At 48.3% G+C, this 115343-nt stretch carries 109 protein-coding genes, 1 pseudogene and 1 riboswitch (1 of these 111 only partly in view); of the genes and pseudogenes, 11 read left to right on the top strand and 99 right to left on the bottom strand.

The window, feature by feature from the left end; translation table 11 throughout:
• A protein-coding gene (locus AR333_RS05580; protein WP_068774297.1) for an 8-oxo-dGTP diphosphatase crosses the window boundary here: on the bottom strand, positions 1-430 show its 5' portion. It extends 119 nt beyond the left edge of the window; 430 of the gene's 549 nt are visible here — the first part of the coding sequence; its start codon is at positions 428-430; its stop codon lies off the left edge, out of view.
• Positions 431-551: 121 nt separating this feature from the next.
• Positions 552-631: riboswitch (ZMP/ZTP riboswitch) on the top strand.
• A 61-nt stretch (positions 632-692) separates the two neighbouring features.
• On the opposite strand from AR333_RS05580, the gene AR333_RS05575 reads away from it, so the two are divergent.
• Entirely contained in the window at positions 693-1280 is a 588-nt protein-coding gene (locus AR333_RS05575; protein WP_068774296.1) for a DJ-1/PfpI family protein, read from the top strand.
• Between the two features lie 27 nt (positions 1281-1307).
• On the opposite strand, the gene AR333_RS05570 is transcribed toward AR333_RS05575, so the two are convergent.
• From AR333_RS05570 to AR333_RS05525, 12 genes are all read right to left on the bottom strand, one after another.
• Positions 1308-1820, bottom strand: coding sequence for an NUDIX domain-containing protein (locus AR333_RS05570; protein WP_068774295.1), 513 nt, complete (start codon positions 1818-1820; stop codon positions 1308-1310).
• Between the two features lie 33 nt (positions 1821-1853).
• A complete protein-coding gene (locus AR333_RS05565) occupies positions 1854-2408 on the bottom strand; it encodes a DUF6886 family protein (protein ID WP_068774294.1) in 555 nt (184 codons plus the stop codon).
• On the bottom strand, positions 2389-2973 hold the full coding sequence (locus AR333_RS05560; RefSeq protein ID WP_068774293.1) for a GNAT family N-acetyltransferase: 585 nt from the start codon (positions 2971-2973) through the stop codon (positions 2389-2391). The genes AR333_RS05565 and AR333_RS05560 overlap by 20 nt, the downstream gene beginning before the upstream one ends.
• Positions 2973-3593 carry a bis(5'-nucleosyl)-tetraphosphatase (symmetrical) YqeK gene (gene yqeK, locus AR333_RS05555; protein WP_068774292.1) on the bottom strand — a complete coding sequence of 207 codons (621 nt, stop codon included), beginning with the start codon at positions 3591-3593 and terminating at the stop codon, positions 2973-2975. Before yqeK ends, AR333_RS05560 begins: the two co-directional genes overlap by 1 nt.
• 34 nt (positions 3594-3627) lie before the next feature.
• Complete coding sequence (locus AR333_RS05550; RefSeq protein WP_068774291.1) at positions 3628-4179, bottom strand: hypothetical protein; 552 nt, start codon at positions 4177-4179, stop codon at positions 3628-3630.
• A 111-nt stretch (positions 4180-4290) separates the two neighbouring features.
• A complete protein-coding gene (locus AR333_RS05545; protein WP_068774290.1) occupies positions 4291-5250 on the bottom strand; it encodes an SMI1/KNR4 family protein in 960 nt (319 codons plus the stop codon).
• 8 nt (positions 5251-5258) lie between these two features.
• A complete protein-coding gene (locus AR333_RS05540) occupies positions 5259-5987 on the bottom strand; it encodes a metallophosphoesterase family protein (protein WP_068774289.1) in 729 nt (242 codons plus the stop codon).
• A gap of 264 nt (positions 5988-6251) precedes the next feature.
• Entirely contained in the window at positions 6252-6842 is a 591-nt protein-coding gene (locus tag AR333_RS05535; RefSeq protein WP_068774288.1) for an AAA family ATPase, read from the bottom strand.
• Entirely contained in the window at positions 6843-7016 is a 174-nt protein-coding gene (locus AR333_RS24565; protein ID WP_156430839.1) for a hypothetical protein, read from the bottom strand.
• Positions 7017-7028: 12 nt separating this feature from the next.
• Complete coding sequence (locus tag AR333_RS05530) at positions 7029-7781, bottom strand: cytochrome c oxidase assembly factor Coa1 family protein (protein WP_068774287.1); 753 nt, start codon at positions 7779-7781, stop codon at positions 7029-7031.
• Between the two features lie 47 nt (positions 7782-7828).
• The gene (locus tag AR333_RS24560; protein ID WP_156430838.1) at positions 7829-8044 is read right to left on the bottom strand and encodes a hypothetical protein; all 216 of its coding nucleotides are present in this window, start codon (positions 8042-8044) and stop codon (positions 7829-7831) included.
• A gap of 139 nt (positions 8045-8183) precedes the next feature.
• Positions 8184-8867 carry a hypothetical protein gene (locus AR333_RS05525; protein ID WP_068774286.1) on the bottom strand — a complete coding sequence of 228 codons (684 nt, stop codon included), beginning with the start codon at positions 8865-8867 and terminating at the stop codon, positions 8184-8186.
• 422 nt (positions 8868-9289) lie between these two features.
• On the opposite strand from AR333_RS05525, the gene AR333_RS05520 reads away from it, so the two are divergent.
• On the top strand, positions 9290-10207 hold the full coding sequence (locus AR333_RS05520; protein WP_068774285.1) for a hypothetical protein: 918 nt from the start codon (positions 9290-9292) through the stop codon (positions 10205-10207).
• Between the two features lie 218 nt (positions 10208-10425).
• Positions 10426-11340, top strand: a complete 915-nt coding sequence (locus AR333_RS05515; protein ID WP_253735728.1) for a hypothetical protein — start codon at positions 10426-10428, stop codon at positions 11338-11340.
• Between the two features lie 49 nt (positions 11341-11389).
• On the opposite strand, the gene AR333_RS05510 is transcribed toward AR333_RS05515, so the two are convergent.
• From AR333_RS05510 to AR333_RS05385, 25 genes are all read right to left on the bottom strand, one after another.
• A complete protein-coding gene (locus AR333_RS05510; protein WP_068774283.1) occupies positions 11390-11803 on the bottom strand; it encodes a hypothetical protein in 414 nt (137 codons plus the stop codon).
• A 421-nt stretch (positions 11804-12224) separates the two neighbouring features.
• Positions 12225-12692, bottom strand: a complete 468-nt coding sequence (locus tag AR333_RS05505) for a GNAT family N-acetyltransferase (protein WP_068774282.1) — start codon at positions 12690-12692, stop codon at positions 12225-12227.
• 89 nt (positions 12693-12781) lie between these two features.
• A complete protein-coding gene (locus AR333_RS05500; RefSeq protein WP_068774281.1) occupies positions 12782-13366 on the bottom strand; it encodes a hypothetical protein in 585 nt (194 codons plus the stop codon).
• Positions 13367-13432: 66 nt separating this feature from the next.
• Positions 13433-14140, bottom strand: a complete 708-nt coding sequence (locus AR333_RS05495; RefSeq protein ID WP_068774280.1) for a DUF1361 domain-containing protein — start codon at positions 14138-14140, stop codon at positions 13433-13435.
• Positions 14141-14315: 175 nt separating this feature from the next.
• Positions 14316-14966 (bottom strand): HAD family phosphatase, encoded by a 651-nt coding sequence (locus AR333_RS05490; RefSeq protein WP_068774279.1) that lies wholly within the window; start codon positions 14964-14966, stop codon positions 14316-14318.
• Positions 14967-15033: 67 nt separating this feature from the next.
• Positions 15034-15582 carry a GNAT family N-acetyltransferase gene (locus AR333_RS05485; RefSeq protein ID WP_068774278.1) on the bottom strand — a complete coding sequence of 183 codons (549 nt, stop codon included), beginning with the start codon at positions 15580-15582 and terminating at the stop codon, positions 15034-15036.
• Positions 15583-15904: 322 nt separating this feature from the next.
• Positions 15905-16117: a hypothetical protein gene (locus AR333_RS25150; RefSeq protein WP_068774276.1), complete on the bottom strand. Its 213-nt coding sequence runs from the start codon at positions 16115-16117 to the stop codon at positions 15905-15907.
• A gap of 25 nt (positions 16118-16142) precedes the next feature.
• Positions 16143-16649 (bottom strand): DUF2569 domain-containing protein, encoded by a 507-nt coding sequence (locus AR333_RS05470; protein WP_068774275.1) that lies wholly within the window; start codon positions 16647-16649, stop codon positions 16143-16145.
• A gap of 202 nt (positions 16650-16851) precedes the next feature.
• On the bottom strand, positions 16852-17412 hold the full coding sequence (locus AR333_RS05465; protein WP_068774274.1) for a GNAT family N-acetyltransferase: 561 nt from the start codon (positions 17410-17412) through the stop codon (positions 16852-16854).
• 446 nt (positions 17413-17858) lie between these two features.
• Positions 17859-18269, bottom strand: coding sequence for a hypothetical protein (locus AR333_RS05460; RefSeq protein ID WP_068774273.1), 411 nt, complete (start codon positions 18267-18269; stop codon positions 17859-17861).
• A complete protein-coding gene (locus AR333_RS05455; RefSeq protein WP_068774272.1) occupies positions 18262-19095 on the bottom strand; it encodes a phosphotransferase family protein in 834 nt (277 codons plus the stop codon). The genes AR333_RS05460 and AR333_RS05455 overlap by 8 nt, the downstream gene beginning before the upstream one ends.
• 4 nt (positions 19096-19099) lie before the next feature.
• A complete protein-coding gene (locus AR333_RS05450) occupies positions 19100-19642 on the bottom strand; it encodes a GNAT family N-acetyltransferase (RefSeq protein WP_068774271.1) in 543 nt (180 codons plus the stop codon).
• Between the two features lie 229 nt (positions 19643-19871).
• Complete coding sequence (locus AR333_RS05445) at positions 19872-20276, bottom strand: VOC family protein (RefSeq protein ID WP_068774270.1); 405 nt, start codon at positions 20274-20276, stop codon at positions 19872-19874.
• Positions 20277-20280: 4 nt separating this feature from the next.
• A complete protein-coding gene (locus tag AR333_RS05440; RefSeq protein ID WP_068774269.1) occupies positions 20281-21171 on the bottom strand; it encodes an alpha/beta fold hydrolase in 891 nt (296 codons plus the stop codon).
• Positions 21172-21325: 154 nt separating this feature from the next.
• Positions 21326-22105: a hypothetical protein gene (locus AR333_RS05435; protein WP_068774268.1), complete on the bottom strand. Its 780-nt coding sequence runs from the start codon at positions 22103-22105 to the stop codon at positions 21326-21328.
• Positions 22095-22319, bottom strand: a complete 225-nt coding sequence (locus tag AR333_RS05430) for a hypothetical protein (RefSeq protein ID WP_156430837.1) — start codon at positions 22317-22319, stop codon at positions 22095-22097. The genes AR333_RS05435 and AR333_RS05430 overlap by 11 nt, the downstream gene beginning before the upstream one ends.
• A 45-nt stretch (positions 22320-22364) precedes the next feature.
• Positions 22365-23063, bottom strand: a complete 699-nt coding sequence (locus tag AR333_RS05425; RefSeq protein ID WP_068774266.1) for a hypothetical protein — start codon at positions 23061-23063, stop codon at positions 22365-22367.
• A gap of 220 nt (positions 23064-23283) precedes the next feature.
• Entirely contained in the window at positions 23284-23763 is a 480-nt protein-coding gene (locus tag AR333_RS05420) for a transporter (RefSeq protein ID WP_068774265.1), read from the bottom strand.
• Between the two features lie 115 nt (positions 23764-23878).
• Positions 23879-24403: an HXXEE domain-containing protein gene (locus tag AR333_RS05415; protein ID WP_253735727.1), complete on the bottom strand. Its 525-nt coding sequence runs from the start codon at positions 24401-24403 to the stop codon at positions 23879-23881.
• Between the two features lie 2 nt (positions 24404-24405).
• Positions 24406-25107: a trans-aconitate 2-methyltransferase gene (locus tag AR333_RS05410; protein ID WP_156430836.1), complete on the bottom strand. Its 702-nt coding sequence runs from the start codon at positions 25105-25107 to the stop codon at positions 24406-24408.
• A 182-nt stretch (positions 25108-25289) separates the two neighbouring features.
• Positions 25290-26252 carry an acetylxylan esterase gene (locus AR333_RS05405; RefSeq protein ID WP_068774264.1) on the bottom strand — a complete coding sequence of 321 codons (963 nt, stop codon included), beginning with the start codon at positions 26250-26252 and terminating at the stop codon, positions 25290-25292.
• A gap of 267 nt (positions 26253-26519) precedes the next feature.
• Positions 26520-26774, bottom strand: coding sequence for a hypothetical protein (locus AR333_RS05400; protein ID WP_216638961.1), 255 nt, complete (start codon positions 26772-26774; stop codon positions 26520-26522).
• Positions 26775-26861: 87 nt separating this feature from the next.
• Positions 26862-28952, bottom strand: a complete 2091-nt coding sequence (locus AR333_RS05395) for a methyl-accepting chemotaxis protein (RefSeq protein WP_084783510.1) — start codon at positions 28950-28952, stop codon at positions 26862-26864.
• Positions 28953-29096: 144 nt separating this feature from the next.
• Positions 29097-29798, bottom strand: coding sequence for an RNA polymerase sporulation sigma factor SigK (gene sigK, locus AR333_RS05390; RefSeq protein ID WP_068774262.1), 702 nt, complete (start codon positions 29796-29798; stop codon positions 29097-29099).
• A gap of 258 nt (positions 29799-30056) precedes the next feature.
• Positions 30057-30776 carry a hypothetical protein gene (locus AR333_RS05385; RefSeq protein ID WP_068774261.1) on the bottom strand — a complete coding sequence of 240 codons (720 nt, stop codon included), beginning with the start codon at positions 30774-30776 and terminating at the stop codon, positions 30057-30059.
• 226 nt (positions 30777-31002) lie between these two features.
• Here AR333_RS05385 and AR333_RS05380 point away from each other — a divergent pair, with 226 nt between their 5' ends.
• Entirely contained in the window at positions 31003-31620 is a 618-nt protein-coding gene (locus AR333_RS05380; protein ID WP_068774260.1) for a copper amine oxidase N-terminal domain-containing protein, read from the top strand.
• Between the two features lie 205 nt (positions 31621-31825).
• Here the strand turns inward: AR333_RS05380 and AR333_RS05375 are convergent, their stop codons facing one another.
• The 4 genes from AR333_RS05375 to AR333_RS05360 all read right to left on the bottom strand — a co-directional run bounded on the left by AR333_RS05375 (position 31826) and on the right by AR333_RS05360 (position 37236).
• The gene (locus AR333_RS05375) at positions 31826-32494 is read right to left on the bottom strand and encodes an MBL fold metallo-hydrolase (RefSeq protein WP_068774259.1); all 669 of its coding nucleotides are present in this window, start codon (positions 32492-32494) and stop codon (positions 31826-31828) included.
• A gap of 295 nt (positions 32495-32789) precedes the next feature.
• Complete coding sequence (locus tag AR333_RS05370) at positions 32790-33365, bottom strand: hypothetical protein (protein ID WP_068774258.1); 576 nt, start codon at positions 33363-33365, stop codon at positions 32790-32792.
• Positions 33366-33485: 120 nt separating this feature from the next.
• Entirely contained in the window at positions 33486-34064 is a 579-nt protein-coding gene (locus AR333_RS05365; protein ID WP_068774257.1) for a hypothetical protein, read from the bottom strand.
• Positions 34065-35457: 1393 nt separating this feature from the next.
• On the bottom strand, positions 35458-37236 hold the full coding sequence (locus AR333_RS05360; protein WP_156430835.1) for a glycoside hydrolase family 2 protein: 1779 nt from the start codon (positions 37234-37236) through the stop codon (positions 35458-35460).
• Between the two features lie 177 nt (positions 37237-37413).
• Between AR333_RS05360 and AR333_RS05355 the strand changes: the two genes are divergently transcribed.
• Positions 37414-38334, top strand: coding sequence for a transcriptional regulator (locus tag AR333_RS05355; RefSeq protein WP_068774256.1), 921 nt, complete (start codon positions 37414-37416; stop codon positions 38332-38334).
• An 18-nt stretch (positions 38335-38352) separates the two neighbouring features.
• On the opposite strand, the gene AR333_RS05350 is transcribed toward AR333_RS05355, so the two are convergent.
• The 5 genes and pseudogenes from AR333_RS05350 to AR333_RS05330 form a co-directional block, all read right to left on the bottom strand.
• Positions 38353-39777, bottom strand: coding sequence for a glycosyltransferase family 2 protein (locus tag AR333_RS05350; protein ID WP_068774255.1), 1425 nt, complete (start codon positions 39775-39777; stop codon positions 38353-38355).
• A 195-nt stretch (positions 39778-39972) separates the two neighbouring features.
• Complete coding sequence (locus AR333_RS05345) at positions 39973-41784, bottom strand: VWA-like domain-containing protein (protein WP_068774254.1); 1812 nt, start codon at positions 41782-41784, stop codon at positions 39973-39975.
• A pseudogene (locus tag AR333_RS05340) lies at positions 41785-42788 on the bottom strand (AAA family ATPase).
• A 438-nt stretch (positions 42789-43226) separates the two neighbouring features.
• Entirely contained in the window at positions 43227-45515 is a 2289-nt protein-coding gene (locus AR333_RS05335; RefSeq protein ID WP_068774253.1) for an arylsulfatase, read from the bottom strand.
• Between the two features lie 150 nt (positions 45516-45665).
• The gene (locus tag AR333_RS05330) at positions 45666-47405 is read right to left on the bottom strand and encodes a hypothetical protein (RefSeq protein WP_156430834.1); all 1740 of its coding nucleotides are present in this window, start codon (positions 47403-47405) and stop codon (positions 45666-45668) included.
• A gap of 335 nt (positions 47406-47740) precedes the next feature.
• Here AR333_RS05330 and AR333_RS05325 point away from each other — a divergent pair, with 335 nt between their 5' ends.
• The gene (locus AR333_RS05325; RefSeq protein WP_068774251.1) at positions 47741-48103 is read left to right on the top strand and encodes a hypothetical protein; all 363 of its coding nucleotides are present in this window, start codon (positions 47741-47743) and stop codon (positions 48101-48103) included.
• Between the two features lie 120 nt (positions 48104-48223).
• Here AR333_RS05325 and sdaAA read toward each other — a convergent pair whose 3' ends face one another.
• The 17 genes from sdaAA to AR333_RS05240 form a co-directional block, all read right to left on the bottom strand.
• Positions 48224-49120 (bottom strand): L-serine ammonia-lyase, iron-sulfur-dependent, subunit alpha, encoded by an 897-nt coding sequence (gene sdaAA, locus AR333_RS05320; RefSeq protein WP_068774250.1) that lies wholly within the window; start codon positions 49118-49120, stop codon positions 48224-48226.
• Positions 49117-49797: an L-serine ammonia-lyase, iron-sulfur-dependent subunit beta gene (sdaAB, locus tag AR333_RS05315; protein WP_068774249.1), complete on the bottom strand. Its 681-nt coding sequence runs from the start codon at positions 49795-49797 to the stop codon at positions 49117-49119. The genes sdaAA and sdaAB overlap by 4 nt, the downstream gene beginning before the upstream one ends.
• 129 nt (positions 49798-49926) lie before the next feature.
• Positions 49927-50994, bottom strand: coding sequence for a dihydrodipicolinate synthase family protein (locus AR333_RS05310; RefSeq protein WP_068774248.1), 1068 nt, complete (start codon positions 50992-50994; stop codon positions 49927-49929).
• A gap of 3 nt (positions 50995-50997) precedes the next feature.
• Positions 50998-52014: an NAD(P)-dependent oxidoreductase gene (locus AR333_RS05305; RefSeq protein WP_068774247.1), complete on the bottom strand. Its 1017-nt coding sequence runs from the start codon at positions 52012-52014 to the stop codon at positions 50998-51000.
• Positions 52015-52118: 104 nt separating this feature from the next.
• Positions 52119-52763: an SGNH/GDSL hydrolase family protein gene (locus AR333_RS05300; protein WP_253735726.1), complete on the bottom strand. Its 645-nt coding sequence runs from the start codon at positions 52761-52763 to the stop codon at positions 52119-52121.
• Between the two features lie 4 nt (positions 52764-52767).
• Positions 52768-53700 carry an ROK family protein gene (locus AR333_RS05295; RefSeq protein WP_068774246.1) on the bottom strand — a complete coding sequence of 311 codons (933 nt, stop codon included), beginning with the start codon at positions 53698-53700 and terminating at the stop codon, positions 52768-52770.
• Positions 53697-54377, bottom strand: coding sequence for an N-acetylmannosamine-6-phosphate 2-epimerase (locus AR333_RS05290; protein ID WP_068774245.1), 681 nt, complete (start codon positions 54375-54377; stop codon positions 53697-53699). Before AR333_RS05290 ends, AR333_RS05295 begins: the two co-directional genes overlap by 4 nt.
• A gap of 59 nt (positions 54378-54436) precedes the next feature.
• A complete protein-coding gene (locus tag AR333_RS05285; protein WP_068774244.1) occupies positions 54437-56011 on the bottom strand; it encodes an FAD-dependent oxidoreductase in 1575 nt (524 codons plus the stop codon).
• Between the two features lie 58 nt (positions 56012-56069).
• Complete coding sequence (locus AR333_RS05280) at positions 56070-57926, bottom strand: hypothetical protein (protein ID WP_068774243.1); 1857 nt, start codon at positions 57924-57926, stop codon at positions 56070-56072.
• A gap of 222 nt (positions 57927-58148) precedes the next feature.
• Positions 58149-59156, bottom strand: a complete 1008-nt coding sequence (locus tag AR333_RS05275) for a hydroxyacid dehydrogenase (RefSeq protein ID WP_068774242.1) — start codon at positions 59154-59156, stop codon at positions 58149-58151.
• 47 nt (positions 59157-59203) lie between these two features.
• On the bottom strand, positions 59204-60124 hold the full coding sequence (locus AR333_RS05270; protein ID WP_068774241.1) for an AraC family transcriptional regulator: 921 nt from the start codon (positions 60122-60124) through the stop codon (positions 59204-59206).
• A 169-nt stretch (positions 60125-60293) separates the two neighbouring features.
• Entirely contained in the window at positions 60294-61787 is a 1494-nt protein-coding gene (locus tag AR333_RS05265) for an extracellular solute-binding protein (RefSeq protein ID WP_068774240.1), read from the bottom strand.
• 108 nt (positions 61788-61895) lie between these two features.
• A complete protein-coding gene (locus tag AR333_RS05260; protein ID WP_068774239.1) occupies positions 61896-63692 on the bottom strand; it encodes a sensor histidine kinase in 1797 nt (598 codons plus the stop codon).
• Positions 63689-65269 (bottom strand): response regulator, encoded by a 1581-nt coding sequence (locus tag AR333_RS05255; RefSeq protein ID WP_068774238.1) that lies wholly within the window; start codon positions 65267-65269, stop codon positions 63689-63691. The genes AR333_RS05260 and AR333_RS05255 overlap by 4 nt, the downstream gene beginning before the upstream one ends.
• Positions 65270-65450: 181 nt before the next feature.
• The gene (locus tag AR333_RS05250) at positions 65451-66368 is read right to left on the bottom strand and encodes a carbohydrate ABC transporter permease (protein ID WP_068774237.1); all 918 of its coding nucleotides are present in this window, start codon (positions 66366-66368) and stop codon (positions 65451-65453) included.
• Positions 66368-67252 (bottom strand): sugar ABC transporter permease, encoded by an 885-nt coding sequence (locus tag AR333_RS05245; RefSeq protein ID WP_235918117.1) that lies wholly within the window; start codon positions 67250-67252, stop codon positions 66368-66370. Before AR333_RS05245 ends, AR333_RS05250 begins: the two co-directional genes overlap by 1 nt.
• Positions 67253-67619: 367 nt before the next feature.
• Positions 67620-68042: a YvaD family protein gene (locus AR333_RS05240; protein WP_068774235.1), complete on the bottom strand. Its 423-nt coding sequence runs from the start codon at positions 68040-68042 to the stop codon at positions 67620-67622.
• Positions 68043-68235: 193 nt separating this feature from the next.
• On the opposite strand from AR333_RS05240, the gene namA reads away from it, so the two are divergent.
• Positions 68236-69249 carry an NADPH dehydrogenase NamA gene (gene namA / locus AR333_RS05235; protein WP_172798827.1) on the top strand — a complete coding sequence of 338 codons (1014 nt, stop codon included), beginning with the start codon at positions 68236-68238 and terminating at the stop codon, positions 69247-69249.
• A gap of 103 nt (positions 69250-69352) precedes the next feature.
• Here the strand turns inward: namA and AR333_RS05230 are convergent, their stop codons facing one another.
• Entirely contained in the window at positions 69353-70855 is a 1503-nt protein-coding gene (locus AR333_RS05230; RefSeq protein WP_068774233.1) for a phosphodiester glycosidase family protein, read from the bottom strand.
• A gap of 140 nt (positions 70856-70995) precedes the next feature.
• Entirely contained in the window at positions 70996-71757 is a 762-nt protein-coding gene (locus tag AR333_RS05225) for an NAD-dependent protein deacylase (RefSeq protein WP_084783569.1), read from the bottom strand.
• 191 nt (positions 71758-71948) lie between these two features.
• On the opposite strand from AR333_RS05225, the gene AR333_RS05220 reads away from it, so the two are divergent.
• The gene (locus tag AR333_RS05220) at positions 71949-73277 is read left to right on the top strand and encodes an MFS transporter (RefSeq protein ID WP_068774232.1); all 1329 of its coding nucleotides are present in this window, start codon (positions 71949-71951) and stop codon (positions 73275-73277) included.
• 96 nt (positions 73278-73373) lie between these two features.
• On the opposite strand, the gene AR333_RS05215 is transcribed toward AR333_RS05220, so the two are convergent.
• From AR333_RS05215 to AR333_RS05205, 3 genes are all read right to left on the bottom strand, one after another.
• Positions 73374-74822 carry a nicotinate phosphoribosyltransferase gene (locus tag AR333_RS05215; RefSeq protein WP_068774231.1) on the bottom strand — a complete coding sequence of 483 codons (1449 nt, stop codon included), beginning with the start codon at positions 74820-74822 and terminating at the stop codon, positions 73374-73376.
• 36 nt (positions 74823-74858) lie between these two features.
• Complete coding sequence (locus AR333_RS05210; protein WP_068774230.1) at positions 74859-75410, bottom strand: cysteine hydrolase family protein; 552 nt, start codon at positions 75408-75410, stop codon at positions 74859-74861.
• 157 nt (positions 75411-75567) lie between these two features.
• Positions 75568-76341, bottom strand: a complete 774-nt coding sequence (locus AR333_RS05205; protein ID WP_068774229.1) for a sporulation protein — start codon at positions 76339-76341, stop codon at positions 75568-75570.
• A 389-nt stretch (positions 76342-76730) separates the two neighbouring features.
• Between AR333_RS05205 and sda the strand changes: the two genes are divergently transcribed.
• The gene (gene sda, locus AR333_RS24185; RefSeq protein WP_157334638.1) at positions 76731-76868 is read left to right on the top strand and encodes a sporulation histidine kinase inhibitor Sda; all 138 of its coding nucleotides are present in this window, start codon (positions 76731-76733) and stop codon (positions 76866-76868) included.
• Positions 76869-76912: 44 nt separating this feature from the next.
• On the opposite strand, the gene AR333_RS05200 is transcribed toward sda, so the two are convergent.
• The 12 genes from AR333_RS05200 to pdhA all read right to left on the bottom strand — a co-directional run bounded on the left by AR333_RS05200 (position 76913) and on the right by pdhA (position 92211).
• On the bottom strand, positions 76913-77185 hold the full coding sequence (locus tag AR333_RS05200) for a hypothetical protein (protein ID WP_068774228.1): 273 nt from the start codon (positions 77183-77185) through the stop codon (positions 76913-76915).
• Between the two features lie 278 nt (positions 77186-77463).
• The gene (gene nagZ / locus AR333_RS05195) at positions 77464-79101 is read right to left on the bottom strand and encodes a beta-N-acetylhexosaminidase (protein WP_068774227.1); all 1638 of its coding nucleotides are present in this window, start codon (positions 79099-79101) and stop codon (positions 77464-77466) included.
• Positions 79102-79124: 23 nt separating this feature from the next.
• Positions 79125-80720 (bottom strand): response regulator, encoded by a 1596-nt coding sequence (locus AR333_RS05190; protein ID WP_084783568.1) that lies wholly within the window; start codon positions 80718-80720, stop codon positions 79125-79127.
• Positions 80720-82501 carry a sensor histidine kinase gene (locus tag AR333_RS05185; RefSeq protein WP_253735725.1) on the bottom strand — a complete coding sequence of 594 codons (1782 nt, stop codon included), beginning with the start codon at positions 82499-82501 and terminating at the stop codon, positions 80720-80722. The genes AR333_RS05190 and AR333_RS05185 overlap by 1 nt, the downstream gene beginning before the upstream one ends.
• A 23-nt stretch (positions 82502-82524) precedes the next feature.
• Positions 82525-83166, bottom strand: coding sequence for a carbohydrate ABC transporter permease (locus tag AR333_RS05180; RefSeq protein ID WP_367583924.1), 642 nt, complete (start codon positions 83164-83166; stop codon positions 82525-82527).
• 201 nt (positions 83167-83367) lie between these two features.
• The gene (locus AR333_RS05175) at positions 83368-84255 is read right to left on the bottom strand and encodes a carbohydrate ABC transporter permease (RefSeq protein WP_068774225.1); all 888 of its coding nucleotides are present in this window, start codon (positions 84253-84255) and stop codon (positions 83368-83370) included.
• An 83-nt stretch (positions 84256-84338) separates the two neighbouring features.
• Positions 84339-85673, bottom strand: a complete 1335-nt coding sequence (locus AR333_RS05170; protein WP_068774224.1) for an ABC transporter substrate-binding protein — start codon at positions 85671-85673, stop codon at positions 84339-84341.
• Positions 85674-85958: 285 nt separating this feature from the next.
• The gene (locus AR333_RS05165) at positions 85959-87017 is read right to left on the bottom strand and encodes a diguanylate cyclase (RefSeq protein WP_084783507.1); all 1059 of its coding nucleotides are present in this window, start codon (positions 87015-87017) and stop codon (positions 85959-85961) included.
• 202 nt (positions 87018-87219) lie between these two features.
• Positions 87220-88635: a dihydrolipoyl dehydrogenase gene (gene lpdA / locus AR333_RS05160; protein ID WP_068774223.1), complete on the bottom strand. Its 1416-nt coding sequence runs from the start codon at positions 88633-88635 to the stop codon at positions 87220-87222.
• A 4-nt stretch (positions 88636-88639) separates the two neighbouring features.
• Positions 88640-89974, bottom strand: a complete 1335-nt coding sequence (locus AR333_RS05155; protein WP_068774222.1) for a dihydrolipoamide acetyltransferase family protein — start codon at positions 89972-89974, stop codon at positions 88640-88642.
• A 52-nt stretch (positions 89975-90026) separates the two neighbouring features.
• On the bottom strand, positions 90027-91007 hold the full coding sequence (locus tag AR333_RS05150) for an alpha-ketoacid dehydrogenase subunit beta (protein ID WP_068774221.1): 981 nt from the start codon (positions 91005-91007) through the stop codon (positions 90027-90029).
• A gap of 136 nt (positions 91008-91143) precedes the next feature.
• Positions 91144-92211, bottom strand: coding sequence for a pyruvate dehydrogenase (acetyl-transferring) E1 component subunit alpha (pdhA, locus tag AR333_RS05145; protein ID WP_068774220.1), 1068 nt, complete (start codon positions 92209-92211; stop codon positions 91144-91146).
• Between the two features lie 225 nt (positions 92212-92436).
• Between pdhA and AR333_RS05140 the strand changes: the two genes are divergently transcribed.
• The gene (locus tag AR333_RS05140; RefSeq protein ID WP_068774219.1) at positions 92437-93165 is read left to right on the top strand and encodes an esterase family protein; all 729 of its coding nucleotides are present in this window, start codon (positions 92437-92439) and stop codon (positions 93163-93165) included.
• Positions 93166-93521: 356 nt separating this feature from the next.
• Here the strand turns inward: AR333_RS05140 and AR333_RS05130 are convergent, their stop codons facing one another.
• A complete protein-coding gene (locus tag AR333_RS05130; RefSeq protein ID WP_068774217.1) occupies positions 93522-94352 on the bottom strand; it encodes a lipoate--protein ligase family protein in 831 nt (276 codons plus the stop codon).
• Between the two features lie 324 nt (positions 94353-94676).
• Between AR333_RS05130 and AR333_RS05125 the strand changes: the two genes are divergently transcribed.
• Positions 94677-95981: an ATP-binding protein gene (locus AR333_RS05125; protein ID WP_156430832.1), complete on the top strand. Its 1305-nt coding sequence runs from the start codon at positions 94677-94679 to the stop codon at positions 95979-95981.
• Positions 95982-95992: 11 nt separating this feature from the next.
• Here AR333_RS05125 and AR333_RS05120 read toward each other — a convergent pair whose 3' ends face one another.
• The 17 genes from AR333_RS05120 to AR333_RS05040 form a co-directional block, all read right to left on the bottom strand.
• Positions 95993-97960, bottom strand: coding sequence for a penicillin-binding protein 2 (locus tag AR333_RS05120; protein WP_068774216.1), 1968 nt, complete (start codon positions 97958-97960; stop codon positions 95993-95995).
• Positions 97961-98147: 187 nt separating this feature from the next.
• Entirely contained in the window at positions 98148-100292 is a 2145-nt protein-coding gene (locus AR333_RS05115; protein ID WP_068774215.1) for a methyl-accepting chemotaxis protein, read from the bottom strand.
• Positions 100293-100519: 227 nt separating this feature from the next.
• Entirely contained in the window at positions 100520-101809 is a 1290-nt protein-coding gene (locus AR333_RS05110; protein ID WP_068774214.1) for a U32 family peptidase, read from the bottom strand.
• 10 nt (positions 101810-101819) lie between these two features.
• Positions 101820-102752, bottom strand: coding sequence for a peptidase U32 family protein (locus AR333_RS05105; RefSeq protein ID WP_068774213.1), 933 nt, complete (start codon positions 102750-102752; stop codon positions 101820-101822).
• Between the two features lie 13 nt (positions 102753-102765).
• Entirely contained in the window at positions 102766-103845 is a 1080-nt protein-coding gene (mltG, locus tag AR333_RS05100) for an endolytic transglycosylase MltG (protein WP_068774212.1), read from the bottom strand.
• A 79-nt stretch (positions 103846-103924) separates the two neighbouring features.
• Positions 103925-104221, bottom strand: coding sequence for a DUF1292 domain-containing protein (locus AR333_RS05095; RefSeq protein WP_068774211.1), 297 nt, complete (start codon positions 104219-104221; stop codon positions 103925-103927).
• Entirely contained in the window at positions 104218-104517 is a 300-nt protein-coding gene (locus AR333_RS05090; protein ID WP_068774210.1) for a DUF1292 domain-containing protein, read from the bottom strand. The genes AR333_RS05095 and AR333_RS05090 overlap by 4 nt, the downstream gene beginning before the upstream one ends.
• Before the next feature lie 12 nt (positions 104518-104529).
• Positions 104530-104940, bottom strand: coding sequence for a Holliday junction resolvase RuvX (ruvX, locus tag AR333_RS05085; protein WP_068774209.1), 411 nt, complete (start codon positions 104938-104940; stop codon positions 104530-104532).
• Between the two features lie 47 nt (positions 104941-104987).
• Entirely contained in the window at positions 104988-105248 is a 261-nt protein-coding gene (locus AR333_RS05080; RefSeq protein WP_009676594.1) for an IreB family regulatory phosphoprotein, read from the bottom strand.
• 112 nt (positions 105249-105360) lie between these two features.
• Positions 105361-107988 carry an alanine--tRNA ligase gene (gene alaS, locus AR333_RS05075; protein ID WP_068774208.1) on the bottom strand — a complete coding sequence of 876 codons (2628 nt, stop codon included), beginning with the start codon at positions 107986-107988 and terminating at the stop codon, positions 105361-105363.
• 541 nt (positions 107989-108529) lie between these two features.
• On the bottom strand, positions 108530-109036 hold the full coding sequence (locus AR333_RS05070; protein ID WP_253735724.1) for a DUF1854 domain-containing protein: 507 nt from the start codon (positions 109034-109036) through the stop codon (positions 108530-108532).
• Complete coding sequence (locus AR333_RS05065) at positions 109011-111257, bottom strand: ABC transporter ATP-binding protein (RefSeq protein WP_068774206.1); 2247 nt, start codon at positions 111255-111257, stop codon at positions 109011-109013. The genes AR333_RS05070 and AR333_RS05065 overlap by 26 nt, the downstream gene beginning before the upstream one ends.
• Positions 111258-111461: 204 nt before the next feature.
• Complete coding sequence (locus tag AR333_RS05060; RefSeq protein WP_068774205.1) at positions 111462-112532, bottom strand: AI-2E family transporter; 1071 nt, start codon at positions 112530-112532, stop codon at positions 111462-111464.
• A 268-nt stretch (positions 112533-112800) separates the two neighbouring features.
• Positions 112801-112998 (bottom strand): hypothetical protein, encoded by a 198-nt coding sequence (locus AR333_RS05055; protein ID WP_068775131.1) that lies wholly within the window; start codon positions 112996-112998, stop codon positions 112801-112803.
• Positions 112999-113011: 13 nt separating this feature from the next.
• Positions 113012-113539 (bottom strand): PRC-barrel domain-containing protein, encoded by a 528-nt coding sequence (locus tag AR333_RS05050; protein ID WP_068774204.1) that lies wholly within the window; start codon positions 113537-113539, stop codon positions 113012-113014.
• A gap of 59 nt (positions 113540-113598) precedes the next feature.
• On the bottom strand, positions 113599-114744 hold the full coding sequence (locus tag AR333_RS05045) for a cysteine desulfurase family protein (RefSeq protein ID WP_068774203.1): 1146 nt from the start codon (positions 114742-114744) through the stop codon (positions 113599-113601).
• Positions 114745-114757: 13 nt separating this feature from the next.
• A complete protein-coding gene (locus AR333_RS05040; protein ID WP_068774202.1) occupies positions 114758-115177 on the bottom strand; it encodes an Rrf2 family transcriptional regulator in 420 nt (139 codons plus the stop codon).
• Positions 115178-115343 lie beyond the last annotated feature (166 nt).

Below are 115343 nucleotides of genomic sequence, written 5' to 3'. Positions count from 1 at the left end.
GGTAATCGCAAAAATGGTCGTAGCAGCCCTCTTCATGCAGCAGATAAGGGAAGAAAACCGGAATATTGGAGGAGATTCCTTTATTCTGGGGATGCAGAATCCAGTCTATCTTTTTCCAGTCAAGAATGCCTTCTTCCGTCTTCACAGGCCCGGCAAATACGAAATCCTCCGTTACCTCAGCTGTATACAAATACATACCGCCTATCTCCGCTTCGTTTGTGAGCCAGGTTACAAGACCCTTATAGTGAAGCTTGTAATCCGTGATGCCGGTTTCTTCGAGAATTTCCCTTTCCATGGACTCTCTGGGCGTTTCACCTTCTTCCAGCTTGCCGCCTATCCCGTTCCAGCAGCCCATCCAGCTTGGCTTTTCCCTGTTCAGAAGCAGAAACCTGTCTCCCTGCCTTATAAAACAAATGTTATACGTAATCACTATGTTTCATGTCCAATCTGCTAAAAGCTCATTTGTTCCTATTATAAAACGGCGCCTATACTTATACCAATTTAAATATGCTTGCATTTTCATTATGCTTCTTGTAAAATAATTGAAAATTCAAACGATGTGCGACTGGCGTAGCATGGAGAACCATGAGGAAGCACATACGGATAACCGCCGTACGCCTGGGCAAAGTACCCGATCCGTGTGATCCGGTACTTTTTGTCGTGAACAAATCATTAGAAGGCGGTGCGGAAGGATGAAAATGGCGTTTATCGCATTTGAAGGAATGACGTCGCTCGATTTGATCGGCTTTACGGAAGCCGTCACATGGATGGGCATTTTACAGGCAAAAGAAAAGGTTAGCTGGGATTTCTGCTCCATTCAGGAGGAAATTACGGACGACCGGGGGCTCACGATCCGAATCAAGCATGTCCGCCCGGACCTTGCCGGATATGATCTGATCTTCATACCAGGAGGGATGTCCACCCGCCAGCTCAGGCATGATCCCGAATTCGTCTCCTGGATCCGATCGGCGCATTCCGCCCAGTACAAAGTATCCGTCTGTACAGGAGCTCTTCTTCTGGGCGCAGCAGGCTTCCTGACAGGCAGAAGAGCGACGACTAACCGGTCCGCCTACGAACTCCTGGCTCCCTACTGCGGGGAAGTCGTACAAGAGCGGCTTGTGAGGGACGGGGGTATTTTCACTGGAGGGGGCGTATCCACTTCGATTGACTTGGGATTATTTCTGGTGGAGACGTTGACCAGCCCGGAATTCGCGCTTCAGGTTCAAGACAAGATGGACTATCCTTATTACCGTCCTTTACGGGAAAAAGACCGCTCATAAGGCGGTCTTTTCATTGCCCCGGCACTTCTAAAGGAGCTGTCCGCTTGACCGGTCTCTGCAAGCTTCTTGTACAATGATTGGAATAACCCCATGGTCTTCAATCACGTAAGGAATCTCCTCCGGCTCCACCCAGATACGGGATAAACATTCGTACGCTCTAGTGAACGGCAGGCATTCGGTAATTTCCATACGGTAAAACAGCTGATAACCGATCATCGGATATTTCCCGTCCGGGCTAAAGTGTTCATTCTCCTCATGGCTTACCTCTATGCTGCCGATCAGTCCGATCCGCCCCCGGACACATCCTTCCTCCATGGCTTCCCGGTGAAAAGCCTCTTCCGGTGTTTCACTTCCCTCTACGTGACCTCCCGGAAGATTGAAGCCCCGCTTGTGCACATGCACCAGCAAGATTTTATCGTTATGATAGCAAACCCCGTGAACGCTCGTTACCTTGGCATGATCCGGAATCTGCCTGGAGGCAGTCCAAGTAAGCTTGACTCGTTGGCCGTTCCAATCGGCATAGCTGGTATGACGGCTCATACAACACAGACCCCTCCCTTCTTTTTCCTGCTTCTAAACATTTCCCTTGTTATCAGCTATTGGTCTTCCCTGTTCAAACGGTTTGGCCAGATGGAAGCGATGTATCCCAAAATCATCAAGAGTGGAATTTAGAATCGCTTCCTTCAGCGGATGCAGGTTAGGCGTCAGCCTGATTTCAATGTTCAGATCGGCCAGCTTGCCGATCAAATCTCGCATCGGCTTCATCACGACGGGCGTTACCGTCTGCTCCGAAATGTAGTAGCCGGCCGTCTTATCGAAGAGCTGAAAGCTTGCGGACGGCAGCGTGTACCTGTAAATCGTCGATTCTTTAATCGCTTTGTACCACTGAGTTTCTACGGTAATGATCTTATCCGCACAGCTTAATCCGAAGAACCTGGCCTCGTCTTCCCTGTTTATTCCGCCGGACCTGGTATAGACGATCCGCGGGCAATTACGCGGGAAATAAAAAGTAAACGCGTGTTCCTGATCAATTGCCCATACAACCGGGGGCATGTCCGTTCTGTTCGCTTTCACTCGGGGCACGAAGACCTTTATATCCGGCTCGCTGCTAAAATGAAAAAGATTCATCTGACCCTTCCTCGGCGGTTAGAGTTTGTGCCCATTCTTCTTGTAACAGGCCATAAATAATATGGTCAACGTAGCGGTCGTACAGCCATTCCGACTGCCTTACGCATCCTTCTTGCACAAAATGAAGCCGCTCGGGGATCGCCCTGCTTTTGGCATTGAATTCCGAAGCCCGGATCTCGATCCGGTTAAGCCCGTACTCGGCAAAGACAAAGTTCACTAGGGCTCTGCACGAGTCCGTCATGATCCCATGCCCTTGAAATTCGGCTCCAAGCCAGTAGCCAATTGAAGTGCTTTTATTGGTCCTATCTATACCGTGCAGGCCTATACAGCCTGCCAGCTTATTTTGATAGAAAATTCCTAGCTGCATGGCCCCGTTATTCGCAAAAGTCTGAAGAGATGCGCTGATGAAAGCCTGTGAATCTTCTACCTTCATGGTCCCATCCACCCAAGGGAGCCATTCTTTTAAATACCCGCGGTTATGGTCTATGAGGCGAAATAATTCTTCGGCATATCTAGGCTCAAGCAATCTCAGCTCCAGATGGTCATTAATTTTGTTAGTAAACATTATACCGCCCCCTGTATTCCTTGTTTAAGGTCGTAGTACGCTTGTTCCAGCCATGGATGGAGGACCTTCAGCGATTCTCTGCGCTGCCAAAGATAACGGATATATTCAAATGCTGCGGCATCAAGCGAATGTTCCAGCTTGGCCTTGACTTGATCCAGATAGGGAGGAGTTCCCGATTGATCCCATCGGATCTTGTCCGCAACGAACAGCACCTTATCCAGCGAAGTCGCTTGCTCACGCAGTGTCGTATGGCAGCCTACCGCATCCAAAATTTCTTCATCCTGGATGTGAAATAAGTCTCTCGCCATCGCTTTGGAAATTTTCTGATGAATGATCATAGGAAATACTTCTTCTTCGGGCAGCACCTCGATTCCCAGCTCGACTGCCACACGGATTCGCTCCGAATTCGGAAAGACCGCACTGATGTCGTGCAGATAACCCGCAGCTTGGGCTGCTTCGACATCAGCCCCGTACCGGTTGGCGATTCGTCCAGCTTCCTCCCCTACTTCCATGCAGTGCTCCGCTGCGGCAGGGTGATTGTGCAGTAAAAACTGGTAAATTTCTTCTTTTAAATTTCCAGTCGGGATAGGTAAGATAAGGCGGGCATAGACAGCATTCATACTATTTCTCCTATTCTAGTTCACGATAGTTAACTTATAAATCCTGTAAAATATCACTTCCCTGATCATCCAGCACTTCAATTTTATAAGGATAGCCGTAAACTCCTACATCGGTTTTCTTAAGACGGCAAACTTCAATAAAGAATTCTTCCTTTGGTATACGCATCTCACAAGTTTCACTCTTAAAAAACGCTTTTATCCTATCTATTTTCAAATCGTAATTTTTTCCCATGATCCATACATAACTGCCTTTATCGGTCTTCATCGTTTTATAGCGAAACAAATTAGAGCCTTGACCGGTAGATTCGATTTTATATTTACCATTCCAACCTTTAGTTAAAATAGCTTCAGCTTGATAATCCGTATCACCGACAAAAAGATAAACAAGCTTGGTATTATCCACATCTTTGGATTTCTTAAGGGTGTAATCTGCTGTTGCTTCTGCTCCCCTGCTGTTCCAAAATTCAATAGCCGTTTCAATTTCCCGGGGATCTCGACTAATCTTATACGAGGAAGAAGTTATAAAAATAAATAGTACGGAGATCAAAATGACAACGCCAGATCCGAAAAGAACAGCTCTTCTCATAACTCCTCCTATCTTTTCCGAACACAAAATCTCATTCTCGTTTATACCAAAATCGGATTACCGTTTATATTTTCAAAAAACAAAGCCTCCCGGGCGTCCCCAGAGGCTTTGCTAAAATTCGGCCGTCAGCCGCTGACTCAACGTTTGGCGGTACTCAGGCGTAAAAGCCAATTGTCCATCGCCAGCATCTATATGACCCTGTTCCAGCCGCTTCTCATACCATTCTGCAACAAAGCCTTCGGCATATCCTCCCGTGCTAAAAGGAGCTCCGAACGTTAAGATATCAGGATAAGCCCCCAAATACTGCTGCTTACTGTTTACTGCATACAGTTCGGTATACATGGCGAACTGAATATCATACATCAAATAGGAAAGGTCATCTGCATGCAAAGCAAAGTAGCCCTTACTGCGCACCAGTTTCGTACAAATATGCCTGATTGCAAACTCCATGTCCGGATGAAGTGCCGTACGCTTGCTCAGTTCTTCAAGAATTCCGGAAAACTTAGCGCCCGCCGTCTTCTCCAAATCTGCCTGAAGTGTTTCTTCCGAATCATCATATTCCTCTTCATTCACGAGTCCCCTGATAAACGATTCAAAATCTTCAGCAAGAAAGGTCCTTCTGGGCTCGCCGTCTGTTTCTACATCCACATGAATCACCCGCGGCTCGCCTTCCCGCCCGCATTCACTGTAATCCAGCATGATAGCGTCGTGCCCTGCCGATGGACACTCACACACCACAATCCCTATGTCTGGATATCCCCATTCTTCGATCATGAACCGGCTGCCAAAGTCCTCCGAATCAATCCCCCATGTTCCGCCTATGCCGCATATCCCACTAACTGCTACGTGATCCTCTGCCCAGGAAGTTGGCGTGTCTGTCGGAAAACAGCTGTTCACCGGACTGCCGCCATTGCGGGATTGAATGAGTTCCAGATAAGACTGTGGAAGCTTATAGCCGAGAAGGTGTTCCGTTTCTCTAATTCTATCGCCAGTAACGGGGTCCGGGCTTGTAAAATAGTCCGATTCATCCCAGAATTCTTTCCAATTCATTCCTGCAAAACTGGTTCCCATCGCGGCTTCTATCCCCTCTTTCTGACCGGCACATTGGAAACCCGTTCCGCCCGGTAAACTCCATCCTCATAAATCAGACAGTTGAGCTGCATCCCGTAGGCACAGCCGCCGTCAATTCCGATTTTATCCCCGCCAAACCAGATGTCCGCACTATTATGAAGCTCCGCAGTTCTCGTATGACCGAATATAACGGGCTTGTCCACAACCGTTTCGTATTGAAAAAAGTCTTTTTTGATATACATAAAGTCACGTTCAGGCTGATCTCTATAATTATTAAAGACCGGATTCAACCCGGCATGGACATAAATATGATGCTCATCTTCGTGGTAGAGAGGAAGATTGCCGAGGAATTCTATCTGGCTCGAATACCAGTAATTGATATACATCTTCGCTTCGCCTATCACTTCCTCATCGACCAGATCACCGGCTAAATCGAAGTAGCTGTGAATCGTCTGCTTCCCGCCATGCTCCAGGAACTTGGCCTGCACTTCAAAGCTATCCCCGCGGACTAAATCAACCAGCCGCTGGTCATGATTGCCTCTAAGAGCTACCGCGCCATGATTTTGAACAAGTTCCATGACCCGCTCTACGGTCTCTTTACTTTGAGGACCCCGGTCCACATAATCTCCCAACAGAATCAAGTGATCCTCTGACGGGTCATATTCAACTTTTTTCAGCAAATCATTGAATGGTTCCAAGCAGCCATGGATATCACTGATCATTAAAATTCTATTCATGTCATCTCCTGTAAATTCGTCAATAAGACGTTAGTTACTTCCATCCTCGCATCATGCATAGAAATCAATTCTGTACAGCTTTTACTCTAAAGCTGATTTGGTCTTAGTATGACTTACCCATATAAGACTGGTTTCCACCAAACTAACCACTTTGGTTGCCGGCTTGGTATGCTGACCAGGCGCCTTTCGACAAACCCGCTTCTTCCAATATCGGCTGTATACTCCGAAAATTGAACCCTATTAAGGTGTCGCAAGAACGTCTTTTTAGAAGCGTATATGCCTCAGCTGCGTCCGAATCCGGTCGTACAGCTTCCTTGTCTTTCCCCTCGTATCAGGAGTTAATGGTATATGGAGCTGTGAAGCGATCAAAACAGCCTGATCCTCCACCGTCATCTTATCCGTCTCGATATACTGCCGGAAAACTTCATTAGAGAACCCTGCAATACACCGGTCAATTTGTTGTGCGGCCCAGGAACGTTTTCCTTCTCCGCGGCTTCTCAATCTTTTGAGCAAGACCTCTTTGGAAGCCCGCAATGTAAAATGATGAACTTCAATACCGTCCTGCCGCAGCCTGCCTACAATCTCGCTGAAATATTGGGCATTCGGTATCGTCATAGGTACAATAAGGATGCCATCGTAATGATTATTTAAATAGCTCAGCATCGTATAGTTCATTTCACGCCAAATGGGATAATCCTGAAAATCGCTTTCACTAACTTCCTCAGGTACATTGTCCCGTATAAAATAGCCTGCATTCTCCGGGTCATACACATAGGAATGCGGAATTCTTCTATGTAATTCAAAAGCGGTTTGTGTTTTACCGGAACCGAAGGCGCCATTGATCCAAATGATCATTTAATCCTCAATTCCGGGATTCTTTTTTGAAGAGTCCAGTTCCTGAGGGCCAAGTCCTTCCACGGCCTGAATCGTAGTATGTCTGGCATAGTTCGTCATCGAGAGGAGGCGGCCGATTTGAGGTGTAAAGCCGGATACATCTGCAATGCGATAAATATTATTCGGATTAATCAAAGTAAACCCCTCCTATAGCTGCTCCTGTAGCTGCTCCTGCCTGACGTAACTGACCTGCCAACTCTGGTTCGGCTCTTTGGTCAGCGTTATGATCAGGGTCGCCTTCCTTTTGGTGCCGCTCACCGTAATCCTGTATTCCGCTTCTCCATATCCGTTCACGGAATGAGAACTTCCTGTCGGCAAAAACCCCAGTTTCATCTCTTCTCCAACCCATTGTCGAATTCCCGGATCGTTTTTGATGTAGCGGACGGATTCTTGATAAGAAGAACTGCTTTTCATTAATAGAACGACTCCGAAAAATACAACAACAAAAAACGTAACGGCCGATCCGGCCAGAAGCAGGAAAGTCAGGAACATCTTCTGTTTGGGCCTTATCAGATACACATCCGTGCCTGCGGCAATATCTCCTTTTTTCTTGCGAACGGGACCCCATACAAGCGCAGCCAGATCACGGGGCCAAAAAAAGGACCGGGTATTGCGGAGAATCAGCTTTTGGCGCGCCGGAACGTTGAACTGATCGTCTCTTACAACCAGGCCTAGAATACGTTTGCCGGGACTTCTTCCCCCTATACTGTCTTTGAGTGCCGCCAGCACCATCGTAAGAATTAGAAAAACCGCAAATGACCCGATGGTCCAAGCCAGGCTGCCCTCCGTAAATTGCGTGGTGAATAGCAAGAGTAAAACGGGAAAAATAGCTAACAACACAGAATCCAGCAGCATAGCTGCAAACCTTTGCACCAGACCCGCTTTCTTCAAACTATGCAAAAGATACGCCTCCGTATGTATATATTTACTCTGTATGCAGATGCACTTTAGTCATGCCTTCTCCTCCTGCGAACAACCAGCACAGCGGCATTGCCAGCCGTCAGAAATCCGGAGGTTAACATCAGAAACATAAGCCCGCTCAGATAATCGTTTTTCTTATCCGTGCTGAGCAGATAGCCGGTTGCAGCCGCAGCAGCCACGAATATACAGGCACATCCCATTACGATCCACGACCTTCTTCTACTGCTAACATGGTGGTTCATCTATGTAACTCCGCCTTTGCAAAATTCTCAGCCCGCTTGTTGACGCCAAACAGATCATGGACCAGATAGGCAGCGGTATGCCAAAAAGACGATCTAACTTAACGGGGGTTAAGAATGTCGCCCTGCTGACCCACAAAGATTACAGCGAATGAACCAAGCCACGGTTAGCGATCAGGGACAACGCACTTTCATCGTTAGACGCATACCACAAGCCGGCATAATCCATAATGAGAAGTTTATTCGCACACAAATAAAAAGAGTGGGTCGGTTCTTTGAAGACATAATACCCGTCCAGCCAAATCGGCTCCAATTGTTCCCGGAAAAGCTCCTGTTTCAGATCGGCCTGAATAGCGCCTACAAACCTGCTGCTGAACATCAGCTCCTGCAAACAGAAGGTGACCAGGAAATGCTGCAGCGAATTGCACACCCTTTCATGCCCCTTTACCGTATCGTCCCAGAGCGCAGCCGCATTACAGTAGACCGGCGAATCATCGTTCCCTTCTTCTACTTCACAAGTCCAATTCCCTTGATTCTCCGTAATAAATGAAATACGGCCCTGCGACCGGATCGTATTCTCCACGCTCATCAGGGTATCCTGAATTTGAAAAATAGCCGGCTCCCCGTTGGCGGGACTTTTCTTCCGGCTGCTGCGGGAATTCGCCGGCCAATTGCCCGCAAAAAGATAAAGGTCTCTGAGCGGTTTGGGGAAATACGAGGGTACTTCCTCCTCTTGAAGTCCATACTCCGGGAGTACGGGACCTGCCCAATCTTCCACAAACAATTTAAGATTTTCCAGGCTGTCTTTATCGTCTTTAATTAACATCGTTATTCCCTCTTTATGTATATGAAGTACCCCATTTACAAACACAGCTTTTCTTCCGTACTTGCACTCAACAAACTCCATTCACTGTCGCAAGACCGGCACGCAATACTAAGCCCGCAATAAATCTATTGATCTTCTTTATTATAAGCTATGATTGGAACTTTTTTCAAAATAACGCCTTTCACTCGAACCTCTCAGCGTCGATTTTCTTCACATCTTACCATGATTGCATTGTATTTGGATATATATGGTCTATCAGTCTTGCATTTGACTAAAGGTGAACTTGTCATTGATATATCGCTATAAATTCGTAAATTAGTTATTTTTATTACATTAGTATATATAATTAACGGTCTATTCCAGATTTTTTTTGTTTAGTTTTTAGCTAAAAACCTTAAATAGGTGTGAAGGGAGAGGATTTAGTGATTAAAAAGTGGAAGAAAAATTCAGCAGCTGCTCTCTTGAGTACAACCTTGCTATTTAGCAGCGCAGCCGCGATCCTTACACCAACGGCAGCCTATGCGGCAGACAAATCGGACTATCCCAAATTCTACAATGTAGCCAAACAGGGACCGGTTACTCCCGGGCTGGTCAGTGACAAGAAATGGGTGCCTCAGGGCATGGCCATCTGGTCCAGCAAAAAGTGGATTATTTCTTCTTATTATTCAAGTTCCAAAGCCGATGCCAGCAGTCTGATGATTACGGAGAAGGATTCGAAGGACAAACGTGTACGGACTTATTATTTGTACAATGAGGACGGCAGCAAACACATGGGTCATGTAGGAGGCCTTGCAATCAGCGGCAAATATTTGTGGGTCGCTTCAGGGACCGATGTGTACCGGATTCCGCTTTCTACGATCTCCGGGTCCAAAGACTATGCCAAACTGAAGATGAAAAAATACGATTTAAAACATAAAGCGTCCTATGCCACTTTCCGTGACGGCGTTCTGTGGGTCGGAGAGTATACGGAAGGATCTACCCAGTGTTCGAAAGGCTCCAAAGGTACGGTTTACGGCTATAAGTTAAGCAGCACCGAAGGAATTTCCACAACACCGACCTATAAATGGAAAACCCCTGACCGGGTTCAGGGAATGGCTTTGACCAAAGACCAGGTAATTTACAGTCAATCCTGCGGTCGCAATAACAGCAGTAAACTGCTCATTCATAAGAGAGGCTATGATGGAGCCAAGGTCAAAGACCTGACCCTGCCACCGATGGCGGAAGGAATTGCTTTCTACGGCTCCAATCTGTATGTAAGTTTTGAATCCGGCTCGCAAGCTTATCCAAACGGCAAGCACCGGCTCAAAAATTACTTCTATTTGAACCCAAGCAAAATTTAAAAGAGTAAAAGGGCAGCGTTCTGCTGTCCTTTTATGTTGATTTTATTGTGGTTTATCTTTTTTAGGAGAGCCGCATAAGATCAATTATTTAATAAATGTAAACTAACACCTTTTTATCACCCTATTAACAAAATCTAAATATTATTTTTGTGATTTTCTATTTATTTTTTTATGAAAACGCTTTAATATGAAATGAAGAAGAAGGGAGATGTTATATATTGAGAAAAATAAAGAAGCTTTCCGCAGCCGTACTGTTAAGCACCACCCTGTTATTCAGCACGGCGGCAGCTGTCATTCCGGCGGCTGTATATGCGGCTGATCAATCCGAATATCCTGGTTTTTACAGCGTAGCTACACAGGGCCCCCTTACTCCCGGTCTTATCAGCGAGAAGAAATGGGTTCCTCAGGGAATGGCGATCTGGTCCAGCAAAAAGTGGATTATCTCTTCTTATTATTCCAGCATTAATGCAGATGCCAGCAGCCTGATGATTACAGAGAAAGATTCAGCGGACACAAGGGTCCGGACTTATTATTTGTATCATGAGGATGGCACTAAACATACGGGTCATGTAGGCGGGCTCGCGATCAGCGGCAGTTATCTGTGGGTCGCATCGGGAACCGATGTATACCGGATTCCGCTGACCACGATATCCGGCTCCAGCGATTACGCCAAACTCCCGATGCAGAAATACGATTTGAGCCATAAAGCCTCCTATGCGACCTTTTATGACGGGGTTTTATGGGTGGGTGAATATGTAGAAGGAGCGACTCAGTGTTCGAAGGGCTCTCAAGGGACCGTCTATGGCTATAAGCTGAACAGCACCGAAGGAATCTCCACAACACCGACCTATACATGGAAAACGCCTGACCGCATTCAGGGAATGGCCATGACCAGCGACCAGGTTATTTACAGCCAGTCCTGCGGCAGGAACAACAGCAGTATGCTTCTTATTCATAATAAGGGGACGAATGGAACTAAAATCAAAGACCTGACCATCCCTCCGATGGCGGAAGGAATTGCCTTCTATGGTTCAAATCTGTACATTAGCTTCGAATCGGGCTCACAAGCCTATCCGGATGGCAAGCACCGCCTCAAACATTACTTCTATTTGAATCCGGCTAATATTAACTAGAACAGAAGCTCGGGATAAGCAGGCGGGGCATATGCACCGCCTTTATTCCTTACAAACTGTTCATTAATATATTTTGAATTCGGAAGTAGCTTCCCTCGTCATGAGGGTTATTGGAGAGTTTCTCCAAAAGACGGAACAATTCATCTCCATCCTTGAATTTCGTATGATTCAAATAAAGGTTTTTTAAAGAATCATAAATTCCCTTCGAATAACTTCTCGGATACGGGGTGAATTCCACGAGTGCAGCTGCTTTAGCGGCTTGTTCCATCGCAAATATGTATCCCCCGGAATCCTCTGCCGTAACCTCTCTTAACCCCACGGCTATTCTTCCCATCGCCGCTGAATATTTGTACTCCATCTCCTCTACGTGTTCCTTATGATCCAAATACTTCGTTACTTGACACATATTGAAAAATAAAGATACAATCAGTCCGATTAAAAGCGGCTTGTTAATGTTTCTCATGTATGACTCCTTCGCAATCTTACAAAATTCGATACCTCCAATGATTGATTAGTTAGTGTTCGTAATGTAAAGCCGCACCCCGTTTCCTCGATTCTGGACTAACAGTTGCCCGCTGACCATGAATGCCTCAACAATTCTGGAAAACACTTTGATACATTTCCATAATTATACTATCCAATGCCATTTCGTTCAAAACTTAATTCCTTTCATCTACACGGTTCGGCAATTATCGAATTCCAATCTATCTATCGATTGAACAGGGAACAGAAAAAAGCCCGATTCAGCGGAACCGAGGCTCTAGTCACATAGGGAAGTCAGATGGACGAATCCGCTTGAGTAGGACCTCACGCATCCAGTCCAGATAGCAGGAAAGCAGCAAAGTGAGCTTCCGGAAAAGGAATATGAACCCCCTCCTAGTTGTTCACTGCATAGATTTAAATGTGTTCAAATCCAGGAAATGTGTCATGAATTTCCCGCCTGTCTTCTCCGTAAAGCCTAACAACACATAAAAGGCAGCTGCTGCAGGATTATCCGTCCACAGGACCAGCCGATTGTAATGCTTGGCTGCTTCGTTCAGAACCTCTTTGGTGAGCGTATGCCCAATACCATGTCTTCTATAGGCTCTATGTACATAAAGCCTTCTAACTCTGCCAACCCCCTCACCATAATAAGGGTCCCGGTTCAGACCACAAATGCCGACTATCTTGTCCTCCACACGGCATAGAAAGAGCGCTTCACCGGTCTGATCGAATCTATTCGAGCCTGCATGATAATCTTCCACTAGCCGGGTCAGATGCCGGAAGCCCTCCCGGACACTCCCTGTAACAAGCTCATTAAGCTCTTCCAGATCCAGCCTTTCCTGAACTTTCTCCAATTGTATAGGCTCCATTGGGACTCCTTATCCAGTTAACTGCTTAATACGGTGGAATCTGAACAACCTGTCACCGCTTAATCCGAACAGGATGAACGAGAATACACTTATGTTAAATCGGCTGCCAGCATAATTCTATCTACCTCTTCATAAAGAACTGACTTATTCTTCTCCGCATAGAGGAACACATGATCAAATAAATTCTCGTGCTCACTGTACAGGTACATCCGGCTGGCTTCGGCCTCGATAGCTCCGACTGCATCTTTAAGCAGTGTTCCTTGGTGCTTGTCCCGGCTCGATACTTCATATAAAGCCCGTGGGTTCGTACCCGCTCTTCCCGCATGGTGGAGGTGAATTCCGTATGCCAGCAAAATCGCCCGGATATTCCTCAGGCAGTTGGCATCACGGAACGCTTCCATTCTATCCAAGGCTTCAATCGTCTCGTTCAAATAAAGACCCGTTGAGTTCTCCAAGAACCCTAAGATACCGTTCATATTCATCTCCGTATCCATGTCAATCACCAGCACAATATCTTTTAATACTAGAGGGATTTCATTAAAATAATGACCCAGCTTCCTGCAATCGCTGTCATAAAGACGGATTGCAATATGCTCCACAATATCTTCACCTGATCTGAGTATGCCGTCATGAACGGGAATTAAGCGGCTGAGAATCGGCTTTAATTCATTCATTTTCCTGGCTCCTGTACATTAAGATTGGTGTGGCGGAGGAGACATCTTTCCGAATCATCTCATGGTTTATGCGCTTGCGGACTCCCCCGTCCTCAGTACGCAGTAGAACACATAGCTAAACAATTGAATTCCGAACATCAGAAGCACAAACTCCGGCATGAGGCTGTCTGTCCGTGTAGATTCGGCTAGTAGATCCTTCATAATAGCTAACGGCTTATTCAGCACATCCCAGCTATTCCAGCGTATAAACCGACCTATATAGACGCCTATACTGCTTAACAGCACAATACAAACGATCGCTGCTCCACTGTAAACCCGGGCTACAAATCTGACGATCAGACCGTGAACTTGATAGAGTGACAAAGCTGAGAGCAGTAGCCCGGTTACGGCCGCAGTGAAGGTAACGGAGAGGCTGTACCAGAAAACGGGATCAAACCAAAATTTGATAGACGGTGGCTGGGGATCAAAGTATCGGAAAGTGTGCAGAATTTCTGTGAACAGATAGGCGGAGTTCGGCAGAAAGAACACCCAGGCGATGAAGACAACTCCCGTGGCCAGCTTGCTGCTGAAAGCGGCGGCAAGCCGTCTATTCATGAACTTTATCATCCCCGAGAGAATGACCGGGACCCAAGCCAGGAAGAAGTCCCAGGCCAGGTAGTTATACACATTCGTGTTGGTCACAAACCGCAGATAAGCTGCTAATCCCAGGCACAATAAAGTCGCCGACAGCAGAAGAATTACCTGATAAGTCTCTTTCCTGCTGCTCCGATTCATTTTATTCAAGCTCCTCCGTGAGGAAAGAATGGAGAGCTCAAGCTGCCCCCATTGAAGTCTCTCCTAATTTACCATATATATCCTTTATACTATGCCGGCGCCCGTCTGTCACCTGCTGAACCGATATTTGTATGCCGTTCATTCGCCATTCAGGAGTATAATTGCCGCTGTTCCCTTATAAACGGTTTATTAAGGAGTAATCAATTTCACTGATGGCATTCACAATGTGATCCGCCTGGCTTAAATCTTGATTGCCCGAGTTCAAATTCCTGAATCCGATACAGGTCATTCCCGCCGCGTGTGCTGCTGTCAGTCCATGCTTCGAGTCTTCAAGCACGACGCATTCACGGGCATCTATACCCAGCATTTCTGCCGCCTTGATATAAATATCCGGGGCCGGCTTCCCGTGCTCCACTTCCTCCCCGCTGATCATACAATCAAAATAAGAAGTTAAATTAAACTTGGATAAGACGGCTTCGATAAAGCTGCGCGGAGAGGAGGAGGCCAGTCCTATCTTCATCCCCTTGCTGTGCAGATCCGCGATGAGCTCCCGTATTCCTGCTATAGGTTGTTCATCCGAATGTAGAAGGTACGCCAGTTTCATTTCCAATTGAATCGCTATCATTTCTTCGATAGTCTGGCTCATACCGTACCGCTCTTTTAGTAGAGCCCACATGGCCGGATTCGTCATTCCGACGAATTCTTCGAGCTGCTCCTTGGCGATGGCAACTCCGAAACTTGTAATAACCTGTTCATCTACTCTGAAATGCAGCGGTTCGCTATCTATAATGACTCCATCCATATCAAAAATAAACGCTTTGAACATGTAATCTCTCCTTCATTTAATCCGAGCTTCATTGAACAGATTAACACGCTTTCAAGGTTTCCGGCGATCAATTGCCCATGCCTTGAAATTCAATGAGCCAGCAGTCTCTCCACTCGCCTTCATGATATTCATGTTTCTCCAGCAGCTTTTTCTTGGTGAAGCCATTCTTTTCATACACCCTAAGTGCTCTAGCATTCCATGTCTGAGGATCCATAATGATCTTCTCCGCCTCATAGTGCTCGATAAGATATTGAACCGTTGCCCTGACCAAGAGGGAACCAATGCCTTTATTCCAGTATTCCGTTTCCCCGATGAATTGGTCCATCCCCATGATGTTCGCTTCATTCTCACCGTATCCATACACGTTTCGTTCTTCCTCTTCTATGCTGTAAAATTGCAAATATCCAATCGGAACAGACTGATATTCAATGATGCATGGCGTAACGTCCTCGTTATTGGGATAGAAGTGTTTCTGCACGAGATCCAGATCATGCGGCCGGTCACGACCCTCGTAGTACTCAAGCACCCTTGGATCAGACAGCCATTTTACCAGCAAATGTGCATCTTCCGGTGCGAGCTTCCTGACACTTAGTTCCTCCTTTTGAAAAACGATCATCCACATCACGCCTCCCTGCTCGCTGCTTTAATTCAGGCTTGCAATAGTTCGTCAGGCCCCGATCAGCTAGGATCGGTTCCTTGTCTCCTCTGGATATACGTATCCAGTATGCAGTCTTCTTGCAATCTATCTGCGTCTATGTAATTCGCCGAAAGCCACTGGTAATGAATCAACCCGATTTTCTGCGCGACTGCGTATGCGGGCGGCCTATCTGAATGTTGAGCTGCGCCCTCAAATAAATCTTCCAGTCCTTCAACTGAGTTCCCTTGTTCATAGATCCATTCTTTCATTAGTGCCAAGTCATAACGATTTTTCTCAATGATTAACTCATCAGTCCAGTCGCAGGTGTACTCAAACCCGGATTATAAAAAATAACCGATTCCTTGATGTCGAAGGCCGCTCCCTCAATTACGAAAGTCATCCACCCGTTGCTCTCTTCATACACATAACCTTCACTGCCGGATTGTTTAATTAATCGGACTGCCGCTTCACGATGGTTAGTCTTCAAGTGATAACTGGCACTAAATTCGCTCATTTTATTCTGCGCTCCCCCTTCTAACTTACTTCACAAAAGTATTCGCAACCCTCTCAGACTTCATAAAATAAGGTATCCAGATAGCGCAAAGGACGGCCATTTTAACAATATCTCTAATCCCGTTATCCTCTTGTACTTCCATGATTATCGGAATCTGATTCAGAAGCACACTGTCAATTACGACAGCAGCCAAGCTGAAGCTGTACAGCATAATCATTAAACGGGGTACTCTTCTCTTTTTACGGTAAAAGTTCAGAAGGATATACACAGACAGTAACAACAGCAGCACATTAGCTAAAGATTCAAAAACGATAATGAATCCCCATAAAGGATGATACGCTTCGGAAGAAGGGGAAGTTAAGGCATCCCAGATATCCGGAGTTAGAACGGGTACTAAATAGTTTACAATTTGCGCTAAGTAGACAAATATACTGACTACCAGTCCGATCTGAACGAGCACCAGCCATCCGCCGAGTCCGGCTACTCCCATCGGTCTTTCATTCATCTTACTTTCAGGCAGATTTACTTCCATTGCCACACTTCCCTCAGTTAGTTAGATTCAGTTTAGATGCTATAAACTAAAACTATTTTAGAACATTCATCTTTAACATAGAATTATTAACATTAGTTTATTTGAGAAAAATGTTTATTTATGTTCGGTATATAAAAAAGACCTGTCAGGATAACTGCTAGAAGCAGTTTCTCTAAGCAGGAAAATTTGTCATGCACCCGGGTTATCTAATCATGGCGTAGATGCAAGTATCTCTTAACTGGGTACCGTCTACGGATCTGTCCTCGTTCTTCAAAATCCCTTCGAGCTCAAACCCTAGGCGCTCTGGAATCGCCCGGCTCTTGATGTTCAACAAATCACAGCGGATTTCTAGCCTGTGCGCCTTCAATTCCCGAAAGGCAAAGTCGGTAATGCCTTTAACCGCCTCAGACATGTAGCCTTGTCCTGTGTAACGTGAATCCAGCCAATAGCCGATTTCAAACTTTGGAACGGACCAATTCGGATTATGCAGACCCGAGGAACCGACGAATTCATGGGTATCTTTGAGGAAAATAAGAAATCGAAGATCTTCCCGCTTCAGAAAATTAAGATGGGCTTCTCTTACATTTACTTCTTTGTCCTCTTCAGTCTGCTCATGCTGGGCAAAAGGAAGCCACAGCTTTAATTCATCCTGTGAGGCTATAACAGCTTCGTAAACCGCTTTACCGTCTCCGGGCATAGGCAGCCTGATCAGCAGCCGTTCCGTGACAAAATGATCAGGAAAATCTATCATAATGGGATTCATTTATCGTTCTCCTTGTCAACGGTTAGGATAGATCCCCGTAACCCCTAGTTCGAATTAACTTCTCCATCTTACATTAGTCTGTGCTACCAAATAGACTACAGCTTCATTAGGCTTATTCTCCGTGAGATGATTCTAAACGAATCAAACGTTAATGTTTAAATGAAAGTAGGTCACCGGGTTACTCTAAACCTTGGATCCGGTGTATTCGTTGAAATGATACCTATATTCGTATTGTTAATTCCGTATTCTTGCCAACTGATGTTGGGGGTATCGTAGATATATAATCGACCCTGGTCTTTTTCCTGGTTATTAAGAATTATGTTCGTCACAATAAAAAGCACGACCATACATATTCCCGTATAAAAAGATACTTGGGCAATCCTTTTGTTTTTAAGGGAATTCAACTGAGTCACCTGCGCTCCCTTTAATTTATAATCATTCTTACATCATGCGATTATTTTTCTTTTGTAATAAAGAAGCACATGAATGAAAACTCCGATTATCGTACCAATGCCGACGCTCACCAGATTGATGGATAATATAAGGATTACAAGGATTCCCAGACCTGGATTTTCATCCATGATTGGAAATAACATGCCACAAAGAATTAAAAAAAGGATAGAAAATAAAGGCGTTAAGACAATTAAACCTAATAGTACATACAAAAACTTCAGTTTAAATAAAAAAACAACCGGAATTACATAGAAAATTATTAATGCGGCCATCACTTTATTAGTCTGATCCAAGAACCCTTGATCGTTAAAGTAGGCGGCGTAAATTAAACTTTCTCCCACAAGGGCTTGGAAGATGCTCAGAACTACAGTTATCAGCAGTATTTTATGGAGTGTATCATTCATGTTGTTCCTGCTCAAGATCAGACGCAGATGAAATCCCCCTCAACCGACCCCAGATTAAACCTAATAACTTATCTTGTTCAGCTTGGGGGGACTCCTCCATCAATCTCGCCGCCGCTACAGGCAGTATCCACTTGTCTATATCTGCACGATTTAGTCCGGTAAGTCTTAAATATTCTTTCAGGTATCCGGTCTTCATCCATTTTCTCAGGGCATTAATAAGCAGCGTAAGGACGAAGGGAGTGCCTTCGGGCATGGTTCCGCAAGTGATCAGAATCATAGTTCTGGCCGCATCGCCAGCAGGGTTGCCAGACATTCCATTCATCCAATCGATTATGATGGGACTCCGATTCATCATCACGTTGTCGGGATGAAAGTCACCATGGCACAGCTTGTTCCCGTCAGGCAGTTCATCCAAGTGGGCCAGTATCTTATTCTTCTCTTTTTCTGTCAGGAGTAGCGTACTTTTAATAGAGTGACGTAAAAGGTTTTTCTGCTTTCTAAGCGCCCCTGGAGCCTCATGAGTGTGGAGTTCAGCATGTAGGGCGGCTAAAGTTTTCGAATGCTTAGGCATAAGCCAAGGCATCTTGGTCATATTGTGAAGCAGCGTACATCCGGGGATGCGTTCAAATATGATACCCAGCCTATTTTCCGCCTCTGTCAGTTGAAATGGTCGCGGAGTCTGTATACCAAGGGAGTAGGCGGCGCTGCTGATCTCGAATTCCTGTCTAATCGCATCTTCACAGAATTCTTTGTTGTATAGTTTTAGGATCTGATCTTCCTTATACTCGACAATATCGGCTGTCCTGCCCTGGCCTATTCGCTTCATTTATTTATCCTCCGCGGCTCTTAGACTGATACTCGTCTCCAAGTATTGAAAATAAATAGGAATCATGAAACGTCCCCTTGTGCCACATATGTTCTCTGAGATGCCCTTCTTGTGTCATCCCGATTCTTCTTAGCACATTGGCTGATGCTGTATTCCCGGGACGGCATGTCGCAAAAACCCTATGGACATGACGGGTTTCAAATGCAAACTTTAATAGAGCCTCAGACGCTTCGGCAGCATAACCATGTCCCCAATAGTCAGGATTGAAGCAATAGCCCATTTCAGCATTGGTTTCATTGATATACAGGCCGCAGCCGCCTATTAGTTGATTCGTTTCTTTCATAACAACCGCTAATTCATAATCCGTACGATCGGTGGACTGCTGTTTGGCGAGCTGCTGATCGATGAAGGCCTTTGTCTCCCCTTCGCTATTAGGTCCCCAAATCATATACTTGGCTACTTCAGCATTAGACGCATATTGATGTACAGCTTCCCAGTCTTCCTTGCCAAAATCACGGAGCCATAATCTTTGGGTTTCTATTTTCATACACGACTCCCCCTCATATTTATTATCGTCCGGTTGAAGTGCTCACGACTTTTTTCTAGAATAAGCGCCACTCCATCTGCATCATTCGTATCCGCTATGCATCGACCTTTCATGCAATTATACACATTTTCCCTATAATTCCAAATAAAAAAGAGAGCCCGCCGCTCTCATTGTCCAATGTCTATTATGCTCTGATCGGTTTACTGGATAGACGTTATTTATTGAGTGTCTAAAAACTGCAAACCCCCATAAGATGCCCATTATTATCTGCAAACTCTAAGCTTTTTAATTTTCCGTATTCCTTAACTTCACTTACGTCTATTCCATTGTCTTTAAAGATTTGATGAGTATACCTAATGTCTTGGGTAAAAAAATTAATTATCGGATGCTTACGTCCATCGAATGTAAAATACAGCGGCCGCACTTCATCGGCTTGAACCAGGGTGATCATAGCCTGTCCGAGAACGATGTTCCCTTGACCTTCCTTGGGATGATGGACCGTAACATTAAGAGCTGCATAACCTCCATCATGCCACATAAATTTACAACCAAGTTTGTTAACATACCAGTCTATCGATTCCAGAATATTACCAACAGGAATGAAATTACAGTCAATTCGGTTTAAAAGATCCATAGAATCATCTCCCTTGTCCATAATTCACATCCAGAAACTGCTTGATCTCCCGATTCATTTTCTTCAAAAGATTTTCCGACGGAAAATGACCCATCTCATACGTGAGATTCGTTATCAAATTCGGAATGATCGCTTGGGCTCTCTCCATCACCTTATCAGCCGGAAAGAAAATATCTTCTTTGCCCACGATAACCATCGTTGGAGAAGTATAATTCAACAGCTCACTCTTCCCGGTTAATTTAGGCATCTCCTGTTCTAAGTTAACATGGGTGAAAATTTCCCCGATAATGCTTTTATCTAATTCCTTCATGCTGTTACAAGACATGACATCCGCGATTTTCTGTAATTGACTTGGTGCAGAAAATATTTTGAAGCCGATCATCGGGAGTAATATTTTCTGAATCATTTTCATCTTGGAACCTAGCTTCAGCCCTGCGGGTGCTACCAGTACAGAGCAAGCAATTTTCTCCGGCATATAAGCGGCTACTCTCAGGATAATCCCTCCGCCATAAGAGGGACCGATAAAAGCGCTCTTCTCTACATTGAAGTGGTCCATCAAATCAGAGATCCACAGAGCGAAACTGTTATCCTTAGCCGAGATTCTCGTTTCGGCACTAAATCCGGGATGCCCGATCGTATCCGGTGCGTAAATCCTATACTCCCCCAGTAATCCGGAGAACCAGGATAAGGTCATCGGATTAATGCAATTTCCACCTTGAAGAATAAAGACGGGCTGTCCGTCTGCGGGGCCTGTCACTAGAGTATGGGTCTTACCGAAGCGCGTCTGGACATACACTCTGTCGAAATCAGCCTGGAACAAATCCAAATACGATTCATAGAAAGTATGAATTTTTTTCTTGCCTTTCTCACTTTTGTATAACGGATGTACGCTCATTTAAGTACCTCACTAGCCTTCCCTTCAGATTTAAAAGCCCCAATCCATTCTTTCCGCCGATCATGCCGTACCGTTTAATTATATGTTTTCTGGTGCAATTTTAAATTCATGGTGCATGATGTTTGGCGTGTTGTACACTCATGTCATCACCAAGTTAGAATAAATCTTTATAGTAATGCGGAAAATAATGCTTTAATGCAATAGGATTTACTGAATCTCTTCCCTTCCATATACTTGCCGGACCAAACCAATTAGATCTCGTTGGAACCTTTTTATATTTTTCTGATAGATCCCCTGAAGGTTCTATTATTCCCATCTTTGCAAGCAGTTCGATTAATAAATGTCTTTCCTCATCATTTGATTTTATGATTGATTTCAGTCTCAAAGCAAGTGAAATGGCACCATCATTGGGATGAAGCGTGTTTATTTCTTTCACTATCTTTCTCATGACTGCTATGTCTTCCTTATTCGGTAATGGCTCTTCCAATTCTATGTACTTTTCAAGTATGAAAACATTTGGAAACGCAAAAAATGTATCCCCTGCTCCAAACTTATGTATGGTAAAGATGCTTTGTGTAATATCGTGCTCAGATTCCTTGGATATTCCACACAGTTGACAAGACCCTGACCCCATAAATTTATGAGGTATGACAGGTCTTAAATTGCTATAGCAGTCTGGTATAGCTCGATATTCCAATATCCGATCAGATAAGCTGGCTAGCAAATAATTCCCTAACGATTCAGGGGAGTATTGTAATACAATTGTATTCATCCTTTGAATGACATCGTCATGAGAAATACTTAACTGATCAACATATAACCCTTCTTTTCGCAGCAGGCTCGCGTCTTCTTCATTAAGCAACTTGGGTGAACGCAGCCATCCATCATCCCAATAGATTGAAAATAATAATTTCTTTAATTTGTTACTGATCAAGATGCCGCCCCCTCCCGCATTCGGATTGATGACTTACCAGGACAATATCCCTCGGCATACGATCTCTTACCTCTATAGGATATCGTAAGCCCTCCTCACTTCTATCCCAGACGAGGTTATCTGTCTCATAATAGTCAGTCCCGTACATAGCAGCCAGTTGGCGTGCCGCAGTCGATTTCCCGCTCCCGCAGGAGCCGATAATTCGTATTCTCATCTCTCTCCCTTTTTCCAAAAGCATGGAAATGTCTGCCATGCTTTCCTAACGTTCATAATAATAGGCCTGCACCCATGCATACTTCTTCCCATTCTCCTTGCACCACTCAGCAAAGCCCTCTGTATGCCGGGCACGGAACGCTGTCCAATCCGCCAGCAATTCCCGATAGTAATTCATCTTCTCTCCAATTCTTTGCCGGTGCGCTTCATCTTGAATCCGGCTGTTCAACACGTCCAGCTCGTCCAGCAACGCGATGTCCTCTTCTATATGACCCAAGTACAAATCCTCCGAGATATGATGACAAGAGTACCAGATCGAATTCAGCAGCAGTTGGATCAGCCGCTCTATGGCCAACTGCTCGGCATCTCCGCCGATAGCAATCGCCTGGCGCAAATCCTGCGCATTCTTACCGGTATTCAGGAATAAGCCGCTCCACCGGAAGGGTCTCGCGTCTTCCTTCTGAGCTGCCATCCATTCCTTCAGAACGGGCTGAACGAGATTGATTTCTAATGGATAGACCAGGACCTGGTGCACATCATCCGCTTGCTCACACAGCCCAAAGAACCAGATGAGGAATTGTTTCCGGTCCTGATGCTCCCAGCTTTGTACTTCATTTATAAAAGAATGCAGCGAAACAAAGGAGTCCTTACGGAGCCCTTTCTCTTTCTTCATGCAGTAATCCACAAACAGCGGATAAGGACTGGCATCCTCGTTATGTATGATGGCTTTCAAAATTGTGTTCATCCTGCACCTTCCTAACCGTTCCCTCATCGAAACTCAGACAGTTAATTTAAATTCAGCCTCTTCCTTAAATCCCATCCATGTCTTCGTTTGTTCTTTGTTCGCTTCTACCGCCTTTATTTCCTCTTTATTCTTCCATAAAAAAAGACACCCGCATCAAGCATGCGGATGCCTGCCGGAATAGGTCCAGCTTCAGCAGTCTGCTTCTAGATCCAATCAGTATCTAGAAGCAGGTAAACGAACTGATTCGTCTTAAATCAATTCCGAAGAATACCCAGGTCCATCCGATCCACCGGAAACCGGAGACCGAAGTGCGTCCGACGAAAGTCGGATAGAACCAGAAGCTGCTGCCGTCATTCAGCCACACGAATGTATTGCGGAACAAACAGCCCCTAATAGAACCCGGATCTACCGCAAAAGTCGAGACCTGCTGCGGCTCAAATTGCGGCGGGGGCGAGGTGGGCGGCTGTTGGCCTTGCGGCCCCTGAGGCCCCTGCCCCGGAAATCCGGGAAACCCGCCTGGCCCGGGTCCAAATCCCGGACCGCCGGGGCCTCCGGGGCCGAATCCCGGAGGTCCTGGAGGCGGGGCAAATGGCCCCTGCCCCTGCGTCTGCGGGAACATTCCCTGGAATCCCGGAATGCCTTGCAAGCCTTGCGAACCCTGTGAAGAGATGAACGGTCCTTGCGGTTGTTGATAACTCATGAGTGGTACACTCCCTTTTCTGAAGTAGGCTAATATACTGTATGCCGGAGTATATGTAGGCGACTGGGCGGATGTACCGGATCTTGCTTCAATTACTCGTGGATACTGCCTTCACTCAGTCACGGATGACCATTTTGCCAAGCTTGTGCCCGCCCAGGACGACCGGGAGCACCAGCAGACCCGTCGGCGCGTAGAGCAGGATTTGTCCCCATGTCAGCACTCCCTCATTGGTCAGCCTGTAGAACAAATAAAGTCCGTAAGGCAGCGTAACGATAACCGCTGTAACAACTCCCGGCGTATAAGAGCGTACCCAAACCGACTGCCCTGCGTGCGTGAACACATGCAAGAGCATCAGCGCATTAAAACCGACGAACAACACATAATTCCCATGTTCCACTGCCCAGTAAGTAACGGGGATAAAGAGAACGAATTCAAGAAGAACAGCCACAGCAAATTGGGATGATTTGACGGTAGACATACCTCGCAGCAGCGGCCCGGCAAAGCTTGGGATCCGCCCTTTGATTCTCGGGTAATGCTTGTTCATCCAAGACTCTACGAAAATAATTTCTTCCAGATCATGAATTATAAAGGCTGCGAGATACAGCCACATCAGGGAAGAAACCGAGATCAGAGAATCCATGCTCAGCATCCTGATCGTTTCCTTCCAAACATAACAACGAAGTTGAAATTTTTGTACACACAGTCGACATCGGAGCAGCCGATTTCCTTCAGCCAATTGATTTGAGTTTCTAGGCTGGACATTCTATCCAGCTTCGTTCTTTCATAAGCAGATTCAAGTTCATCTCTAGCCAGGCCACTCGCTTCAACTTTATTTTTCCAGTTATTCGTATACAGAGATTCAATAAACGGAGTCTCCCCCAGAACCTGATCCGCATTAATAAGAATGCCGCCCGATTTTAAATTTGCGTAAGCATTCCGGTAAAGTGCCTGTTTGCCCGCATCCGACAGATGGTGAATCGAAAGGGCCGAAATGATCAAATCAAACTTACCCGGTGCAGTAAAATTCGTGTAATCGTCCACGAGATAAGTGACATCAGCAGATTCATGGAATCTGGACTTTGCAACTTCCAGCATTTTAGGGGACAAATCGATGAGTGTAAGTTTAGCTTTGGGGTATCTTTTGAGCAGCATGGATGAGAACAGCCCCGTACCCGCTCCTAAATCCAGAATATGAGGGGAACTTGTGCTTACATTCGCAAGCGATACCGCCGTATTATAGAAATCATCAAAACACGGGATCAGTTTTCTTCTTTGTTGATCGTATGCATGGGCAATCTCATTAAATTTGCTGCTAATCTCCTGCCGGCTTTCCAAACGTCCCACCTCGCATCATTTCGCTATTTAGTTTCATCATATGTCAAAACCAATCATTGACCTAATATATAAAATCTATCTTTTCTATAGGTTATGCCTATAACTATCTACCTGAGCCCAATAAAGCCTTAAATCCGTCTTCGTACAAAACAAAAGCCACCTAAACCGTTATCGGTTAGGCGGCTGCTATTTTATAATTCACTCAGGAATCGTACGATTTTGTCCCCCATACCAGGAAGCGATTCATGTCCGAAATCAGGGAAGATTTCGAGCTTTACATTGGTTCGGATTTTGTTGAGAGCCGCAAACTGTGCGGAAGGCGGACAAATGATGTCTTGAAGTCCGACACCCGCCAGTACATCCGCCCGGATCCGGGAAGCCAGGTGCTGGATGTCAATATAGCCTAGCCGGGTGAAGAATTCCTCTTCCCGCTCGTGCTGCGGGTCGAAGTAACGGAAGAATGTTTTGAGCTCTATATATTCGTTCTCGCACAAATCCATATCCCACACCCTCTTGTAATCGCTGAGGAACGGGTAGACCGTTGCGGCTTTGCGTATTCGGGGCTCCAGCGCTGCGCAGGCAATGGTCAGCGCCCCGCCCTGCGACCAGCCGGTGGCGCCAACACGGTTCTCATCGACCTCATCAAAGCTCATCACGATTCCAGCGAGCTGCGCCGTATCGAGGAATACATGCCGGAAGAAGAGTTTGTGCGGATCTTGATCGTAAAGGCCGCGGATAATGTGACCGCGGTGAGTATTGCCGATCACGCCTCCGGTATCTTCGGACAGCCCTCCTTGTCCGCGGACGTCCAGCCAGGCAATGGAATACCCCATGGCGGGATAGAGCATAATTTCACTCCAGTCCCCGCTGCAGCCCTTATAGCCATGGAACTGCAGGACAGCCGGATGAGGACCAGTGGAAGTCTTAGGTCTGGCATACTTAGCATGAATGCGTGCGCCATTCACACCGGTAAAATATAAGTGGTAACATTCGGCGAATGGCATCTGATAATCAGCAGGCACCAGCTCCATTCTGGGGTCGATCGACCGCATTTCCTCCAGAGCTTCCCGCCAATAGACATCGAAATCATCCGGGCGCGGATTGCATCCTTCATAGCTTGTTAACTTAGACAGCGGCATATCAACTAATGGCATGTTTATTCTCCTCTGCGGTCTATTCTTACAAATCTCCTGAGCAGCAGTTATGGATGTGTAAGCGCTACCTTTTGATGAGTGATCGAAGGTTCTTTTTCTTATTATAAAAAACTCCACAGACAGAGGATACGAACGAATTCATGCCGTTTATTCAATAATCTTAGAAACCGGTTAAGGATCTTCATTATTTTAGGAGTCATGTTCACAAAATTAAGCGAGACAAGAAAAGCTCAACAGGGGACCTATTAAGTGAAAGTTGCCCGCTAGTCAGGCCAGCCTGTACAAGTTGAAGAATTCTTCTTCCAGCTTAGCATTTTGGCGGATAATGCCGGCTATCTTCGGTTTATAAATGGCATCCTTGTCGGGTGTGTTTACATAGTAGTATTTAATGAAACTTTTCTGCACGATCTCCCATTGGACGACTAATTTGCCGGAGAGAGGCAGCAGATGGATCGGCAGCCTCTCTACTTGATTACTGAATGTAGGGTCCACGCAGTACAGACCAGTCTGATCCTCCTCCACCCCACTACAAGGCAGGCGTAATACCTAATAAAAAGACGCTTCCTTCCACTTCAGGTCGGAGGCGTCTTTCAAACATACAACAGGCAACTATACTTTGAAGTTGGCAATCGTTTGTTTCAACTGCTCGGCACTTTCTTTGGTATCGCCTACAATCTCCAACACTTTATTGGAACTCTTCAGGGCAATACTTGCTTTATCCGAGATGTTCCCGGTTCCGTCAGCCGATTCGTTGTTTGCCATGGAAATCTCGTTTATCGTAAGTGTCATATTCTGAATCGCTTTGCTCAATTCATGCGCGGTTGAATTAAAATCTCCAAGCAAGTTCTCATAGAACTCCGCATCACGGTAATATTGCCGGCCGGTCTCAACCATCGCATTGTAGTCTTTGATAACGGTCCCATCAATGAATTCAAGCATATTCTCCGAGTTGTTCTTCAAGTTCTCCACGGAGGAGGTCACGATTTGGACTACATCACGGATTTTGTTGGCCGATTGTCCGGATACCTCAGCCAGCTTGCGAATTTCACCGGCTACCACAGCAAAACCTCTTCCGGCTTCACCGGCTCTCGCTGCCTCAATGTTCGCATTCAAGGCCAGGAGATTCGTTTGTGCCGTAATCTCCAGAATAGAATTTGCAAGCACCTGAATTTGCTCGACGGCCTTGGACTGTTCAATGGCGCTGCCGAGGTTCTTCCTCATCTCTTCGCCAATCTGAACCGCACGCTCCGATGAGATGACGGCAGTTTCACGCAGATTCTCAGCCCGTTTGCTGACTTCCTTAGAGATCTCTTCGCCTTGCTTCGCTTTATCCGAGATCATATGAACCGACTGACGAATATTCACCGAAGAATGGTTCATTTCTTCCGTTGATGCGGCTGTTTCTTCCATCGCAGCCGCCATTTGCTCCGTTGTGCCCGACACATCTTGAATTTGGCTGTTGAGATCGGTCAGATGACTGCTCACTGCCGTTACCGACCCGCCCAGCTTGTCCGACTCTTGCACAATCGTGCGGATCATCTCGCTGACCGAGGCCTGCATCGTGTGCATTGACTGCATCAATACACCTGTCTCATCCTTGGCTTGCATATGTTCCTTTGGTACCGGATGAGACAAGTCCCCGCCGGCGATAACTTTCAGGTGCTCAGTGGCGACTTTAATCGGCGTCGTAATGCGGTAGGACAGCAGAATGAGAATCGCAGCGAACACAATAATGCTGCCGATGATAACAACAACAAGACCTCGCTGCAGGTCGGAAACATTCTGCATATATTCATCCACTGGCTTGAAAGAAATAATGTACATATCCTGGAGAGTCGATTTACCGTAAGAAGCGATTTGCTTCTGACCATCCAGAGTGAAATATCCCAAGCCATTTTTGTTTTCACTTACTTCCTTGAAGAAAACAGGGATATCCCCTTCGGCTTTGGCCATATCAAATTTCAGTACTTGTCCAGCATCTTCTGCAGCAACGAGAACGCCGGCTGAATTGATCATATAAGTCTTGACGTTGCCTTCTTGTGTGGTCCTGACGATATTCGTCGACAACTTCGTCAAATCAACTGCCGTACCGACAATGGAAGGCTTGTCCCCCGTGCTGCCGTCTGGAATCTGAGACAGAAGCGCCATAATAGGTCCACTGGTTACCGGAGATTGGACAGGACCGTACAGAACGGGGCCTTTCTTAATTCCCTCCAGGAGGGCGGCATCCAAATCCGCAACACCTATGTCGATATCCAAAGATTTGCCGCCGATGCCATCGGACACGATAACACTATTGTATGCGGCATAAATATTTTCATATAAACCATTAGAGTCCGTTAAAATTTTGCCGAGATAGGCGGATGTATTCGCAGCATTCTCCGATTTGGAATTGCCGGTTTTCTTCATCTCCTTGAACGTATTGATCAGAAAAGGATTGTTCGCAATAGAGGAGGAACTCAGCGATAAATTGTTAAAGGCCAGATCCATCTGATGAACCTTCTCCGATACAATGTTCATCATAGATTCTCTTGCTTCTTCCTCCAAGGAATCGCCCGACGAGCTGCTTGCATACCATAGGGCGATTAACATAGGAATCACCATACACGCGACTGATACCAGCATAATTTTGGCAAATAATCCGGTCAGGTTGATCTTTTGGAAGACATTGCGACTTCCCTTTGAATTATACATTTTCATTGGAACCTCCACGTTGTTTCGTGCTGGAAAATTAGATTACTCTTAATATCGTCACAACTTGTATAATTGTTTAGTAATAAATATCGTTGATAAATGAAAAAAAGCCTCTTAGACAAGGGGCTTTTTGACTCGTTATGAAGTTTTTTACCGCTTTGCTTTGTAAAACTCATGATACAGCTTCATCAAAGCCCGCTTCTCAATTCGTGACACATAAGAACGCGAAATACCTAGTTCCTTGGCGATTTCCCGCTGGGTCCGCTCTTCCCCGCCATGCTCTAGTCCGAACCGCCCTACCACAACCTCTTTTTCCCGTTCATCCAATATATCAAGGTTCCGGTAAATTTTGCTTTTCTCGATTTTGAGCTGGACCTTATCGACAACATCGTCCGCTTCCGTTCCTAAGATATCGATTAGCGTGATTTCATTTCCTTCTTTATCTGTCCCAATCGGATCATGCAGTGAAACATCCTTACGGGTCTTTTTGAGAGACCTCAAATGCATCAGAATTTCATTTTCTATACACCGCGCCGCAAAAGTCGCAAGTTTCGTTCCCTTCGTCGGGGAGAAGCTTTCGATCGCTTTAATGAGTCCGATCGTGCCGATCGAAATCAGGTCCTCGAGATCCTCCCCGGTGTTGTCGAATTTCTTCACGATGTGCGCCACCAGCCGCAGATTATGCTCAATCAGCATATTACGGGCATGTGCATGGCCTTCCGCCATTAGCTGAAGGTATTTGCTTTCCTCGGCCTCCGTGAGGGGCTGCGGAAACGCATTGTTTTTGACGTATGAAACCAGCAGTGTCAGTTCCTTAATAAAAAAAGCAATGGCGCTAAACAGTCCGGGCAACGATGACACCTCCTGCTTCAATTCCCTTACGAACCACCATCCATCGGTGCGGTCCTTTTATTGTATGAGGGCAGGTGCCTATACGTGCCTGTACCGGGCAAGATGTTTGGTGAAAAGCACGCTCATCTTGTCTACGATATATTTTGATTTAATAGCTTTAAACTATATGGGTAGGCTTCAGCGATATGAATGTATGTTTAAAAATGATATGCCAATGACCTTCCAGTTTAAAATCTGGAAGGCCGTAAGTCAGCCTAATCAGTTTAAGAATTCGTGTTTCTTTATTTGATTATTCGGCATTACATTATGAATAACATTAGCAGCAAAGTCGAGGTCTTCGTAAATGGACAGCACGTAATTACTCTTATTTTTTAACAGAGAGTTTATCTGGTCTTGAGACAAGCCGTGCTTAAGTTTAGCCTTTAAATCGACGTTGTGTATCTCATTACTGCCTGACACCCGAGGCCCTTCAACAGCAGCAGTCTCAGATTCTACGAATAAATCAGATGATTCTTTCGGAAATCTAAGTTTAAAATAATACTTATGTCCATCTTTTGATAAAAACTGAGCTGGTATGTCTCCAAACTGATAACGAAGCGTATAAACAAGATCAGGGCTTCCCTCTTGTTGTGAGATTGCGAAATCATGTACGATAAACGCATTTTGATCAGGAAAATACGTGCCATCCAAAGTCTCAGGAGGAACAGATGCGATGGGCGAAGCGCTCGGTCTAATACCAGGTGTAACATGATTAACATGGGAACTTGCAGGTTTATCTTGACATCCGCCTAGAAGGAACACAAGTGACGCAGCAATAAGTAAGCAATTTTTGTTCATGGAATATTTATATTGGTTCCTGTGCTTCTTAGTTGGGAGTAATACTCTGGCCAGTGGATGGCGGTTGGACAGCAAAAGCGGATGTTGACTACTTGCGACAAGTGAAGCACTCAAAATTCCGGCAACCCAAATTTTTTTCATTAAAAGCAAACCCCCAATAATTTTATACGAGTCGAATTAATCAACCATCGTTCAAGGATAACCCTAATTGGAGGGGATCAAAATAGTAAAATAGTTCTAAAAATAACTTATTTTAACCATTTGAAACTCATCTTTTGTCGAGCAAATTTATTCACAGAGCTATATCGTATATTGGAAAAATATGCTTCAATATGATTGTAAAGATTTTATAGAATGGGGTCTTAAAATGAAAAAGAAAGTTATTTCTATCGCAGCAGTCTTAAGCATCTTTGCCGGCGTCGTATCTGCCTCAAGCATCAATGGGAGTTACAAAGGACACTCCATCGTAAAAGTCAAAGTTAACGGTGATTATGTGAGCAGCGATGTTCCGGGAATTAACCTGGACGGCACTACAATGCTGCCTGTGAGGGCAGTGGCTGAGTCCCTGGGAGCTAATGTGAAATGGGATCCGGATACTTATACCGCAGAAATAGCACCTTCACCCACTTTAAAAAGCATAGATGAGATAGCAAAACATTTGAAGAGCTACAATATTTATTCTTTAGACTATCATACGGATGGATCCGGATACACACAATTCATTGCTATTTATGAAGGCCTATTCTTTATGGGGAACGAAGGGAAATATAACGAAGCAATCAAAGAAATAGCGAAGCAAGCTATCACTCTGGGGACAACTGATTTTGTTTTCGCTGATATAATGGGTCAAACTATATCGGGAGTTACAGAAGATGCTCGTGCTTTTTTTAACGGAAAATTAACGGAGAGTCAATTTATTGACACGCTTATACAGGAATGGATGGATGAAGAGGGAGAGAATGAGGGCGAAAATTCCCAATACTAAGTAAAAAGACCCTCATCATGAGGGCTTTTTGCCTTAAACAACAATTCGATACAATAGCCCTATATCGTGTATAGGAAAATGTGATTAAACGGGTTGTAAGTATATGTAGAATGGGGTCTTGTGTTAAAAATAAACCTATTTATCCAAGACTCCCCCAAGCTTGTCATGAATACAATCGATTTGTCCATTCCACACCTCCATATTACTAACAAAACTTCAATAAGTTACTTTGATTCGGTCTCATTCTAAAATCAATAAATTGTTTCATTGAATCAATTTGGAAATAAATGTTTTGATCGAACAAATTATTAAAGGGCTCGCCGATCATACTACCATATGAATGTCCCGGATATACACGTACATGTGGAGCGATAATGGATTTTAGTCTTTGAATGCTTTTGAACATATCTTCAGCGGAACCGCCTTTAGAACTGCAGCTGCCGCAGCCTTCGATAAATACTGTGTCCCCTGTAAAAATACTTTCAGAGAGCAAAAAACACATACTGCCGGAAGAATGTCCCGGGGTAAGCAGACATGTCACGGTAATTCCTTCGAAAGTTAACACTTCAAAATCGTTAACGCCTTTCAAATTATCGCACTTGAATCCATAGTCCTCTAGCTCTTTGACTGAAATAAAAACGTCGCAATGATAGATCGCTGTCAGTTGCGAAACCAGATTTACATGATCATAGTGGGAGTGCGTCAGCAAAATACCCTTTAAGTCGGCTTGCAATTCATTTAGCTTATTTACAATTGTGCCTAGCTCCCAAGAGGGATCAACAAGTAAAGAGGCACGACTTCTTGGATCGAAAATAATATAGCTATAATTAATGAATGGCTGCGAAACTGTCCGCAATGGGAACACTTCATTCATAAGTAGAATTCCTCCCGAGTAGTAACATAGCCTCCTGGTAATGCCGAGGTTGGTGGACCAAGGTTTTGCCCATGCTTCGGAACATAAAAAAACTTCCGGTCAGCACTGAATTAAATCATAGATGACGCTTCAAACCGGGAGTTTCCTTTTAACTTTTTAATCAATCAAACTATTATTCTCAAAGAGATCCAAGCTTGATGCGTGGATGCTGTGTTATACGCTGTTACTGCCCTCAGTGAGTTACTTCTACATTTGTTATTTAACTAGTATGTTTATATTGAACGATACCGTTAAACTATTTAAATATATCTAGATAACACCACAAAATCTCATAATGTCCAACAAGTTTGCCGGAAATTTCCTCGATATTTCGGATTGCAGGATCTACGCCATATTTATCTACACTTTCATCGAGAACAAACGAACCGTCTAAAGGTATTTCAGCCCTGAATTTATGTAAAGCCACAATATACTCTTCTGGTGTCTGTTTGTCGGGGGATCGTTTTTCTATGTCATAAGATTCTATCGGCTTATATAATGAAGACTTTTTCATTTCAACATTATTCTTGATTGCCGAGATGCTATTTCCAATCTGCTTATAAACTGATGGACTGTATTCTTGCGGATGGAATGTAATCGTATTTGATGCGGTTATGACGATGATAACAATCCATATAATAACAAACTGGGGAAGTTTCATCTTCCTGGACAAAAAAATACCCAATGCAATAATAGCTAAATTAGCCACAATCGTCATAGGTATGGCAATTATTCTACCGAGCCCTGTATAAGGAAACAACTGCACCATTAAAATGATCATGATAACCGAAATCAATAATGTCCCCAAACCGCATATTACTGCTCTCTTCAAAGCGTCACCACCATTTGAGAATCATGTTTTTACTGTCACAAACTATAAAGTCGACGGAATAATCTTTAACCCTGTTTGAAAACGATTGCTTTATGTCCATCATCATGTTCCTCCATCACATTATCTTCCGAAATATTTTATTGATCCTGTATGATCTACTCCTCGGAATACAAATCCACCCACTTCATCTATCGCCATCACCTGGAAAGTACCTGCATAACCATTTACGACATCTAGCTCTATAAATACTTTTGATTTTTCTTTTATTTCATTTAAATCAACAGATTTTTCTTCTTCAAACTGCTCATTTGTTATGATCACTTTTATAATTTTGGGATCCGAGACTTCAACTGCTAGTATTGTATCATATCTCTTATTCGAATTTAGATTTGCAGTCCAAGCCCTCAAGATTGATTCATCTTCCGGATACATCGGACGTAAAACTGAAACATTAGTCACATGAAAAAGTGTTTTCCATTTTGATTTTATTAATTTTGCATAAGTCCCTTGCGGTCCCTTTAAGATAACTACTTTATTATTTTTGAAGTTCTGCTCAAATACGATATCTCCATTGTATTGTGGGAATGAATCTTTAAGTGCCCCTTCCTGACTAAATGAGTATTCTGATATATGTAGTAGATACAAACTAAAAATAAGAAAACAGACTGTAAATATTATTCTTCTTTTATATTTTTTCATTTATCCTCCTTATTTGCGTTCTTACGGGGATTTCTTATAACGTTCCCGTATTCACGACGCCGAGAGGCTTAAGAACCCAATGGGGGTTGCCGCGAAGCGATTAGATTCGCAGGGTTGGCTGAATAAGCTTCCTTTAAATGCTTCTCGGCGACCGAGCAGCCGTAAGGCTGCGATGCGTGAATGCATTATTATAAGAAGTCGACGACTTCAGTGAAATGCTTTCGATTAATGGATTATTCGCCACTTAGCCTTGCAGGGTTGTCTGCTGGATCCACTTCTTCGAAAAATCTTCATGTCTACCAAGGGAGCTCGGCCCCCGCGCGTAGATACTATGTTATTTGCTGTTCTCTACATTTTTCATATTCTTTTTACTCCTTACAATTTTCTTTCTTGATTAATTAATAAATCTAATCGTTCAATTATTCGTTCTTGGTTTTCCATCTGCTTTTTAAGTTTATAATTCAAACTACTAAGTCCAAAAATTAATATAAGCGGAACCCCTATAAATAGAAAAAAAATAATTATATCCATAATGACTCTCCTATTCTTTAAATTTGATTTTTAAAATTTCTTAACTTCTCTTGAGCTTTATGATTTTCCCAGGAATTGAAATAACATTCTGGTACTTGCGAACCTCGTCAGGGTCTGTCCGTAGCCCCACTTCCCCGAACCGAACTGTAGACCGAAGCGTGAGTACGTTGGTAGCTGAAGAACAAGCCCTCTTTGTCCCACATGCAAAATTGTCTTTATCAAAAAACGACCTAGCCTGTGTTGCTCAGTAAATAGGCTAAGTCGTGTAGTCATGTGTATGTTTTCTATTTGTTTGGTGTATATTCAATTAATTCGGCTAATGTACAATTATATGTCTCGCACAATAAATAATGTTTCTAGCTTAGTCGATTCTCAATTTTCAACTCGATAGAGTTTGTTAATCGAATTCCGATTTAAGCCGGACTATCCCATGACGTCATCTATTCGATGATCTGCCATCAGTCTTCTTAAATTGAACTTTATCATCATGGATATCCCTCCATGACTACTATATTATTCTGTAAAGCTGTTTTCTGCAAGAAAACCCAAAATCTTCAACTTACGGAATCAACATTTAACTTTTTATTGATACTACAGGGTTACGCACTAACTCTACAAGGTTAATTGGAGGTTGATAATTTATGAACTACATGGAGATATATTCACTTTAGATCGAATTAAACTCTAAGAATATGAAGACTGAAATGCTAATGGTGCGATATTCAGATACATTTGGAGCCATCTAGTTCGCCTCCCTTAATTCTCTAGATCACCCGCCACACACAAAAGGGACTTCCCTAAAGAAGCCCCTTTTACGATCCACACTAATTAAGCCTTGCTACCAACGAGATCGGAATCAACCTCAAGCTTTTCCACCCGTCATAATCTTGCGTATCTCCTCAAGAGGAGCTTTAGGCTGTCTGTCATAAGTAAGCAGCCCGTTAATTTCCTGCTCGACATCCGTTAACTGGGTATAGCAGTACCCTTGAATGACAGGCGAAGAGAACATCGGATCAAGAACCGCCTTCAGCCGTTCCAGGAAATCTTCTTCGTTCTCTGCTCCGGAGTACCCCCAGCCGTCCCACTCGCTCTTCTTGTAGGCAATACCGCCGAACTCGGATACCAGAATGGGCTGTCCCTGATAAGCTGCGCCTCCCACCAAAATCCTGCGGTTGCCCGGTTTAGCGCTTATGGCAGATTCAACGGTCGCATAGCGCTTTTCCAGTACTTCCCGGCGGCTCTCGTAATCATGAATGGTTAACAGATCGGTTGTCATCTGCTCCCATCCGTCGTTAAACACAACAGGCCTCGTCTCATCCAGAGATTTGGTCAAATGATACATGGCCAGGCCGTGCTGCTGCTGCTTTTTGTCCACCTGGATATTGGGAATTCCCCAGCTTTCATTAAGGGGCACCCATGTTACTAGACAGGGATGGTTATAGTCCCGTTCGATGATCTCCTGCCATTCTTTTGTAAAACGCCGCACGTATTCCTCGGAATAATCGTAAGCATTCGCAGCCTCACCCCACAAGAGCAAACCGAGCTTATCGCACCAGTACAGGAAACGGGGGTCCTCCGTCTTCTGGTGTTTACGCACTCCGTTGAAGCCCATTTCCTTGGTCAATTCCACGTCTCTTCGCAGGGCTTCATCACTCGATGCGGTAAGTATGCCTTCGGGAAAATACCCCTGATCCAAGACAAGGCGCTGATAATAAGGCCGGTTATTGAGGCACAGGGTGCCGTCTTCAATCGATACTTTACGCATGCCACAATAGCTTACTGCTTCGTCCAGCACTTCTCCTCCACGCATAAGACGGAAGGTAATGTCGTAGAGGTTCGGATGCTCCGGACTCCACAGACGGCCCAGACCATGGTCTGTAAAGTCATGCAGTCCGATGGCCCGGCTCACTTCCGGCAGATGAACGGAGTACGTATCCTCGGAGACCTTGCCGCCCTGGAAGGTTATTTCAATTTGCAGCTTGATCTCATCTGCCGCCTGAAGTCCTTCGACAAACGTGCGGAACCGGATTTCACTTCTGTCAATGTCCGGCGTCAGCATCACTTTCTTAATATGTACATCGTTCACAGGCTCCAGCCAGACACTTTGCCATATTCCCGTAGTCCGCGTGTAGAAAATATAAGCGGAATTCTCCAGCCAATACTGCTTTCCGCGAGGCAGTGTAACATCCCGGCTGAAATCTTCGGCACGCAGCACCAGGGTGTTGCTCCCCGGAGCAAGCAGGGGGGTGATATCCGCCTGGAAAGGCGTATGTCCGCCTTCATGAAGAGCCGCAAGCTGCCCGTTCACCCACACGCGCGCGTTGTAGTCAACAGCCCCAAAATGAAGCAGAATCCGCTTGCCCGACCACCCCGCCGGAATCTCAAACCTTCTCCGGTACCAGACGAGATCATGGATGGCAGGATCTCCGATTCCGCTAAGCTTGCTTTGAAAGGTAAAGGGTACGGTAATCGTCCTTTCAAATGCCACACCCGGCTGGTGCCAGTTCTCCGCATCTCCCACACGGGCGTCGTCAAATGAGAATTCCCATTCCCCGTTCAAGCACAGCCATTCCTGCCTGGTCAATTGAGGCCTTGGATATTCGTCGCGAGGGACTTGCGCATTCACAGCTTCTTGGTTCACGATGTCTTCACTCCCAATTAGTTAACTAAATAGTTAATAATTAACCCGGTAACTTTATAATAGATTGTAAGTTAGCCGTTTTATATAGTCAATATCAAACTTGTTTAATTAACCATTTGGTTATACAATGAGGTTGTCGAAATTTTTAAACCAATAAAATGGAGGAAGCAAGCACATATGGACCTGCAAGTAACTGAGTGTAATCTGCCCTTGTTCGAGGCTCTTGCCTCACAGACCCGTATCAAGATGATTGAACTCCTCCGATATGAAAATCTGAATATTAAAGAAATGTCCCTTAAGCTGGGAATCTCTTCCGCTATTGTGACGAAGCACGTTCATCAGCTGGAAGAAGCCGGTATCATCACGACTCAGCTTATGGCAGGCAAACGCGGGATGCAAAAGCAATGTACACTCCGCCTGGATAGGGTCACCCTGCTCTTTAAACCGGATAATGGAAGCGGTGAATGGCAGGCCCCGTCACAAGACCACTATACGGTTTCCATTCCGGTCGGGCAGTATAGCGCCTATCAAGTTAAGCCCACCTGCGGCCTGGCTTCCGGGAGCAAGCTGATCGGCATGCGGGACGATCCCCGCTACTTCGCCGAACCTGAGCATGTACAAGCGCAGCATCTCTGGTTTGCAAGCGGGTATGTAGAATACCGGATTCCGAATTATCTGGCAGGCAAACTGCCTGTGAAGAGCATCCGCATCTCGCTCGAAATTTGCTCGGAAGCTCCCGGATTTGAAGAAAACTGGCCATCCGATATCACTTTTTATGTAAATGATACAGCTGTGTGCAGCTGGACGTCACCGGGTGACTTCGGCAGTGTCCGGGGCAAGCTTACCCCCACCTGGTGGGAACCGGGCAGCACGCAGCACGGTCTGCTCAAGACTCTGCTTGTCACGGCAGACGGGACTTTCATGGATGGGATTCAGCTTTCCCCTGTCACGGTTCAGGATCTTGCCATTGCGCCGGCTGAAGAAATACGCTTCCGGATCGGGTCCTGCGAAGATGCGAAGCACCCGGGCGGTGTAAGTCTGTTCGGCAGACAATTCGGCAATTATGAGCAGGATATTGAAGTAAAGATCACCTACTGAGCTGCGGGGTCCCCTGGCCTACAAAGACATGTAATAAACCGTCAGCAAGTCGGCGGTGGACATTCTTTGCAGGGAAACGGAAGATGTAATCTCCATTATGCTGTGCCGTCCGGATTGTTCCACTTTCTCGAAGGTAAATCCATAATTGCGCAAGAACGGAGTTACCTGATCCCAAGTCAGCCAGCCGGCTCCGCTCTCAAAACAGTGATGATCCTCCGTATGGATGACGACTAATTTGCCGGATATACGCAGCAGCTCTTTGAACATAAACAGGAGCATAGGCAGGCTGGACATCCGGTAATAGTCCGTCATGATGGCCACGTCAAAGAAACGCTTCTCGTAGAACGTGTTAATTCCTAGTGCGTAGACGATATTCTTATCCTTGAAAGTCTGGGAATACGATTCGTAAATGCTTTTGTTCTGAAGAAAAACATGTGTGGTTTGCAGGGTTTGAATAACCGAATGAGAATCAGACCCCACGAGCAGCGACCTGCCTTCCTCATTGGACAAATATCGGGTATTCAACTCATTCATTAACGATTCGCTGTATGTAGGCGTGAAATATTTGGTAAGAAGGCGGTTGTATTTGCCCATAAGCTGGTTATAGTACATATCTGCGCAGAAGGGGTACAGCTCCGTATCAAAATCGCCGTTCTTCTGATGAATTTTAAATTTATTCCGCAGCGAGGATCGCATTTTGTTCTCATCATTATGGGTAACTTCATGGGGAAGATGGAGCGTTTTGATATGCTCGGTGGCTTGAAAGCTTCCCCCGTTCCTGTACAGCTGGTAGCTGAAATCGATGTCCTCGGCTCCCCATTCTCTAAACGACTCGTCAAACCCGTCTGTCCTGGAGACAAGTTCTCTCGATGTACTAAGCGCTCCGCTCCATCCCAAGACCCAGGGGGCCGGTAACTGGTCCAGATCATTCTGCACACTTTCGAAGCTTACCGCCCTATAATCCTCCCAATTGGCGGTATACTTCATCTTGTCGCAGAACTGCTCGAACGATTCAGGAGTAAGCCCTAGGATGTCTTCCGCTTCATTCTCGTCCACTTCAGCAAATAACCCCAGGATATAATGCAGCAGCACAAGCTCCGGTCGGCCTTCCAGAAGTCCGGCGACAGATTCCACATAATTAGGCGGCACCAGAATGCCGCAATCCAGGAAGAGCAGCTTGCTTCCCGTGCTTGCCTGTATCCCCGTATTCCTTGTTCGGGACCGATTGGAGTCCGGAGTCCGCTCGAGGTAAATATAACGGAGATTCGGCAATTCAGACTGGTACTTCTTCGCGATTTGTCGGATCGGTTCCGTGGAACCGTCATCCACGACGATCACTTCATACGCCAACGACTCTCTCACCTGCTGCTTGCTTAAAAAATACAGGGATCTTTCGAATTCCTCTTTATTATTGTAAACCGGAATAATAACAGATACGTCCATCGCTTTCTCTCCTTCAATTTCTTGTTAAATAATAGATTATTTTGTAATTCACCCAATGATCTTTTACTTATATCATTTATTTATTTGTGTATCAATGAATGAAATATGTTGTTTTTTTGAACTTCACATAAAAAAGAGAGATTCTTATTTACAGCCGAGAGGCTGTAAACAGTGAATCCCTCGCAGGGTATCCCTCTACTCCATCCGGAACACCGGTCCTTTAGGTACAAAAGGAAGATGGTGCCCCCTTGGAAGCATATATGCATGATCGCGTTTAACGCGAACCTTATCACAAAATCCATCCGTGATGATCAGTATAGGGCCGTCTTTCGGAAAATCCTCTGCCTGCTGCAGCAGGTCGATTCCCGGCTGAAGTACGGTCCCTCCCCTTCCTCTAATCTTCACGCTTTCCGCTATCGCTTCCGGACGTATATAACCTGCGTCATAGGCAGCCGCATCACAGAAAACGACTCTGGCGGCATAAACTTCTCTGGAAAGGCTGTAGCTGGCGATAGCACCGAGCGCTTTGGCAAGCATCTTCTTGTCCATCGAACCCGATGTGTCCAGCACGACTCCGAACGTCCGTCCGTCATCCTCACCGCCCCGGCTCACCCACTGGGGCCTCGCAATATCCGGCGTTGAGGATTGTCTCCGGTTTACTCGGGCATAAGTGCGGACCTTCTCGACGGGAGTGAAATAGCTGTCGAACCATTTGGCCAGCTCGATATCCCACTGAATCGGCGGTTGCCCCAGCGCCCGGATTTCCTCGACAAGGCCCGCCGGAATGGTTCCCCTCCCCGCTTCGTGATGATACAGCAATCCCTGCTGCAGGGCATTCCGGCAGAATTCGTCAATGCGAGTCCCGTCCCTCGGGTCCCGGAAACCTCCTCTGCCCTTGTCCAGCATATCCGCCCCTCCGACTCCCCGGAGCGTTGCAAGCTTGCGGTAAGTGCGGATATCTGTCACGATCCGGTCATAGACCGATTCGGCCGATAGTCCTTTCATAGTTTCGTCCAGCAAGATGCCCACCTGCGGGAACTCTCCGATCCTCATCTCGACGAGCCAATGATTGATCACGTAATCACACGCGACGTTCCACAAATACGGGTCCCGGCCTTGGCAGCGTTCGTGATGATGGAGCCCGGCATGAAGCAGTTCATGCGCCATTACGAATTTGCATTCCTCCGCACTCAGCCCCGCAGCCGGATTCAAATAGATTTCACGGTCCATTACGTCAATAGCCGCTACCGAGATGTTCATCCGCTGACAAATTGCAGCATCTTCTATGAGGGTGAAGCCAGCAGCAAGCGCCCCCAGCAGCGGGTAGTGGTCGATAAACCAACTGCGCGCTATTTTGCCGGGCGTCAACTTCTTTTCACCGCTCAGCATCGACACATCAACCCCTGCGGCAACATGAACAGCCTTTGTGACAGCCAAAGACAGCCCCGCAGCAAAGGCATTCTCCCAGTTTATTTTGCGATCGGCGATGTACCGCTGCTCATTCGCATGCAGAAGCATGTCTCCCGCCTTTGCCCCTGCCGTCCCGTAATGCTTCCATTCTTGCGGAACACCCCGCTCCAGAAATTGCTCATAAAGACGCTGTTCGCCGTATACCGGAATATCGATCCTAAAGCCCAGCGCCTTGGGCTTTATGCCCAGCTTCATGTCCGACAAGAACTTGGCAATAAACACATCACAAGCAACGTTCCAGAGAACAGGATTCTCACGTTCCTGAAAATGCCCGAATCCAAGATGAAGCAGACAGTGCGCCAGAATATAGATCCACTCTTCCACTTCTGCACGGCGCTTCGGATGGACTAGCACCGAGCCCTGCTTGCTGACCACAGCCCAACCGTCTTCCCCGCAGTACCGGAAAAAATCATCACTTCTGTAGAACCAGGCATGGCTTGCCAAAGGAGCGAACATCGGATGCGTTTCAATAAAATGCTGTGCTTCAGCGTAATTCCGGGCAGCGGGGTCGAGCGTTAATTTTCTTTTGTTGCCCATTTACTTGTCCCTTCCTGCCAAACGCGGTAAATCCCGTATAATTTCTACCGTAAACCATCCCGGTAACACCTGTCCCTCCCCATGATCTGCCACCACAAGCTGCGCCATTTCCAGACTGATTTCACTCAGTTCTTTTATAAGCGCTTTGGCACGATGAGCAAAGCTCTTGTGATCTTCTTTCATGGAATCTTTCTTCTCGGGAAGTGTTTTGATAATCAGGGCACGGAAAGACAAGGTCAAGAAATAGAGCAAATCACGATCCGCCGCATCCGAAGGAAACCTCACGTCCCCGTTTAAGATTTGGTTCAGCTGGTATTTGCCTTTCAAATTCTTATGAAATGCTTTGAACTGAAGCGCATGATCCGGAGTCAGGCATCCTCTTGCCAGGACTTCGATCTGCTCCACGGATAGACCGTCTCTAAATTCATTCAAAGCATCACTGAGCATATGCCAGGAACGCGGTGTCGAGAACGGTTCTTCGGTCTTGGGAGGCTGAGTCCAGAGATGATCGGGACGGGCCTGCAGGTATTCGATTACATAGGGATGAATTCCGTTGTCGCAGGCCCAGCCGAACCATTCCTTTGGAGAAACCTTCAACTGCACGTGAAACATACGGTTAATGAGTGCTGAAGACATCGGCTTCACAATGGCGCTATCCTGTGCCCGGTTCCCGGCTCCAATCACGATTGACCCTTGCGGCAGGTGATATTCGCCGATCCGGCGTTCGTGAATCAGGCTGTAGAAGGCTTTCTGGACTTCCTGTGAACAAGCGTTAAGTTCGTCGAGGAACAAGCAATAAGGCTCGGCTCTGGCAATGATTTTGGGGGACAGAACTGGCTGACGCCATCTTTGATTTGGGGAACGCCGATAATATCTTCGGGTGCAAGCTGGCTGCCAAGCAGAGAGACGCAGGGAAGGCCCAGATCGGCGGCAAACTGCTCGACGAGCGAGGATTTGCCGATGCCGGGAGGTCCCCATATAAAGACAGGCCGTACAACAGCCACGTTGAGTAAAAATTCGGATAGTTCTTTTTGCGATACGTTAATGCCGATATTCAATCGTTCATGCTCCTTTACAGATCAGAGGTGTCTTATAGGACAAGCTCGGACAGATAGATATTTCCATATTACGCTCCGGTATCCGGGATAACAAGGCAATAAACAACTATAACGATAGTTTAAGAAGATACCGCTACGAAGGAGCTAGGAAACCATACGCAGCATCAAGAAGAGATTCGCATCTACGGGGCATGAATTCACTTCCGGGGAAAAAATTCCGAGTCCGTCTTGCAGGGTTACCTCGGCATGGCAACTTCATCTAACACCTGTAGCTTTAACCTTAGACGGCGGCTTGCTGCCCAACAGGAATGACCTCTTCCAGACAAGCCAAAATCCTGTTCCTTTAGAGGAACAGGATTGCGGGGCTAGCCTGAAGCCTGCCTGTTACTTGCTGTCCGCTGACGGATACAGTTTGAATTCCACTTTCTCAAGTAGGCCTGTAAAAGGAAATTCGTCCCCATCCCCGTAATTGAGGCTCACCGGCAGCAGAGTATCCCGGCCGATATCCAGCCCGTCTGTGGAACGGACGTCTGTAAAGGGCAGCACCGTTTCCCCTGCTTTCCTGCCGTTCACATAAAGGGCTCCGCTGCCGCCTTTTTCTCCAGCACGGGTGTATACGAACTTCAACTCTGCTTTCCCTGCGGGAACGGGTGTATCCGACACGATTCTGTGGACCTTGCCATACTGGTGAAACTCATAAATCAGCTCATTCTTCTTCAGATAGAGCGTGTACCCGCTATCGCTTCCGCCTGCAGCTACAAGCACCCCTTCTTCCTCCACCTCTTTCCTTTGAATCGGTATGGAGATTTCATAGCTTATGCCTTTCAGCTTGGGGGCTGCGGACAAACCGATATGTTTTAAACCCGTGTAGTAGATAAAACTGCTTCGAATAGGCGCGGTTCCGGTTACGGCAGGTGAAGAGTAGCCGTTCGCTATAGGGTAAGCGCCGTTATTACGTGCTTCTTCGTCCCAGATTTTCTTCAATTCTTTGAGTTTCTCGGGGTACTGCTGCGCCAGATTTCTGCTTTCGTTATAGTCGCTGCGTGTATCAAACAGCTCCCACGCCTCCTCCTCCAATTGCACTCCGGGTTTGCGCAGAGCGACTGCTTTCCAGCCCTCACTCCAGATGGCCCGGTTGCCGTTCATCAGGAAGAACTGTGTCTTCTTGCGGGTCGGTTCATTCTTCCCGCTAAATGTATAGGCCAAACTCGTTCCGGTTATCGGCTGCTGCGGTGTCCCGTTCACTTGTTGGGGCGGGGTAATCCCCAGCACTTCGTAGACCGTCGGGGTCAAGTCGGAGACATGATGAAACTGTGTACGCAGAGCGCCCCGGTCCTTGATTCCACCCGGCCAGTGCACGATAAGCGGCACTTGGACACCGCCGTTATAAGCCGTTCCTTTATACTGCCTGAACGGCGTAGCACTCACCTGCGCCCAGCCGACCGGATACTCCGTGTACGTTCCGGCTGCGCCCAGCTCCTCAATCGATTCCAGCTTATCCTCCAAAGTGCCTCCGCCACCACCGCCGAATCCCGACTGCGAATAGCCTATACTGCCATTTTCACCGCCGGCCTTGCTCGCGCCGTTATCTGAGATAAGGTAAATGAGGGTGTTGTCCAGCTTGCCGAATTTGCGCAGGTCGTCCAGAAACCGTCCGATCTGCTCGTCTGCCTGAGTCAGCATTCCCGCATAGGTCTGCTGGTAACGTACATACAGATCCTTCTGCTGCTGGCTGAGCGAGCTCCAGGCCGCAATACCCGCATCCCTTGCCGGAAAGGGTGTATCTGGGGGGATTAAGCCTATTTTTTTCTGACGCTCGAACCGCTCCTCGCGAATCCGGTCCCATCCTGCTTCATATACACCTTTGTATAGATCCGCATATCTTTGCGGTACTTGATGAGGAGCATGCTGGGCACCCAATCCCCAGTATAGGAAGAAAGGTTTATCCGGCTGGACGGATACATGATCACTCACATAACGAGACGCATGTTCTGCCAAATCCTCGGTCAGATGGTAGTCCTCTTTCTTCGGCGGGTCTACGACATGGTTGTCTTCTATAAGCTGAGGGGCGTACTGATCGGTGTAGCCGTCCAGAAAACCATAATACCGCTGGAATCCTTTGCCGAGCGGCCAATTCTCGAAGGGTCCGGCCGGTGTCGCTTGATGAAGCGGGGCCTGATGCCATTTGCCCACGCCCAGCGTCGTATAGCCGGCGCCCTTCAGCACCTCGGCGGCAGTTGCTGCCGTCGGGCTGATCCGGCCCCTCGTATGCGGATACTCCGGCCCGAGATCGACGTTGGCCACGGAGCCCATGCCCACGGCCTGCGGATTGCGGCCCGTCAGCAGACTGGCCCGGGTCGGTGAGCAGAGCGGCGTGGCGTGGAAGTTCGTGTAGCGGAGCCCGCCTGCCGCCAGCTTGTCGATATTGGGCGTCTTGATCTCGGAGCCGTAGCTTCCGAGATCGGAGAATCCCATATCGTCGAGGACGATATACACGACGTTCGGTTGTGCGCCGGTCGCTGCGGCCGGCGCAGCAGCGGTTGCCGATGCAGTAACACCGGCGGTCCCTCCCGCATGTGCAGCGCCTGCCGGCAGCAAGGCGGCAGTAATCGCCAAGGCCGTCGTTACGGTTACCGGTCTTACCCAGCGTTTCGTTTTGTGGCGCCTGTTCATCCATATCCCTCCATTCAATTAAGCCTGCTTTGGACAACAAAAAAGGCACCCCTTCGCATGAAAAGAAAGGGTGCCTTTGGTGAACCAATCGGCAGGTATGTAAATGATTTCTTTATCTTAAACCAACTATACCTATAACACAAGTATGAATTATAGCCTGCGGCATAAAACTCCAAATCGCATTGCTGTTTCCGGGCCTACACCGGATGCTTCCCGCAGCATAGGCAATTCCGTTGATCCATGTGCAGCCTCTTCAACACCCGTAACCGCTTTGCCACCGGCTCCCGTAACGGGAACCCATACGACAGCTCCCTCAGGGGCTTTTTCAAGATGCAGCTTCCCGTCATCCGAGAGCATACTCCTGCGAGCCTGTTCCCACCTATACAGGTCCTCGCTCGTCCAAAACTCGTAGCCCAGCGTTTTCGCTTCCCGTATCACTTGTTGTAACGCCGCGCGCACTTTGGGCTTCTGCAGGATATGAATCGGATGAAACAGAAAATGCGCGACGCCCCGGACTTCTTGCACCCGGTTCAGCAAAGGAAAGATCACGCTGGTATCAGCAAGAGAAGGATAGGCGAGATCCGGTGTCAAATAACCGGTTTCGAGTACCCGGTACATCCGGTTCCGTTCATCCGACCAGGCAATCGGGAAGTAAGGGTGGCACGTTCCGAACAAAAAGCCGAGATTGCCTTTTTTGCTTGGTCCACGGGACTGGTCATTTACAATTCCCGCATCTTCGCACCACCTGAACAACTCTCCCCAGCCTTCGAAGCGGGTATAGTGATTTTTGTTGGCCGTAATCCGGGCACCGGTCGCACAGCGGATTTCATCAAGCTGCCGGTTAAACTCGGCCTGCTCCCACTTGCCCCGTTCCTGAGCCAGCGCGTTGTAATGAAATGCGAGTTCATGACCGGCCGCTGCAACCTGTTCATAGACCGGCTTGGAATAGCCAGGCTCGATTAAGCACCACGTAGCTCTGACATCCATCTCTTCCAGCAGTTCCAGCGCGGCCAGCGCGGAATCATCATGGTTAAAGTCACTGTCCAGAGAGATCATCGCGACTTGTTCCGTATGGTCCGGCCAGTAGTCAACGAAGGGAAGCAAGCGTCCCATGCTAGCCGCCTCTCGCAGCACTTGAGACACCAGCACTTCCCTCCATAGATCCGCATGCGGAAGTGCGTAATAGGGCATACCTGTGCCCGTAAACTCCCGGTCCAGCGCCCAATCCAGCATGCATCCGTCATCCGCCTTCAGAATACCTTCATCCAGGGCGCCTGTACCGTCCGGGGCAGGGACTCCATCCTCGATGACAGGCCTCTCCCCCTGCTGCAGGCCGACTACCGTCCCCGGAATATTCACATTCCAGCGGATCAGCTTCCCTGCCCCCAATTCAAATTCAAGATAAGCGGCAGCGATCTGTTCTCCATCCGGGCTTCCTTTGAACAAATACCCGCCCTCCGATGACCCTTCTCTACGGTCAACACGGACCCACGGCTTTGCCTGCAAAGCCCTAAGCTTCCTGCCACCCGCAACCGTATTCAGGTGCGGAGGCGTTACGTAGACAGGTTCCCTGCATACCACCTCTCTGCACTGCAGTGCCCCCGCCATCCGGTTAAGACCCGCATAGGAGATCAGAATGCCGCCATCCTTGACGTAATGCTTGAGCTGTTCCAGCTCAATATTGCTTTCCCCGCTTACAGCAATAAGCAGTATATCCGGCTTAGCCTTCTCAAGCGCTTCCCTGTCTCCAAGCATCACATACGGAATTCCTGCATGCGCCAGGATCTCTTTCAAGTACAGCTCAAAAACATTCAGCCCGTACCGCCATCTTTTATCCGCTGCCTTTGAATCCAGCCATATTCCAATTGTAGCCCTGTTAGGTACCAACATGATCTCTCCCAATCTGAACGAAAATGCTGTCTAGTCTTTTATTTTAAAGGTTTTTTCCGGCCTGTTCCAGATGCGGGCGCAACAAAAAACCGGCCTCCGTATCGCAAACAAGGCCAGTTTCAATCCGCTCAGATACCGCGTGTCACGGGCTTTTTCCATGCAGCTGCCGGGTCCGGAGAAAAATTTGTATTTAAAATGCCGGATACTTATGATAGGTTACGATTAGCCAGATATAGTGTTTAGCCGCAATTCAACAATCGGAATGTTCGGAATGTATGGCCGAATAGAAATTATTAACTTTTTAGTACTACTAACAAAGAAAGTGAGGTTCGTATATGAAGACTGTCAGCAAGGTTATCCAGGATTCGTCTATTAAATCCTTGGAATCGACTTTTAATAAACTTTCAAATGCTTATATAAGCATGACAGAAAAAGGTTCAAACACAACCCTTGTCGAAAAGAGACGAAACGCTGTAAATATCGGTTTGGCAAGCCTCAAAAATACTTGGTATGGGGAAGGTTTTTCCTATAGCGAAGAAAACATATTGACTTCTAAAGAAGTTTTGCAAGGTATCCTTCCGTCTATCGAAAAACAAATAGCAAATGCAAAAGAAGGCAGTTCTCAAAAAACATTAAATGAGCGCCGCTTACATGCACTTAATCTGGCAATCGAATCTTTGGAGAACCGTCTTGTATAAGGCGCTTAGTGGATTTTTAAGTATGCCGGAATCGGGTGCGTTACTTGAACAAGATCTAACTTTACAGAGTCAGTCGATTACAAAAAAGCAGTCCAGACCTATCATCTGAACTGCTTGCTGCTACTTCTTATCCCTGCTCCGCTTCTTCAGATTCAGCTCCTGCATCATATGCTTGCCGGTCGGCGTCTGCGCAAGACCGCCCTTGGCGGTTTCCCGGTACTTCGCCGGCATAGCAGAGCCCGCCTCGTACATGACCTGCACGACTTCATCGGACGGAATCGCGCTCTGCACACCTGCCAGCGCCATATCCGCGGCCGCCAGCGCGTTCACGGCGCCGAAGCCGTTGCGCACGATGCACGGAATCTCCACGAGCCCGCCTACGGGATCGCAGATGAGCCCGAGCGTGTTCTTCAGCGCGAGGCCGACCGCGTGAACCGCCTGCGCGGGCGAGCCGCCGCGCAGCTCCACCATGGCCCCCGAGGCCATGCCGATCGCGGAGCCGACCTCCGCCTGGCAGCCGCCCTCCGCGCCCGACACGAACGAGTTGTTCGCGATGACATAGCCGATGGCTCCGGCGCTGAAGAGGCCCATGACGAGGCGCCGGTCATCCCAGCCGAACCTCTGCTGGGCGCTGACGAACACGCCGGGGATAATCCCGCAGGAGCCGGCTGTCGGCGTGGCGATGATCCGGCCCATCGAGGCGTTCACCTCGGACACGGACAGCGCGAACGCCATGGCCCTGCACGCTTCTTCGCCGACCGACGGCACCGATCCCGTCATGTAGCTCATGACGCGCTGCGCGTCGAGGCCGGTAAGTCCGCTGCGTGAAGTCGTGTCTTCCGTCAGCCCCTTGTGCACGGCTTCCTTCATCACCTGATAGTAATCCGCCATCTTGCGAAATTCCTGCTCGGTGCTTCTGCCGGACTCCCGCGCTTGCTCCTCCAGCATGAACTCACCGATTGATTTACTTTCGGCTGTACATATTTCAGCCAGCTGCTGCAGGGTACGAAATCTCATAGTTGCCCTCTTTCCGCGAGATCCACAGTCCTTACGTCTTCCACCATGCTTAACTGCTTAACTTCCGCTATAAGCTCGCCTGTAACCGGTGAATCGGCTTCAATGACGGTCATGGCTTCGCCGCCCCGGCCCTTCCGGTCCAGATCCATATATCCGATATTCAGATTCTTTTTTTGCAAAAGAGCCGTAATATCCGCGATCATTCCCGGACGATCAAGATGGGAAATGACCAGTGTAGGGAACTCTCCCGTAAACTTCAGATCGAACTGGTTCACCGATAGAATCTCGATATTGCCTCCGCCAATGGAAGCCCCGACCACGGTCATTTCCCGCTCCCCGGAAGACAGCGAGATTCTGGCGGTATTCGGATGCGTGTGCTGTCCGCTGCTGGTCTGGAAAATCACTTCCATCCCTGCGGCTTCCGCGTCCTCAAGGGAATCGGGGATACGGGGATGATCCGTCTCATAATTCAGCAGACCTCCGACAACAGCCAGATCGGTGCCGTGTCCCCGGTAGGTGTCGGCAAACGATCCGAAGAAAGTCAATTCCGCCTTCTCCGGAAGCTCCCCGAACAACTGCCGGGCAACCCGGCCCAGCCGGATCGCTCCTGCCGTATGGGAACTCGACGGGCCGATCATAGACGGGCCGATAATAGAAAACACATCCTTGAATCTCAACCCCGCTCCCTCCCCTTCTTCGCCTCTACGGATAATAACCGGATACCGCTTCTTATTTGCAGATGAATCGGTTTATGCCTGCCATGCATGTCCTGCCACTGTCCTTTTATCACACATTCCGCTGCCCAATTAATCCGCAAGCCATTCTTGAAGATGCGCTTTGACGAACTCATCGTCATTCAGATGCGGATAGTCGCGGTACATTCGGTCAATCTCTTCCATTTGACCCGGTGAAAGCTCCTCATCCGGGTTCAGGCACCAGCGGCCCTGCAGCAGTCCTTGCCTGCGCAGTACTTCATGAATACCAGGGATACAGCCCTCGAAGTGATGAGCCGGATCGAAGAAAGCCGCATTAGACTCGGTCACTTCGATATTTCTCGTCAGCCATTCCGCCGCAATCTCATTTTTATCCCGGACTTGCTTGATTTCTTCCAGAAGCTCCACCGCTTTATGAGTCCAGACGGCCCAGTGTCCGAGCAGCCCTCCGACAATCTTCTTCTCTACCATCTGGCCGTTGACCCGGAAGCGATAAGTAGTCAGCAGATCGGTCACAATGTTATCGTCATTGCCTGTGTAGAGCGCAATTTCATCACGGCGGCCTGAATAGCACACCGCACGCACGACATCTATGGTCTGGTAACGGTTGAACGGTGCCATTTTGATCGCGACCACGCCCGGAATTTCAACAAACTGTTCCCAGAACCTGAAGCTGAAAATTCTTCCGCCTACGGAAGGCTGGAGGTAGAATCCGAATACCGGAATAATATCCGCTATGACTCTCGTACGCTCCAGAATCTGCTCCTCTTCCCAGCCGTTAAGTCCGCCCATGCTCAGAAGACCGATGTCATAACCCAGACTTACGGCAAGCTCGGCTTCGGCTTTTGCCTGCTTAGTCGGACCGCAGATACCCGCTATTTTGAAAAAAGGCCGCTGCAGGTTAGCTTTCTCTACTTCTTCTGCAGCAATACGCAGCACAGGTTCGAGCAGGTCAATGCCTTCGTCCCGAATCTCGAACTGGGTCGAGTGAACCCCGACAGCGACACCACCGGCGCCGGAGGCGATGTAATAGCGGGATAGCGCTCTTTGATGCTTCTCGTCAAATTTACGGTTCTCGTCCAATGCCAGAGGATGAGCGGGAATAGCTACCCCCTCATGCAGCGCTTTGAGCATCTTCGGGCTTAAATCTTTTCTGGCCATCTCTTAAAATTTCCCCTCTCTCTCCTGGAAATGAGTCGGTTTGTTCCAAGTATGTCCGTCCGCTTCAACCCACTCGGAGATCCAGTCGATCATTTCAAGAATGGATACTTTCGGGTAACCGAATTGTTTGCTGGCTTTGGCCGAGTTGCTTAGAAGAGCCGTATCCGATTCCTTTCCTTCAAAAATCGGTTCGATCCCCAGTCTCGATCCGAATTCATTCGCTACCCAGCGCAGTGACAGTGTTTCGGGACCGGTCACGTTGAAGATCGTCGGAGGCGTACTGCAGGCATTCAGCATACGAATCGCCATTTCATTGGCATCGCCCTGCCAGATGCAGTTCGCGTGGCCCATCGTGATGTCGATCGGCTTACCGGCTTTGACAGACTTCGCTATTTCGAGAAGAACGCCGTAACGCAGATCAATCGCATAATTCAGACGATAAATGGCCATAGGAATATCATATTTGTGGGAGAAATGCGTGAATACGCGCTCGCGTCCCAGACTGGATTGGCCGTATTCGCCAACAGCTGCAGGAGGAGTCAGCTCCGTTGCCCCGCCTTGGTAGACCGGTGTAATCGGATACACATTCCCTGTTGAGAATACGACGATCCGTGAATCTCTGTATTTCTCGGCTACCCGTCCCGGCAGGTAGGAGTTCATCGCCCATGTGAAATGCTCGTTGCCCGTCGTACCGAATTTGTTCCCCGCCATATAGATGACGTTCTTAACATCAGGCAGCGCCTTAAGCTGCTCATCATTCAGCAGATCCACGGGGAAAGTGGTTACACCGTCCGCTTCCAGTTCCTCACGCAAACCGCCTGATGAAAACCGGGACGCCCCGTATACTTTTTTATCCACACCCGCTTCTTTAATTGCGTTCATAGCCAGTCTCGCCAGGCTCGGTCCCATCTTGCCTCCGATACCAAGCAGCATAATATCTCCATCAATTGCGGCAATATCTTTAATTAGGGCCTCGGATGGCTGGGCCAATTTCGCTTCTAGCTCTTGTACGGTTTTCATGAGAAGCTCCCTTCGCGTTCACGTGATAACTCTAGTATCAAGCCTCTTTTATATAAAGACAAGTCTTTAAAACGTCCATTTATTTGCGCAAAATTGTCTCTAAATCAGAATCTCTTAAGTGCGCCCACGGCATTCAGCCAAGCACGGGCAATTAAAGCATGTCCTGCCGGTGAAGGGTGAACACCATCTGGCGCCCACACTTCATTTGGAGCCTGCGCTCTGGCTTCAGCGAACATTCCATCCAGCGATATAAAGACAGAGCCGGTTTCCTGGGCCAAATCTCGAATCGCATGAATTTTGGGATCCAGATCTTCCCGGTATGACCTGCGGACATCGTTTACAGGGAACACAAACGGCTCCAAGAGAATAAACCGTGAACCGCATGTGTCCGACGCCTGCTTCATCAGACTGCGGTAGGTGCCGATAAATTCGTCCACAGTCGTTATATCCGGCTGGTCGTAACGTCTTGCCGCATCATTGACTCCGACCAGCATCGTAATCCAGTCGGGCTTCAGATCCAGACAATCCGTCTGCCAGCGGTCACGGACATCCCGGATCCGGTTGCCGCCGATTCCGCGGTTGTAATAGCGGATATTTTTCTCGGGATATAAAGAACTGTAGAGAGCCGAGGCCATGAAGGCAAAGCCCTTGCCCATATCATCCGGGTTGCTGAAATCACGGCCGGTATCGGTTATGCTGTCCCCGATAAATAACAGCGTCTGGTTGGCTTGTATCATAGAATGATCCATTTCTTCATCCTCCTGTTGATTTGTTTAACCGATAAGCCGGCATTGCCATCCGGGCTGCGCCAAGAATACCTGCCCGGTTGCCTAGCAGAGCGGGTCTCACAGCGATCTCCGCAGGAGTTAGCTCCCGCAGGGCACGCTCCAGAGGACTCCACCAGGCATCGCGTGAGTCGATCAATCCGCCGCCCAGCAGAATGACGGGAGGATCGAACAGATTTTGTACATTCACTAGGCCGATGGCCATTATACGGGCGAATTCATTCATTGCCCGGATAGCGGGAGCATTTCCCCCTCTCACAGCTTCGATGAATGTGTAGCTGTCCCAGTCCGGGGAAATTGCCCGGGCAATGCGGTTCAGAGCGGTTCCTGAAACATACTGCTCCAGACATCCCCGCTGCCCGCAGTTGCATGGAATTCCTTCCGGCTGCACCAGCATATGTCCGAATTCTCCCGCAGCCCCTTTCGTCCCGCGGATTAACCGGCCATCTGCAACTAATGCTCCGCCTACACCGGTTCCCAGTGCCATGAAGGCAAAAGATGTCAGATCCTCGGCTGCGCCGAGCCAGCCCTCACCAATAGCTGCCACGTTGACATCGTTGTCCGTAAATACCGGATACGGGAATGCCGCCGCAATTTCCGCTGTCACAGCTGTACCTGTCCAGCCCGGCAAGTTATCCGTCGCATACAGGACCGTGCCTGTGCCGGCGTCTATGCGCCCTGCCGAGCCGATTCCGATTCCTTCAATCGCTCCGGGGGATTGAGCGAGCAAATCCGCGATCAGAACCTTCAGCGCGGCAAGAATTCCAGTCCGGCCCCCTTCAACCGGTGTACGGACGCTTTGCTCTGCCAAAAAGGAGCCGTCTATTCCAATGACGGCTCCTTTCATGGCAGTCCCTCCCAGATCTACACCGAGATATAGCTGCGGGGGACTCTTCCTCATATGCGGGACAACTCCTTCATCCCGGAGATGAAGCGTGCGGTAATGGCCTGCGGACGCGTAATGGCTCCGCCTACGACAGCGAAATGCGCACCGGCCTGCAGGGCTGCGCGGGTCTCTTCCGGCGTCGAGATGCCCCCTTCCGCTACAAGCGGCACCGTCAGCACGCCTGCCAGCCGCTTCACAAGATCCAGATTAGGCAGCTCTACCTGACTGTATGGCGTATAACCCGATAAAGTCGTCGAGACATAGTCTGCGCCCCACTGCGCCGCCTGCACGCCCTCTTCGAAGTTGGAGATATCCGCCATCACGGGGATGCCTTTCTCCTTCAGTGCTTTGATTGTGTCCTGCAGACTGATTCCGTCCGGACGCGGTCTCGAAGTCGCATCAATAGCGACGATATCCGCTCCTGCTTCGTAGACGGCAACTGCGTCTTCAACGGTCGGTGTAATGTACACCTCGAAACCGTCGTAGTCTTTCTTCCATAACCCGATCACCGGCAGGTCGATTTCGGCTTTAATTGCGCGCACATCGGGCAGGGAATTCGCCCGGATTCCGGACGCTCCCCCCGCTTTTGCCGCACGTGCCATCGCTACCATGTGAACGGAACCGTGCAGAGGCTCGTCTTCGAGCGCCTGACACGATACCACTAGACTTTGTTTGGGTATTAAACTATTCATTGCTGGCGATCCCCTTGCTTATATAGTTAATAAGGCTTGATGAATGTGGTGCAGTTGAATTAAACCGCGTGGGTAGATGGCCATTTCATCTCCACACCGGCCTGTGCAAGAACGGCTTGGAACGCTTCCAGCAAGTCCTTCTTCTTGCGGACTTCACGCGGGCTGACACCTTGATCCAGACAGAAAGCGCTCAGGTAGCCCGCCGCTTCCCCGATGTTCCATTCGACCGGGTGAAGACGATAGCAGCCATTCGTCAAATGAGTCGTCCCGATGTTTTTGGAAGCCGGCAGCAGATTGTTTACACGTACCGGAATCAAGCTTCCCAGCGGGATTTGAAAGGGTAGAGAAGATACATCGATATACGTACGTAGCGCCGTGCTAGGATGAAGGTCGATCCGGTATGAGCCCACCCCCACCGAGTCGAAGTAGTCCATCGCCGTCTGACCCGGCTGAGTGACTGGACTGAGATCCTGCTCCGTAACCGTATATTCCGCTTTGATTCTTCTCGATTCGCGAATATAAGGGCTTTTGGCCAGGCCGTCTTCGGTTCCGACCACATCTTTGCGAAGACGCAGACCCGGGTAGCCCCTTTTGCCGTCCGGTCTCGGTGCTTCGGTCTGCATCCAGTAGAGCAGAGACAGGCTGAGCTGCTTGGCATTCTCCAGATGCTTCGCCCGCTCTTCCGGGGTTACGTCAATGATCGAACCCAGCCAGTAATCATTTGCGGGCCAATTGACGAGCGTAATATCACTTTCGAAAATACCTTCCGCAAAGTGATTTTTATCAATGACTCTTCTATATTTCCACAATGAAAAAGATTTGCCGTCAGGGAAAAGACAGTATTGAATCGGCTCAAGCGTGTGCGGGACAAGGCCTGCCCAGCTCAGCTGCATATCCGGCCAGAAATCCGCTTTGTACTGCTTCCAGAAATCATACTGCGCCGGCTTTTCAATGGTGTGATCCTCGCCCTCTTTATAGTCCATCGCAAAAACGTAAGTAAATGCCTGCATGTCCTGAGGATCAGCCTCACCCTGTAAGGCGTGCGGCTCACCCGTTACCTGAGCGGACTCCGCTCCCGTCACGTATTCGACCCCAGCCAGCGGAAGAACGTCCCCTTCTTCGGTCGCATCCAGGAAATAAGGAGCGGATAGACGGACAGTTTCACCGGAACCCGCGTGGCATACCGTTACACTCTCTACCTGATCGCCGCCGGTCTCTGCCTGAAGAATACGATAGCCATACAGCACCTGCAGCTTGCCGCTGTGGATGTATGGCGCTAGCATGTCTCTTAGCACTGCCAGCGCCGCACGCGGTTCATGGGCGATGTTGCTGACGCCTGCACTGCCCGGATTGAATTGGCGCTGAGCCTGCACACCCTCCGCGAGCGGGAAAAGCCGCTTGTAATAGTCCCGGACTCCTTCACGGAAGCTCCGGTAGCTTGCTGTGCATCCGAAGCTTTCAATCCACGGATGCTCATCGGGAGGTACCGCCTGACTCGTCAGCTGGCCTCCGATCCAGTCCGTTTCTTCGGTCATGATGACCGTTTTGCCGGATTTGGCCGCAGCGAGCGCAGCCGCACAGCCCCCGGTTCCTCCTCCGATAATGACAAGATCCGCCTGCATGTTGGAAGACATAGATGACATTCCTTTCATTCGTATGATGAGTTCTCAGGTAAGTGTATAACGGCGCCAACTAGTCAAAAATCGACTCATCCAGCTTTCCGAGCAAGAAACCGGCCGTAGTCATGGCGTTGGTCCAGCCGCCTTCAATACAATAAGGCCCCCAGCCTGTGTCTCCGTTGTTGCCGAAGTACTCCATGCGGGTCAGGTCAAGCGCACGCATCCAGCCGCCGTCGAAGCGGACATCCTTGCTGCTGATTTGAATCGCGCTGAGGAAAGAAGCAAGATCCTCGTACAACTTGCGGTACGTATCATCTTGAGTCGTTTTCCACAACTCCCATGCATTCATCAGCAGGAAGTTGTTCGTATAGAGCTGATCCGCAATGCCTTCGCCATTGTGAATGTATACGCCCGCATCCTCTTGCCCGAACCGGTCCGGGTCCGGATTATCCGCTTCCTCGATCCCGCCGGTTTCATGCTGGTTCGAGAGCAGGTAAGCCGTAATCTCCTGCATCCCCGCTTGAATCCGGCCGCTTCCGTCATGTGCCGCCAGGAATCCTAACGGAAGCAGAAAACGGGCCAGGCCGGATGTCCGGCTGTACATGAACTTCAGCTCATCCATGTGCTCCAGCATATAGATGGAACCTTTTACAGCCGCATCCAGGTACTCCTGCTTGCCTGTTACCAGATACGCCTGGATGAATGCGGTATGTGCAATGCTTTCAAAATGCGGATTCATGCTTACTGCAAGCTCTGAAGCGATTTTGTCCTTGCCCAGATCCCCAAGCTCTTTGCCCGTGATGCAGTTTGCTCTGAGGCCATTCGCATTCTGGGTAGCAAGGAATCCTTCTGCGATAAGAAGTCCGCGCTCGCGGTATTCTTCTTTGCCTGTTTTGCGGTACAGATACAGGAGGACCAGACATACCCAGGCATTATCATCCGTAAAAATCTGATCGGGCTTCTCACCCGGGTAATCGAACCATTTGAAAAATCCGTATGAAGCAGACTCCGGGTCCATATCCTGATATCCTTCATCGAATAAATACTGCAGCATCGCGCCGGACGCTTCTTCCCATTCCGGCTTGCCGCTTGCTTTTCCGTACAGATAGAACATAAGCGCCGTGTGAGCATGGCAGTCCGGCCGGCGGTCATACGAGATTCTTGCCGTAACCGAGTGGACGTTCTCCCAGATCCCCTTCGATCCGTCTAGCTCCGGCATAATCCCCGAAGAAACAAACCATTTCAGACTTTTCTCAATCGCTTCATCCGCCGAAGTTCCACGCGACAGCTCCATAACGGGCTCCCACATCGTGAAAGGGATTCCGGTGTCATCGGCCAATGCGGCAATAAACTGCGCCCAGTCCCTGTACGGACGCAGCGCAGCCGGCTGCTGGCTGGAGAACAGCGAGAAGGCGGCAAATACGACCTTGCCTTTGCCGAGTTCGCGGATATTCAGTCCCGGATAGGGTTTTGCCCCTATCAGAGGTTCAATCGACTGGTGCGTTTCTTTGAACGGTCCGATTTCAAGACGGGTGTCCGCTGCTATGCTGAAGCCGTATGCCATGGCCCCATCCCATTCAAGCAGTCGGCCTTCCGGAAGAACCCCTTCTTTGGGGACATAGCGGAGTTTTTCCATCATCCGGCGGCTTTTAGGAAAATCCTGCTTCCAGCCGAATAGACGGGAGCTCGGAAAATCAAATGCATTGATGAGTTCCGCATACAATTTACCGCCTTCGAATACATACTTCCATAAATAGGCGCACTCTTCGCTTGTCAGGGCCGTCTCCTCATCTAGGTGCGGAGAACCGATCAGCAGGACGGCTCCATAAGGGCTTAAATCCGTCTTCAGTAATTCTTGCAAGGAATAAACTGCGCTTTCTCCGCAAATTTCCCGCTTTAACGGATTGGATGTAAATATAGCCGTTTTCATAAAATCTCCTCCATCGGATGGATTTAAAATCAGGGCTGCCGGATAACCCGGTCAGCCTTTATGAAGTTCTTGCTTGAATCTTCTTGCGCTAGTTAGCTGATCTGATTTGGTCACAGAACTATGTACAGGCAGCTTCTATCTGTAGACAAGTAATAGCGGTTTGACCGCTTCGGGACCTCCGGCTGCAGAAAATCCATCCGGCTATATGCAGGAAGGCTCTTTCTATGCGAGTGTATCAAGCTTTGACGGGTCAATCTCGCCTTCCATCTTCTGCCCGGCAGCCAGCCGGCCCCATTCATCTACAATAAAACGGCCGATCGCCAGCAGTCCGTTATTGACCGCTCCGGCAATGTGACCTGTCAGCATCACATTCGGCAGTGTCATAAACGGATGTGCCGCCCCAGGGGGCTCCTGTACCGTAACATCCAGAATAGCCTGAATGCGTCCGCTCTGGAGCTCCCGCACGAGTGCATCCTCGTCGATCAGAGAGCCGCGGGCGAGGTTAATCAGCGTCGCCCCTTCCTTCATGAGCGTCAGATTTCCGCCGTTCAGCATCCGGTATGTGGCCGGAATTTCGGGCGCCAGAACCATGACGATGTCGGAGCGCTGAAGCAGCTCCTCCAGCCCCGCCAGCTCCGCTCCGGCCTCAGCCGCCATCTCCCGGGTATACGTCGGATCAGTCAGAAGCGCTGTCAATTGAAAGCCTTTGAGCAGATGAAGGAAGTGCTTGCCTGCATGGCCGCCGCCAATAACGCCGATCGTGGATCCGTACATTTCACGGATCGAATCACGGATCGGGTCTTTGCGCTGGTTCCACCAGCCGCTTTCCTTGACAGCGGCCGCTGTGCCGATGAAGTTCTTCATCGTCATGATGGTCAGACCCAGAGCCGTTTCGGCCACACCCCGGCTCAGAACGGCGGCGCCCGATGTCACCCGGATGCCGCGCTCCCACACCTCGCCTGTGACCACATGCTTGACGGAACCGGCCGCGTGCAGTACCGCTTTGAGATCCGGAGCCGCCTCAAGAACAGCTCCCTGGAGCTTAGGGCATCCCCATGAGGTGATAACCACTTCCGCACCGCGCATCATCCCAGCCGCTTCCTCAGGGGATGCATTATCCTCTTCACGGAAAATGACTAGCTCCGCGCCCATGTCTTCAAGACGCTTCAGCTGCGCCGGCTCGAAGATCCGGTCGGTCACCCGTTTTCCTTGCAGTAAAACCGTCTTCATCCCTATTCATCTCCACCTGTATAGTTAAACGCAGTAAACGCGCTTGCTTAATTATAGACCTGCCGCTGTTTGCCGGAAGATAAGCCGTAAAGACCTTGATATTCCGACGGAGTCAACCCGGCAATCTTCTTGAATGCTTTGCTGAACGAATGGATCGATTGATAGTGAAGCGTTTCGGCGATACCTGTAATGTTGGTTCGTCCCGACTGAAGGAGCCTCATGGCTTTGAGAATGCGTTTGCGGGCCCAGTAACTTTGCAGAGACTCCCCCATTTCTACCCGGAATACATGAGATAGATGGGAATAACTATAACCGAGTACATCAGCCAGCTGGCTGAGTTCCTTGATTTCGAGCAGAGACTGATCCATATATCTTACGGCCTGATAAGCCAATTCCTGCTTCATCGGCGCGCGTTTGAATTCTTGTTTGGGAGCGGTTGCATGATGGGTTCCAAGCCGGCACAAAGCAACAACCAATTGCTGAAGGTAACTTTCCGCCATCGCTTTGGCATAGTTGTCACGAGCTTCGACTTCCCTTTGCAGGCCCAGCAGCAGCTCTTCAAGTGCACCATTATCTTTCCGGACCGGCTGAGGACCCTTCGTGCCTATCGTTTGAATAACTTCCGCAAGATTAAATCTGCCCGCTACTTCTCTGAAACGTACGGAAATTAGACGTACCGGTCCATTCGACGAACTGTCCAGCTTCCAGCAATCTCCCGGCGCGGCGAATACAAAATCACGCTCACCAAAAGGGACCGACTGCTCTCCCTGAATCAACTTGCCCGAACCTGAAAGCACATAAATTAATGTATAGCTGCTTGTTTTCTCAGGAAAAGCTTGCAGTTCTTTGTGAAAACAGCTGTCCCTGATCTGCTCCAACACGAAATTCCCCAAAGTCATCGGACGTTCCAATTGCCATCTGTCAAAACCCGCTTCTACCGCCTGTCCGGCGCGTTGAAAGGAATGCATCGGTATCCCCCCTTATCCCTATTGTCGCTCCTGGAGGTAGTGCGGGGTAAGGCCTCGATCTTAAGAAAATAAGGAATATCTTATGATCTTTGGAGAATTTCCTTCTATCTCTGCCGAGCAAAAAGAAATAGCCTCCAGTTAGAACCTGGAGGCCAATTCTTTTTGATACTTATTTCTTTTTAGCGGTTGCATACCAATCGTTGTACGCTTTCAGAACTTCGCTTCCGCCCTGAGACATAAACTGTTGAACGAATTTATCATAGTTCGCCAGATCTTCAGCGCCTGCGAATGCTTTAATCATATAGTCGGTTTCCATTTTGGTCAGCTTCTGGAGGTTGTTGGCGACAACATCCATCGGAGGAGCCAGAAGGGTAGGATCTTGTTTGGAGTAGCTTGCTTGCTTCTGAATTTCTTCGAAAGTCGAACCGACCAGTGGATCTTTACGTACACGAACCAGCCACATATCGCCGAAGTTCTTGGAATCCGTGCTCGTCATAAACCAGTCGGAGTTGTTGCGGTCTTCGGTAAACTTAGGAAGGATCGGGGACATTGCGCCTTTCTCGTCCTTCTTCCAGTGTGTACCTTCTTGGCCGATTGCCAGCTCTTTGAAGATTTCAGGCTGCAGCTTCATATTAATGTACTGCATAGCGGCTTCTTTGTTCTTGGAAGACTTAGGAATACCGATGTACCAGGAGATACCGCCGCCTTGAAGCCAGTTTTCCTGCTTGCCGTCTTTACCTTTCAGGGAAGGAATCAAAGCCAACTTGGTGTTCGGGAACGTCTTGTTCAGTGCCGCTACCAGAGACGGAGGAGAAGCGAAATCCGTTTCGTAAATGGCTGCTTTACCGGAAGTGAATTTCTCTTTAGCCGTAGCGGCTTTATTAACCGGCCACTCGGAATCGATTAAGCCTTCTTTGTACAGCTTGTTCATGAATGCCAGGTATTCTTTCATACCCGGGTCTTCCAGGCGGTGTCTGATCTTACCGGTTTCATCATCGAAAGGTGCGGAAATTCCGAACGCGCCTGCGATTTCATAGTTCATGCTTGGTGTAGAAGAACCTGTCAAAGGAATGATGTTTTTCTTTTCTTTGATTAATTTGAGCAGGTTGTAGAACTCGTCAATCGTGGTAGGGACGCCTACTTTAAGTTCATCGAGCAGCTCCTGACGGACCGCCATCACCTGACCTACGAATGCTTTCGGATGCTTCTCCGGAATACCGTAGATTTTGCCGTCGATTTTAGCATTGTCGAAAACTTCCGGCGGGTTGGCTGTCGTTATGTTGCTTCCGTACGTTTTAAGCAAATCATCCAGAGGCTCGAGTGCGCCTTGAGATGCAAGACGTGTATATTGGGATGCACTGAGTTTAAGAATATCGTACGGCTCTTTGTTCGCGATCAGAAGATTCAGCTTGTCGTCCGGGTTCTCAATCGGAAGTGTCTCGTACTTGACTTTGTATCCGGTTTTCTCTTCCAGGAACTTACCGACAGGATCCGTGTTCGGATCGAAGTTTGTTTTCTGAAAACCTAACATGCGAAGCTCTGGTTTAGGCGCATTGGCATCAGGTGTAGTTGTCGCTCCCGTTTCAGTTGCTCCGGACCCGCAACCGGCCAATAATGAAAGCGCTAACGTAAGACTGATAACACCGGTGGCTATTTTTTTCATATGTCCTCCCCCATCAATCTGGACTAATTTGTTCTAACTGTGTCCACTATACCATGCCGATAGGACCCTGTATTTGTCTCAAGATGCTGCATTCGTTGTCCAAAGTGGTTATGAAGGATCTTCAGAGGACGAATCAAGCTGCCCGTACGGAACTGCCGGGAAAGTAATCGTGACTTTCGTCCCCTCTCCCCGCATACTTTCGTAAACAAGGCCATACTGGTCCCCGTAGTAGAGACGGATTTTCTGAGCAACATTGTGGACCCCGTAGCCACCCGCCCCTGTCAGCGTCTCCAGTGTAATCTTACGGACCTGCTCCTCGGTCATCCCGACCCCATCGTCTTCTACGACGAACTTGACGAGGCTTCCTTCGCGCCAGCAGGCCACTAGAATAATGCCGCGCTTCTCCTCTTTCTCCTGGATGCCATGCAGAATCGCATTTTCTACAAGCGGCTGCAGAATCAGTTTGACGGTTGCAATGTCCTCCAGACCCGGACCGACTTCAAATGTATAATCGATTTTACCTGAGAATCTGCGGTTCTGAATTTCGAGATAAGTCTTCACGTGTTCAATTTCATCCCGGATATAGATGACATCCTTGCCTTTGCTCAGGCTTAGTCTGAAGAATTTGGCCAGTCTGCCGACAATATCACTGATATCCTGGGCTTTGTGCTTCATCGCCATCCAGTGGATCAGCTCCAGCGTATTGTACAGAAAATGAGGGTTGATCTGAGCCTGGAGCGCTCGAAGTTCCGCACTTTTCTTAGCGACCTCCGCTTTGTACTTCTCCTGGATCAGATTACGCATATTCTCGCTCATCCGGTTAAAATGCTGCTGCAGCATGCCCACTTCATCCGAGCTGTCCACTTTCATCCGGTACGTCCATTTCTCCGCTTCAATATTGCCCACATGCCGGATAAGCAGCCGGATGCGGCGCGTAATTCCACGTGACACGGCAAAAGCAGTCAAGACCGCCAGCACCGTCACTACGACGAACAGCAGCAGCAAATATTGGGCCAGCTGGCTGCTTTGAGCCCTAATTTCTTCCTCCGGTATGACCGCCACCAGCTCCCATCCCGTACCTTCGACCGGCTTTCGGACGATCGTGGCACCTCCTGGCGCATTGGCGGAAATCCTCAATTCTTTCTTCTGCTCATCTCCCAGCACGGTACCGACCAGCGCCTTATCCGTTGCCGATACGACACGGCCTTTCTTGTCGAGCAGGTACACTTGTCCCTGGTGAGTAATGTTAGTCCGGTCAATAATTTCGCTGATACTATTCTCGGCGATATCGATAGACAGTACACCCATCCATTCACCGCTGTAATCATAAGACTGAAGGGGACGGATACAGGAAATAATTTTCTGGATGCCCCGTACATCTTTGTAATCGTGCTCATAGGTAGGCCGGCAGTAGATGCTTTCCTGGTTATCCGCCATTTCCTTGTACCATTCCGTATCCTTGATGGTGGCCATATCCAGAATGGTTATGTTGTCTTTCAGGAAGACTCTATCCTTGTCCACAAACAGCCGGATGCTGTAAATTTCACGGCTGTTATATGCCGATAGGATAATATCACTCAGCTTCTGATAATCGTCAATCTGCTGACCCAGTGAGTAGCCCGTCTCGCTTTTGCCCAGGATCTCTGTTATCGAACGGTTCATATACAGAATACTCGAAACGTCTTTGACATTATTTAATTTGTAAGAGATAAACGTATTCGCCTGCTCGAATGACTGCTGCGTAGACTCGACAACCCTGTCGATAAGCATCTTGGATGTTTTCTGATAAGAGATAGCCGAGATCGTTATGGTTGGAAGAAGGATAAGCAGAATGTAGCTTAGCAGCAGCTTCTGGCTGATTTTAAGTCCGCGGTAAAACTGAAGAAGACGGCTGGCCCCTTTCATCCCGCACCTTCCTCCATGGAATCCCGGTATTCCGATGGATTGCACCCGGCTATTTTACGGAAAACTTTAGCAAAATAATTGGCATCCTGGTATCCGACCATCTGCGCGATCTCATAGAGCTTGAGCTTGCGGTCCCTGAGAAGCTGTTTGGCTTTCTTGATGCGAAACTGAGTTATATATTCGTTCATGGAAATGCCTCTTTCCTTCTTGAACAAAAGACACAAATAGGTGGGCGCCAAATAGACATGATTGGCAATAGCCGCGATGGAAACATCTTCGTTGTAATTATGCTGCACGTAGCGGATGACATCCCGGATAACCGATTTCTCGCTGCTGGCGGAGTCGTCCGTGTTCTCTTTAATGATCTCCAGGCGGCGCAGCATAAAACTGCGGATGGTGAACAACTCGCCCGATACGAAGACGGAAGACCAGAGCTCGTCGTTCTCGAAATCCCACATGGCATCGGGATAAATCTGCGTCATCGCCACATACCAGCGGAACAGTTTCTTCCGCACGCTCTCGATCTCGGGCGAAGGATACAGCAGCAGCTCATTCACCGCCTGATCCAACAGCTGCTCCGCTTCCTCGAAATCTTGACGGCGAAGCGCATCTTCGAACTTAAGGAAGCAATCCTTCTCGAACAGCTGCAGACCGCTGCGATGCTGCTGGGGCAGCTCACGGTACCAGATGATCGAATTCCAGCCGCGGTAGAAGTAATAATGAAGCGCTTTCATAGACTCTTCATAAGATACCGCCATTCGATAGAGCGGATGGAATATATTTCCTGAAGACAAGGCGCGGCGGTTCTTCCCCTCTTCACGGCCTTTTACCGTCATTTTGTTAAGCCACAGTGACACTGGCTCCAGATGCCGCTCGGACTCCAGCGCCAGACACGCGACGCCGACTCCGTCCACGATTCCGGCCAGAATCGGCAGACCGAGTTCTCTGGCGCCGGCATACGCGTCTTCCCGCCAAGTCTCTCTGGCTGCCGGATTACCGAAAGCAGCTGTACAGCATACCCAATTCCCTTCGGTCGGGAATGTGTCATCAACCATCCCGATTTCCCGCTTTACCTGGAGCCATTCCGACTCGCCGGTGCTGCGCAGTGCAAGCAGGTTCCTCAGCAGCCTCTCTGTGAGTTCGGGCATACTCTGGTTCCAGGATTCCTTCAGCCCGGTAATCCGGGCGCTTTCTTCACGGTTAGCCCGGATTTCCGCGGCTACGGTACCGAGCAGCTTCTCCAGTTCATCCAGCTGTACCGGCTTCTCCAGGTAATCCACGGCCTGCAGCTTAATCGCTGTTTTCAAATAATCCACATCGGAATAACCGCTCAAGAAAATAATCTTACATACCGGTGCCTTATCTTTGAGCTGGCGCGCCAGCTCCAGGCCGTCTATTCTCGGCATTCTCACATCACACATCAGGAGATCCGGCTCCAGTTCATCGAAGCGCTCAAGCGCTTGGACGCCATCCTCCGCTTCCCCCACGACTGTCATATTGAAATCTTCCCAAGGCACGAATTCCCTGAGGCCGCTCCGCGTCATTTCTTCATCGTCTACAAGCATGACCCTAATCAAGACAATCCCCCCTTACACGATCCCTATCTGACACGTTTTATGGTAAAAACCAGTCTTTCAAATGCTGAAAAACGGACTTATCCTGGCAACCTTCTATGTCTGATAGTATAACAAAAATTCCCCAAACCCTCCTGTCAATATCATACAGAAGGCCTTGGGGACTTGCGTTCACCTTGTTCTATCAACCTTTTACGGAACCGACCATGACACCTTTTACAAAGTGCTTTTGCAGGAACGGATACACGAGCAGGATCGGTATCGTTGCGGTTACGATGGAAGCTGCTTGAACGGCTTCCGGCGTTTTGTTCATATCGCGGCCGAGGTCAATTTCACCCGTCAGATTGAGCACATCGTTCGTAGATGCGATCAATTCTTTCAGGTAGAGCTGCAGCGGCTTAAGCTCTGAGCTTGTAATATAAATCATAGCGGAGAAGTAGCTATTCCACAACAGAACCGCGTAGAACAAACCGACTGTAGCAAGAACGGGCTTCGCCAGCGGCAGCATGATGTCCCAGAGGACACGGAAGTTGGATGCGCCGTCGAGCTTGGCGGACTCTTCCAGACTTTCCGGAAGGCTTTCGAAGAAGTTCTTCACAAGCAGCATATAGAACACGCTGATAAGGCCCGGTACGAATAAAGCCCAGAACGTATTAATCAGGTTCAGCTTCTGCATCAGCAGGTACGTCGGGATCATCCCTCCGCTGAACAGCATCGTAAAGATGTAAGTCAGCAGCAGCGGTTTGCGGAACTTCAGATTCGGCTTGGAAAGCGGATAAGCGGCCAGCACCGTCATGATCATACTGGTGAAAGTACCTACGATCGTCAGTAAGATCGTGATTTTAAAAGAATTCAGAAACTGCGGATTGCCGAGTACGAACTGATACGTCCCGATTTGAAAATCAATCGGATAAATCGTAACCTTACCGGAAATAACGGCACCTTCGCTGCTGAATGATTTGGCGATCAGGTTAAGGAACGGGAACAAAGTGGCAACGCCGAGCAGAACAAAGAAAATGTTGTTCGCGATATAGAAAATCCGTTCTCCCAGCGATTCCTTGATGCCGGCCGGTCTGCTTTCTTTTATGTTTGCTGTAGCCATTACCAGATGCTCCTTCCCAGATATTTTCTGCAAAGCGCGTTACCGCCGATGACCAGGACGAAAGCGATAACGGATTCGAAAAGTCCGACAGCCGTTGAGAAGCTGTAATCGGAAGCTCCGATCCCGACGCGGTAGACATAAGTACCGATGACATCGGCTACATCGTATACGACCGGGTTGTACATGACGAGAATTTGCTCGGTACCCGCTTCCAGCAGGCTGCCGATTTTGAGAATAAACATGAGTACGACCGTTGAAGCGATACTCGGCAGTGTAATGTGCCACATTTGACGGGCTTTACTTGCACCATCCATTTTGGCCGCTTCGTAAAGCTGCGGGTCCACAGATGAAATCGCCGCCAAATACACGATCGTACTCCAGCCGAGCTCTTTCCAGCCTTCGGTAAAGACCAGTACGGAGCGGAAGATGCTATGGTCCATGAAGAACTGGATGGGTTGTCCGCCCAGACTTACAATCACGGCATTCACAATACCTCCGTTAACGGAGAGCAAGTTAATGAACAAGCCGCCTACGATAACCCATGAGATAAAGTGCGGCAGGTAGATCAGAGACTGCACAACACGCTTAAACATCATTTTACGGATTTCGTTGAGCAGGATCGCGATTAGAATTGGAAGCGGAAACAAAAATACTAATTTGTAAAGGGAAATCAGAAGTGTGTTGCTGAGTACGTTCAGGAATTCATCACTGACGAACAATTTCTCGAAATGCTTGAGACCGACCCATTTACTTTCTCCAATACCCTTAAAAATACTGAAATCCTGGAATGCAATGACAAGACCGTACATCGGAGTATACTTGAAAATTAATAGAAAAATTAACCCCGGGACTGCCATTAAATACAAATCCCAATCTTTGCGCATACCGCGAAACGGATATTTCTTCTCACGTTTGCTGTTTGTCGGTTTCTCTGCTGCGGCGCCTTTGGCGGTCATAACCTTCATAGTACAGCCTTCCTTTCTAACATAGATGAACAGATCATTCGCCCTGTCTCTATTGTCCTATGGAGGCGGCATGCTTAAAAGGCTGTAATCTTATTAAAATAGAGAAAATCTTAAGGTATTGCTTTCCTGCGTATATGAACACGGCAAAGAGACCCTTCCGGCAAACTGCCCCCTGGGTCTCTTCAATGAATCTGTATTCTTGAACATACAAACTGACCTTTATATCGACGCAAGCCAGTCTTGTCTTGAAAGGTCCGCATCCGGTTTGGTCAGCGGATTCTGCCCCTTATCTGCTAACAGGGTTCCCATTTGCCTTTGACTCTGACGGATCTTTCTCAATAAAAAAACGGATAAAGAATAACGGATACATCATCAGATATAAATTAAATGCCCACCAGGTGACATCAAAATCCCCGCTGAATCCCCAGAATGCAATGGCTTGCAAGCCTGAGCAAAACGTCAGGATCAATGAGATTAACGCATAGCTTCTCCATGCCGGACGCTTTTTCTTCTGCAAATACAAACTGTATAAGCCCGTTATAGAGATTAAAATGTCTAGTGGAAAGAAGGACCAGTTCCAAGCGACAATAATCGGATTATCATAATCTTTAAACGCAGCGCTATCCGGTATCCAGTGAAAGATCGTTACCAGCCAATATACGATAAAACCAATATCCGTTATAAAGAACAAGGGTTTCAATAATTTCATTAGGATTCTCCTTCTTGATCCGCTTCAATAACTGACAAAACCCATTTGAATACTTGATATGGGCAAATGCGTAAAACAGCTCCTGCATCAGCTTTGAGATTACTGCTGTGCTCATATGGAGTCCAATTTTGGAGCCTCCGTCAAAAACGGGTATAATAGTAGCGTATCCACATAATTTAATCGGAAAGGCGGGATTCCTATCAAACTATATGAACCCATGACCATTCGTGATGTGACCTTGCCCAATCGAATCGTGATGTCTCCGATGTGCATGTATTCCTGTGAGAAACAGGACGGAATCGTAACGGATTGGCACCGGACCCACTACACATCGAGGGCAGTAGGCGGAGTCGGCCTTATCATCCTCGAAGCCTCCGCCGTAACCCCGCAGGGACGGATTTCTTCGCAGGATCTCGGGATTTGGAGCGATAAGCATATAGATGGCCTTCGCGATCTGGTGCGCCTGATTCATCAGCAGGGGGCCAAAGCCGGCATTCAAATCGCTCATGCGGGCCGTAAGGCTGAGGTCGAAGGGCCGATTGCCGCACCTTCGGCTATTCCTTTTCCCGGCAGCCGGACTCCCGAGGAAATGACGCAAGTTCAAATCGCGGACACCGTCCAAGCTTTCGCCGATGCAGCGGTTAGAGCGAGGGATGCCGGTTTCGATGTGATCGAAATCCACGGTGCGCACGGGTATCTCATCAACGAGTTTCTTTCTCCTCTTTCCAACCATAGACAGGATGAATACGGCGGGGACAAGCAGAAGCGCTACCGTTTCCTGCAAGATATTATTCATGCGGTCAGAAAAGTATGGGAAGGGCCTCTGTTCGTGCGGATATCCGCAGATGAATATGATCCGGAAGGGAACCATGTCCAGGATTACGCCTTCTACGCTTCATTGATGAAAGAACAGGGCGTGGATCTCATAGACTGCAGCTCCGGCGGACTCGTCCCTGCGCCTATTGAAGTGTTCCCGGGCTATCAGGTTCCACTTGCAGATTCGATCAAGAATACCGCTCTGATTCCTACGGGTGCGGTAGGCCTCATTACAAGCGGCAAACAGGCCGAGGATATCCTCGAACGGGGACAAGCAGACCTTATCTTCATCGGCCGCGAGCTGCTCCGTGATCCCTACTGGCCTCGGACCGCAGCACGCGAGCTGGGAATAGAACCCGCGGCGCCTAAGCAGTACGGGCGAGCCTGGTAACAGTCTCATCCCCCCAAAAAAAGCAGAAGTCCCCCAGTGAAACCATATTTGCACTGAGGACTTCTGCTTTTTATATGCTGCGTACTGCTTCCGACAATCTCTGCTAAGGAAGAATAATATCAGCCCTGTACAGACGCTGATCCCACTTGACTTCCGCTCCGATGTGCTCCGCCGTAAAGCGAAGCGGAACGTACAAATAATTATCAATCAGCGCGGGCGGATTCGGAACCCAATAATCGGTCCCGTTCACCCGGATATAGTAGTTCCCTACGGTCATCACCATCTCAACATCTCCTTGTTTGAGAGTTAGAGAATGAGCCGTGTTATCCCATTTGTAATTTGCATTCATAGCATCCAGCAGGGGACGCATGGGGACCATAGTCGTATCTCCGCTGACGAATCCCTTGAAGCCGCCCGCCAATTTGCCGTCTACGGCAACTTGGACCTGCGGATTGTAATACTTCTTAACGACAAGAGCATTACTTAATGCCCTGCCGGGTGTTGTAAGCATGCTGCCGTTCGCGTACAGCCCCGAGCTGGCTCCTCCGTCCAGGTTCATAGCATCCGTCATGCCGAGGGACAGCGCGATTTCGGCAAGATCCTGCATCGTAGCGCCATTGACCGTCCCCATCACCAGCTTACCCGCCGCATCCGAACCGACAAAGCTTCTCATCGCTGCCTGTTTCGTTATTTTCGGGTCCGAGTACCCGTCCCTTGAAGGATTAATGTCTACTTTCCCGTTGGTCAGAAGTTTCGGACCCGCACCGATTGCGGCCTGCCAAGTATCGGCCCCCTGAATGTCCTGACCATTCTCAGTGACCTCCAGATCCGCTTTAACAGAATCTCCCACGTGAAGATTAGGGAGCAGATTGTTCCGGTTGTTCGAGCTGTTCCCGATTAAACAAACAAACCCGTCATAGGGAACGTATACCGCGTTTGGAGTGATTTCCGTAATGAGGCCGTTGCGTACAACCACTTTAGTACCGTTCATGTCGATAGCCGATTTAAACTCCGGCGTGAACCAGACAACCTGATCCGTCTGTCCGGAGCCATAGTCTTTGTTCGTCCCCCAGGGAGAGAACGTATACGGCTTGCCGCCATGCGTTACCGTTACCGAGAAAGACATGTTCACTTTCCGGATATCTACCTCTTTATTGCCGTCCACGATAATAGACTGATTCTCACCTGAATGGAGGAGGTTGCCATCATGCAGCAGCAAGCCATTCGGATACCGGATCGACGCATCTTTCTCATAGGCATTAAAAAAAGTACCGTTCACTGCCGCAACGGCTCCGCTTTTGGCTATCATGGATGAAAAACTTTCATCATAACCGATTCCCCTGGCAGCCGTAACCGGCATCACTTCAAGCCGCGGATCCGTAACATCTACCTTAACCCAGCTAACGGAAAAGTTCTTGCCGTTTGCCTTCACTTGGCTCTTCCCGCTTTCAACAGAGCCGGCCGCGGCTGCCTGCGGAAGCGAAGAGGCTGCCAGCAGCACGCTTGTACCTAGCAGCAGAGCGGCTGCGCTGCGTCTAAATCTTGTACCAGCACCCCTGTTTAGCCGGTTCATCGGACTCATCATTCGATCCAGAATGGAATTCATATTCTTCTCCTCTTTCGGGTCTGCCCCTGTTGAAGTTGAGCATAGGATCACCTGGGTGATTTCATATCTGCTTCTCTTTCGTCATTCGATCTTTCCTTAAGTAATTCCTGTCAATTCCGTTCCCCATTCCACCAAAAAAATCAGAAACCGGGAGCGGGCTCCTCTTCTATACCGAGAATACTCCCCAGTACTTGTCCGATAGGCTCCCGGATAACACAAGCGGCGTCTGCATCGTAAGGAGTCGGATTCCGGTTGATCAGCGCAAGCTTGTCTCCTCTGAAGCGACGGACTAAACCAGCGGCGGGCTGCACGGTCAGCGACGTTCCCCCTACAAGGAGCAAATCGGCTTCTGCGATGCGGTACGCCGCTTCATTCAGAACGGCGGCATCCAGGCCTTCTTCATAGAGGACGACGTCCGGCTTGATCATCCCGCCGCAGACACTGCAGCGCGGGATGATCTCAGGGCTGTCCGTGACAGCCTCCAGCCCGTAAGAAGCCCCGCACTCCATGCAAGTGTTGCGCAGCACAGACCCGTGCAGCTCTAATACATGGCGGCTTCCCGCGAGCTGATGCAGCCCGTCAATGTTCTGTGTAATGACGGCTGTCAGCTTGCCGCGCTTCTCCAGCTCCGCGAGCGCCCGGTGGCCGGGATTGGGCTTCGCTTCGGGATGCAGCATCTCACCCCGGTAGAACGAGTAGAACAGCTCCGGCTCACGCATGAAGAAGCTGCGGCTGAGCATGACCTCCGGCGGATACGCGTAACCGCCGCCTTTGCTGTACAAACCGCTCGCCGAACGAAAGTCGGGTATTCCGCTTTCCGTTGATATTCCGGCTCCTCCGAAGAACACGATCCGTTTACTTTGTTCTATGAAATCTTCAAGTATTTTCCAGTTATCCTTCATATCCATACCTCCTTTATCCATGATCCTGACTTCCTTATCCTTATTGTAGCTGATTTTGATAACCGCCAAGCAAACGATTGCAAAATTTCTGTAAAGGAAAGGAATTCCTGACCGTCCACACGAATAAGTGTGTACTAAGCCTATGGCCTGAGTGAATAACTTCACATGCTAAAAAAGAAGGAAGGTGCATCATGGCGCAGACGAATCCCGCTCCACAAGTTCCTCCCCCGGCCAAAGGCCGCAAGCTGTTCCTGTCACGCCCCGTGTTATCCTGGGGACTGAACGACCTGGCGAATACGATTTTCTCTTCGAACATCGTGACTTTGTTCTTCCCCTTCTACTTGACTCAGGTTATCGGAGGAGACGCTCGGCTAGACCAGGTTGCAAGTACGTTTATCACTTACTCCAATGCGCTGTCCGGTCTGCTGATCGTCCTGCTCAGTCCGCTATATGGCGTATGGATGGACCGTACAGGCCGCAAAAAGGGGGCGCTGGTGCCGTTTACCCTCCTTGCCATTGCCTTTACCATGCTGATGGCGCTCGCATCGTCCTGGGGCTCCGGAGCTTACGTGCTGGGCATGCCGGCTGGCATCGCAAGCGTCTTGCTTTGTTTTGTGATCGCGAAGTTCTTCTTCAGTTCATCTGTTGTATTCTACGATGCTATGATCTCGGATCTGGGAGGCCCCAAAGAAATCCCTTTAATCTCCGGGTTTGGGGTAGCGCTCGGTTATTTCGGTACCCTGATCGGACTAGCCGTGTACCCGCTCGCCAGCGGGCAGCATTACGAGCAGACGTTTATGCCCAGCGCGCTTCTGTATCTGCTCTTTTCCTTGCCGATCATTCTGTTCTATAAGGAATCCTCTGGAGAGAAGAAGTCAGCCGCAGTCAGAACCGGCTTTTTGAGCGGCTACAAGGAAATTATAACGACCTTTAAGGAGATGAAAAAATACCGCCCCATCTTCCTGTTCATGGTCGCGTTTTTCTTCTTCAATGACGCGCTCCAAACAGCCATTTCCGTCATGGCGGTTTATGCTAAAACCGTAGTCGGCTTCACGACAGACAGGTTTCTCATCCTGTATCTCGCGGCAACCGTCTCGAGTATTTTCGGCTCCTTTATATTCGGTTATATAACGCGGCGTTACGGCGCCAAAAGCGCTGTGACTTCCGTTGCCGTTCTGCTGATAGCCGCAATCGCGCTTGGAACACTAGCCGTTAATGAGACCATGTTCTGGGCAGCCGGCGTTATTTACGGCATCTCTATGGGCTCCATGTGGGTAACTTCCCGGACCTTGATCGTGGAACTTTCTCCGCCGGACAAGCGCGGACAGTTTTTCGGCTTGTTTGCCTTCTCCGGTAAAGTCTCCTCTATTGCCGGTCCGCTGCTGTACGGTACGCTGACTTACACGCTGCAGGACTACGGCACCCTGGCAAGCCGGATTGCCCTGGGCTCCCTGCTCATCATGGTCATCATCGGATTATTTGTCCACGCCCGTATCCCCAAGGAGAATAAGGTGGCTTAACAGCCGGTTTACCGCATAAGAAAGCCCATCGGCTGCCGAAGATGTTGTCGGCGGTCGATGGGCTTTTACTATCCGTTCATGTCTATTCCTTCATCGCTATCTGTTCATTTTCTCGATCATACTCATTTTCATTTCCCATGTTCGTGTACTCAAATCTACAGCATATTTCTCAGGATTCAACTTGCGCAGATACTCCGGCCAGAACATATCCATCTGACGGCGGTGGTGTTCCCGTATTTGATCCAGCGAAGGAGCCTCATAAACCTGTTTCCCGTCCACAAATACCGGTTTCAGCAGTGGAATCGCTGCATACTCATCTACATACTTGTAGATATACGGATGCACGGGATCGAACAGTTTAATCTTCCTGCCTTCCTGTACGTCCGTCTCATCATGAAGGACGATATAATCTGCGATGGCCTTGCCTGTGTCGGACCCGAGAATCCGGTAAACATCCTTCCAGCCAGGGGTAGACACCTTCTCCGGATTACCGGATATTTTGATCGTCGGAACGAGTTCGCCCTTACTGTTCTCTATAGCAACCAGCTTGTAGACTCCGCCCAGAGAAGGTTGATCCGCAGCTGTAATCAGTTGTGTCCCTACGCCCCATGTATTGATTCGCGCCCCTTGAGCCTTCAGATTCAGAATGGTATTCTCATCAAGATCATTCGAGACCACAATCTTCACATAATCCAGACCCGCCTCATCCAGCATCTGGCGGGCCTTCACGGATAAATACGCAAGGTCCCCGCTATCCAGGCGAATCGCGTTCATACGCTTGCCGCGCTCTTCCATCCGCTTAGCCGTCTTGATGGCATTGGGCACGCCGCTTTTAAGCGTATGATACGTATCGACAAGCAGTGTGACCTGATCCGGCAGCGCGTCCGCATACCGCTCGAACGCCTCTTCTTCCGTCTCGTGTGCCTGAACCCAGGAATGAGCGTGCGTGCCTTTGGCAGGTATACCGAACATCATCCCCGCCAGCACATTCGAAGTCGCATCGAATCCGGCGATGTAGGAAGCGCGGGCCCCCCAGACAGCCGCGTCTGCTTCCTGTGCCCGGCGGGTCCCGAACTCAAGGAAAGTATCTTGAGGCGATACATTTTTGATGCGTGAGGCCTTCGTTGCGATTAGTGTCTGGTAGTTGATAAAGTTCAGGAGAGCCGTCTCAACCAGCTGCGTTTCAAAAATGGTTCCCTCCACCCGCACAAGAGGTTCATTCGCAAAGACCAGTGTTCCTTCCTCCATCGAATAGATGGAGCCTTGGAAACGGAACGCTCTCAGCTCGTCCAGAAATCCCGGATCGTAATTTTCTTCCTGTGTGCTTAAATAACGGATCGCCTGCTCATCGAATTTCAAATCGTTCACATAATCGATCAGCCGCTGCAATCCCGCAAAGACCGCATAACCGTTGCCAAAAGGCAGCTTTCGAAAAAAAGATTCGAACACCGCTCTCTGATGATGGGTGCCGTTCTTCCAATGGGCATACATCATATTAATTTGATATTTATCAGTATGTAACGTCAGATTCGGTAAAGTGCTCATGATTAAGTTCACCTGTCCTTGCTGCTCTATGGAAAGTTAGATGGTAACGCCGTTCTTCACTATTTTAGCGCCCAGCGTCGTACGGAAATGACCTAACGCAAACTCATGTCCAGCCGGGTTAAAACTTGCCACGGCATCCTCATGAACATAAATGTCAAAAGCTTTGTTATAAGCGTCAACCGCCGTATGCAGGACACAGATGTCCGTGCAGACTCCAATCAGATGCACTTCTTGAATTCCTCGGGATCTGAGCTGAAGCTCCAGGTCGGTTCCGCAGAACGCGCTGTATCGTGTTTTGTCCATCCATACGATTTGATCTTGATGCTCTTCATACACGGCTTTTAGGCGGCCGTACAGTTCGCGCCCGCTCGTGCCTTCAATATTGTGCGGAGGAAACAACAGCGTCTCCGGATGATCCGGTTCATTGAGCCGGTGATAATCCACTGCCATCACAACGTAGTCCCCCCTGTGGGCGAACTCTTCTGTCAGTTCTGCAATGCGATCCTCGATAGCTACCGCCGGCTCCCCTACAGGCAGCATTCCTTCTACAAAATCGTACGTATAATCGATGACGATTAAAGCTTTCATAGTACGGTACCCTCCCCGCGGTTTCGTTGAAAGATTGTTAAGATCATATCATTCCGTTCCTGCAAAATCAAACTCCGGTTCCGCTCTTATAAACGGTAAAAAACGGCCGAAGCGTAAATCTGCGCTTCGGCCGCTCTTATGGCCTGGTTTGTTGCTATTAAATATGATCCTGGATGAGATGAGCCAGTATATTCGCAATGTGGCCGGAACCGCTTTGCAAATCATCCGGATGAATGCGTAACCTGACCAGACTTTCATCCGCGTCGAAAGCCTCGGAAATGAAACTCCCGAACCCCCTGACCCTCCGGTCAATTTGTATCAGCAGTTCAGTACCTTCCGAAGCGGGAAGGAAAATAACTTCCAGTTCGTCTAAATCGCTCCGGAAGTGCCCGGTAGGGACGAATTCAAACTCTTGTATGAGTCCGATACGGCCGCCGTAACGGGATGACTGCTGAACATCCGCTTCTCTTAACCGGAATCCAAGCTCGCTTAAAGCATCAAACACCACCTGCATATCGGGAGAGGGGATAACCTCAATCCGATCCGAGTCGTTTGGATCTATCGCGCTTGAGATGTCCAGCCCTGTCGAGAACCACACCGGTGTGCGTCCCACAGTCAGAGGCGTATGATCCGCCAGCCTGAATCGAAACGGAACTTCCGTCTCTTCATTTGGTCTCAGCGTAAATGGATCGGACACTAAATATTTGGCGATTTCCCTCGTCTCCGTTACGGTTCTATCATTTGCTTCACGTTTATATTGCGTCACTAGTGAAATATAGATTTCTTCAATATGCTGTTCAATCTGTCCGCTGCGAATATGTACAACACCTTCGACTTCTTCTCCCGGGTAATAGCAGCTTTTGCTAAGCCTGGTATCGACCTGAGCCGAGCCGAATCCGATACTTGCTAACATTCGTTGGAAAAACGACATGCTTCATCCTCCTGAACCTAGTAAAAAATAGAAATCTTTGAGAAAATTATACACGATTTATACGTTATTGTCGCAAAAAGTTTTTCCAGCAGCTGTTTGTAAAATGAGCAGTCTTTACAGTTTTCAACTGCAAAATTCCAGTCATTCTGTAGAAAAGCCGTTCCTTATACCTGGTTTCGGGACTTTCTATTTTACTCCGTAGGACGAAAGCCCCTTTCAAATGGAAGGGAACAGGTCGTTTTTATCGTTTTTTGGAAGAAAAAACTGCATGAAAGTGTAAAAATAAACGCGCAGGTGCGTAATAGAATTTGCGCTGACGAAACGATTTGAATCTTTTATTATAAGATTGTACCCACGTTTACCATAATATTCATAAAGGGATGATTGTCATGCTGAAAAAATCACCGGTAGAGCTGCTTAGTGACTATCAACTGCTCGATTGTTTCGTCCAAGCTCTTCAAAATAAGCTGGGTGCTGAATTTCTGCAACAGCTAGCTTCCGAGATCAGACGCCGCAATTTATATTAATCTTTATACCAAAGCTTCCCCTATTCTGGATTTGAACGCATGAGTCAACCTGGTGGATAAGGTGCAGAATTCGCTGTTTTATTCACATAAATTCCTTGCCCTTGCCAAGTATCTGAAGCAGAGCGCAGCAGTGCAATTGTGGAGCTGAGCTCCTTCATATAATTAATATCATGAATATCCGCTGCAAGCTGATACAAGGTATTGAGACTTCCGGTTGCCTGTTCCCGGCCGATCGTACCGTTGCGGATATTTAACAAGATCCTTTCTTTTTCTTGTGTAATAAATTTGCGTATACCGGCTAACCTGTTTGTTCCCATACCTTTCCTCCTTAGGGCACCATGATAAGAGCGACAGACCTGCGTAAGACTAGGCCATTATTATTGTATGCACGTGTCTTTCCCTTCTGTACTTCACGACTGGAAAATCTGTCACTCTTAGAGATTAGACGGCTGTATCTATTATTCCCTCTGGTATATCCCCCACCAATACACTTCACTTATTGGATGTTTTTTTGTTTCCGGATGTACTCAAAGAAAAGCCCTGTAAACAAACGTCTCTTTCCCGTTTGCTTGCAGGGCTTTATGATTGTTAGGGATTAGGCCTGGCCGGACCAGCCGAAAGAATATTCCGGAGTCAATGTGACGGGCAGTTTGCCCTCAGCTTGATGACGTCCCGTCAGCACATCAGCGACTGCATACATCGCATTTGGGCGGTTCTCATAACTGGCCACATACGTCTTCACTTCCGGAAACTCGATATAATCGAACGGATTGCGTCCGGCAACAACGGTGAGAACAGTATCTCTCGCGGCCAGTTCTTTGACGATGCGGATTTGATTCGGCGAGAATGAAGCGTTGTACGTGACTACAATCACCTGATCATAGTCCTTGCTTTCGCTCAGCACACGCTCGACATCTGCCTCGCTTGGCATCGTGTCAATTCTGGTTTCAGTCACCGCTGCGATTGTCTCAGCCAAATAAGCACCGAGTGTTTCCTCCTGCTCGATGACCTCATCGATTTGAGTATTCGCCCGGACCTCAGCCCAGATCACATACGTCTTCTTATCTGATGCAAGAGGCAGCTGCTGCTCGTCTTTGACGAGCGTAACGCTCTTCCTGAAAGTCTCACGCACGAGCTCCACATGTTCCGGCAGCCCTACTGCTGCAGAGACAGCCGCCGGACTGGCATCGCCCGCCGTGATGCTAAGCTTCTGCTTAAGCTGCAGCAAGCGTTCAACAGATTCGTCGATACGTGCTTCGCTGATCCGGCCCGACTCCACGGCCTCTACCAGCTTCTCGATTGTCTCGATTTGCAGGGGCAGCCTGTGGCTGACGAGCAGCAGATCCGCGCCTGCTTCAACGGCCATGACCGCTCCCTCAGCCGTGCCGTAATGGTCGGCAATGGCTCTCATCTCGAGGCAGTCCGTCACGATGACGCCGCCAAAGCCGAGCTCTCCGCGCAGCAGATCCGTGAGCACCCGCTTCGACAGGGTCGAAGGGAGGCCATCGGGCTCCAGCGCCGGGAATATCACATGCGCAGACATAATCACGTCTGCACCTTCGTTGATCGCGCGTACGAACGGCGCGAACTCCATCTCCCGCAGCCGCTCCAGACCATGCGGGATCATCGGCAGTGCATGGTGAGAATCGGACTGCGTGTCGCCATGCCCCGGGAAGTGCTTAATCGTGGGTGCGACACCCGATGCTTGGTAGCCTTTTACGGCAGCTGTCCCGAGTTCTCCCACCAGTTCAGCCGTCTCCCCGAAAGAACGGACTCCGATAACCGGATTCAGCGGATTGTTGTTTACGTCGAGACACGGGGCAAAGTTCAAGTTAATCCCCATGGCACGCAGCTCTTTGCCGCTTATACGCGCAGTCTCGTAAGCTGCTTGCTTATCGCGCGTAGCACCAATGGCCATGCTGCCAGGCATGCAGACGACGCCCTCGTGAATCCGAGCGACCATTCCGCCCTCCTGATCGATTCCGATCAGCAGCGGACCTCCCGAAGTGTCTGCAGCCAGGAGCTGGAGTTCATGATTCAGCTCGGCAACCTGTTGAGGCGTGTCGAGATTACGACGGAACAGGATTACGCCACCGATTTCGTACTCTTTAATAAGCTGGATAATCCTTTGATTCGGTTTCTTGGCCGAATCCTCTGCATCTGCGGCAGAAAAACCGCACATCACCATCTGTCCAATCTTCTGTCTCAAGTTCATATCTGCCAATTTCTTCATCGGTTTCTATCCCTCCGTTTGACCTACTCACTTAAAATTTGTTCCCTGTATTCGGACGGCGTCTTACCGGTGAACTTAAAGAAGACCCTTGTAAAGTAACGGCGTTCCGCATAACCCACTTGTTTGCCGATCTGGGTGATGCTCTTATCGCTCATTCTAAGCAGAGACTTCGACAGCTCGATACGCTGACGAGTCAAATATTCCAGGAACGTTTCCGAAAAATGCTGTTTGAACAGAAGGCTGAAATAACTGCAGCTGATACCCAAATGATCGGCAATCTCCTCCACACCGAAATCGTTTGATAAGTTCTTGGAGATATACTCTTTGGCATTCATCATAAGGAGCTCACTCGGTTTGCGGTTCATGCCCGCATTCATACAGTCATTAATAAGCTGGTGAATAGTCGCCAGCAGATCCTTGACCCCGACACTTCTCTCCAGATTCGCCCATAGAGCGCGTTCCTCTTCATCGGAGATAATGCTGATTTCGCGCATTTCACGGATCAGGTGAAGAATCAGGAAGTGCAGAATTTGCTCCACACGCAAATAAGAATGCTCCGAGATCGCTCTCAGACTTTCATTGAGCTTCTCGAAGGTCGCTTCCATCCGGGCTTTATCTCGTCTTTTTAAGCTCGATACGATGCCTTCCACTAATTCCCACAGCGAATTATTTAACTCATTGCGGTTGGGGTTGGTTTCCTCAAGCATAAGAATCTGCTCAACATTCGGTGAAAGCTGCAGCGATCTCTGCAATTTCTTATAGGCCTCCGCCAGTTTAAGCACGGACAGATGCTCCGGATAAATGCCGACGCTAACAGTCAGCTTAACATTCTGCTTGACCGCATTCTGAAGCGTATCACTCCAGCTATAGACTTCGTCTCGATTGAAGACGGTCGCCTGAAGCTGCCGGATAAGCACGCACCATTCCCCTTCGCGGGTTTGCAGAACGGAATATAACAGTTGATAAGGCCCAAGCGCATCCTGAAGGACATTACGAACCGCAAAATTCTCCAGCTTCCGTTCCTTCTCGCTCCACTTCCGGGAAAGCTGCGAATAATTGTCGAGGTCAATCAGCAGAAGTGTAAATTCCGTTTCTTCTAGGCTGTTGTCATCTTCGAAAAAGTGACGTGTCGACACATTGGTATAATCGAGCAAAATATCAAACAAAAACTTTTCATATGCCAAATGCTTAACCCGGCTCCACTTCTTCTGCTCATCCAGCTCCGCTTTGCGCTTTTCGCGAATTTCAGTTGCTATTCTTACTACAATCGCTTCCAGTTCTTCGTAATTAATCGGCTTAAGGATATAATCCTTTGCTCCGAATTTAAGAGCTGAACGGGCATATTCGAATTCCTGGAAACCGGTAAGAAGAATAACCTGAATATCCTTGTCAAGCTGGCTCACCTTCTCTAAGAAGCCGATCCCGTCCATGAGCGGCATCCGGATATCGCTTAACACGAGGTCCGGCTGATGCTCCTGCACCATCTCCAGTGCCTTCACACCATTATGGGCAAGCCCGACCACCTCAATGCCGTGCTTCTCCCATGGAATCACGATTTGAAGATTTCGCAAAATATTAATTTCGTCATCAACTAACAGTGCTTTTAAATTCATATTCATCACCTGGCTGTCGTTTTCGGTATGATGCATTTGATCCGTGTACCCTTCCCCGGTTCGCTGCAAATGTATAATCCGTATCCCGTGCCATAGTGAATCCGAAGCCGGTCCCCTACATTCATGACACCTAATCCAACACGTATAGCTTGCTCTGCTTCACTCTTTTGTACATAACCCTTACGATACTGGAACCTCGCAAGCACATCGTCCGGAATTCCGATTCCATTGTCTTCGAGCCACAGAACGATATGATCTCCCCCGTCCTCTGCACGAATTGAAATGATTCCTTTGTAAGAAATCCCTTCAAATCCATGCTGAATACTATTCTCCACAAGAGGCTGAAGCGTTAGTTTTAAGATCGAGAAGTTCTCAAGTTCTCTCGGCAAGTTTATTTCAAAATCAAATAATTCCTCAAAACGATACTTTTGAATTTCCATATAATTCTTAAGATAATCCAGTTCCAATCCAATTGCAATCTCTTCTTTATGATGGAAACTAATTCTCAGAATGGTACCGAGTCGATACACAAGCTGGCTCACTTTTTTACCTTGGTTTTGTACAGCAAGAGCATTAATGGACTCCAGCGTATTAAACAGAAAATGCGGTTTGATCTGCGCCTGAAGAAGCATGAGCTCGGCCTTGTTTTTGCGTTCCTGCTCCTGCTTGACCTCTTCCAGAAGATCGTTAATTCTTAGAACGAGGCTGTTGAAGCCTCTGGCCAGAATCGTTGTTTCGTCCTTGCCTTCGACTTTAACCCTGACATCCAGATCCCCGCGCTCAACCTGCTTCATGGAACTGACGATCCGTATAATGAAACGGATATAGCGGTTTACGAAAAGCAAGTTAAATAACAAGGCTGAAATGAGAAATAGGAGCATAATCAAGCTGACCCATTTTAAAATAGCTGCCAGATCTCCGGATAAATAGTCCCAAGGTGTTATTGAAATCAGCATCCACTTCGGGGCCCCATACTTTTCAAGCCCGACGTCATAGATCGTAACAACACTCTCAACACCATCAAAGTCCATCTTCGTGGAAGTATAACTCGTATTCAGCTCGATCCGTTCCGACAAATATTTTTTTAAATTCGTACCATTAATAACTTTGCGGTTGTCATACAAAATCACTCCCTGCTGATTTACGAGCAGGAAGTGACTGTTTTCCTGGTTATAGAAATTAAAGATCTTATCCATTTCTTTAAAATCAAATTGCAGGAACATCGTGCCGATTTTATTACTCGGAGTCTCAAACTCATTGACAATCCGGATCTGGCTAAACAAATTATTATTCCCCGTCAGCTCAGGGTTCTCATAAGGTCCGATCCATCTGGGGAAGCCGTGCAAATTACGGACTTCCTCATAGATAGGATGCTTGCTTAGAACTTCGAAGGGAACATGACTGAAAGGAATAACACCACTAGAAAATTTTTCGCCAAGCAGATTGTACAAAGAGAAAGTTCCCAGCGGTTCATACGTGAGGAAAATATTCCTCAATTTATAATCGTTTTTCGGATCTTTTCTACCTTCTAAATTATTCGGATCGTTAAGAGTAATCAATAGCGATTGAATATCTTTGAGCATCCAGGAATCCGATTGATAATTGGCTTCTTTGATAATTCCCGCAATATTCCGGCCAATAGATTTCACCGTTAACTCGGATTGTTCCGTGTACTTTTTCTCCGTCACATTTTGAAACATCAAGTAAGTAATGAAACAAATAATGAGAAGAGGAACGATGATAAATCCCATGAATGCTATAAATACTTTTTTTCGTAAATTCATCATCTCTGTTCCTCTTCCCTCTCCCTTTACCCTTTGACGCTTCCCGCAGCCAAGCCTTCGATAATCTTCTCTTGAAGTATAGCATAAATAATGACGACCGGAATAATACTGAACATGGTTGCCGCAAGCAGACTACCATAGTTCATCGATAATCCATTGTTCATCGAAGCCATAGCAACCGGTAAAGTACGCAGGTTTTCTTTGGACAACATAACATTCGCCAGGACAAATTCATTCCAGTGTCCCAGGAAGTTAATGATAAACACCGTTACGATTGCCGGAGTCATAAGAGGCAGTACAATTCTTGTAAACAAACCGTAGATGGAGAGGCCGTCCATAACACCGGCTTCTTCAAGCTCCTTGGGAAGTGACTTAATAAATGCCATAATAATAATAATGGAAAGAGACAATCCAAAGGCGATATACGGCAATATCAAGGACCAGTGAGTGTCATAAAGTTTGATGCCAAGATTATTTGTTATCGTAAGAATAAACTTATAAAGAGGGATTAACAGGGAACCTGCCGGAACCATAATAGCCAGTAAGAATACGGCAGTGACCACTTTGTTCATTCTAGGGAATACCATTCTTGTAAGAGCATAAGCCGTCATAGAAGCTAAAACAATGGTTACGATACTAGAAAATGTACTTATATACAGGCTGTTCATAAAGTAACGTCCAATATTGGAACTGGACCAGGCATTAATATAGTTGTCCACCGTAAAATTTCTGATTAGAGAAAACGGGCTTTCAACGATATCCACGTGCTTTTTAAATGAATTTTGAAAGGCCCAGAATAGAGGGTACAAGGTCACAAATACATATACAAGCAAGAAAGTGTGGAGAAACCCACTCTTAAATTTCGCCATCTAGTTCTCCACATCCTCTAATTTTTTTGTGAGCATATTGCTGAATAGAGTAATGATGAGCGTGAATACAAAGATCAGAATGGCGATCATATTGGCGTATCCGTAATCATTGCTCGTAAATCCGATTCTATACATATAAGAAGCCATTACTTCCGTTACACCATAAGGTCCGCCTTTGGTCATAACCATGACAATATCCAGTGCCTTCATAGCTCCGGTAATCGACAATAGGACAATGACACCAAGGATTGGTCTGATGAGCGGAACTGTAATCATAAGCGCTCTTTGATAACCGGTTGCCCCATCGATCTCGGCAGCCTCATAAATTTCTTTAGAAATACCGAATATGGCAGCTAGTACAAGAACGATGTAGAAACCCGTCCACTGCCAGGCGTTTGTAAGCAAAATGGATAACATGGCCGTTGATTCATCAGCCAGCCACAATCTTGTCAGACTCGAAAGACCGGTGAAATCTAAAATTTTGTTTAACAAGCCAACAGTAGGATCAAAAACTGAAATCGACCAAAGTACGCCAACAACTGCGGTTGACAAAATACTAGGAAGGAAAACGGTTGTTTTATAAAAACCGCGCAGTTTTTTAACTTCAGAGATTAATACGGAGAAGATGACAATGACAGGGACCTGAACAAAGACTGAAAATAAAATGAAGTACAAATTATTTTTAACAGATGTCCAGAAGTATTCATCCCCCATTGCTTTCATTAAATTATCAAGCCCGTTAAAAGCCGGAGCCGTTAAACCGTCCCAGTCGGTAAAACCATAACGAAGCGTTGAGAGCAGCGGGTATAAATAGAAAGTACAGTAAAAAAATAAGGTAGGTATAATAAACACCAAATATGCCAGAGGATTTCGATAAACCTTATTCATAGCAGCCTCCATCCTTCACACGAATGTGAATAAGAACGGGTACCACTTTGGGTGATACCCGTTTAATTTTTATCTCTTGCTTATTATTTTGCTGCTTTTTTATTCTCAGCTTCCTGGGATTTTTGAACATCCGCCAGGACTTCTTCAACTTTCTTCTTGCCGCCAACCAGTGCCTGCATACCGTTCTCAAGATCCAGCTTCACTTTTGGTTGAACAACTGCATCGAATGCAGGGAATGTTTTCTTGCCTTCAGCCGCTTTAAGCATTTCGTTGATGATTGGCTTAACATCTCCAGTTTTCAGCTTCATGGACGGGAAGAATCCTTCTTCAGTCAGCTGACGAACTTGGTATTTCTCGGAGTACATTACTTTAATGAATTCAGTTACGGCTTTCTTCTCGTTCTCGTTCAGCTTCGCGGAGAAACCGAAACCGTTGGAGTAAGAACCGTTGATCAGTTCATTACCTTTACCGCCATCAACTGTCGGGAAGTTAAAGAATCCGAGGTCTGCTACGATTTTGGATTGATCCGGATTGGAATACTTCTGGTTAGCCCAGCCGCCATCGAAGATCATAGCTGCTTTGCCGCCTGCAAACAAATCTTGCATTTGAGCATATTTCAGAGCTGGTGCATCTTGGTTGAAGAATCCTTTATCCCACATGTCTTCTTTAAATTGCTTGTGGCCTTTAACGAAAGCTTCGTCCGTCCATTTGGTCGTTCCGCTTACAAGACCCGCTACAGCTTCTTGTCCACCGTTACGGACATAAAGTGTGTTAGGCAGCATATTAAGCGCCCATGCTTCGTTACCGCCCAGAGCAAGAGGAGTAACGCCTTTGCCTTTCAATGTTTCGGCAACTTTCAGGAATTCAGCATAAGTTTTTGGAACTTCAACGCCGTTGTCTTTGAAAATTTTCTTGTTATAGAAAACACCTTGAATGTATCCTGCAGTCGGAAGTCCGTAAACTTTGCCATCTACAGTAAACTCGGACAGGTCTACGAAGCTGTCAGTAAGGTTAAGTTCTTTCAGGATTGGTGTCAGATCAAGCAGGTTGTTTGTTTTCGCATAGTTCTTTGTATCCGCGCCGCCAAACAATTCGAAGATCTTTGGAGGGTTGCCGGCAGCCATTTCCGCTTTCAGCTTCGTGTCACGGTTAACTACTTCGTCTACACCTTCCGGCTCAAATTTAAGCCCAGGCACTTTTCCTTCAACCTCTTTAAGCACGTCTTCGAACATAGCCTTTCTCTTCTTAGCCGTGTCTTTAATTTGAGTATGACGGAAAGATACTGTGAATTCTTTAGGTGCTGTTGTTGTTGAAGTCGCACCCGGATTAGTTGAAGCAGCAGGTTCCTTGCCGCAAGCTGCAAGAACAGATGTCAGACCTACAGCCAGTGCAACCGTAGTCACTAATTTCTTTTTCATTTGTAGACCTCCCCAAAACTTTTAATTTGTTTCTTACAATATGATTATAGTCCTGGATCTATCATATCCGGCAGGTTCTCATTTCAATTATGAGGGGATAAAATTCTCTCAACCCAAACACAGTTTCGGAAGATTATTTCTTATTCTATGGAGAGAAAGTCCCAGTCCCTCATTCAACGGACACTAGTAGTCCCGCCAGACTATTCTTCATCATTAAGGACTTAACAAAAGTTCGACTTGAGGCGGGAACTTCAGCCGCAGTTTTTGTCGACAAACCAGGCGAAATTAACAAACCTGATTGCGTCCATTATGTTTAGCCCGGTATAGGGCTTTATCAGCTTCTTCCATGAGCAGATCCGGGGCAATAAGCGGATACGTTGCCGTACCCACCGATATGGTTAGACGAATATGCTGCCCGTTCTCCAGGATAAAAGAATGCTTCTCTACACGCGTACGAATCGTCTCCGCTACTTCCCGGGCCTGCTCCAAAGAGCACTCTGGCAATAGTACAGCAAATTCCTCTCCCCCCGTGCGGCATACTTCATCCATACGTCTGGTGGATTCTTGAAACAATTTACCAAGCTGCTGCAACACTGCATCTCCAGCCGGGTGTCCGTAGGTGTCGTTAATTTTTTTAAAATGATCAATATCAAGTGCAAGCAAAGATAACGATTCTTCTTTGCTATTTGCAGAGGTAACTAATTCATTAAATAATTTATCAAACGTCCTGTGATTATTAAGACCTGTCAAGTAGTCTTTATGGGAAGCTTCTTTCATGATCAGAAACATATCGTGAGCCCGAACAATGTAATCGACCATATAACCGGTAAAAAAACCGGCCACCATCATCGTACCCAGATAAGCAGGCAGGAGATCCAGGCTTTTAAAGCCCAACGCCGCATATAAACTAAGAGCAGAAGTGACCAATAGAACCATTATCATCTTGGCCCACCGAGACCAATATTTCTTCTCTCTATGAACAATTAAACTGGCTATCCCCGCTACCACAAGAATATTCATTACCCCTATAACGGAAGACAAATTAATTCCACCAAAAAAAACAACGCGTGAAGCCCCAATCAGAACACTTGCAATCAACGCTGAATAGAAGCCTCCAAAATGTGCAGCAAGAAGAATGGCAAATCCCCGAAAGTCCACGAAAGTGGATGAATCGACAGGAATGCTGAAATACATGAGTACAATTCCAAAGGCACCTGTGAACAAGCCTGTTTTTATTTTGATTCCAAACGACTTAAAATCCAATTTTTCATTCTTATATAATTGGCTGACACCAAACAAGAAGGCTAATAACAGCGCAAAATTTACGATTAGCTCCTTAATCATACCTATCATCTCCTAGTGAAAACCCCAAAAACAATCAAAGTAGTTCTAAATACTCACTTTTTCATAGGCATAATATACCATATAATTCCTCTGGAAGACACATTTCAGATCACACGCAAATAAAAAAGACATGCAGCAGAGAATGTCTCCACCGCATGTCTTTATTTATTAAAAGACCAATTTAATGAATTATCCGGCCAAATTATTTGCCCAGCATATGAATCGGGTGACCCAGGGCTCCTTCAGCAGCTTCAGCTACAATTTCACCAAGTGTCGGGTGGGCATGAATCGTAAGGGCGATATCTTCAAGAGTAGCACCCATCTCAATGGCAAGGCCGATTTCAGCGATCAGGTTCGACGCTTCCGGTCCTACGATTTGGGAGCCGACAACAAGACCCGTCTCCTTGTCTGCTACGATCTTAACGAAACCTTCAGTTGCATTCAGGGAAAGCGCACGGCCGTTAGCTGCATATGGGAACTTGCCTACAGATACGTTCATGCCTTTCTCTTTAGCTTCCGTTTCGTTCAGACCAACACTTGCGATCTCCGGATCGGAGAAGACTACGGCTGGAATAGCCTTGTAATCTACAACGCTCGGCTGGCCAGCGATAGCTTCGGCAGCAACCTTACCTTCGTAAGATGCTTTATGCGCCAGTGCAAGACCCGGAACGATATCACCAATCGCGAAAATATGCGGGATGCTCGTGCGGCCCTGCTCGTCAACTTCAATCAGACCACGGTCGGTCAATTTGATGTTGATCAGGTCCAGTCCAAGCTCACCATCGGTGTTAGGACGGCGTCCAACTGTAACCAGCAAGTAATCGGCTGTTACTTTCTTCTCTTCACCTTTTACAGTAAAGGTAACGGTAACATCTTTGTCTGTCTGTTCGGAGCTTTGAGCCATTGCTTCCGTAAATACTTCTACATTTACTTTAGACAGATTCTTAGCAACTAGACGGGACATTTCCTTCTCGAATCCTGGAAGTACAGTATCGGATCCTTCCAGAACCGTTACTTTCGTTCCGAACTTAGCAAACGTCTGTCCAAGCTCGATTCCGATATAACCGCCACCGATTACAACCATGCTCTTCGGAATTTCTTTCAACTCCAGCGCTTCCGTGGAGGAAAGAATACGTCCGCCGAACGGGAACGGCTTAAGCTCAATCGGGCGGGAACCTGTTGCGATGATGCAATGCTTGAAACGGTAACGCGGCGCTTCTTGATCGTTAAAGACGCGCGCTTCGTTCTCGTTGATAAACATAGCTTCGCCTTGGAACATCTGGATTTTGTTGCCCTTAAGGAGCCCGGCAACACCGCTGGTCAGTTTTTTCACAACGGAAGCTTTCCATTCCTGCGTCTTGGCGTAGTCCAGTTTCACGCTCTGAGCCGAAACGCCCATAACTTCAGAATGCTGTGCTGCTTCGTATTGATGTGCTGCAGAAATAAGAGCCTTAGACGGGATACAACCACGGTTTAAGCATACGCCGCCCCATTCGGATTTATCCACGATAAGTACGCTTTTACCCAATTGTGCCGCACGGATTGCAGCTACATAACCACCGGGACCTGCACCAATTACCAGAACGTCGATATCTAAAGAAGCGTCTCCTACTACCATTTGTTTATACCTCCATCACGAGCAGCTCTGGATCGTTAAGCAGCTGCTTGATATAGTTCATGAAATTTTGTGCTGTTGCGCCGTCAACCAGACGGTGATCAAAGCTTAAAGATAGAGCCATTACCGGAGCAATAACGATTTCACCGTTCTTAACGACCGGCTTCTCCGAAATACGTCCCGTACCCAGAATAGCAACTTCCGGATAGTTAATGACAGGGGTAAAGAACATTCCGCCTGCGGAACCGATATTCGTGATCGTAATCGTGCTGCCCTTCATTTCATGAGGAGTCAGCTTGCCGTCACGGCCGCGTGTTGCCAGATCACGGATGGAATCCGCTATCATCCAGATGTTCTGACGATCCGCATGGTGAATGACCGGTACGAGAAGACCATTGTCTGTATCCGTTGCGATACCGACATTAAAGTACTTCTTGTAAACGATCTCCTGCTTCTCCTCATCGATCATCGCGTTCATAACCGGGAACTGGCGGCACGCCGCTACAAGAGCCTTCACGATGAATGGAAGATAAGTGAGTTTAACACCTTTCTTCTCCGCAAGAGGCTTCGCTTTGGTGCGAAGAGCTACCAATTGGGTTACGTCAACTTCATCCATAAGTGTAACGTGTGGAGCGGTTTGCTTGGATTTCACCATAGCATTCGCAATCACTTTGCGGATTCCCTTGAAAGGAATACGCTCTTCTTCAAGTTCTCCTTGAACGGCCGGTGCAGCAGTTGTTTTAGCAGGAGCAGCTGTTTTCTCAGCAGCAGGTTCTTCAGCTTTCGCTGCACCGCCTGCAGAGAACCCTTCAATATCTTCGCGAGTTACGCGGCCGTTCTTGCCTGTGCCGGAAACCTCTCCGATATTGACACCTTTCTCACGGGCAAACTTACGTACACTAGGTGTTGCAAGAACGTTCTTCGGCGTGGAAGCAGGCTTGCCTTCGCCGCCTTCGGAGTTCTTCATTTCTTCCGGTGCCGGAGCGGTCGGAGCGCTTTTATCTTCCTTCTGTGGAAGCTCAGTAGAAGGAGCATTAGACGGCGCTGGTGTAGCGGCTTCCGGAGAAGCCTCAGCAGGAGCCTCGGATTCAGGAAGTTCGCCTTCCGCGTCAATGATCATAACAATTTCACCGACATGGCATACTTGACCTTCTTTGATCCGCACTTCTTGTATCTGACCATTTACCGGGCAAGGAACTTCAACGACAGCTTTGTCATTCTGCACTTCCATGAGAATGGTATCATCGTCTACCTTATCGCCTGGTTTGACGTTGACTTTGACAATCTCGCCTTCATGAATGCCTTCGCCGAGTTCCGGGAATTTATATTCAAAACGTGCCAAGAAGAACAACCTCCTATATATAAGTAGTGATTTCGCTCAGCCGTTAACAGCTTTAGAAATCCAGCACCTGGTTGAGACCGTCGATAATGCGGGCAGGTGTCGGGAGCCATTGATCTTCAATTTGGGCAAAAGGATACACCGTATCAGGGGCTGCAATACGAAGTACCGGCGCTTCCAGATGAAGAATCGCTTTCTCGTTAATCTGGGCAACGATTTCCGCTGCTGCTCCAGATGTCTTCTGTGCTTCTTGAACTACGATAGCACGGTTAGTCTTCTTGATAGACTCCACAATGGTGTCAATATCAATCGGCATAATGGTACGAAGATCAATAACCTCGATTTTGACACCGCGGGTTTTCTCGATCTCTTCGGCTGCTTTCAAAGAAGTATGCACCATTGCTCCATAAGTAATAATTGTCGCATCAGAACCTTCACGAACCACGTTTGCTTTACCAAGCTCTACCGTGTACTCGCCTTCCGGAACTTCCTGACGGAAAGAGCGGTACAAGTTCAAATGCTCCATAAAGAAGACCGGATCGTTATCGCGGATTGCAGCAATCAGCAACCCCTTGGCATCGTACGGGTTAGAAGGGATCACTACTTTAATACCCGGTGTCTGAAGCATCAAACCTTCCAGAGAGTCCGTATGCAGTTCAGCTGCTTTAACGCCGCCGCCGAAAGGAGTACGGAATACGATCGGTGCCTGGTAAGCCCCGCCTGAACGGTAACGCATACGTGCCGCCTGGATAGCCATTTGATCAAGCGCTTCAAAGATAAAACCCACAAATTGAATTTCGGCGATCGGGCGGAAGCCTTGTGTCGCCATACCTACAGCAAGACCGCCGATAGCGGATTCAGCAAGCGGAGTATCGAATACACGATCTTCGCCGAATTCTTTCTGAAGTCCTTCCGTAGCACGGAATACACCGCCAACGTGGCCTACGTCTTCCCCGAATAACACAACATTCTTATCTCTTGCAAGCTCAACGCGCATTGCGTCCTGAATAGCTTGAACCATTGTCATTTGTGCCATGAAATCTGCTGCCTCCCATATCGTTCTTCATTTCGTCAAAGAACACGGCATTATACCGAAAGTTTTGTTTAAAAGATGATTACGGCCTGGAATAGGGCCGCAATCCTTATTATTTATTTCGCTTTATGCTGAACGCTTAGGAATACTGGGCTTTTTGCTCTTCCAGGTGCTTAGGCGTAGTTTCGAACATGGAATCGATCAGTCCGGCTACTGTCATTTTCTCAGTCTGCTCGGCTTTTTTGATCTGCTCAGCCACGGTTGCTTTAGCTTCCTCTTTCACTTTTGCTTCTTCCTCTTCGCTCCAAAGACCTTTTTGGGTCAGGTAGTTGCGGAAACGGACGATCGGATCTTTCGGAGCCCATTCGCCTTCTTCGTCCTTCGTACGGTATTTAGTCGTGTCATCTGCCATGGAATGCGGCTTGAAACGATAAGTAAGGGACTCGATAAGCGTAGCGCCTCCGCCATTACGTGCGATTTCAGCTGCTTCAGATACCGCTGCGTATACAGCAAGTACGTCCATGCCATCAACTTGAACACCGCGAATACCTGCTGCTAAAGCCTTGTGAGCGATAGATTGAGCAGCGGTCTGTTTGGAGAATGGAGTCGTGATCGCGTAGCCGTTATTCTGAACCATGTAGACAACCGGAAGCTTGAAAACACCCGCAAAGTTCAGGCCTTCGTAGAAGTCGCCTTCGGAACTGCCGCCATCACCGGTATAAGTAATCGCAACACGCGGTTCGCCTTTTTTCTTGAAAGCCATGCCGATCCCTGTTGCATGAAGAATTTGTGCCCCGATAATAATTTGAGGCATCAATACATTTACATCAGCCGGTACTTCGCCGCCATGCTGGTGACCGCGGGAGTAAAGGAATGCCTGATACATCGGAAGACCGTGCCATACGATTTGCGGCATATCACGGTAGCCCGGACAAATGAAATCTTCCTTCTTAAGGGCGAATTCGCTTCCGATCATTGAAGCTTCCTGACCGGATACCGGCGCGTAGAAACCCAGACGGCCTTGACGGCCCAGATTGATTGCGCGTTCGTCCCAAACGCGTGTAAACACCATACGGCGCATTAATTCCTTTAATTGATCGTCGCTAAGTTTCGGCAATTTCTCCTCGTTGACCACGGAACCGTCCGGTCCAATGATTGTCAAGGGCTGTACTTGCTCGGAGCTAACTTCATACTGCGGCTTGCTCATGTGATTGTCACCTCATCTATGATTTTCCTGCCAGATAAAAGACTTTCTGTTATACTAATTATTATAAACCTGTTTCGTATCGAATATCAACAGGTATATTGGTATAGTTGCGGATAGTTGACATTCGCGAATAATACAGTTTCATTATATATATAATACAGTTTAACAAAAACTTCACACTATTATAATACAACCTCCCCTTTTGGAGAAAGGAAGAAAGTCACCATGACCGATGCTCGTCTTTATAAAAGAACCATTGTAAAAGAAGAAATTGCCTCTATTCACCTGAATTCTACCCGGCCGATCAGAGTCTTTCTGCCTCCAGGCTATAACGAAGTGCTGTCTTATCCCGTCATCTACTGTCAGGACGGAGAAGAATTTTTTAATTTCGGAAGGATAGCGACCTCGATGACTGCTGGTATCCTGGACCATGGTTGGGAACCGGTTATTATTGTCGGCGTCGATGTAAATGTTAAAATACGGACTTCGGAATATTCACCGGATGGTGAAAACCATACCGCCTATATCCGTTTCTTCGCCGAAGAAATGCTTCCATATATTGAGTCCAGATATGCGGTTCGCGCGGACAAAACCGAACGCGTACTAGCCGGGGACTCACTCGGTGGTACGGTTTCCCTTCATCTTGCCTTAGCTTATCCTCACCTGTTTACGAAAGTAATATCCCTGTCAGGCGCATTTCTCGAGCCTACGAGGGAAGAGCTGGCAGCCCAGACCGATTTATCGTGGCTGGAGCTCTACATGTTAATCGGTCTGGATGAAGAAGAAGTCAAAACAGAGCGCGGTATCTATAATTTCGTAGAAGCAAACCGTTTGACGAAGACGATCCTTGAGCAGAAGAATACCCGTCTATATTATGAGGAGAAACCTGGCAAGCATATCTGGGGCTTCTGGCAAAAAGAACTGCCGAATACGCTCGAATATTTTTTCGGCTGAGCCCATAGCTGCGCCGGCAGAACCGCCTGGTTAGTCAGCTGGCGGTTCTTACCGCATACAAACCGCTTACACCAAAAACCTGCAGGACCCGCCCGGGCGGATTCTGCAGGTTTTTGGTGCGGCATGAAGGCTCGCCGCGTTGAAACGGCAACGCGCGACCTAGACTCTCGCGCAAGATCACCCTACGCTCATGAAGTACATCGATATCTCTTTCTTCACGGAAGACCTGAATCGGAGAGCGCAAGCCGATTTAGACTCCCACGCAATCACGCTGCACAGAATCGAGCGCGGGCCCCTCATGTCCCAGAGATACGCAGCCGACAGGCAGCAGGCTCTCTCTGGGACGAGAAGCGGCTTCAAACGGAGGACTCCTCCTTGAAGCCGTAGCGTTCCCGCATCGCGTCCATCATGCTCGCGATGTCTTCATCCGCGGCGAACTCACGGTAGTTCGCCGCGCGCACTTGCACTTGATCGCCGAGCCACTCGGCCGTCAGGCGGCAGAAGGCGGGCGCGGTCAGCTCAGCGCCCGCATACTCGGCGAGGCTGGTCATGCGCCCGGATTCGACGACCGGGTAGCTGCCGGGCAGCGCGCCCTGCCCCGCTTCGTCGTAGAACGAGCGCGCAACAGCGGCTTTCTCCGCTCCAGTGCCCTCTACCACGACGAATGCCTGCACGGACAGTGCACGAGCCTGCCGTCTTTGGGCAATTCCGCAGAACTTGCGGCCGCCCACACTAAGATCGAAATCTCCCGGACAGTAGGACCCGGCAATCTCACCTTTATCCACACCTGCATTCCATGAATTCAGCACCCCCCTCAGAAAGAGGTACATCCGTTCAAAATCATCATGAAAATCAATTTTACCTGCAGGCTTCGGCATAATGAGCGTCACATTCACAACCCCGGGATCCAGCGGAACAGCCGCTCCACCCGAATTGCGGACGATCACTTGGCGTCCCTCGCCTGCAATCCTGCCGGCGGCAGATTTAGCCTCTGGCAGCCGGCTGTCTCTTAATCCAAGCACCAGTCCCAGGGGATGCCTCCATATATGAACCACAGGAATGCCTTCTTCCCCCACTTTACGGATCAGCAGTTCCTCCAAAGCAAACGGAAATAACAGATCCGCTTCAAGGTCGTCCGACCGGTCGATTAGTATCATTTTATCTGAAGTGAACGGATTAGATGTCATTTCTTACTCCCCTTATTTCAACAGCCGAGTCGGCATTCTCAATTACTTGCTTCATTTGGTCATTTTACTCTTTTGTCTATTGTAGGGGAAGCTCTAGCCGGCTGCAATTTATCTCTCTAATTAATACAGTTTAATATGAATCTTTTAGTAGGAATTTGTTAATACCTGTCGAAGTAATACACTCAAGTACCATTTGTGGTAAAATTTTCTTACTTTCGAAATAATTTAGCTAATTAAATATAAATAAATTGACTGCCACCTGTTCAATAAATAGTTTAAACGAATCATAATTACACCAAAACTTACAGATAGTAGGGGTGCGACTTGCTGAAAAGTTTCCATGAAGTGTTAAGTAATGTCCTGTTATCCGGAGTTCCTGTTCTGATGTCGCCCTATTTCGAAGGTATACGCGGGACAGCCAGTCACGGTCTTGACCGCAAAATTATGATGATTTTCAGCTTATTTGCGGCTGTACTTTGTGCCGCTTATCCTTTCAGCTCAGAGAGCGGGCTGCACTTCAGCCTTTATATGGTTCCGGTTCTGACCAGCTTTCTTTATGGAGGACGCCTTCCCGGTTTTTTCGTATCGGCTTCCGTTCTACTTTTTCTAAGTGTAAAGTATCCACATCTTTTGCTGTACCAAAGTCTTTATTTGTTTCTTTGTGTTGCAGTCATTTACGGGTTCCTCAAATTAAATAAACCCCAGCGCCGTCTGTACCGTATTATTTATCCTGTAATGCTTGCGGGGGGGCTAGGATTCATTATTGCGGCTTTAAAAATATGGTTTTATCAAATAAAAGGGCTCTCTCAACCGGAAGATTTCCACCTTTTTTATGCGTCATCCATCCTGATCCAGTGTGTAACTATGGGTCTGGTCGTCTACTTAACCGAATATATTCGTGAAGCCGCAGTTCTCAGACAAGAAGTTCACCGCGCCGAAAAACTGAATGTGCTTAGTGAACTGGCAGCCTCTGTCGCCCATGAAATTCGGAATCCGATGACAACGGCAAGAGGGTTCATGCAGTTGTTATTTCAATCTGAAGTGAGTGAATCCAAGAAGAAAATCTATACCGGTATGGTCATCGAGGAAATGGACAAGGTCCAGCAAATCATCAGCAGTTACCTGGCGTTCGCAACACCTCATGCCGACAAAACAGCGCTCTGGTCCATGAACGACCTTATCGTTCTTCTGGAGAAGCAGCTCCAAGTCTATGCGTCCCAGCAGAAAGTACGTCTCGATACATCGGTTGAGCCTTCCTTATGGTTAACGGTAAATGCTGACAAGCTGGTACAATGCCTGGCCCAGTTAGCCAGAAACGGAATTGAATCCATGCCTGAAGGAGGCTGCCTGAGGGTCAGGGCGTATCGTGTAGAGAAGCGAGTCTATATTTCGATCGAAGATGAAGGAATCGGCATGTCCCCTGATGAAATAAAGCGGCTCGGCTCCCCTTTTTATTCAACAAAACAAAAAGGAACCGGATTAAGCGTCATGGTCGCTTACCGGATTATCGAATGCTATAACGGCAAGATCAATGTTGTCAGCGAACCCGGTAAAGGCACGTGCATGCTGATCGCATTCCCTTCCGCAGCAGCGCAGGCTGCCTGCAAATCTATACGAAGAAGACATTAAAAGGTCCGGAGTCATTTCTTGTTCGTATCACGTTCAGCCAGCAAATCCATCACTTCACGAAAAAGAGGCACTGCTGCTGAAGGTGCTTCGGGAGCGGTGTGACTTACCAGTACCGCTACTGCATACCGGGGAGAAGTTACAGGGCCGTATCCGGCAAACCACTGGTTCACCGTTTCCTGCGTACCCGATCCGACTTGAGCGGTTCCGCTTTTTCCGGCAAGGGCCCATTGTGCCTGCTGCAGCTGCTTGGCTGTGCCTTGCTCGACAACTAGACGCATTTCAGCCAACAACTCCTTAGCTGTCTCAGCCGAAATCATTTTACCTTGTAGAGGGAGCGGTTTCTCTTTAAACTTGTCCAAGACGAGACCATCTTTAAATTGAATTTCTTTCACTATCCGGGGTGAACGCACCTGTCCGTTATTCAGAAGCGCTACAATCTGATTAGCTGCCTGGAGCGGAGTCATTTGGACATCACGCTGCCCGATAGCAGTCTGAAGCCGGACTCCTTCATCGTCGGGCGGTGTACCTTTTCCGAACAATTGCCCAGGCTCTTCACCGTCTAATTGAGCTACAGCCGCACCTCCTGTCAACTCACCTTGCCAGCCGACGGAAGTCAGCAAACCCAGGCTGCGTCCGTAATTCTCCAGCTTCCCCGAACTCAGACGCTGCATGACTTGTCCGAAAACAATATTACACGACTGGGCAAATCCTTCTGCGAATGAAATTTCCCCGTGACCTTCTTTTTTCCAGCAGGTAAAACCATACTTCCCCCATGCTCCTTGACAGTCAAATTTCTCTTCCGGTGTCACTAAGCCTTCCTCCAGCGCTGCGGCCGCGACTGTTGTTTTAAAAATAGATCCGGGAGCTGCTGCTTTCAGACCCAGGTTGGCCCAGTTGCCCTCGTTCATTCTGATTTCATCCGGTCGAAAAGCGGGTCTGGAAGCCATCGCAATTATGTCCGCGTTAGCCGCATCCAGAACTACAACAGCCCCTTCCCGGATCTCACGCTTGGCCATCAATTGTTCGATCTTCTGCTGAATGTTTGCATCTAACGTAGTTATTAAACGGAGGGGGTAATACGACTGCTCCGGCGAAATAATTCTCGCATGCAGGGCGTTTAAGGGTCGTCTCTGCGCATCTGTAAAGATAGACAGCGTCTTCTCGCCAATACCCCTAAGCCTGTTCTCAAACGTTTTCTCCAGTCCGGAAGCTCCTATTTCACTCGTCAATGTAAGATGACCATCCGCCACCTCCTGCGCATACAAACCGGAAATTCGTTCGGGGTGCTGTCCGATATAACCGACTACCTGCGAAGCTATCTGATCAGTAAAGTAGCGTACCTTATAATCGGTTACCTGAAGATAAGGCAAGCCGGAAGCGGTAAGAAGAGATATCTGCTGCGGTGTCAGTTCTAGAGGCAGATTCGTCCGGGCTTCCTTGCGGCGGGGAGCTTCTGCTGACGCATTAACGCTGCCCGTCCATAGTGCGGGCTCTTGAAGAGACCGCACATATTGTGTCCACTCTTCCGCTCCGACTCCCAGTGCTTGAGTGACGTCAGCCAGCTGCTCCTTGGTCCCGATATAGTTCGCGTGTACAGGGAAAATAATCGCGGTGCGTATCGTTTTTCCGGTTAAAGGAACATGATTTCTGTCATAGATGTCTCCTCGCCCCGTATCCAGAACAATACTGCGCTGCCGCTGAAGTACGGAATTTTTAACGAGATCCACTTTTCTTGCAGAAAATTCATGCGGTTGTACGACTTGTATCCAGAGCAGACGCCCTAGCAGCAGAAAGATGATTCCTATCATGCAGAGAAGAAGAAAGAACTTCCTTCGAGGATCGCTTGTAAACGCCTCTCTTTTTAATCGCCCCACGGGCAAATCCGTCCCCGCTCCAGCTTCTTCATTCTTATATGTGAACATGCCGCTTTTCTCATCATTCCTCATTATCGCCATCTGTTTACCGGGCCGATTCCGCATTTGCCTTAATCCCCTCACCTCTGTCTTTGCCTCCAGTATAGACATTCCTTCTAATAGACATACGGACGCACCGGACTACGGCAGAAATCACGGCCTTAACATAAACAAAAACTCCCGCCGGCAAGGCCGGCAGGAGTCGAGTCAGAGGTATAACCAGAGTTAGACTGCTAGGAAACATTCCATATCTTTAGACAGTGAATTTAGACAAGGTATCTTTAAGTGAATTTGATAGATTCTCCAGCCTGTCCGAGAGTCTGACAAGATTCTCACTGATACTGAGCTGTTCTGTACTGAGTGATGCCACTTCTTCCGATGTGGCCAGCGATTGCTCGGCTACGGCACTGACGTTAGTCATCGCATCCGATAACACGGCCTGGGATTGATCCAGATCCGTGATGGATTCCGTTACATCGTTCAGGCGCTCGATGAATTCACTCATGTGATTTTGTACTTCTGCAAAAATACCATCCGCTTCTTTGACAGCGCCGATCTGCTGATTAAACAGCGGGTACGCCTTATGAAGCACTTGGACAGTCTCGTCAATCTCCCGCTGAATGGTGTCTGTAATTCCTGCGACTACATCAATCGAATGCTTCGACTGGTCCGCCAGTTTGCGGATTTCATCCGCTACTACCATGAAGCCTTTTCCGGATGCTCCTGCTCTTGCTGCTTCAATTGTCGCATTAAGTGACAAAATATTCGTCTGCTTCGTCAAATTGTGCAGCATCTCCAGAATTTTACGGATAGAACGCGTACTTTCCTTAAGATTATCGACTTTCTCCACCATGGAACGGGTCATCACTTCCGTTTGTCCGGTCTTATCTCTCAATTCTTCCATGTATTTCGTTCCTTGCTCTCCGGAACTGCGTACTTCTGAGGCTGCCGTGCCCATCTCCAGGTTAGCCGCGATCATCAGCTGCATCTTCTGTCCGATATGATAGGTCAACTCGTTGCCGCGTTCCGACTCCGTAGCCAGACCTGCTGCGCCTCCCGAAATCTCATCCGTTGCAACAGCGATTTCCTTGGCTGCGATTGCCGTGATTTTTGATGCATTGGCAACTTCGGATGCCGTATTCAGAACCTCTTGAGCAGATTCGTTCGTTTGACGGACCAATGCAGTAATTTGCTCCATCATCAGATCAAAGTTGTTACCTAGTCTTCCGATCTCATCCTTGGTCTTCAGACCGGTTCTGACATTCAAATTCCCTTGGGCACCTTGCTGCATAAGTCCGGCCATATCTGACAATGGTCTTCCGATCATCCGGGCCACAAAAAGTCCGATCAGAGCCGCAATAATGGCCGCCACTATCGCCAGATTCAGCGTGATGTTAAAAATAACATCCGCATCTTTAACAAGTTCACTAATCGGCATACTGCCAATCAGGTACCAGCCCGTACTTGCGAATTTAGCATACACATTCGCCATACCTCCATCCGCAGACTGAAAATCACTGGAATCGACCTTCTGCTGTTCTTCTGTTAAGACAGTCGATGATACGGACCCGATCTTATTGGCTTCATTTGTAAAAACGAGTTTGTTCGATGCATCTGTGATTAACATTGTACTGTTCTCACCTAAATGAATGAGATTTAATTCCTTACTGATGACAGAAAGCGGAATTTCCATCACAATGATTGCCAGCGGTGCTGAAGAAGTTGTTGAGTTCAAATAGCGCCCCAGGGCAAGGGTCGGCTCGCCGCTAAGATACCCTTCCGGGAGTGTCGGCATCCACAAAGCCTGCCCCGAAGTTTTGCTCAGTTGTTTGAACCATTCCTTATTTGTAATCTCTGCTCCCGAAGTGTTGAAAGAGGAACCGTTTGTATTGATCATAAGCCCGTCTTTCTTCAACAAAGTAATACTCTTAATACCCTTATTGGATAAAGTATACGTATCTACTTTCTCGCTTACTTTCCGGGAAGCCTCCAGCTGCTCATATGTACCTGGTTGTACATCTCTTAGAATATTAAGTTGGGATTGCAAGTCCCTGTCCAGCATCATCTGCATAGAAAGATCTTCAAAACTGCGGAAAAGAAGATCCATTTTCTGCGCCGCCTGAATCATAGTTTGTCTGGACGCCTCACTGACCTTGTCACGCAGCATCCCTTTTGATATTTGATACGATGTGATCCCTACGGTAAGTACAAAAAACAAAATACTGACAATAAAGATTAAGAACAGCTTCATGCCGACCGATCTGGCTGGATTCACTATCTTTAGACCAGAGGATGGTCGGTTCTGCACAGGCGGCAGGTTGTCCGGCTTCGATGCTGATGAACTTTTTTGAAAGCGTTCTCTGACCCTGCTGTAAGTCTTTTTAATTTTTTCGTTCATATAGATCACCATCCAATTCGTTTTAGGAAAAAAGACTCAAGCCGAACCCTTTAATTTCCATGTATTCTCTATAAATTCAACAAGTATGAACAAAATCCTCTCTGGAAGATGACAAATCACCTATAGAATGTCGATTTTATGTATCGCTAGACCTAGTAAACAAAAAAAATAACACTTGACAGATTCTGCCAAGCGTTATTTGTAGGTAATCGGCTATTTAAACAGGGTTATCGCGATTTTTTGCGCATGAGATCCAGAGGCTTAACGGGTTGTTCCGTTCGAATCCGGATCAACTGCATGGGGTGACGAGCCGCATCCAGTTCATGGCCTTCTTCATCATGAATTTGTTCAACCCGCTGCTTGAAAAAAGTCCCTCCCGGTCCGAAAAATTCTACTTCAGCACCGGGTTTGAAATAATTCCGCTGCTGGATGAGTGCGGTCGAAGCCGCTTCGTCATATTCAACCACAAGTCCTACGAAATCGTAAATAGCGGCTTTATCTTCCGGTCCGTAAATATGGTCCTCATGGTCCGGAACTTCATAGAAGAATCCTGCATTGAGAGGACGATTGGCGGCTTTATTAATCTCTTCCTGCCACACTCTTTTAATTTCAAATCCATCGGGATCTTCAAAATAACTATCGATAGCTTGACGATAGGCATTTACCACGGTCGCAACATAATGAACACTCTTCATGCGGCCTTCGATTTTAAAACTGTCAACACCCGATTCAATCATATCTGCCACATGGTCAATCATGCACAAGTCTTTGGCACTCATCATGAAATCGTCGTCTTCCTCTTCATACAGCGGGAAATCCTGTGCGAGCGGGTCGGATAAAGGAGCTCCCTTCGCATAGAGACGATACCTCCAGCGACAGGACTGGCAGCAGCCCCCGCGGTTCGAATCCCGGTCCGTAAAATGATTGGACAATACGCAGCGGCCCGAATAAGAACTGCACATGGCGCCGTGTATGAAGGCTTCGATTTCCACATCGACATGCTGCTTGATTTCATCAATCTCTGTCATGCTGACCTCGCGGGCCAGAACGACCCGCTCAATTCCTTCTTCTTTCCAGAACTGCACAGTCTGCCAATTCATTACGGACTGCTGTGTACTTAAATGAACCTCCATTTTGGGAGCGACACGTCTTGCGGTATCAATAATCAGCGGATCTGCTGTAATAATTGCGGCAATTCCGGCCTTTTCAAGCTCCTGCAAATATTCGTCCAATCCCTCGATATCTTCATTATGCGCGTAAATATTCGTTGCCACAAATACCTTGGCGCCGTAACGGTTCGCAAATTCGACCCCTTCACGCATTTCCTCAAAAGTGAAGTTATCTGCACTCGAGCGCAGACCATACTTTTGGCCGCCTATATATACGGCATCTGCTCCATAATGAATCGCGAATTTCAGCTTTTCCAAGCTTCCGGCTGGAGCCAGAAGCTCAGGCTTGTCCAAACGGACACGTTTACCACGGGCCCTGGTTTCCACTGCAGCTGCGGCAGTACTCATGTTGCTCACCTCAATATACTTGTTCTTTGTAGAAAAATCCGAAAGACAGTTCCCGTTCAGGATCCTGTAAACGGCGAATCGCATCCAGCCACTCTTCATTAAAGCTGTACGCATCCGGATCAGCAGCATACAAATCAATTGCCGTGCGATAGGCACGAATAACTGTCTCTATATATTCCGTTGATTTTAATATCCCTTCAATTCTCAGACTGTCGATATCGGCAGCTAACAGTTCATGAAGATCTTCAAGCATACATACGTCATCGGAGCTCATCACATGAGTTCCATTTGGATCTTCATAGATAGGAAATCTTTCTTCGAGACGTTCCTGCTCAATTAAGAAGAGGCCATTATGCATAGACCGGTCGATAGCAGCTGCATCTTTACCCAAATGCTCAAAATAATTGCCGAGCAAATTCCGCTTGGAATGATAAATATTCGTCATTCCGTGCACTTGAACTTGAACCTCCAGCTTCGCTCCACGTTTAAATTCAAGTATTTCCTCCAGATTCAGCTCACGAGCAAGCACAGCGCGTGCCGCTCCTCTTGCCGCCCAGTAGTTAGCCGACCTGTAATTCGTTACCGACATCTCGGCATTCCAGTGAAGTCTCAGCTGGAGCCCGTGAATCCGTACGATACGCAGAACTGCCGGGTCACCGTACACAATGGCATCTACCTGCAGCTCGGCAAGTTTTTTGAGATAGTCTTCTACCCTGGCGATTCCCTCGTTATCGAATACATTGTTCACGGCAACATAAATTCTCGCGCCGCGCTCATGGGCAAGCGGGATAAGGGATGCCAGCTCATCAATCATGATATCGCCTGACAGACGCAGACCGAACGCTGCTTCTCCGACAAGAACAGCGTCCGCCCCGGCATCAATGAATTGGATTACTTCTTCTGCGCTCCCTGCTGTTACGAGCAGTTCCGGCTTTTTTCTCATCGTGCTCACCTTCTTATTTCGCGTTTTTCTCTGTTTGTTTGCTCTTTTCAATATTCTCCAAGTGTTTCTTGTATGTTTCGCCGAATAAATGACCCTTGCTTCCATCCTTTTTAGTTACATAATAAAAGTAAGAGGACTCTGCCGGGTACAAGGCGGCTTTAATGGAGGAGAGGCTGGGACTTGCGATCGGTCCCGGAGGTAGTCCGGGATTTTTGTACGTATTGTACGGACTCTCGATTTTAAGATCACTTTCGAACAACCGCTCTTTCTGCTTGCCGAGCGCATATTGCACTGTAGCATCAATCTGCAGAGGCTGCTTAATTTTGAGCCGGTTATAGATCACACTGGCCACAATCGGACGTTCCTCTTCGAGTACCACCTCGCGCTCAATGAGAGAAGCGACTGTCATCATCTGATGAAAAGTCAACCCGCTCTGCTTCAGCTTGTCCTGCCAGTCTGCCGGTAAGCTGTCTACCCGCGTCTGCAGCTGCGCGATCATCATGTCAACCAGCTTCGCTTCTGTAGCATCCTTCGGAACCTCATAAGTATCCGGGAAAAGATAACCTTCCAGCCTGTGCTTTAATTTGGCATCGGCGGGAATGGAAGCAAGAATCTCCCCTCCGCTGCCGGGCTTGTATTCTTCTGCGGCCTTGAGGAAGGCCTCCGTATCGAGCTTCAGCTGTTCATCTACTTTTTCCGCAATTTGCGGAATAGTAAAGCCTTCGGGAATGGTTAACCGGTTATTCTTGGAAGGTTGTCCGCTGTTCAGCAGAGCAATCATTTCATCCGTCGTCATTCCCGGTTTAACGGAGTATTCTCCCGCCTGGAAGCGGCCGCCTTCCTTTTTCCATTTTACGTAATAGGTGAAAATAGACGCATTGCGGATCAAGCCCTCTTGCTGCAGCTTGGCCGAAATATTCTGGATTCCATCACCCGGCACCACTTCAAAAACTTTTTCCTGCTCAGAGGCCTCCACAGGCTGGAGTTCGCCTTTTATATAGTAAGCAGCTGCTGCTGCACCGCCTGCCAGAAGCAGGACCAGGATGAGCAGTACAGCAAAAATGCGTTTTAATCGTGATTTAGGACGCTCCATATTTCCCTCCAAAACTCTAATAGTCGCTGATCTGCATGAAAAAGAGCGGATTTGACTCCGCTCGGGTTTACTTCAGTTTTTAAGGTTCATCTTGTTCAGGAAAAGAGAGTTCATCGTAAAGCTCGGAGATCGTTTCCCATTCATCCTCATCCTCGATGGTCTCTAGCTCCATTTCGCCCGTCTCACTCTTCGATACGCGAAGAACGGAAATTTCCCCGTCTAACTTCATATCTTCCGACTGAAGGATGGCGTAATGGTGCCCTTCGTGAATAAGCTCGGTCAAGATGCGGTAGACGACAGACTCGTCTTTTTCATCGAATAAAATAATATCATCTCCGAATGAAGTCCGCAACTCGGTCGTCTGATTTACACTCATGCTTCTTCCTCTTCTGCCATTAGTGTATTAAACGTTTCTTCAACGATATTCCATTCTTCTTCGTCATCAATGGTGTACAGCTTGAGGTCGTCACCGTTATCATCTTCCTCATAACGGAATGCATAGACTTCATCGGAATCCTCATCGTCTTCGACCGGCACAACCATCATATACTTCTTCTCGGAACCATCCACTTCGAATTTCATGATGACCTCGAATTCTTCTTCGTTGCCCTCATCATCGGGGATATAAATAATTTCTGCTTCCTCTTGCTGAAAATCCTCTTCTTTGGCCATGGTTCCATCACCTCATCGTTTAGAGTCCATATATCCTTGCAGAATCAGCGCAGCGGCGATCTTATCGACAACCTGCTTACGCTTCTTCCGGCTAACGTCCGCCTCCAAAAGAGTGCGGGTCGCGGATACCGTTGTTAGTCTTTCATCCCACATGCGTACGGGTAATGCGAACGCTTCCTCGAGCTGGCCGGCGAATTCTTGGCAGATCTCTCCCCGGGGCCCGATTGTGCCATTCATATTTTTGGGGAGGCCGACCACGATCTCCGTCACTTCGTACTCCCCAATTATCCGTTTCAGGTGGTCAAAATCTCGCACTGGACTAGTTCTTCGAATGACCTCGACGCCCTGTGCCGTCAGACCAAGAAGGTCGCTGACGGCCACGCCGATTGTTTTGTCACCATAGTCGAGGCCCATTGTTCTCATACTTCTAACTCCTATGCCGGCCATCTACCGGTTTGGGAGAAGGCCGTTTATTTATGCTCCTTGAGATAAGAGCGTACCAATTCTTCGATCAGTTCGTCGCGTTCCCGCTTACGGATCAAGCTTCTTGCATTGTTATGCCGGGGAATATAAGCCGGGTCCCCAGACAGCAAGTAACCGACGATTTGATTGATCGGATTGTAGCCTTTCTCCTGCAGAGCATCGTAGACGGTCAAAAGCACTTCTTTGGGCGATGTTTCGATCTCATCCGCTTTGACATTGAATTTCACTGTTTTGTCCATAAAATCCATGAAAGGCACCTCCAATGTTTCACATTTCAACTCTATCGGCTGCATGTTGCAAAAACCTGCTACTGTCATATATTCTCTACGGGACGAAAAATTCCTGTTCCCTGCTGAAATTTTATGAAATTTGTCCGGTTACAAGCGCTTCTACACCATCCAAAGCTTCCTTAAGTTTGGAGGCATCTTTGCCGCCAGCCTGAGCCATATCCGGTCGTCCGCCGCCTCCGCCGCCGCATTTGGCAGCCGTTTCTTTGATGAGCTTGCCGGCGTGGAGCCCTTTGGCCACCAAATCCGGAGTAACCGCAGCTACCAGGTTGACTTTGTCCCCTGCGGCTGCACCAAGCACGATAACAGCCGAGCCCAGTTTCACCTTCATCTCATCCACTATGCTGCGCAAGGATTCCATGTCGGATGCGTTCACTTCTGCAGCAAGGACCGGTACGCCGGCCACTTCTTTCAGGCGGCCTTCCAGAGCACCCGCCTCGATGCGGCCCAGCCTTGCCCGCAAGGATTCATTCTCGCGGGAAAGATCCTTCATCTGCTGAAGCGTGCCTTCCAGACGTTTGGGCACGTCGCCTGCGCCGGATTTCAGAATGCCTGCCGCTTCTTTCAGCAACTGGAGCTGACTATCCACATATTCATATGCATTGCGGCTTGTCGCTGCTTCGATCCGGCGGATGCCGGAACCGATCCCGGATTCGCTGATGATCTTAAAAAGTCCGATCTCGCCGGTACTTTGAACGTGACAGCCTCCGCATAACTCGAGGCTGTAATCGCCGACACGTACAACCCGTACGATGTCACCGTATTTCTCGCCGAATAGTGCCATGGCCCCCATTTCCTTGGCTTCGTCAATCGCACGAAGGGAAATGTCTACCGGCGTATTCGCCCAGATTTGAGCGTTGACGCGGCGCTCTACATCTTGCAGCTCTTCCGGCGTAATGCCGCCGAAGTGCGAGAAGTCGAATCGCAGCCGGTCGGGCGCCACCAGCGAGCCAGCCTGATTCACATGGCTGCCGAGCACTTCCTTCAGCGCCTTGTGCAGCAAATGCGTCGCCGTGTGATTACGCACGGTTTCTCCGCGCAGCGCCTCGGTTACTTCGGCGGTAACATCCGCACCTTGGCTAAGCACACCCTGCTCCACCGTTACGCTGTGCACATGCTGGCCATGAGGGGCCTTGCCGACCTCATGCACAACAAGGCGTACACCTTCACCGGTAATGATACCACGATCCGCTACCTGGCCGCCGCTTTCCGCATAGAAAGGCGTTCTGTCAAGAATGACCTGGCAAGCCTCACCCGTACCCACGGTGTCTACCAGCTCATTCTCATGAATGACTGCCACAATTTTGGCTGGAACTACCAATTCAGTGTAACCAACAAATTCACTTTTATCCGTCAAATCAGAGAGAGCCCCGCCTTGAATTTTCATGCTGCCGGCATCACTGCGGGCAACACGGGCACGCTGCCGCTGCTCTTCCATAGACGTTTCAAAACCTTCACGATCCACAGCCAAACCCTGCTCATTGGCGAAGTCTTCCGTTAAGTCCACTGGAAAACCGTACGTATCGTACAATTTAAAGGCATCAGGTCCGCTAATTGCACGGCCGCCGGCCGCACGTGTACGTTCCACCATATCCGAGAGGATCGAAAGTCCATCAGACAACGTCTCGTGGAAGCGTTCCTCCTCGATGCGGATAACCTTGCGGATAAACTCCTGGTTCTCCACCACTTCCTGATAGTACTCACCCATAATTTCGCCGACTACCGGAACCAGTTCGTAAAGGAACGGCTTATCCATCCCGATTACTTTGCCGTATCGGACCGCGCGGCGCAGTAAACGCCGGATGACATAGCCTCTGCCGTCATTCGTAGGCAGGACGCCGTCCCCGATGGCAAAAGCTACGGTACGAACATGATCGGCAATGACTTTTAGCGCCACATCGGTTTCTTCATTCTCGTGATATTTCACGCCCGCAATACGGCAGGTTTCCTGAATAATAGGCTGGAAAAGATCGGTATCGAAGTTCGAATCCACATCCTGCAGAATGGACGCGAATCTTTCTAATCCCGCTCCTGTATCAATGTTCTTGTTAGGCAGCGGGGTGTAGCTTCCATCCTTGTTATGGTTGAACTGGGAGAAAACAAGATTCCATACTTCCAGGAAACGCTCATTCTCCCCGCCCGGCCAGCACTCGGGATCGCTGAGGTCGCCGTATTTGTCGCCTCGGTCATAGAAGATCTCGGTACATGGACCGCAAGGACCTTCACCAATGTCCCAGAAGTTCTCTTCCAGCTTATAAATACGCTCCTCCGGCAGTCCGATTTTCTTATTCCAGAATTCGAAGGCCTCTGTGTCTTCCGGATAGACGGTAACGGAAAGACGCTCCGGATCAAAACCGATCCATTTAGGATCTGTAAGAAACTCCCATGCCCAAGTGATGACTTCTTCTTTGAAATAATCCCCGATCGAGAAGTTGCCGAGCATTTCGAAGAACGTATGGTGACGGCGAGTCTTGCCTACGTTCTCAATATCATTGGTGCGAATACATTTCTGCGCATTCACAATCCGAGGATTCTCAGGAACCACACGACCATCAAAGTAAGGTTTCAGCGGAGCCATTCCTGCATTAATCCATAAAAGGGATGGATCGTTATGAGGCACGAGCGACGAGCTCGGCTCGATTTTATGTCCTTTACTGGCGAAGAACTCCAGCCATTTGGAACGAATTTCACTTGCTTTCATTGCAGATTAAGCCTCCGTTTATTAGTCAGAATAGAGTCGGGTTGAAACTCGTTGAAGCAGCCGGAAGAGGTCGTTCACCTATTTATCCGCCAGCAGGAAAAGACGAAACATCTCCTCCGGAAACAAAAAACGCCCCTGTCATTAACAGGGACGAATGATTTCGCGGTACCACCCTGGTTATTGCACAGGCAGAATCCTCGACTCTCCCGTACAATCTCCTCGATTGCGGACGATAACGGATCCGCTTCCGTTGGGCTTCACCCACACTCTGAAAGGAGCGTTCGGCCATCCTTCATTGAAGGTTCTCTCAGCCGCCGTCAAGGCGAAACCTTCTCTCTGCAAATGGTCTATGGCGTACTGGTTTTCTTCAACGTTTTATTTATTCAACCTTGTTTAAGGTTTAAAGCTATAAGTTCATGCAGTTACAGAAAATTATAGTTCATTTTTGGAAACAATGTCAACCGGGCCTTTAGAGGACAGAAGGAGGCCGGCCCCTTATTTATGGAGAGATAATCCCTATACCTTATCACACAAAAGCATCTTAAAGTACTTTGCGTAGTTCCTTTTGACTGTCAGCATCCAAAGAAACAATACTCGCAATTTCAATCCTTCTGCCCCCGGAATCCGTGAGAAGCAGCCTGTCTTCTCCCTGCTTGATGAGATGCTCGTGTAAATTGGGCAGGATCAGCTGCTCCGGTCCGAACTGCGTTTGAAATTCCCACAACCAGCCGGATGTTCTCTGCTTGATCCGCTTGATTCCTGTAACACGGGGCATGAGATAACGCAGCCTCAGCTCGTCCTCCACGACTCCGCGGCTGGCCGGAACCAGTTGTGCCGTATCCCGGATCAGCCCGATCTCATCACCGCCCTGCGATTGGACAGAGATGTAGCGGTCCGGCTCCGAGAAAGGAAAGGAACGGAACAGGAGTACTTCCTCGTAAACTTCCCCTCCGTACGAAAACCGAAGCAGCCCGCCGGCAGTCCGTTCGAATATGCATAAAGCGGCATTAAGCATCAAAGGCTCATATGATGTCGGCAGTTTCTTCACGCTCCTTCATCAGAACGGTCTCGCTCTGGGCTTTGACCAGTTTGTAATAGATGCCCTCTTGTTGCATCAGTTCTTGATGGGTACCTGTCTCCGCCATAAGGCCTTTGTCGATAACGACTAGACGATCTGCGCTGCGGAGGGTGGACAGTCTATGGGCAATCGCAAACGTTGTACGCCCCTTGATCAGACGGGCAATCGCTTCCTGAATCAGCCGCTCCGTCTCGGTATCGACGGATGCTGTCGCTTCGTCGAGAATAAGAATCCGGGGATCGTGCAGAATAGCGCGGGCAATCGCGACCCGCTGCTTTTCCCCGCCCGATAACCGGTGTCCCCGCTCCCCTACACGGGTATCATAACCATCACTCATACGAACGATAAAATCATGTGCATTGGCAATCTTGGCTGCCCGGATAATTTCAATGGGAGAAGCTTCCGGTTTCGCATAAGCGATATTCTCCGCAATCGTTCCATCGAACAGAAAAGTCTCCTGCAGCACAACTCCGATTTGGGCGCGCAGGCTTTCTTGGCTGAGCTGCGTGAGAGGAATCCCGTCGATGCGGATCTGTCCCCGGTCCGGGTCATAAAACCGGCAAATCAGATGGATGAGAGTCGATTTCCCCGCTCCGGAATGACCGACTAATCCGATCATCTCACCCGGCTTCACATCAAGGGAAATATCCTTCAGAACCGGCCGGTGTTTCTCGTAGCCATAGGTGACATGCTCGATCCGGACGGAACCTTCGATCCGTCCGGGAAGAACCGCATCAGGCAAGTCCGCAACTTCCCTGGGCGTGTCGATGATTTCGAATACGCGCTCCGCGGCGGACATTGCACGATTCGTCCAGCTGATCGCCTGGGTAAACCATTGAAGCGGTCCGAAGAACATCGTCAGATAGACGGTAAATGCCATCAGCGTCCCTAAAGTAAGACTTCCGTCTACCACTTGCAGTCCGCCGTAATACCAGACGATAACACCGCCGATTCCCGTAATAAGCATAAAAAGCGGAGCCGCCGCCTGCCACAAACTTTCCATTCGGATGGTCTGCGTCATCAGCTCGCTATTTGCTTCCCGGTATCTGGCCTGTTCTCTTTTCTCACGGCCAAAAGCTTTGACTACCCGGATTCCTTGGAGAGAATCTCCGACTATGGTATTGATCGTCTGGATTGCGCGCCACTGCTTGTACCAAAGGCGCCTGACCATCGGCCAGAGAAACCAGACTCCGATAAGCAGCAGGGGTGTAGGAAGCAGTACTAGCAAAGTAAGCTTCCAGCTGAGTGAGAGCATCATCGTCACAATCGCTATCACGGTAAGCACCTGGCTCGCTACAAAAATGACACCTTCCGTCAGAAACTGCCTCATTGCATCTGTATCCTGATTTAATCGCCCGATAAAAGGCGCAGTCTGACGCCGGTCATAGAAGCTGAGCGACTGCTCGGTCAGCGCTTCATATGTTTCGCGGCGGATATCGTTCATCATGGAGGCGCCTACCTTCACGCCGATGTAGCCGCGCGCAATTTGCAGACCGGTCAGCAGGAGGCGCGAGGCGAGAAGCGCCGCTGCCCATACGGTCAGCATCTGCACGGCGCCGCCGGGCTGAAGTACTTCGTCGACGATAATTTTCGTGACGAAGGGAGGAACGAGCTCAAGCCCGACAGCGATGAGCAGGAACAGCGCCGCAGCGGCCATACGGCCCCGGTAGGGGCGCGTGTAGGCAAGCAGGCGGAGAACGACTCGCCTGCTGCCTTTAGCGGCCGGCCGGGCAGCTTGAGCCGCTGTGCATGCGTGCCCCGCTCCTGCGGGCACCGGCTCCCCGCAGACGGAGCAGCTGCCGGGAGAATCCTCTTCCGGCCCGGCCGCGCCTTCAAGCAGAAGACCGGCCGAATATACGGCCGTCTCCACCTGCTTGGAGCAGGCTGCGCTGTAGCGGGCAAGCACCGTGCCGCCCGCGGACGTATCGGCGATCAGCAGACCACCGCCCTGCGGTGCAGCCTGCGTACGGATACCGCAGACGTCCGCGAGAGCAAAGCCGAGTATGCAGCTGCCGTCCTCTTCATACACGGCTAACCGCCGGGATGTAGCGACGAACCAGCGCTCCGCAGGCATCCCCGCTTCGTCCAGGTCAGTCCTGGCCGCTGCAGGCGGCGCCCCTTCGCAGTCGGCGCTGCGGCTTACTGCATCCGGCAGAGAGGCCGTTTCACTAACGAGATCCTTCTGAGCCATAAGTTTCCCCTCTTCATCCGTAACGGATACGATCTAGTAATACGACCTGGAGTTTATATACATTGATCGTACCGTATAGGAAGCCGTCAACGCAAGCAGGCGGAGAGACCTTCGTGACACGTACAGGAAGCAGCTGCTTCCGGTTATTTTTCCGAGGTGAATGCTAACTAACCAGACATAATCAATGACCCGGCTCCACTCCCTTTAGACAGTCCGCCTGTGTATGTAGTAAAGAAACAGATGCTGGATGATTACTTTCATAACGGCAAAGAACGGGACGGCCAGAATGAGTCCAAGTATCCCCGCGACCTGTCCCCCGACCAGAAGAGCAAAAATGATAAGCAGGGGATGCATATGCAGCGTACGGCCTACAACTTGCGGAGAAATAACATTTCCCTCCAAGATTTGCACAATGGTATTAACCATAATAACCAGCAGAACCATTTTGAACGAAACGGTTGCCGCCATAAGGACAGCAGGAGCTGCGCCGAAGAACGGGCCCATATAAGGAATAATGTTAAAAACCGCGACTAACCCGGCCAGTAAGATTGCATAAGGCATGCCGATCGCCCAGTAGCCTATGTAAGCAAGAACCCCGACGATTACACAGACCAGAAACTGGCCCCGGATGTAATTGCCTAATGCGGTATCGATATCGACCAGCACTTTAACGATCTGTCTGCGGCGGGACTTGGGCACAACCGCAAGGACGGTTTTCTCGATCAATTGAAAATCCTTAAGCATATAGAAAGCCAGGAACGGAATAATGAACGCCATCAGCAGCATACTGATCGTGCTTCCAATTCCGTGGATGGTGTCGGATATTTTGAGGGAAATGGTTTTCTGGAGTTTGAAAATCGCATCATGTATACCTGTACGTACCGTATCCGGCAAAAGCTGACTGCTGTTCATTCCGTCCACCAGCGATTGCGCGCGAATCGTCATTTCGGGAATGTGCTCGTTCAGCTCGCCCAACTGCTTCACAAACATAGGAGTCACATTCATAAAAACCACCGCCGTCGAAGTGAGAAAAACGGCATAGATCAGAAGAACCGCGAACGTACGGGGAACTTTGCGTGTGCTGAGTAGATTCACGACAGGATTTAGAACGTAAGAAATAATTAAGGCAATCAGAAAAGGAGCAAACACCGCCTTTAAAAAGCGGTAAACGCCTCCTAGAATAGGTTGAATCTGCAGCACGAAATACAAAACGAGCAGACCGAGCAGTGTATAAATCAGGGCGGCAAACCACCCGCTTTTCAGAAATTGGTTCATCGTCCCCACCCTTGCTGTAGTAGTCGATCCTTCTCTTGTAAGTATATGTACAACCCGTCCGGAATAATCCAAGCCCGCAGTGGTCAGCCACGAGACTCCATATAAGCGATCTGCATAAACCTTAATACGCTTTCTCACCGCAATTAAGTACACTTAAGTACCCCGCAGAACCTGCGGGCACAAAAAACACCGCCAACGGAGGAACAAGCGTAGAAGCTCGTCCTTCTCTGTGGCGGTGCGTGTTCTTCAAGTATATAACATGCCGTCCTTACTGGACATGCATTTGCGGCATTTCTTCTTCAAAAAACAAATCATCCAGCGAGCTTAGCGTACCGTCTTCTTCCACTTGATAGACGGACATTTTCTCACCGTTAACGGCCAATTCAATAAAGCAGCCCCAGCAATAAAATTGGTGGGATCCGATTTTGCCGATATCCTTGGAATTGCAGTTTGGACAACGCATCATTTGCAACTTCACCCTATTCTTCTTTAGATACGAAGATTTCATCCACTTCCAGCCGGGAAGTAAGCGGAACGATCACCGCATCCTCCCCAATGGTTAACGATACCGGCAGCGGAAGCCATTTGCGACCTTCCTTCAAATCGGATACGAAACCTTCAGACAGTTCAAAACCTACTATCTTTGTACCCAATTTTTCAAGCAAATAAACGTCCTCAATGACACCTAATTGATGGCCATTCACCGTCACAACCGGCAATTCCTTCAACCGGTGTTTGCCGCCATGGAAAGCGGTCAAACCCAATTCCTCAGCCTCTGCCGAATCTCGTATACAGCCCGCATCCTCTATCGTCAAGGCATCCGGGCCGCAAGCTAAGATGTCGTCTGCATGAATATAACGACAGGAAGAGAACCAATGTTTCGCGTCAAGCAGTATGCCGAGGACCGTCCACTCCTGATCGAACAGAAGATCCCGGACTGTTCCGACGCGTTTGCCCGTGGCAATGCACAGGACGGATAAACCTATAAGATCTCGGGCCTTACGCAAAGTATGCTGCCTCCTTGGCGACAGATTAAAATTCTGCCTCAGGGGCCCGTCCCTTTTAATTACTTACGAAGCCGCTTCACAATGGTTGCGGTTGTCCGGGCCGCCGTTTGAATTTGGTCTATAGAGTTCCCCAAACCAAAACTAAACCGCACAGCCGAACCGGATACAGATTCTGGAAGCTGCATAGCGCGGAGTACATGCGATAATTCAAGCGATCCGGATGAACATGCAGAGCCGCTGGCGGCTGCAATTCCTTCCAAATCCAGATTCATCAGCAGCGTTTCCGTGTGAACACCTGGAAAGCTGACATTGTAAATATACGGCACACCATGCTCGGGATTTCCGTTCACGACAAATCCGTCCGGCCCCAGTTCTTCATGCAAAACAGCGTCCATGGACCTGCGGCAGCTGATCGCCAATTCTTTGTAATTATCGGACATTTTGTTATAAATTTCCAGCGATTTCGCAAAACCGACTATTCCGGCCACATTTTCTGTGCCGGCTCTCTGTCTGCGTTCTTGGGACCCGCCTAGTATTTGCGGGATGAGATGGAGGTGACGCGAGTTGTAGTACAAAGCTCCTACACCTTTGGGCCCGTTAATCTTATGGGCTGAGAAACTCATCAGATCCACCTGAAGCTTCGACAAATCTATCTTAATCTTGCCGAGCGCTTGGACGGCATCTACATGAAAAGCAATGCCGCGGCTTCTTGCAAGCCGGCCGATTTCTTCAATCGGCTGGATCGTGCCGATTTCATTATTCACGTACATCACGCTGATCAGCACCGTCTCCGGACGAATGGCGCGCTCAATATCCTCTATTCGGATAAGACCGGTCATATCTACTGGGAGATAAGTAACATCGCAGCCCATTTTCTCCAAACGTCCGGCCGGATGCAGTACTGCATGATGTTCTATAACGGTTGTAATCATATGCGGACGCTGTCCCTTATGAGACTTTACCACCCCGTACAGCGCCGTGTTGTTGCTTTCGGTTCCTCCGCTCGTAAAAAGCAAATCGGCTGGCGAGCAGCCGATTACCGCCGAGACGGCAGCGCGCGAACGGTCAAGCGCTGTTCTGGACGCCCGGCCGTAGCCGTGAATGCTGGAAGGGTTACCGAAATGTTCTGTATAGTACGGAATCATCGCCTGCAGCACCTCCGGGTGGAGGGGCGTTGTCGCAGCATGATCAAGATAAATTGCCATGTGAGTCACCCTATCAAATGTAGAACATATAATTGTCGCGCTTATTGTCTTCCTGGTACGAAATCAGTGAAGCAAGCGTCGTCGAGTCCAGCACATCCGCGATGCTGTCACGGATACGTATCCATAAATCACGTTTGGCCGGGTCATCTTCTTCCGTAAAATCGACGGGGGAAATCGGACCCTCCAGGACCCGGATCACTTCACCGGCTGTGATTTGCTCGGCATTCTTCGAAAGAATGTATCCGCCGTATGCTCCGCGGATGCTTTTGACAAGGCCGGCGTTTCGCAGCGGTGCTACGAGCTGCTCCAAATAATGCTCGGAAAGCTGGTGCTTCTCGGCAATACTCTTAAGAGAGGTCGGACCTTCTCCGAAACGGTTTGCAAGTTCCATCATTATGGTTAGGCCATAGCGCCCTTTTGTAGAAATTTTCAATTTCACACCTCTTCTACCTTGTGCTGATGAGTAAAAACATTAGCTTCAGGGTATCCTATTTCTCTATTTTTCATTCATTCCATTTTGCCATATTCCTTTCTATGTTATCATAATTCCGATTATTTGGGTTACAAAACCATGACATCTTCATGAAATATTTTATCTT

Origin of the sequence: Paenibacillus sp. FJAT-26967 (genome assembly GCF_001541095.1) — a bacterium.
Classification (GTDB): domain Bacteria; phylum Bacillota; class Bacilli; order Paenibacillales; family NBRC-103111; genus Paenibacillus_F.
Note: the sequence above shows the minus strand (reverse complement) of the source record. Positions and strands in the feature narration are given on the sequence as shown.

What these genes read in the sequence shown, in the direction of transcription:
- AR333_RS05575 (WP_068774296.1), top strand. Translation starts at nt 693, where the DNA reads ATGAAAATGGCGTTTATCGCATTTGAAGGAATGACGTCGCTCGATTTG.
- AR333_RS05570 (WP_068774295.1), bottom strand. Translation starts at nt 1,820, where the DNA reads ATGAGCCGTCATACCAGCTATGCCGATTGGAACGGCCAACGAGTCAAG.
- AR333_RS05565 (WP_068774294.1), bottom strand. Translation starts at nt 2,408, where the DNA reads ATGAATCTTTTTCATTTTAGCAGCGAGCCGGATATAAAGGTCTTCGTG.
- AR333_RS05560 (WP_068774293.1), bottom strand. Translation starts at nt 2,973, where the DNA reads ATGTTTACTAACAAAATTAATGACCATCTGGAGCTGAGATTGCTTGAG.
- yqeK (WP_068774292.1), bottom strand. Translation starts at nt 3,593, where the DNA reads ATGAATGCTGTCTATGCCCGCCTTATCTTACCTATCCCGACTGGAAAT.
- AR333_RS05550 (WP_068774291.1), bottom strand. Translation starts at nt 4,179, where the DNA reads ATGAGAAGAGCTGTTCTTTTCGGATCTGGCGTTGTCATTTTGATCTCC.
- AR333_RS05545 (WP_068774290.1), bottom strand. Translation starts at nt 5,250, where the DNA reads ATGGGAACCAGTTTTGCAGGAATGAATTGGAAAGAATTCTGGGATGAA.
- AR333_RS05540 (WP_068774289.1), bottom strand. Translation starts at nt 5,987, where the DNA reads ATGAATAGAATTTTAATGATCAGTGATATCCATGGCTGCTTGGAACCA.
- AR333_RS05535 (WP_068774288.1), bottom strand. Translation starts at nt 6,842, where the DNA reads ATGATCATTTGGATCAATGGCGCCTTCGGTTCCGGTAAAACACAAACC.
- AR333_RS24560 (WP_156430838.1), bottom strand. Translation starts at nt 8,044, where the DNA reads ATGAACCACCATGTTAGCAGTAGAAGAAGGTCGTGGATCGTAATGGGA.
- AR333_RS05525 (WP_068774286.1), bottom strand. Translation starts at nt 8,867, where the DNA reads ATGTTAATTAAAGACGATAAAGACAGCCTGGAAAATCTTAAATTGTTT.
- AR333_RS05510 (WP_068774283.1), bottom strand. Translation starts at nt 11,803, where the DNA reads ATGAGAAACATTAACAAGCCGCTTTTAATCGGACTGATTGTATCTTTA.
- AR333_RS05505 (WP_068774282.1), bottom strand. Translation starts at nt 12,692, where the DNA reads ATGGAGCCTATACAATTGGAGAAAGTTCAGGAAAGGCTGGATCTGGAA.
- AR333_RS05500 (WP_068774281.1), bottom strand. Translation starts at nt 13,366, where the DNA reads ATGAATGAATTAAAGCCGATTCTCAGCCGCTTAATTCCCGTTCATGAC.
- AR333_RS05495 (WP_068774280.1), bottom strand. Translation starts at nt 14,140, where the DNA reads ATGAATCGGAGCAGCAGGAAAGAGACTTATCAGGTAATTCTTCTGCTG.
- AR333_RS05490 (WP_068774279.1), bottom strand. Translation starts at nt 14,966, where the DNA reads ATGTTCAAAGCGTTTATTTTTGATATGGATGGAGTCATTATAGATAGC.
- AR333_RS05485 (WP_068774278.1), bottom strand. Translation starts at nt 15,582, where the DNA reads ATGATCGTTTTTCAAAAGGAGGAACTAAGTGTCAGGAAGCTCGCACCG.
- AR333_RS25150 (WP_068774276.1), bottom strand. Translation starts at nt 16,117, where the DNA reads ATGAGCGAATTTAGTGCCAGTTATCACTTGAAGACTAACCATCGTGAA.
- AR333_RS05470 (WP_068774275.1), bottom strand. Translation starts at nt 16,649, where the DNA reads ATGGAAGTAAATCTGCCTGAAAGTAAGATGAATGAAAGACCGATGGGA.
- AR333_RS05465 (WP_068774274.1), bottom strand. Translation starts at nt 17,412, where the DNA reads ATGAATCCCATTATGATAGATTTTCCTGATCATTTTGTCACGGAACGG.
- AR333_RS05460 (WP_068774273.1), bottom strand. Translation starts at nt 18,269, where the DNA reads ATGAATGATACACTCCATAAAATACTGCTGATAACTGTAGTTCTGAGC.
- AR333_RS05455 (WP_068774272.1), bottom strand. Translation starts at nt 19,095, where the DNA reads ATGAAGCGAATAGGCCAGGGCAGGACAGCCGATATTGTCGAGTATAAG.
- AR333_RS05450 (WP_068774271.1), bottom strand. Translation starts at nt 19,642, where the DNA reads ATGAAAATAGAAACCCAAAGATTATGGCTCCGTGATTTTGGCAAGGAA.
- AR333_RS05445 (WP_068774270.1), bottom strand. Translation starts at nt 20,276, where the DNA reads ATGGATCTTTTAAACCGAATTGACTGTAATTTCATTCCTGTTGGTAAT.
- AR333_RS05440 (WP_068774269.1), bottom strand. Translation starts at nt 21,171, where the DNA reads ATGAGCGTACATCCGTTATACAAAAGTGAGAAAGGCAAGAAAAAAATT.
- AR333_RS05430 (WP_156430837.1), bottom strand. Translation starts at nt 22,319, where the DNA reads ATGAGAATACGAATTATCGGCTCCTGCGGGAGCGGGAAATCGACTGCG.
- AR333_RS05425 (WP_068774266.1), bottom strand. Translation starts at nt 23,063, where the DNA reads ATGAACACAATTTTGAAAGCCATCATACATAACGAGGATGCCAGTCCT.
- AR333_RS05420 (WP_068774265.1), bottom strand. Translation starts at nt 23,763, where the DNA reads ATGAGTTATCAACAACCGCAAGGACCGTTCATCTCTTCACAGGGTTCG.
- AR333_RS05415 (WP_253735727.1), bottom strand. Translation starts at nt 24,403, where the DNA reads ATGGATTCTCTGATCTCGGTTTCTTCCCTGATGTGGCTGTATCTCGCA.
- AR333_RS05405 (WP_068774264.1), bottom strand. Translation starts at nt 26,252, where the DNA reads ATGCCATTAGTTGATATGCCGCTGTCTAAGTTAACAAGCTATGAAGGA.
- AR333_RS05395 (WP_084783510.1), bottom strand. Translation starts at nt 28,952, where the DNA reads ATGAAAATGTATAATTCAAAGGGAAGTCGCAATGTCTTCCAAAAGATC.
- AR333_RS05385 (WP_068774261.1), bottom strand. Translation starts at nt 30,776, where the DNA reads ATGAAAAAAATTTGGGTTGCCGGAATTTTGAGTGCTTCACTTGTCGCA.
- AR333_RS05380 (WP_068774260.1), top strand. Translation starts at nt 31,003, where the DNA reads ATGAAAAAGAAAGTTATTTCTATCGCAGCAGTCTTAAGCATCTTTGCC.
- AR333_RS05375 (WP_068774259.1), bottom strand. Translation starts at nt 32,494, where the DNA reads ATGAATGAAGTGTTCCCATTGCGGACAGTTTCGCAGCCATTCATTAAT.
- AR333_RS05365 (WP_068774257.1), bottom strand. Translation starts at nt 34,064, where the DNA reads ATGAAAAAATATAAAAGAAGAATAATATTTACAGTCTGTTTTCTTATT.
- AR333_RS05355 (WP_068774256.1), top strand. Translation starts at nt 37,414, where the DNA reads ATGGACCTGCAAGTAACTGAGTGTAATCTGCCCTTGTTCGAGGCTCTT.
- AR333_RS05350 (WP_068774255.1), bottom strand. Translation starts at nt 39,777, where the DNA reads ATGGACGTATCTGTTATTATTCCGGTTTACAATAATAAAGAGGAATTC.
- AR333_RS05345 (WP_068774254.1), bottom strand. Translation starts at nt 41,784, where the DNA reads ATGGGCAACAAAAGAAAATTAACGCTCGACCCCGCTGCCCGGAATTAC.
- AR333_RS05335 (WP_068774253.1), bottom strand. Translation starts at nt 45,515, where the DNA reads ATGAACAGGCGCCACAAAACGAAACGCTGGGTAAGACCGGTAACCGTA.
- AR333_RS05330 (WP_156430834.1), bottom strand. Translation starts at nt 47,405, where the DNA reads ATGTTGGTACCTAACAGGGCTACAATTGGAATATGGCTGGATTCAAAG.
- AR333_RS05325 (WP_068774251.1), top strand. Translation starts at nt 47,741, where the DNA reads ATGAAGACTGTCAGCAAGGTTATCCAGGATTCGTCTATTAAATCCTTG.
- sdaAA (WP_068774250.1), bottom strand. Translation starts at nt 49,120, where the DNA reads ATGAGATTTCGTACCCTGCAGCAGCTGGCTGAAATATGTACAGCCGAA.
- AR333_RS05310 (WP_068774248.1), bottom strand. Translation starts at nt 50,994, where the DNA reads ATGGCCAGAAAAGATTTAAGCCCGAAGATGCTCAAAGCGCTGCATGAG.
- AR333_RS05305 (WP_068774247.1), bottom strand. Translation starts at nt 52,014, where the DNA reads ATGAAAACCGTACAAGAGCTAGAAGCGAAATTGGCCCAGCCATCCGAG.
- AR333_RS05300 (WP_253735726.1), bottom strand. Translation starts at nt 52,763, where the DNA reads ATGGATCATTCTATGATACAAGCCAACCAGACGCTGTTATTTATCGGG.
- AR333_RS05295 (WP_068774246.1), bottom strand. Translation starts at nt 53,700, where the DNA reads ATGAGGAAGAGTCCCCCGCAGCTATATCTCGGTGTAGATCTGGGAGGG.
- AR333_RS05290 (WP_068774245.1), bottom strand. Translation starts at nt 54,377, where the DNA reads ATGAATAGTTTAATACCCAAACAAAGTCTAGTGGTATCGTGTCAGGCG.
- AR333_RS05285 (WP_068774244.1), bottom strand. Translation starts at nt 56,011, where the DNA reads ATGTCTTCCAACATGCAGGCGGATCTTGTCATTATCGGAGGAGGAACC.
- AR333_RS05280 (WP_068774243.1), bottom strand. Translation starts at nt 57,926, where the DNA reads ATGAAAACGGCTATATTTACATCCAATCCGTTAAAGCGGGAAATTTGC.
- AR333_RS05275 (WP_068774242.1), bottom strand. Translation starts at nt 59,156, where the DNA reads ATGAAGACGGTTTTACTGCAAGGAAAACGGGTGACCGACCGGATCTTC.
- AR333_RS05270 (WP_068774241.1), bottom strand. Translation starts at nt 60,124, where the DNA reads ATGCATTCCTTTCAACGCGCCGGACAGGCGGTAGAAGCGGGTTTTGAC.
- AR333_RS05265 (WP_068774240.1), bottom strand. Translation starts at nt 61,787, where the DNA reads ATGAAAAAAATAGCCACCGGTGTTATCAGTCTTACGTTAGCGCTTTCA.
- AR333_RS05260 (WP_068774239.1), bottom strand. Translation starts at nt 63,692, where the DNA reads ATGAAAGGGGCCAGCCGTCTTCTTCAGTTTTACCGCGGACTTAAAATC.
- AR333_RS05250 (WP_068774237.1), bottom strand. Translation starts at nt 66,368, where the DNA reads ATGGCTACAGCAAACATAAAAGAAAGCAGACCGGCCGGCATCAAGGAA.
- AR333_RS05245 (WP_235918117.1), bottom strand. Translation starts at nt 67,252, where the DNA reads ATGCGCAAAGATTGGGATTTGTATTTAATGGCAGTCCCGGGGTTAATT.
- AR333_RS05240 (WP_068774235.1), bottom strand. Translation starts at nt 68,042, where the DNA reads ATGAAATTATTGAAACCCTTGTTCTTTATAACGGATATTGGTTTTATC.
- AR333_RS05230 (WP_068774233.1), bottom strand. Translation starts at nt 70,855, where the DNA reads ATGAATTCCATTCTGGATCGAATGATGAGTCCGATGAACCGGCTAAAC.
- AR333_RS05225 (WP_084783569.1), bottom strand. Translation starts at nt 71,757, where the DNA reads ATGAAGGATAACTGGAAAATACTTGAAGATTTCATAGAACAAAGTAAA.
- AR333_RS05220 (WP_068774232.1), top strand. Translation starts at nt 71,949, where the DNA reads ATGGCGCAGACGAATCCCGCTCCACAAGTTCCTCCCCCGGCCAAAGGC.
- AR333_RS05215 (WP_068774231.1), bottom strand. Translation starts at nt 74,822, where the DNA reads ATGAGCACTTTACCGAATCTGACGTTACATACTGATAAATATCAAATT.
- AR333_RS05210 (WP_068774230.1), bottom strand. Translation starts at nt 75,410, where the DNA reads ATGAAAGCTTTAATCGTCATCGATTATACGTACGATTTTGTAGAAGGA.
- AR333_RS05205 (WP_068774229.1), bottom strand. Translation starts at nt 76,341, where the DNA reads ATGTCGTTTTTCCAACGAATGTTAGCAAGTATCGGATTCGGCTCGGCT.
- sda (WP_157334638.1), top strand. Translation starts at nt 76,731, where the DNA reads ATGCTGAAAAAATCACCGGTAGAGCTGCTTAGTGACTATCAACTGCTC.
- AR333_RS05200 (WP_068774228.1), bottom strand. Translation starts at nt 77,185, where the DNA reads ATGGGAACAAACAGGTTAGCCGGTATACGCAAATTTATTACACAAGAA.
- nagZ (WP_068774227.1), bottom strand. Translation starts at nt 79,101, where the DNA reads ATGAAGAAATTGGCAGATATGAACTTGAGACAGAAGATTGGACAGATG.
- AR333_RS05190 (WP_084783568.1), bottom strand. Translation starts at nt 80,720, where the DNA reads ATGAATATGAATTTAAAAGCACTGTTAGTTGATGACGAAATTAATATT.
- AR333_RS05185 (WP_253735725.1), bottom strand. Translation starts at nt 82,501, where the DNA reads ATGATGAATTTACGAAAAAAAGTATTTATAGCATTCATGGGATTTATC.
- AR333_RS05180 (WP_367583924.1), bottom strand. Translation starts at nt 83,166, where the DNA reads ATGAACAGCCTGTATATAAGTACATTTTCTAGTATCGTAACCATTGTT.
- AR333_RS05175 (WP_068774225.1), bottom strand. Translation starts at nt 84,255, where the DNA reads ATGAATAAGGTTTATCGAAATCCTCTGGCATATTTGGTGTTTATTATA.
- AR333_RS05170 (WP_068774224.1), bottom strand. Translation starts at nt 85,673, where the DNA reads ATGAAAAAGAAATTAGTGACTACGGTTGCACTGGCTGTAGGTCTGACA.
- AR333_RS05165 (WP_084783507.1), bottom strand. Translation starts at nt 87,017, where the DNA reads ATGATTAAGGAGCTAATCGTAAATTTTGCGCTGTTATTAGCCTTCTTG.
- lpdA (WP_068774223.1), bottom strand. Translation starts at nt 88,635, where the DNA reads ATGGTAGTAGGAGACGCTTCTTTAGATATCGACGTTCTGGTAATTGGT.
- AR333_RS05150 (WP_068774221.1), bottom strand. Translation starts at nt 91,007, where the DNA reads ATGGCACAAATGACAATGGTTCAAGCTATTCAGGACGCAATGCGCGTT.
- pdhA (WP_068774220.1), bottom strand. Translation starts at nt 92,211, where the DNA reads ATGAGCAAGCCGCAGTATGAAGTTAGCTCCGAGCAAGTACAGCCCTTG.
- AR333_RS05140 (WP_068774219.1), top strand. Translation starts at nt 92,437, where the DNA reads ATGACCGATGCTCGTCTTTATAAAAGAACCATTGTAAAAGAAGAAATT.
- AR333_RS05130 (WP_068774217.1), bottom strand. Translation starts at nt 94,352, where the DNA reads ATGACATCTAATCCGTTCACTTCAGATAAAATGATACTAATCGACCGG.
- AR333_RS05120 (WP_068774216.1), bottom strand. Translation starts at nt 97,960, where the DNA reads ATGCGGAATCGGCCCGGTAAACAGATGGCGATAATGAGGAATGATGAG.
- AR333_RS05115 (WP_068774215.1), bottom strand. Translation starts at nt 100,292, where the DNA reads ATGAACGAAAAAATTAAAAAGACTTACAGCAGGGTCAGAGAACGCTTT.
- AR333_RS05110 (WP_068774214.1), bottom strand. Translation starts at nt 101,809, where the DNA reads ATGAGTACTGCCGCAGCTGCAGTGGAAACCAGGGCCCGTGGTAAACGT.
- AR333_RS05105 (WP_068774213.1), bottom strand. Translation starts at nt 102,752, where the DNA reads ATGAGAAAAAAGCCGGAACTGCTCGTAACAGCAGGGAGCGCAGAAGAA.
- mltG (WP_068774212.1), bottom strand. Translation starts at nt 103,845, where the DNA reads ATGGAGCGTCCTAAATCACGATTAAAACGCATTTTTGCTGTACTGCTC.
- AR333_RS05095 (WP_068774211.1), bottom strand. Translation starts at nt 104,221, where the DNA reads ATGAGTGTAAATCAGACGACCGAGTTGCGGACTTCATTCGGAGATGAT.
- AR333_RS05090 (WP_068774210.1), bottom strand. Translation starts at nt 104,517, where the DNA reads ATGGCCAAAGAAGAGGATTTTCAGCAAGAGGAAGCAGAAATTATTTAT.
- ruvX (WP_068774209.1), bottom strand. Translation starts at nt 104,940, where the DNA reads ATGAGAACAATGGGCCTCGACTATGGTGACAAAACAATCGGCGTGGCC.
- AR333_RS05080 (WP_009676594.1), bottom strand. Translation starts at nt 105,248, where the DNA reads ATGGATTTTATGGACAAAACAGTGAAATTCAATGTCAAAGCGGATGAG.
- alaS (WP_068774208.1), bottom strand. Translation starts at nt 107,988, where the DNA reads ATGAAAGCAAGTGAAATTCGTTCCAAATGGCTGGAGTTCTTCGCCAGT.
- AR333_RS05065 (WP_068774206.1), bottom strand. Translation starts at nt 111,257, where the DNA reads ATGGCTCAGAAGGATCTCGTTAGTGAAACGGCCTCTCTGCCGGATGCA.
- AR333_RS05060 (WP_068774205.1), bottom strand. Translation starts at nt 112,532, where the DNA reads ATGAACCAATTTCTGAAAAGCGGGTGGTTTGCCGCCCTGATTTATACA.
- AR333_RS05055 (WP_068775131.1), bottom strand. Translation starts at nt 112,998, where the DNA reads ATGATGCGTTGTCCAAACTGCAATTCCAAGGATATCGGCAAAATCGGA.
- AR333_RS05045 (WP_068774203.1), bottom strand. Translation starts at nt 114,744, where the DNA reads ATGGCAATTTATCTTGATCATGCTGCGACAACGCCCCTCCACCCGGAG.